Genomic DNA, 115,343 nt, shown 5'->3' on the forward strand with positions numbered 1-115,343 from the left:
CGCCCATCAGTTTTGAAATTGTTGCGGTCAATATGGATCAAAAACAACCTGGTTTTCCCGAACATGTATTGCCGGAATACCTGACTGCACTGGGCGTCCCCTTTCATATTATTGAAAAGGATACTTACAGTATCGTTAAAGAAATTATCCCCGAAGGCAAAACCACTTGCGGACTTTGTTCGCGTTTGCGTCGCGGTACTCTTTACAGTTTTGCCGACGAGATAGGGGCGACCAAAATTGCGTTGGGCCATCATCGCGACGACATTATCGAAACCCTATTCTTAAATATGTTTTACGGCGGCAAGCTCAAGGCAATGCCCCCGAAACTTTTGGCCGACAACAAACGCAACATTTTAATTCGGCCTTTGGCTTATTGCAGCGAAGCAGACATCATTGAGTTTGCTGAGTTGAAAGGCTTCCCGATTATTCCTTGTAATCTTTGCGGCTCTCAGGAGAATTTGCAGCGTCAGGTTATCAAAGACATGCTGCACACTTGGGAGAAGCAATATCCAGGTCGTACTGAAACTTTGTTTTCCGCAATTAAAAATGTAACGCCTTCGCAATTGGCTGATACCGCATTATTTAATTTCACTGATTTACGGGCGGATAAAAATTCACCTGTAGAAACAGAGTCTGATTCATGCGCAACTGTTGAAACTTTTACACCTAATAAGGGTATAGTTCAGTTTTTAGATGCGAGCGATATTCTCTAGATCATCCCTTCGTTTATCTGATAAATAGTGGGTAATAAGCCTTTATGACTTGTTACCTGATACCACTTCAATAGCCACTAAAAGAAACATAAGTTGATTGTTTTTTGCTCATGTTTTAAAGGGTACGCATTTTTTTATATCAAAATGCATCAAGGCCAGAAATAGATTTTAACTGTCATAAATTCCACGTAGACTGCCTCCCGCACAGCCAAGAGGCTGTGTTAGCTAAAGCTCCTTGTCGCCACATAGTCTTGTGGAAATTTAAAAGCCAATGGAATTTTAGTGGATAAAGGTTGTCTGAATTGAACGACATAACAAGAAGGAATGCCTGATGACATTACCCAGTTCTTTTACCCAATATTCATTAGCGAACCGTTTAGGTCAAGCTCTGGAGCTTGCCGTTTGCCACACACAGGCATTTGGTCGTGAATATGTTTTTGTTGCTCCGCTCGCCCAACATGCGTCCAGTCTTGTAGCAAAAAATGCAGAACATTTTGCCTTTCAATTGCGAGAGCGTTTTAATTTAGATGCGCGTCGTTTTGAAATGGTGGAATTGCGTGGTGATCCTATGAATCCGCAATTTTGGCGCTGGCGGTTTGAGTGGGTTGGTAACTCACCTTTATCACCAAAATGTGAATTGATAAGTTCGCACAGCCAACACAATCAAATGTTGACCTTATTGAATATTCACGGTGGCTTACAAGTGGCTACTGCGTAATACAGTCGCAGAAGAATTCAAAAATCCAGACACTAGTCTGGATTTTTTTTGCCAAAAATTTGTAGCAGCATTAATGCAAAAAAACTCAACACAACGACAGGTAAACTACCGAAGCGCATAAATGGTGTTGAGCCGTCTACTGCATAAATTTCGCTGCTTAAGGTAGTTTGTTCAAAGGCTTTGGTTTGCGCAGTGATATTACCTTTGCGATCAAAAATAGCGCTGGGGCCGTTGTTAGTGCTGTAGGCATAATAGTGTTGCGTTTCAAGCGCGCGCATTTGTGCCATTTGCATAAATTGGTGGCGGCCTAATGAATCGCCGAACCAACCCAAGTTGCTTACAGAAATCAGCAGTTGGGAATCTACAGCATTTTTTGCAATCAAATCAGGGAAAGCGACTTCATAACAGACTGACGGTGAAATCATTAAGTCGTCTACTTTTAACCCGTGTTGCTCTTCTGGCCCAAGGCTGATAACTGATGTAGGTAAATTAAAAAATTCGATAAGGTTGCGTAAAGCTTCAATGGGTACATATTCACCGAAAGGCACCAAGCGGCGTTTGTGATGAATGCCGATAGCTTTACCAAAAGTTGCGACAGAGTTGTAGTAAATATCCTTTTCTTGATCATCAAAAATAATTCCGGTAATCAAACCCGATTCGCTGTCAGATGCCTTTCGGTTAACTTCATTTAAAAAGGGTAGGGCATCGCTGTAAACACGAGTGATTGCCGCTTCCGGCCAAATAATAATTTTACGGCCCCACAAGGGTTCAGTTTTTTCGCGCAAAACATCCAAAGTGATATCGCGGAAATCAGTTTGCCATTTATCTTCCTGATCAATATTGGGTTGCACAATGGCAACGCTGGTTGGCTTGCTGGATACTTGAGTCCACTCAGCGTTTTGTAAGGCAAAACCTGCGCCCCAAATTCCAATAACTGCAACACCGCCCAAAACCAGGCTAAGAGATTTTTTTGGTTGGTAAATAAGCTGCGCGATAAATGCGGCAGTAAAAGCGCTGAGTAAACTTAACCCCATCACCCCAACAACAGGAGCCCAACCTGAAAGCCAATTAGTCAAATCACCGTAGCCGATAAACAACCAGGGAAAGCCTGTAAGCAACCAGGTGCGCAACCATTCACTGATTAACCAGCATGCGGGAAAAGCAATAAATAAACTTAAGGGATGACGGCTTAGCCAGCGACCAAATGCGTAGAACGGCAAGCTAAAAAATGCTGCCATAAAAAATACAAAAATAATCACGAGAAACGCGGCGAGTGGAGCAGGTGCGCCACCAAAACCGTTGATGCTGACATAAATCCACGAGACACCCACGGCATACATGCCCACACCAAACCACCAAGAGCGCCACCAAACGGTTTTTAATGATTGGTTGTTGATGAGCAACGCGAAAATGCTGAGTGCAAGAATGCCGAGTGGCCAGATATTGAAAGGTGCAAAACTGAATGGAACTAAACAGCCTGCTAGAAAAGCGATTAGAAATTGAATTCGGTTTGGTAATTCGAGAAGTCGTTGGATGAAGTTGGATGGGGTCATGTAGAAAATAAATCCTGGTGTTGCCGTCATGCCCGCAGGGCATCCAGTGACTTTGTTTTTTTGGAATATCAGTCGCTGGATCCCCTATGGGGATGACGACTCCCTAATTTAATTGGTTTATTGTTTTGTATTTTCCGGTTATCTCAAACTGCAGTAAAAACTTTATTAATGTTTTTGATTTGCTACAAGTTCAAGATAATTGGAGTTTATAAAACCGTCAAACGCAATAAATGGATTTGGCGGTTATCGGAATAGAGCACGCGGAATTGGAAATTTTCAATCACGGCGACTTCATTGCGCTTTGGGATATGCCCAAATTCTTGCATTAAAATTCCGCCAATGGTATCGAAATCTTCGTTGCTCAATTCGGCTTTGAAATGCTCATTAAATTCTTCGATAGGAGTGAGCGCTTTGATAATGAAATCACTGTCGCTCATACGTTTAATGTAATTATCGTTTTCTTCTTCGTCAGTTTCGTCTTCAATTTCGCCAACGATTTCTTCCAGAATATCTTCAATAGTTAGCAAGCCAGAAATACCGCCGTATTCGTCCATCACCAGCGCCATGTGGTAGCGGTTTTCGCGGAACTCACGCAACAACACATTTACGCGTTTACTTTCCGGCACAATATTGGCGGTGCGCAAAATACTTTCGAGATTAAAATTTTCTGTTCCATTTAAGGCGAGGGGCAACAAATCTTTGGCGAGCAAAATGCCTTTAATATCATCCAGCGTTTCGCCAATCACAGGAAAGCGCGAGTGGCCCGATTCAATCACTTGCGGTAGAAAATCCTGTGGGGAATCATCAAGGCGAATGGCAGTAATTTGCGAGCGGGGCACCATGATTTCGCGCGCTTGCAGCGAGGAAACATCCAGCGCACCTTCGATGATGCTAAGTGCATCCTGGTCGAGCAGTTTGTTATCAGCCGCATCTTTAATGATTTCTAAAAGCTCGTCGCGCGAGCGCGGTTCATCACTGAATGCGTGCAGCAATTTATCCAGCCAGGATTTTTCATGTTTTTCTGTGTGGCTGCTGTAGTCTTCCGACATTTTGGTTCTACCTGATTTAAAAATGTGTTCGTGGAGCAATGATCACTTATTAGAAAATAAAGCTTAACTTTCGATTGTTTCAGTATAAGGCGCGGGAAATTTCAATTGGGTAATCAAACGTGTTTCCAGCGCTTCCATTACATCCGCTTCATCGTCTTCAATATGGTCGTAACCGAGCAAATGCAAGGTGCCGTGCACCAGCATGTGCGCCCAATGTGCGTCCAGGGTTTTGCCTTGCTCTTGCGCTTCGCGTTCAACCACGGGTGCGCACACCACCAAATCACCCAGCAAGGGTACGCCCACTTCGTCGGGAATATCAGCAGGAAACGAAAGCACATTGGTAGGTTTGTCTTTTTCGCGGTATTGAAAATTAAGTTCCTGGCTTTCTTGTTCGTCCACAATATAAACGCTTACTTCGGCTTCATTGAGTTCGTCGCTTTGCAAAGCGGCACTGATCCAAAGTTCAATTTTTTCAATGCTGGGAATTTTTGTGCTGGAGCTATTCACTTCAACATCAATTCGGTACGACATGATTAGCTCGCCTGATTATTATTTGGATTGGATTTTTCGAAGGCTTCATATGCTTCAACAATGCGCTGCACAATAGGGTGGCGCACCACATCTTTGGATGTGAAATGGGTAAAGCTGATGCCGGGAATATTATCCAAAACTTCAATAGCATGACGCAGGCCAGATGCTTGTCCGCGCGGTAAATCGATTTGGGTTGGGTCGCCAGTAATAATCGCTGTAGTACCAAAACCGATGCGCGTTAAAAACATTTTCATTTGTTCGCGCGTAGTGTTCTGGCTTTCATCCAAAATCACAAAAGAATTATTGAGTGTGCGGCCACGCATAAACGCGAGTGGAGCAACTTCAATAACGCCGCGCTCCATTAATTTTCCAACCGTATCAAAGCCCAACATTTCGAATAGAGCGTCGTATAAGGGGCGTAAATAAGGGTCGACTTTCTGCGCGAGATCACCCGGCAAAAAACCTAACTTTTCACCGGCTTCTACTGCCGGGCGCACCAGCAAAATGCGTTCGATTTGGTCTTTCAACAGTGCTTCAACCGCACAGGCAACCGCGAGGTAAGTTTTGCCAGTACCGGCCGGGCCAATACCGAAATTAATATCGTTACTTTGCACTGCGCGCACATAATTCAGCTGATTGCCGCCACGCGGTTTAATCGTACATTTTTTAGTGCGGATCAGGGTTACGCCGTTAGATTCAGTTGCATCAAGCTCAAGTTCACGAGCGTTTTCAAACGGGGTGTTCAATTTTTCCATAAGGGCTTCAATACCGGAGGTTTGCAGGGCGAGATGAATTTCGTCGGGCGTTAATTCTGTAGATGCCGTTTCGGCATAGAGATGGCGTAAAAGTTCAGCCGCTGTGCTGGCAGGCGTGGAGGCGCCGAGCAGGACAAATTCGTTGCCGCGGTTACGGATTTCAATTCCAAAGTGCTTTTCAATCTGGTGCAGGTGTTGACCAAGAAGGCCACAGAGATTGGCAAGGCGACGGCTGTCATTAGGTTCCAGCGTTAACTGGACGGGTTTGGCAGTAGTCTCGTTAGGGCTACCCTGTCCAGAGCTGCTTATGGGGCTGTTCAAAGTGTTCGATAAACTCGTGTGGCTGGGATAAACCAAGACTAAACCATAACGCCGAGCGGATAAAGCAAAAAAATGGTAATGCGAGCGTGAATGGCAGCTAAACAGGCGCTTGGCTGCCGACTTTTCATTTATTTACTTAATCCAGTCCTCATCCAACTCAGAGGCAATCAATACCCCGCGCAGGGAGTTAGTCAGCGCTTCTTCAATCACTATATCGGCAAACTTACCAATCAGGTCAGTGTTGTCGGCACGGAAGTTAACGACGCGATTATTTTCGGTACGCCCTGAAAGTTGGCCAGGATCTTTCTTCGAGTAGCCAGTTACCAGAATACGCTCGGTATTACCTACCATGCGGCGGCTAATAGCCATGGCCTGCTGAATCAAGCGATCTTGCAGGATCTTTAAACGCATTTTCTTGGTTTCTTCATCAGTGTCGTCGGGTAAATCCGCCGCTGGCGTGCCTGGGCGTGGGCTGTAGACGAAACTGTAGGATGTATCGAAATCCATCTCCTGGATCAACTTCATAGTTGCTTCAAAATCAGCCTCTGTTTCACCAGGGAAGCCGATGATAAAGTCAGATGAGAAGCTGATGTTAGGACGGTTTTTCTTGATTTTGCGCAGCTTGGATTTGTATTCCAAGACTGTGTGGCCGCGTTTCATGGCCATCAAAATACGGTCAGATCCGCTTTGAACCGGCAGGTGAAGATGGCTTACAAGTTCGGGCACGTCGTTGTAAACATCAATCAAGGCATCAGTAAACTCAACAGGATGCGAGGTAGTGAAGCGGATGCGGTCGATACCATCAATAGCGGCTACGCAGGTGATCAGTTCCGCCAAATCCATTACCGTACCATCGCCATTATCACCGCGGAAGGCGTTTACGTTTTGGCCGAGCAGATTAACTTCGCGTACGCCTTGTTTGGCAAGGTGGGCGATTTCAGTGAGTACGTCAGCAACGGGGCGGCTAACTTCTTCGCCGCGTGTATAAGGCACAACGCAGAAAGTACAGTATTTGGAGCAGCCTTCCATAATCGACACGAAAGCGCTTACGCCATCTGCGTCAGGCTGCGGTAAGCGATCAAATTTTTCCACCTCAGGAAAGCTGATATCCACCACGACCGCACCGTTAGCACGTTTGGTTTCCATCATCTCTGGCAGGCGGTGCAAGGTTTGCGGGCCGAAAATTAAATCCACGTGCGGGGCGCGCTTGGCAATAGCTTCGCCTTCCTGACTTGCCACGCAGCCGCCAACGCCAATGACCAGTTCCGGATTTTTCTTCTTGAGCGTTTTCCAGCGGCCAAGCTCGTGGAACAAGCGCTCTTGCGCCTTTTCACGAATAGAACAGGTGTTGATCAGGATTACGTCTGCATCTTCCGGATCTTCGGTGGCCACCATGTTGTGGGATTCGCCCAGCAAATCACGCATGCGCGACGAATCGTACTCGTTCATCTGGCAACCGTGAGTTTTGATATAAAGCTTTTTGGTGGGTTTTTCGATGGTGGTGGACATGAAACGCGCCTGCTTAAAAACTATACAAAAAAGAGGCGCGCATTATAGGGCACTTGGCTCGGGAAGCCTATAGATTCAACTCGCTTTAATGATGTTCCACTTTGCCCATACGGGCCAGAACGTGGTTTGCCATTCCTTCTGCAAGTTGCTTTTCGCTGAGGAAGATTTTACCTATTTGCTCCTTCTCCCAGAGTTTCGCCTCTTCCTCGTTATGGGTGCGAATAATGGTTTCGATGTTGGGATTAAGTTTGCGCGCAATTTCAATCATATTGCGCACGTGAAATGTATTTGACGTTGCCGCAACTAACAAGCTCGCGTGGGTGATGTGAGCCTGGATAAGCACATCGGCATCGGCGGCATCACCACAAACGGCAGGAATATTTTCGGCACGCAATCTTTCGACAATCTCCCGATTGGTCTCGACAACCACGAATGGAATCTTGCTCTCGGTGAGGGTTTGGGCAATTCGCTTGCCGACTCGTCCGTAACCGACCAGGACCACCTGACCTGAAAGATAGGATTCATGGGTGGTGTCGGGTAATACCGCTAGTGGATCGGTGCGTGAGGCGAGTGTGCGAGCGAGTTCGGAATGTTTGCCAATCCATTTTTGCAGGGGGTTGATGGCACCGAAAAGTAGCGAGTTGAGTGCAATCGACGCCAGGGCTCCCGCCAAAATCAAGTTTTGGGTTTTGGTGTCCATCAAGCCCAAATCAATGCTCAGTCCCGCGAGAATAAAGGAGAACTCACCAATTTGGGCAAGGCTGGCCCCCACCACCAGAGCGGTATTCAAGGGGTAGCGGAAGGCTAATACCAGGGCAACTGCTACGAGGGTTTTGCCGAACATGATGATGCCGATAACCGCTAGTACCTTGAGCGGCTCCTCCACCAGAATATGCGGATCGAACAGCATGCCAACGGATACGAAAAACAATACGGCAAAGGCATCGCGCAGGGGTAGGGAATCCTCGGCCGCTCGGTGGCTAAACTCGGATTCGCGCAACATCATGCCTGCGAAAAACGCACCCAGGGCGAAGGAAACGTCAAACAACATAGCCGAACCATAGGCAACGCCTACTGCGGTAGCTATAACGCACAGACTGAAGAGTTCGCGCGAACCTGTACCAGCCACTGCCCATAGTAATTTGGGTAGCAGCCGCTTGCCGACGATTAACATAAAGGCGATGAATGCTGCGACCTTACCGAAAGTAATCGCGAGGGTTACACCTAAACTGTGTTCGCTGGTGTGATGTAGGTCTGCGGCGCTCTGTCCCCCTAAAAGCCCGGCTAGAGGAGGCAAAAGTACTAGTACCAACACCATAACCAGATCTTCAACTACCAGCCAACCCACGGCGATACGCCCGTTAATGCTGTCCAGAACACCGCGCGCTTCCAGGGCTTTCAGGAGCACCACGGTGCTGGCGACCGAAAGTGCCAGGCCGAAGACCAGCGCTTCGCCAAAGGTTAAATCCCAGAAAATACCGGCAACAGCACCCATGAGGGTGGCTAACAAAATTTGTGCGAGTGCGCCAGGAATGGCGATGCGTTTTACAGACAGGAGATCGGCAACAGAAAAGTGAAGCCCCACGCCAAACATTAACAACATGACGCCAATTTCGGCTAACTGACTGGCGAGCCCGACATCCGCCACAAAACCGGGCGTCGTGGGAGCGGCGATTATGCCTGCGACTAAATAGCCCACCAAGGGGGGCATACGCAGGCGGGCTGCAAGAAAACCCAGGATCATGGCCAAGCCCAGACCCGCGGCTATGGTAGTAATCAGACTGATGTTGTGCGGCATTTTCAACCCATTCTGTTCGCTGTAGTCAGCGCACTATAGGGGGCAAAAATGACGGGACGCAATCTTTTATATCACTAAAAACATTTTTTAACTTTTTATCGCCTGCTAAAAACTGGAACGATGCAGTCAGGTTTCGGCAGAAAATTGCAGTTCTTTTGCCAGTTCGACCAGAAGATTCTGTCCGGTAAAGGGGCAAGTAAATTCCAACCGATAAGCCAATAATTGCAAACCGCATTTTGCTTTGGTGCCGTACAATTTATCGCCGATGATCGGGTGACCTATATTGGCCAAGTGGCGGCGGATTTGATGTTTGCGACCGGTTTCAATATGCACATCTAGCAATGTGCCCTTAGCGGTTAGGCCGATTTTTTTGATGTGGGTAATGGCGGATTTGCCGTCTAATTCATAGGTGAGTGTCATGCCTTGCGCAGGTAGTTCGCAGTCATCCACCACCCAGGCTTGATAATATTTCTTGATGTCGCGGCCCTGAAAAAGCACCGATAATTTTCCAGCGCTTTGACTGTCGTGAGCGATAATCATAAGACCGGCTGCATCTGCATCCAAACGATGCACTAAAAAACAATCGCGTTTGCTTTTGCCGATTTGATAATCGCCATTCACTTCAACCCAACGTAAAATGCTACAGTGATCGCCCCATTGGGACCCTTGTGCAAGCATACCTGCAGGTTTGTACCAGATGCTGTAATGTTTGGCATCGTGAATTAACGTGGCGTTTTCAGGTTTGCGCGCAAGCACTTGTTCGTCATAAAAGAATTGAATGACTGAACCTTTAAGCAACACTTTAGTGGCGCGGCGCAACCGCAAGGTTTTGCCTTTTAGCGTCCACCAAACTGCGCCTTTATTCATTGCATCTTTAATGCGTTGCTTGGAAAGGCCAGTTCCCTCCGCTAATAAATCCAACGCAGTTTGCTCGGGTTTGGTTACGGTGAATTCGTATTTTTGCGGTATTTCGAAGGCGCTGTCGGTCATTGAAAATATCAGTCAGTAATTAACATCAAGTGAGAAAAATTGTGGCAGAAAAGCCAACCATTCATAAGTTAAACCTTACCTTGTCCAATATGGATAGCAATGTCTATGGTGATTACAATCTAACCATCGCATTGCATCCGTCAGAAACCATTGAACGTATGATGGTGCGTATTCTAGCCTTTTGTTATCGCGCTGCGGAAAATTTAACCTTTACTCGCGGTTTGTCCGCAACGGAAGAGCCTGAATTGTGGCTAAAACACGACAACGGCACCATTTTAGAGTGGATAGAAGTTGGGCAGCCAGCACCAGATCGGCTTAAAAAAGGCTGCAGCCAATCAGTTGCTGTTAAAGTTTTTAGTTATGGACGTGGCCTTGAAGTGTGGTGGAAAACTAACGCAGCGGCGATTAAGTCTTTACCCAAAGTTACCATTAATTATTTTGATGCCGACGAACTACAAGCTCTATGTGCGCTCGCCGATAAAACCATGAGTTTGACGGTGACGATTACAGAAAATATCGCTTACGTTGCTAATGCCACCGATAATGTTGCCGTGACCTTGCATGAGATGGATGCACTCTAATGAACGTTGTTGAAATTAATTTGGAAAATGCCCAACAGTATTTGATTGAAGAATCATTTGCTCGTCCTGTGTTAATTGATTTTTGGGCAGATTGGTGCGCACCTTGTAAAAGTTTAATGCCGATTTTGGAAAAGCTCGCTAATGAATATGCGGGTGCGTTTTTATTGGCAAAGGTAAATGCTGATGAAATGAATATGATTTCATCGCAATTTGGTGTGCGCAGTTTGCCAACGGTTATGTTGATGAAAGATGGCCAGCCCATTGATGGTTTTGCCGGCGCATTGCCCGAAAAGCAGGTGCGTGAGTTGCTTGAAAAACATTTGCCAAAGCCTTGGGAAAAGTTTGTCAATGAGGCGCAGGCGTTCATCATGAGCGGAGATTTTAATTCGGCTTTGCCGCTATTGCGCCAAGCATACGAAGACTCTCAACAAGACGCTGCGATAGCTTGTCTGCTAGCGCAATGCCATTTGGAATTAAACCGTCTTGACAATGCAGAAGCGATTTTGGCTTCAGTAAAAATGGCGGATCAGGATGCACATTACGAACAATTAAAAGCGCAAATAGAATTAAAAAAGCAAGCTGCTAAAACACCTGAGCTGGTGGCGCTTGAGGCCGCTCATGCGAATGAGCCAAACAACTTACAGATTGCTTATGAATTAGCCATTCAATATCACGCTGAAGCAACACATCGCCCGGCGCTGGAGTTATTGATAGAAATCCTGCGCAAAGAGCGGAATTTTGGCGAAGGTGCTGCGAAAAAGACATTTATGGATATATTGGCGGCTTTAGGCAAGGGCGATCCGCTCGCCATTGAGTTTCAACGCAAATTATTTACGTTGCTTTACTAGTTTTCGCAGGGCGATAAATAGTTAAGTGTATTAAACCTCGGTAAACTACCACTTTGTTGGATGCGCGATTGGTTTGGACCTATTCCGCTCCATTAGGGCCTGGATAAACTGCTTCCAGAGTCTCATTAGTTTTTTGAGGGTTAAATGAAGTTATTCTGCCAATTAATTGTGCTTTTGGCCTTAGGTTGCCTGCTGTCAGCATGCGACTCTCGCAAAAGTGCAGTTAACTCCAGCGAGTTGCCCGCATTTGTTGCACAAAAAGGTAACGTATATACCATTACTCAGGGGCAAACTCGTCTTGATATCAACGCCGGCATTGGGGGACGAATCAGTTCCTTAAAAGTGGACGGTGTAGAGATGCTGCTAACTGCAGATAAAGCGGGCAACACCATTTGGGGCAGCACTTTTTGGTCTAGTCCACAAAGTGAATGGAGTTGGCCACCTATAGATGTGCTCGATGCCGCTCCTTATAGTCTCAGCGTAGTTGATGATCGCATTGTATTTACCAGCAAAACAGATCCTGGCACGGGATACCAGTTTATTAAAAGCTACGGCATAAACGCTGAAAAAAAATGCATCAGTATTATCTATTCCATTTATAACAAATCCAATGTTGAAAAAAATGTGGCGGGTTGGGAAGTTACTCGTTTTCGTCCCACAGGCATGACTTTCTTTCCGCAAGGTAACACTGAAAGTAATAGTGGAATTTTTTATCCCCTGGTGGTTGAACATATGGGAGATATAACCTGGGCAAATTATCGCCCTGAACATATTTTGCAAAATCATCACAAACTGATGACAGATGGCAAAGAAGGTTGGGTTGCTTATGCCAATGCAGGAAAAATTTTAGTTAAAGAATTTGCCGATGTTCCGGTTGAATTAATTGTGGCTGGTGAAGGCGAGATAGAATTGTTCGCCAACGTTGAAAAAACCTTTTGGGAAGTAGACCAGCAAGGTGTGATGACTAAATTAGCGCCCGGCGAACATTTGGATTGGGAAGTAAGATGGCATACACGCAGCTTGCCCGCATCTGTACCCGCAACATTAGGTAGCGAAGAATTGGTTAATTTTGTGCGTGGAGTTTTAAACGGCACGCATTAAGCAAATAAAATCTAATCGATAGTAATAAAACAAAAAAGCCGTACTCAAGTACGGCTTTTTTGTTTGTAAATCTTCATTTGCATCTTCGAAATTTCTTGAATAGAAAATGAAGAGGTAGAGCTAGCGACGATTCTTGCGCGTTTTTAAGCGTCGAATGCGATCAGCTTCTTCTTTTTCTTTGGCCTTAATTTCGTCTGCAATTTTTGCGTCAATGACTTCTTGTGTTGTTATCTCCGGTGTTTCGAAGGTGATTCTACCCAACAAGCCGGTGCGTATTTCATTGATTAAGAGTGAAGATACTTTTTGGATATCCACACCGCCACCTTTACTGGTGCAGCCACGTTTAACACCAATGGCTTCGAGCAATTCAATATCGCTTTCCGGCAGCGATTCTAATTTGTAGCGCTCTTTTAATGATTCGGGGTAGGCCTTTAATAGATATTCGGCTGCGTAGAGTGCAATATCGGCATAATCAAAAACTGTATCTTTAATCGCTCCAGTAATTGCTAAACGATAGCCGCAGGAGGGCGGTGTTAATTTCGGCCACAAAAATCCGGGCGTATCGGTTAGCAAAAATCCATTGTCCAATTTAATTTTTTGTTGCGATTTGGTGATGCCCGCCTCATTGCCGGTTTTTGCTACCACGCGACCAACCAGTGTATTGATCAGCGTGGATTTACCCACATTGGGAATTCCCATAATCATGGCGCGGGCAGGGTGGATAGAAGCATTTTTTTCTGGTGCGAGCGATTCGCACATTTGCAGCAGTTGACGAATTTGCTCGGGGTTTTGCTGGCTTACGGGCAGGGCTTTTACGCCCTGGGTTTTCTCTAATTCCGCAATCCACAGTTCGGTAATTGCAGGGTCGGCCAAATCAGCTTTGTTTAATAATTTAATGCACGGCGTTGTGCCGCGCAAAGCAGGCACCAAAGGGTTTTCGCTGGAAAAGGGCACGCGTGCATCCAGCATTTCGATAATGACATCCACATGGGGCATAACTTCCGCAATTTCTTTGCGGGCTTTGTGCATGTGGCCTGGGAACCAATTGATGACTGACATAAATTCTCTGTGATAAATGTTTGTTGCTGCAGTAATTACTAAAATAACTTTCGAAGTTCATCGTCATCCCCGCTACGCGAGGATGACGACTCCCATTTTTAATGCGGTGCAGTATGTTTAAGTAATAAATTAAATCTGACTAACTTTTTCCGCTGGATCAAAGTGATGCAAAATCAAATAACCTTGTGGCAGTGTTTCATCTTCATAAGCGGCAATGGAAATGGGTGAAATTGTTTTTGCATATTCAACGTGCGAATAAAGTGCTGCTTGTAAATCCTGCCAGAGCTTTTTTGGGAATTCGGTAAAAAAAGTGTAGGTTAGGTAAGTTTTGCCTTTCTCGCTAAACTCATCGATTTCAGGTGCGCGGCCTACCGCGCGCACCTGCGTTAAAAACGCGGTGCGATCAAAATCGGCTAAAAATTCTGGCTGGATTTGGATGCTGATGGATTGCATGATAAGACTCAAGCTAATCGCTCCGGGAGTGTTGGGAAAAGTAAAACCCGCCCGAGTCGATGTTGGAAAAAATAAATTTCGGCTATTCTAGCGCAACTCCTTTAGTTCTACTCGTTTCATTTCCTGGTTGATCCCGTGTCTCCACTATTTCGCCCCCTTGCGCTTGGTATCTACACCTTATTCCTGCTCGCCGGTGTTGTCTGCGCCCTAGTCTTGCCGACGCTCAGCTTGTTTCTGGCTAAAGAAATTGGCGTTCGTCCGTTTCTGGTAGGTGTGCCTTTTGCGGGTATTGCATTGACCAGTATGTTGTACAACCAGGTGATTGGTGGATGGTCGGATAAGTTATCTGATCGCCGCCCGCTTATTGCTGGTTTCTGTTTGGTTGGGGCAGTGGTGTGTGCTTTGCTCGCTTATTCGCGCAATTACTGGATTGTGGCGAGTGTGGTGATTCTGCTATTGAGCTTGGCGCTGGTGTCTTTCTCCCAAATGCTGGCTTACAGCCTGGATTACGCCGAGCGCAATGTTCCGGCTGAACGCGTTCCCCTGTTTAACGCCATAGTGCGTGCACAAATTGCTATTGCCTGGGTTGCCGGGCCGCCAGCAGGCTTCTTGCTGGCAAGCTATTTCGGCTTTACCACCATGTACCTGATTGCGGCGGGGATGTTTGTCTTTATCGGGGTGATGACCTTAAGGCTCTTGCCACATTTGGATTCCCATCCCCATCACCTGGACCATATTGAGAAGGCAGATGTCTTGCCCCTGACTACAGGGCAAAAGCGCGCTTTGCTTCTAAGCGTTATCGGCTTTTCGCTCATGTGGGGCGCCAATAATGCTTATCTCATCAGCTTGCCGCTGCATTTGAAGGACGGTTTGGGAATAGGTACTGAATATGTCGGTTGGATCATGGGCACCTGCGCGGGGCTGGAGATTCCGTTCATGTTGTTAGCCGGGCATTATGCGGCGCGTGTGAATATCATGAACCTGGTGAAGCTAGCAGGCTTGGCGGCCTTGGTTCTTTACATGGGCGTATATTTCGCCAGCGCGCTTTGGCAATTCTTCGCGTTGCAGATATTTAACGCCATGTTTATAGGTATTTTGGCTGGCTTAGGGGTATCAGTGATTCAGGATTTGATGCCGGGGCGTTCGGGTGCAGCATCGGCGCTCTATACCAATACCTCGCATATGGGTAATCTAATCAGCAGTTTGTTGGTGGCCGTGGTGGCGGATGTTTATGGCTATCACCAAGTGTTTGTGGTGAATTTGTTGATCATCGCGCTGGCAATTTTGGCGTTTGGGCGAGTCCGAGTAAAAAACGAAGGGAAGCTTTAAAAATGTTTGCGAGGCAGACAGCGCAAGGAAAAAACACACGAAAGAGCGGAGTTTATATTCAATAAATGAGCATTTTGAGTGTGATTTTGACGCCGTGCAGTCAACGCAGGTAATTTTTAGAGGTTCCCTAGAGCAAAGCGGGGTGAGGTGTTATACTGCGCGCCCTCGGCGAGAGGCGCTCTTCAATGTGCAGCCTGCGGCCACGCTCTTTCACAATCCACTCCCTCTTATCTGGTGCTCTATGGAACCCATGTTAACTATTGCCTTGCGCGCAGGCCGCAAAGCAGCTGAATTGATTGAACGTGCATTCGAACGTGTTGATTTAATCCCGGTTGAAGCAAAGAGCCGCAACGACTACGTGACCGAAGTCGACAAGGCCGCTGAAAAAGAAATTATTTATCATCTCCGTAAGGCCTACCCAGACCACAGTTTCCGTGGCGAAGAGGGTGGATTCCAGGAAGGCAAAAACTCCGATTACGAGTGGATTATTGATCCGCTTGATGGCACAACCAACTTCATCCACGGTTTGCCGCATTTCTCTATTTCCATCGCATGCAAATACAAAGGACAGCTTGAGCACGCCGTTGTTATTGATCCTATCAAGCGCGAAGAATTTACCGCGAGCCGTGGCCGTGGCGCCATGTTGAATGATCGCCGTATTCGCGTTTCTCCAAGACGTGGTTTTGAAGGCGCATTGATTGGCACCGGCATTCCGTTCAGCGGTTATGCCTTGGAACACATTGGCCCTTATTTGGAAACTGTAAAAGAAATTGCTGGTGAAACTTCTGGTATTCGCCGTTGCGGTTCTGCTGCATTGGATTTAGCTTATGTGGCTGCTGGCCGCTTTGATGCCTTCTGGGAAATGAATTTAAACCAGTGGGATATTGCAGCAGGTATTTTGTTGGTGACTGAAGCTGGCGGTTTGGTGAGTGATTTTAATGGCGGTGCAGATTATTTAGAGTCTGGCCATATTGTTTGCGGTTCACCGAAAGTGTTTAAACCTGTATTGCAGATTGTTCAGAAAAACTTGGGTTATTTGAAATAAGTTTTTTCAAATAGCTACACAAAAAAAACGAGGCACAAAGCCTCGTTTTTTTTGATTCATATTTGTAATTATCACCCCAAAAAAATCCTGTTCAAAGTCTCAATCAACCGATTCATATCAACCGGTTTGGTGAGATATTCAAAAAATCCTGATTTAATTCCGCGTTCAATATCATAGGGCATGGCGTTTGCCGATAAGCCCACCACTGGAATATGTTTTGTCATAGAATCATTTTTTAAAACGGTTAGCGCTTCAAAACCATCCATTCCCGGTAAATTAATATCAAGAATAATTAAATCAGGCTGACTGCTGCGAGCTTTGTAAATCCCGATAAACGGTTCTTCTGCTACATCCAAACTTAAACAGCTATGGCGCTCAAAAAATTGTTGCATCAAACGTATGTTGGTAGGGTTGTCTTCAATATACAAAACATGTTTGTGGTTTGCGAATGCAAGTTGCGTTGGTGCGTAATCTACAGATTTAATAATTTCAGTTTGTTGTTGGTTCCATTCGCTGGCGAGCGGTAAATCAATCCAGAATTCGGTGCCTACACCTTCGCTGCTTTGAAAGTCCAGGCGGCCGTTCATCATCTCTACCAATTGCTTGGTGATTACCAAACCTACGCCTGAACCTTCAATTTTGCTGAATTCTGCATTGAGACGATTGAATGGTTGGAAAACCTCTGCCTGGCGATTCGCGGGTATGCCTTTACCGTTGTCGCGTACGCACAACCGCAAGGTTTTGCTGTCGAGCAGCTGCAATTTGACTTCAACTTCTCCACCCATGTTGTTGTACTTAATGGCATTGCTAAGTAGGTTGATCAGCGCTTGTTTGTAGCGTACGTTATCGGCAACAACGTAATGGCCATCGAAACTCTGGGTGGTGGAATAAAGGCGTATTCCGCGAGCATCTGCTTGCGGTTGCACTAATGTGAAAGCTTCGTTGATGATGCGCGAAACTAGCACGGGTTCGAGCGATACGGTCATTTTTCCCGATTCAATTTTTGCGAGATCGAGTACGTCATTAATCAACTGCAACAAGTGATCGCCCGCTTTGCGAATTTCGCGCATGTTGGTCATTTGTTGTTGGGTTAAATTTAAATCGTATTCAAATAATTGCGCGTAACCCAAAATTGCATTCAAGGGTGTGCGTAACTCGTGACTCATGCTTGAAAGAAATTCTGATTTAGCCTGATTCGCTTTTTCTGCAGCGACTTTTGCTTGAATAACTTTTTCTTCTGCGAGTTTAATTTGTGTCATGTCCATATTGGCGCCGGACATGCGAACAGGTTTGCCCTCTGCATTAAAACTTGCGCGACCTCGTCCGCGTACCCAATGCAGTGCTTTGTCTTTACCGATTAAACGGTACTCAAGATCAAACGGACCTTTGCCTGCCAAATGATCTGCAAGCGCTTGGTCGAACTTGGCCAGGTCTTGTGGGTGAATATGTTTACGCCATACCACTATTTTATCTTCGCCCTGGGTAATTTCATCGTCATTGGCATCAAAGCCAATTAATTCCCAACAGCGACTGGAAAAGTGGAAGCCGCCTTTTTGGGCGTACCATTCCCAAATTCCGTCGTTGGATGATTGGATGATGCGCTCCTGGCGTGCTTCAGATTCGCGCAAGGCCTCTTCTGCCTGTTTCAATGCAGTTACGTCAAAACTTACGCCCGACATAATGATGACGCGGCCTTGTTCATCGCGAATAGAATCCGCGCGAACCTGTGTCCAAATATATTCGCCGTTTTTCATGCGCACGCGATAAAAACTGCTGAAAGGTTTCCCTGTGCGAAAATGTTCGTGCATGCTATCCGTGCTGGCTTGGTGATCATCGGGATGGATGTACATCCAAATATTGTTGGCATTATTGATGTGCACCTCGTCCTCAGGTGTATAGCCCATACGCTCCCAAAAACCACCAGACCAATCGATACGTTGGGTTACCAAATTCCACTCCCAGAATCCATATCCACTTCCACTGAAAATACGTTGGAAGCGTGCAACCGTTTCTCGCAGTACGTGAATATCAGTGCAGTCTGATAGATCAGCGCGAATTTGGATGTCGGGGTTATTCATAGATTTTCACAGGTTGAGAGTGGATTCTGATGTTATGGTTTGGTTTTATGTGCAAGGAAGATAAACCAGCCGCATGACAATTGCAAAATTAAACCGGCGCTAACTAAAACTACTTCCCCTAAAACAAAAAAACAGCGCAAGGCGCTGTTTTTTTATGACGAGAAACTTGGCAATTATTACGGAGCCATATCTGCTTCGCTGCCGTCACCTTCTTTGGCGCGGGGCATTAAGTCTTCTTTGCCAATACCCAGTGCTACCGTAGCGTTTGCGGCAATGTAGATAGAAGAGTAGGTGCCGAATACTACGCCGATCATCATGGCCTTGGAGAAACCTACCAGAATTTCGCCACCGAAGAAGAACAATACGGTCATCACCAGGAACACGGTGACGTGCGTCATAATCGAACGACCCAAGGTTTGGGTCATGGATATGTTCACGATTTCAATTGGATCTATTTTGCGCAGCTTACGGAAATTTTCGCGGATACGGTCAAAGATAACGATGGTGTCGTTAATGGAGTAACCAATCAGCGCAATAATTGCTGCGAGTACAGTTAAATCAAAATCCCATTGGAAGAAGGAGAAGCAACCCAAGGTCACTAGTGTTACGTGAACCAATGAAACAATCGCGCCTACTGAAAACTTCCATTGGAACTGAATGGCAACGTATAAAAATACCAACGCGAATGCGCAAATAATACCGAGGCCACCATTATTCATTAACTCCTCACCAACCTGTGAACCTACGGTTTCACTGCTCAGGATTTTAATTTTTGAATCTGTAGCTTCTTCAATCTTAGCTTTCAAATAATTGCTGTAAACCGCACTAAGAGGGTTGGCGACAATAACAGAAACACTGTTATCTTTTTCGGTGTTGTAAATCACTTTGCCGAAACGTTCAGGGGTGAAAATGTTAGATGCTGACAATTGTGCTTCGGTTGCATTCACAACCACGATTGTCTCTGCATAACCTTCAACATCGCGCGGCGGGTTACCCACATTTTTAATTTCTGCACCGTTACCGAGTTTGGTAATTTCAGTAGCAATGAGATCGCGACCTTTAGTTTTTAATTCATCTTTGGTGCGAACCATAATGTCGTTGCTTTCGCCGAACACAATTGCAACCGGGCTACGCAGATGTTCTTCTTCCAACACTTTGTGGATTTTTGGAATATCTGCAGGTTTATTCAGCAATAACTCAAGCTGCGATCCACCGGTAAAGTCCAAACCAAAATTAAAGCCGTGGAAGCCAATGGAGAATACGGCAATCAGGGTGAGGATAATAGAGAAACCAGAAGTATATTTCCGGATTCCCATAAAGTTAATTGTTTTTAATTCGTAAGCCATTATTGTGCGCTCCCCTTAAACTGAAACGTGTTGTAAGTTTTTGCGTTTACCGTAGAACAAGTTAGCCAATGCACGGCTAATCATGATTGAGGTAAACATGGAGGTCACAAGGCCAATACACAGCGTGATGGCAAAACCTTTTACTGCACCTGTACCTATCGCAAACAAAATTACACCCATAATAAAGGTGGTGACGTTAGCATCGAGAATGGTGATAAACGCGCGCTCATAACCAATATGTATAGCTTGTTGCGGAGACACGCCATTTTTGAGTTCTTCGCGAATCCGCGAATAAATCAGTACGTTGGCGTCTACTGCGATACCCAATGTTAAAACGATACCGGCAATACCAGGCAAGGTAAGCGTTGCACCAAACAGCGATAAAATGGTGAGCAACATAAACAGGTTAACGGTCAAAGCTACGTTTGCGAATAAACCAAACACGCGATAAACCGCGAGCATAAACAGAGAAACTACTGCCAAGCCCCACAAGCAAGATGTAACACCTTTCTTAATGTTTTCTTTACCGAGTGATGGACCAATAGTGCGTTCTTCTACGAAGTGCATAGGCGCTGCGAGCGCACCAGCGCGCAAAAGCAACGCAAGTTCAGAGGCTTCGCCCGGTGCATCCAAACCGGTAATACGGAATGAATAACCCAAAGCAGATTGCACTGTAGCCAGGCTGATAATTTTACGTTCAATGTATTGCGTATTTTTCTCAATTTGCTCACCTTTTTCGTTGGTCACAAATTCAGTGTGGTTTTTGTATTCGATAAACAAAATGCCCATTTTGCGACCAATGGCATTTTTGGTTGCATGGTTCATTTTTACGCCGCCCACGCTGTCGAGCGTAATGTTTACTTGCTGGCCGCTGGTTTCAGGATCATAGCCACTGCGTGCATCAGAAACCTGGTCGCCGGTAACGATGATTTGTTTTTCCAACCAAGCGGCGCCGCGACGACGCTGCTCGTTTTCATTGCGCCAGTTAAATTGTTCTTTGCTGGAAATCATTGCGTCGGGCAAGGCTTCCATGTGGAATTCAAGGTTTGCTGTTTTACCGATTACACGTTTTGCTTCAGCAGGATCTTGTACGCCGGCAAGCTCAACAATAATGCGGTTGCGACCTTGCTTTTGAACAATAGGTTCAGATACGCCCAATTCATTTACGCGGTTACGCAAAGTCTGTAAGTTCTGGCTGATCGCATAGTCTTCGATTTCTTTAACAGCGGCTTCGCTCAATGCTGCATTGAAAACAAATTCTTCAGCATTTTGGCTATCAACTTTAGTGAACAAATATTGTTGTAAAGTTTTGCGCAATTCAGCCATAGCTTGATCGCGGAATTCGGCCGTTTTAAAACGCGCAACAATCACGTTATTAGGTGTATTAACAATCGAGGTGTAACGAATTTTTTCTTTGCGCAGTTTTTCTTTAAAGTCGTCAGCGGTAATGGTTTGACGTTTTTCAACGGCAGAGGCTGTATCCACTTCTAACAAGAAATGCACACCGCCAGCCAGGTCCAAACCTAATTTCATTGGCACGGCGCCAAGGTTGCTCAACCATTTTGGGGTGGTAGATGCACGGTTAAGCGCAACAATATAGTCATCGCCCAGGCTTTGTTGGATGCGTCTGCGAGCGGTGGGTTGGTCTTCATCCTTATATAAGCGAACGAGAGCCGACTTACCATTAGCTTCAGCGCCGAAATATTCGATTTTGGCGTCCTTGAGCGCAGTTTCAACTTTAGTGAGCACTGCTGCGTCAATGGTAGTTCCACTTGAGCTGCCGGATATTTGGACAGCTGGGTCGGGAATATAAAAGTTAGGCACTGCATAAAGTAACGACAGCAGGGTCGTAACGACAAGCAGGATATATTTCCAAAGCGGGTAGCGGTTTAACATAAAAATTCCCGTGACGAATGTATGAAGCTTTTTACTGTTGGCGTTGACTCATCGAGCGGCGGTTATAGTGGTCTTGCCGGTTCGATTCATATTTAAACTGTGGCGGGTGGCGACAGATGAAAGCGCCGGATTATACCTATTTACCCAGCCACAACAATGATTAGGGCCGGGTTTTGGCGCCTGATGTTCTATTGTGGGGGCGCTTCTGGTACTTCCAACCCTTGGGCACCGTAAAAGTCTGTAAGAAAGGCTGCAAAAGTGCCTTCACTCAGGGCTTTACGCATTCTGGCCATCAAATTTTGATAGAAACGCAGGTTGTGAATGGTGTTGAGTTGAGCACCCAGCATCTCGTTGCATTTGTCCAAGTGGTGTAAATAGCTGCGGCTAAAGTTTTTGCAGGTATAGCAATCACAGTTGGCATCCAAGGGGCTGGTGTCATTGCGGTACTTGGCGTTGCGCAGTTTGAGGACGCCCTCGGTTACAAAAATATGGGAGTTGCGCGCGTTACGGGTAGGCATAACGCAGTCGAACATATCTATACCGCGACGTACTGCCTCGACCAAATCACCGGGCTTGCCCACGCCCATTAAATAGCGCGGCTTATCGGCCGGCATTTGCGGTGGCAAATGGTCAAGGATGCGAATCATGTCTTCTTTCGGCTCGCCCACAGATAAACCGCCAATGGCATAACCATCAAAACCAATTTCTGTCAGGCCATTTAAAGATTCGGTACGCAGGTGTTCATACATGCCGCCTTGCACAATTCCGAACAACGCAGACGGATTGCCTTGATGCGCAGCCTTCGACCGCGCCGCCCAGCGCTTGGAGAGCTCCATAGAATCGCGTGCTTGCTTCTCGGTTGCAGGGTAGGGCGTGCATTCGTCAAAAATCATGACGATATCTGAGCCGAGGTCTCGCTGTACCTGCATGGAGATTTCGGGGTCGAGGAGCACCTTGCTGCCATTGATGGGCGATTTGAAAGTTACACCTTCCTCGGTGATTTTGCGCATTTTGCCCAGGCTAAATACCTGGAACCCGCCGGAATCCGTGAGGATTGGGCCTTTCCATTGCATAAAGTCGTGGAGGTCACCGTGGGCTTTAACCACTTCGGTACCAGGGCGCAGCATAAGATGAAAGGTGTTGCCGAGAATAATCTGCGCACCTATGTCTTCTATATCTTTCGGTGTCATGCCTTTTACCGTGCCGTAGGTTCCCACGGGCATAAAGGCAGGTGTTTCAACGACTCCGCGCGGAAAGGTCATACGGCCACGGCGCGCTCGGCCGCCTTGATCGTTCACAGGCGCATCGAGTTCAAATTGCATCAGGCAGTCATTGCTGTTATCGGATGTTGTCACAGGGGATTTCTCTAATAGATATAAATTTAGTAAGAGCTTATATAACAGGGGCTTACGGAGTTTCCATTACCGCATCTGGATTCTTCGTCACAAACATGGCATCGCCGTAACTGAAAAAACGGTATTGGTTGGCAACTGCTTCTTTGTAGGCATTCATGGTATGTGAATAGCCGGCGAAAGCAGACACCAACATCAATAAGGTGGATTCGGGCAAGTGGAAGTTGGTTATGAGGGCATCCACTACCTGAAATTGGTAGCTTGGGAAAATAAAGATTTCCGTTTCACCCTGGTAGGGATGGATCTGGCCTTTGTGCTCTGGATTGTTGAAACCCTGAGCGGCTGACTCTAGGCAGCGCACGCTGGTTGTTCCCACGGCTATAACTCTGTTGCCAGCCGCTTTGGTTTTTCGAACGAGCTCGGCAACCTCTTCAGATAAATCCATTACTTCGGAATGCATATGGTGTTCCGAGATGTCATTCGCGCGAACGGGCTGAAAAGTACCGGCACCCACATGCAGGGTAACAAACGCGATCTGTACACCTTTGGAACGCAATTGTTCCAACATTAATTCATCAAAATGAAGCCCGGCAGTCGGAGCCGCCACTGCACCCTGATTTTTGCCGTAAACAGTTTGGTATCGCTCACGATCACTCGCCGCGTCTTCCCGGTCTATATAGGGAGGCAGAGGCATATGGCCGATACGGTCCAACACCGAAAGCGCGGTTTCTTCAGTTTCAAACTGCCATTCAAATAAAGCGTCGTGGCGGGCAACCATCTTCAAGCGGGTGCCATCTTCTAAAATCACGTAGGTGCCTGGGCGGGGTGCTTTGCTGGCACGCGTATGGGTAAGTACACGATGCGTGTCGAGCACGCGCTCCACCAGAATCTCAACCTGACCACCGGACTCTTTTTGACCAAAAATACGGGCAGGGATTACGCGGGTATCGTTAAACACCATTAAGTCGCCGGGATTGATAAGGTCCAGTAATTCGGGAAATTGACGGTGTGTTAAGGCACCGGTCGGTCCATCCAAATGTAATAAACGGCTACCCCGGCGCTCGGCAGTAGGAGCGCGGGCAATCAGCGAATCTGGCAAATCGTAGAAGAAATCTTGACGGCGCATAAAGCTGGATGTTCAGGCAAATAATAAGGGCGGCAAGGGTATACCAAAACGGCAAATTTTAACATGCAAACGCGGCCAAAAATATAATCTGGGGTCAGGTATATCTATCCTTTACATCGCCTTGCTCCGCAATCCTCCGCAGCGGAATGCTTCAAGTTTTATTTCCCCTTGGGAAAATATTATGAGCAGCCTTACTTAGTACTTAATCGTTTATTTCTGCGATTTTTCAAAGCGACTTTCTACTGTAAAAAAACACAATTTATTTTCTTTGTTGTCAGAAAAACCAAATCAAAATTTTTATCAAGTGTTGCTTTATGGCGTCGCTTTTCTTAGTTCGCTGTCGCACATACATTTAATCCTCCCCAAACTATTCTGAAATCAATACAGAACTATATGGAAACTCGTTTTCTCATTAGATTCAGTCATTAGGCTTTAGCTTTTTGACGAATAAAAATTGCGATCAATTCTGACGCAATATTTCAAGTGGAGGAGTTATCATGACTAAACAAAAAATTTTAGTAAGTACGTTGTTAGCAAGTTTGATTGGTATGTCGTCAAATACTTTTGCTGCGGAAGACCATGGTTTTACCTTTGGTATTGATTATGGGAAAACCGAAGCAAAAAAATATTGCGATAATATTGTGAGCTGCGACGACACGGATAAGGGTCCAAAAATTGAAATAGGATATGAATTTAACAAAACTTTTGGAGTTGAATTGGGCTATACCAGTTTTGGTACTATTTTCGATACTAATGACAATTCAGTACAAATTAAGCAGGAGTCTAATGCAATAACCTTAAGTGTGTTGGGTAATGTACCCATCGGCCAATATTTTGGTATCTATGGCCGTGTAGGTTATGCCCGCTATGACACAAATAACTCAGGTGTTGTTGAAGGTGTAGCACTTAAAGATGAGCACGGTAATACACCGGTTTGGGGTGCGGGTATTAAATTCAATGCAAGTGAACAATTTGCGTTGCGCCTTGAATATCAAAACTATTCAGACCTGTCAGATCAGCCAGGACATAAGGACGATGTAAAAGGATTGTTTGCCGGTGGGGTTTACCGTTTTTAAATAAATGGTGAGGCAGGAAAGTGTGTGAATAAAAACAACTCTCTTATACAGAGAGTTGTTTTTTTGAAAAAATATAGCGAGCGTATCCAAGTAAATTTTGACGTGAACAAATTAAGGATTTCACGATGACATCAATTATTAATCCTGGTGTTAAGGCAGAATGGCCTGAATTACAAACTGTTCATTCGCTGCGTATTTTAACGCTTAATACGCACAAAGGTTTTACTACGTTTAATCGCCGCTTTATTTTGCCTGAATTGCGCGAAGCGGTCAGGCAAATGTCAACAGATGTGGTTTTCCTCCAGGAAGTACTTGGTACTAACACGCAACATCCGGAGCGTTACCCCAATTGGCCGGTAGCTCCGCAATACGAATTTTTGGCAGATAGTATGTGGTCAGATTTTTCCTACGGGCGCAACGCAGTTTATCCGCACGGAGATCATGGCAATGCGCTGCTTTCCAAATTTCCTATTATCCGTTACGAGAATATTAATGTGTCGGTGGGAACTATAGAACAGCGTGGGCTTTTGCATTCGGTGCTCTACGTGCCGGGGCAAAAAGAAGTTCATGCTATTTGCGTGCATTTGGGATTGCGTGAATCTCATCGCCGTCAACAATTGGAGTTGCTAGGAAAATTATTGGATAGTTTGCCCGCAGATGCACCCGTAATTATCGCGGGTGACTTTAACGATTGGCGAAAGCGAGCAGATTCAATGCTCGCGCCTTTTGGCATGAAAGAAGCTTTTGTTAATGAGTTTGGTTCGCCAGCACGAAGCTTTCCTGCACGCTTACCCTTGTTATGTCTGGATCGGGTTTATGTTCGCAACGCCACTACCCATGATCCCGTTGTTTTGCACAAACGTCCTTGGTCGCATCTATCGGACCATGTTCCTCTGGCAGTGGAGATAAGGTTATGAGTGATCATTGGCGTGAAGGAAACAGTATCGATTTATTAATTAATGGCGAAGAATTTTTTCCCCGTGTCTTTGAATGTATTAGTAAAGCCAAGCGCGAGGTTTTACTTGAAACCTTTATTTTAAACGAAGATAAAATTGGCAAGGAATTACAACAGGTACTGATCAGCACAGCGAAACGCGGTGTACGGGTTGAAGTGACTGTGGATGATTACGGCACTGCCGATTTAAGCACGGAATTTATTAATGACATGCTTAATGCTGGCGTTAAATTGCATGTGTTTGATCCAACGCCACGTTTGTTAGGCGTGCGCGTTAATATGTTTCGTCGTTTGCACAGGAAAATTGTGGTGGTTGATGCAGAAGATGCATTTGTAGGTGGAATTAATTATTCAGCAGATCACCTGGCTTCTTTTGGCCCAACGGCAAAACAGGATTATGCCGTGCACGTACGTGGGCCTATTGTTCTGGATATCCACGAAGCTTGTTTGAAATTATTGAGGCAGGGATCCCCCCGTAAGAAAAAACATTTAGAAGATACCAAGTTAACCCCTGCAATAGATCTCGCGGGCAACAGTAAAATGTTACTAGCAGTACGCGATAACGTTTGGCACACCAGAGATATTGAGCGGCATTATTTGCGCGCTATCCACGGGGCTCGGCACAGATTATTAATTGCTAACGCCTATTTCTTTCCAGGCTATCGTTTGTTGCGTGCTTTACGCAGAGCTGCACGCCGAGGCGTTGAAGTTACGTTGATTTTGCAAGGCCGCCCCGATATGGCCTGGGTGTCTATGTGCACACGTTTGCTCTATAGCTATTTATTGAAAGAGGGAATTGTTATTCACGAGTACTGCCAGCGACCTTTGCACGGCAAAGTTGCTTTGGCTGACGATGAATGGGCTACGATTGGCTCCAGTAATTTGGATCCATTAAGTCTTGCGTTGAATTTAGAAGCCAATTTGGTGATTGAAGATAGGGCTTTTAATCAGCGGCTTTACAAACATTTGCAAGGTTTAGCTAAAGCCCATTGCAAACCCATAGATGTGAAAATAGCGGAGCACGGTTATTGGTGGCGCTTGCCATTGATATTTTTGAGCTTTCACTTTCTGCGCAGCTTTCCCAAAATTGCTGGCTGGTTTCCGACACATTCACCAGAGGTGCAATTACTTTCTCCCGATTCGCCATCAACACCCGTAAAATCTGTGAAAAAAGCAACGCCGGAGAAAAAATCTACCGCTGATAAAACGGCTTGGGAAAACTCTGTGCGCGACGCCGAGAAAATATCATGAGCCGAGAGAAGCTCTGGAAGTGGACAAAACGCGTTTTAACACTGTTTTTTTTTATCCTTGTTCCCATTTTTTTATTTATGCTGATCAAACATGTTGATTGGCATGAAGTCAAAGAAGCCCTGCAAAATTTAAAACCAACGAGTTTACTCCTCGGCTTGCTGGTCGCTTTAATAAGTTACAACGTGTACGGCAGTTATGATGTGCTAGGGCGAAAATACGCCGGACATTCTCTTCCTATTCGCCAGATATTGTGTGTGGCGCAAGTGTGCTATGCCTTTACTTTAAATTTGAGTTATTGGGTGGGCGGCTTTGCGTTGCGGTTTCGCTTGTATTCCCGGTTGGGTTTGGACACCCCTACAATCACCAAAGTTTTCTCCCTGAGTGTGATTACTAATTGGCTGGGTTACACGCTGCTTGCGGGAATTATTTTCTCGTTGCGATTGCCGGATTTGCCCGAGAATTGGAAAATCGGTGAAACGGGCTTGCAGCTCGTTGGCGTTGTGTTGCTGTTGATTGCTTCAACTTATTTGTTAGCGTGCAAATTTTCGCGGCGGCGCTCATGGAAGTTCAGGAAGCACGAAATTAATTTACCTGCGTTCACTCTTGCTCTCACCCAAGCAACTCTGGCTGCTATTAATTGGTCTTTAATGGCTTTGCTTGTTTATATTTTGCTACCAGCGAAAGTTGATTATCTTACGGTATTAAGCACTTTATTGATCAGTAGTTTGGCGGGCGCTATTGCGCATATTCCTGCAGGCTTAGGGGTGTTGGAGGCGGTGTTCGTAGCCATGCTACAACACAAATTGTCGCACGGCTCGATTATTGCCGCACTTATAGGCTACCGTGTTATTTATTTCTTAATTCCTTTGGGAGTTGCAACGATTACTTATCTCATTCTTGAAAGCCGCGCTAAAAAATTGCGGGCTAATAATGTTGCTGAAAAAAGTTCAAACAATTCGTCACCGTCTTCCTCTTTTGGTACGCAGCCTTAATGGATTCGTCAATGAAATAAATTTTGCTTGGTTTCACTCAGCGCTTTTAGCGTGTTGAGTTCTTGTTGTAATTGATTATGATTTTGAATGTCGTTGACTAATTGCGTTAACTTTCGCTCTTGTTTAGGATCTGTTTTTACATCAACCAAATAGAAATTCGCATAGGTTTCGATTTTGGTATCCATGCTGCTGTTAAAATCTTCAATCATACTTTTCATTCCGCTTTCCATCACATCCAAAATGCGCGACATCTCCTGCTTTTCATGAATGGTTTTGTAGGTGAAATTGCCGCGTGTTAAATCACCATTGTCCGTGCCCACAACACCCTCAATTTCACGGCTCTGACGTTCAAACGAGTTCACTTGTTTTATCAATAAACCGCCCTTGTCATTAAGGGCGGTTTCGGTGCGTTGTTCCAGACGCAGGGTCATAGATTCGGGAATGATTAATTGGTGTTCTGGTTTGTACAGCATGAGCAAAGGCGCGCTAATAACGGCGGTGAAATCGGGTAATCCGGTATCAAAAGCAGCTATGGCTTTTTCCGCAGGTGAATCGGCGGGAGTCTTGTCGGCTGCAGTTTTGGGTGCGAGTAAACTGGTTAATCCATCTATAACAAAACGCAAGCTGGCGGAGTTGAAATGCTCTTGTTGCAATGGTTGGTGTTCGTTAAGCGTTTTGCGAATAACCTCCAGATAACTTTCCAGCGCTTGGTGAAACGATGAATTCGCTTCACCCAATAAACTTTGCAAATCTGCCGTGATATCAAAGCTGTAACCATCGCCATCCTTTGCGCGCAAGGTTTGGGTTTGCTTTGCTTCGTCCACCGAATATTCGTAACTCGCGGTGGTATAGGTATCAATGGTCTTGGCTTTGCTGAATTCGATTTTGAAATCTTTTAGTTGAGCTTGGTCGAACTCTTTCAACCCGTGTAGCTGGGTCGTACCGGTACGGAAAAAATCGTCGGCAATGTCGCCAAGTTTGCGGGCGAGTTTTTCCAATGCGTCCTGTTCATCCTTCGATAACTTCCCCTCTACATTGAACGAAAACTCCAGGCTGTCCCCCAGTAAACCGGAGCTATGCTGGATTTTCACGTCGATGTTGTCGCCATCTTTGGTGCGGATACGCAGGGTCACGGTGGACTTGGGCTTGCCTTCGTAAGCTTCAAAGTCCAACTTAAGTTTGTCGGTCGCTTTGGTGCTGGCCATTTGTTGGCTGCGGGCGTCGTTTCTGTATTGGTTGGTTTCGCGGCTGAGGGCACCGATCTGATTGAAAAAACTGCTGGTGGAAAAGGGGCTTCGGCTAGTGCTCAGGCTGCTTAGCTCAGATATTAGCGACTGGTTGACGGCAACACTCGCGACGCCTTTAGCTTGGGCGCTGCGAATCTGGACCACATTAACGAGCCTGGGCGGTTCGTAGGTATCTGAAGGTTTGGAAGGACCGGTAAATGTAACGATTGCGGAAGGCGGGTTCGCAGTGCTGGTATCCGGCAGCTTGGGTTCATCCACATTTTTAGTAATCTCTAGTAGCGAGTTATTTGGTGTGAATGACGTTGGATTGGCAGTAATTTGCACCCTGAGCCTCCTCAAATCCTGCTTTAGGTATGGACTTGGTATCGGCAATAACTCCAGAAACTTTAAACCTGGCCGAGGGGGCGAAAGAAGTTTTTCGTTAGGATTCAAATAGGCACGGCTCTTGCGATAGCACCTCACATCATTCTTAAGTGTCAAGAATCCGTGAATTATGGCCATACCAACGTTTAGTCAGTTGAACAATGTCGGCGGCAGATCAGCCCTCGATTCTTTCCGTGGAATAGGCAAGGGCGCATTCGGTATTCCGATCATGCTCATGATCTTGCTGGCCATGTTGGTGCTGCCGATTCCGCCGCTGTTATTAGATGCCTTTTTCTCGTTTAACATCGCACTTTCCCTCGTGGTTTTGCTCGTCAGTGTATACGCCCAGCGCCCGCTGGATTTTGCTGCTTTCCCGACTATTTTGCTGATTGCGACCTTGCTGCGTTTGGGTATGAACGTGGCCTCGACCCGTGTGATTTTGATTAATGGTCATGAAGGCGGCCACGCCGCCGGTAAGGTAATTGAGTCTTTCGGTGAGGTGGTGATTGGCGGTAATTACACCGTAGGTTTGGTGGTATTTATCATTTTGATGATCATCAACTTTGTGGTGGTCACCAAGGGTGCTGGCCGTATTTCTGAAGTAAGTGCGCGCTTCACCCTGGACGCAATGCCCGGTAAGCAAATGGCGATCGATGCAGACTTGAACGCCGGTTTGATCGATCAAGACCAAGCGCGTCATCGCCGTCAGGAAGTTGCCGCGGAAGCAGATTTCTACGGCGCAATGGATGGTGCGAGCAAGTTCGTAAAAGGCGATGCCATTGCGGGCATCATGATCATGCTGATCAATATTTTTGGCGGCTTGGCCGTGGGGATTTTGCAGCACGATTTGCCGTTTATGGAAGCGCTGCAAAAGTACACGCTGTTGACCATTGGTGACGGCCTGGTAGCGCAAATTCCTGGTCTTTTACTTTCTGTTGCCTCTGCGATTTTGGTGACTCGTGTAAACACTGCGCAGGACATGGGTAAGCAGGTTGTTGATCAACTTTTTGCATCGCCCAAAGCCTTGGCTGTGTCTGCCGGTATCTTGATTGTGATGGGTCTGATTCCCGGCATGCCCCACGTTGCATTCCTCGGGTTGGGCTTGGTGTGCGCGGCTATTGCTTACTACATCTATTGGAAAAAAGAACAGCCTGCCGCGGTAGATGAAGGTTCATTTATTCCCTCCGGCAGCCGCTTGGCACAGGAGCTTAATAACGCTAACCAACCCACCAATATGGGTGGTGGCGGTGCTACCTTGGCTCCACAGCGTACGCCACCAGCCTTGCCCCAGGGCTCCGCCCCAGAAACACCTGAGTTGGGCTGGGATGATGTACAGCCTGTAGATGTCATAGGTCTTGAAGTTGGCTATCGCCTCATCCCAATGGTGGACAAAAACCAGGGCGGTGAATTGCTTGGCCGAATCAAAGGTGTCCGTAAAAAGCTCTCACAAGAAATGGGCTTTTTAATTCCATCCGTACACATCCGCGATAACCTTGACTTAATGCCAACTGGATATCGCATTAGTTTAATGGGCGTAGCTATTGCAGAAGCAGAGGTTTATCCCGACCGCGAATTGGCGATTAATCCTGGGCAAGTATTCGGCAATCTGGATGGTGTGAAAACTAAAGATCCCGCGTTTGGGTTAGATGCTGTCTGGATTAGTTCCAGCCAGAAAGAACAGGCGCAGACCTTGGGTTATACCGTGGTTGACCCGAGTACTGTGGTAGCGACCCACCTCAATCAAATCCTGCAAAACCACACCCATGAATTGCTCGGCCACGAAGATGTGCAGAAGCTGTTGGACATGCTGGCCAAGACTTCGCCCAAGCTTGTGGAGGAATTGGTACCTGGCACTATCAGCCTCAACGTACTCTTAAAAGTCTTGCAAACCTTGCTGCGCGAACGTGTACCTATCCGCGATATTCGCTCCATCGCTGAAGCTTTGGCGGGTGCTAGTGGCAAGAGTCAAGATCCCGTCGCTTTGACTGCTCTGGCCCGTGTTGCGCTCTGCCGTCAAATTGTCCAAAACATCATTGGAAACGAGCAAAACCTGCCTGTTGTAACGATTGATCCGAGCTTGGAACAGTTATTGCTGAGTACCGTTCAGCAGGCACAAAAAGCTGGCGCTGATGACGGCGCGTTTATTGAGCCCGGCTTGGCTGATCGCCTGCAAGAGTCCTTGATTCAAGCGGCGCAAAAGCAAGAGATGGCGGGGAAACCCTTGGTGTTACTGGTGGCAGCGCCACTGCGGATGATGATGTCGCGCTTCCTGCGTCACAGCCTTCCCGATATGCGCGTACTGGCTTACACCGAAATCCCGGACAACAAACAAATTACGATTGATGCGAGTGTGGGTGCAGACCGCTAGGTTAAGAACCCGACTCACTACCTGAAGTAGCCGAAAGGCAGGAGCTGAATATGCAAGTTAAACGTTTCGTAGCCGCTGATATGCGCCGTGCGTTAGAACTGGTCCGCCAAGAGCTGGGCCCAGATGCAATTATTCTCTCGAGTGGCCGCGTGCCGGAAGGTGTGGAGCTGCTGACAACTACAGGTTCAGACAGCGAACTTGCGCAACTGCAACAACAGCCGTTAGGCAGAATGGCCTTGGCCAGTGCATCTCCAATGATGAGCGATGGTGCTTGGGCAGAAACCGAAGTTATCGAGCGCGCCGCTAAACAGCACGTTAATAGCAGTTTTGCATCCACCTTGGCGGCATCCAAATCCGGTAGCAGTAATTCAGGTAAATCTGGCAAGCAATTAGTTGATGATATCGAGCAAGCACGTTTGCGTATGCTCGCCAGTCAAAAAGCTGAAGAGTCTGCAAAAGAATTTTTGGTAGGCAAAAATACGGTGGTGAATGCGAGTATCCCAAGACACGCTGCCGCCGCTAAAACCCCTGTTACTCAACCACAAGCAGCTGTTATCAAAGTTGAAACCAAATCCAGTCGCCCACAAGGTCGCAAAGCAGTTGCTGCCCCGGTAGAGACTAAAGTAGACGCTAAAGCCAAATCGATTATGAGTGCCGCTGAACGCTATCCTTTGGTGGATGACGAAGATAAGGTTTCCTTGAATAGCAAATCTGATCGCGCGCCTGCTTACGCTGCTAACCAAGCGAATGAACTGCACGAACTGCAAGCTGAAATCGCGGATATGCGCTTTCTGCTTGAACAACAACTTGATCGCCTAACCGGTACCACAACGCCGGCCGCCAACTCTCCCGTGTTGGGCAGTGTAGGGCGTCGTTTGGAGCGTTTGGGTTTGCCTTCGGCTCTGGTTGGAAATGTATTGAACCGCTGCACAAAAACTAAATCGGTGAGTGATGCCTGGCCAGATGCTTTGGCAAACCTGGCTCATCAATTACCTGTTGCTGGCCGCGATATAGTTGATCAAGGCGGTGTGTTTGCGTTTGTCGGCCCAACCGGCGTTGGCAAAACTACTACCATCGGCAAGCTTGCTGCGCGTTATGTATTGCAGCACGGCGCTGACAAAGTTGCCTTGATTACTACAGATACTTATCGCATTGCAGCGCACGACCAATTGCGTTCACTTGCACGTATTTTGCGAGTGCCTGTGCGCGTAGTGGATGAAAGTAATTCGTTGGAAAGCCTGTTGCGCAGTTTGCGTCACTGTTCATTGATTTTGATTGATACAGCAGGCTTTCGTCATGGGGATCCGCACCTGAAGGCACAATTAAAAGCCTTGGCAGATCAGCCACAAGTGAAGAGTTTGTTAGTTCTTTCCTGCAATAGCCAAGAGCAAATGTTGAAAGCCTCTGTCCACGCTTACGGCGCTGCGCGCTTGCAAGGTTGTGTACTAACCAAGTTAGATGAAACTGCCAGCATGGGTGAAGCCTTAGGGGTGGTTGCGCAAAATCGTTTGCCTGTGGTGTATACAACTGATGGTCAGGATATCCCTAAAAATATTGAAGTAGCGCGTGCGCATCAATTGGTGGCTAAGGCTGTGGCACTTTTGAAAACCAACCCGGCTTCGGCGGTTTCTTAAAACAAATCCCCCTCGGTCCCCCTTTTCCAAAGGGGATGTAAAAGTGCCTTAATGTGTTTGTGGCACTGATCAACCCCCTTTGAAAAGGGGGTCGCCGCAGGCGGGGGGATTTTGCTTTTGAAATTACAAAACCAGTTATAAAAAGTCAGTAACAATCCAAATCAGTATCTATACTCAGTTCACAAATTTAGATTTAGGCCGGTTGTTGGAGTTAATAATCAATGCGCCCAGTACAAGTTATCGCCGTGTCCGGCGGCAAAGGCGGAGTCGGCAAAAGCAATATTTCCGTGAACCTCAGTATCGCCCTGGCGGAAATGCGCCGGCGCGTAGTCCTGTTTGATGCCGACCTCGGGTTGGCGAATGTCGATGTTCTTCTCGGCTTAAAAGCCACTCATACACTCGCTGATGTGCTTGCAGGCACTCATTCATTAATGGATGTTTTGGTTAATGGTCCAGCGGGTATCAAGATTGTTCCAGCTTCGTCCGGCGTGCAGCGCATGGCCGAGTTAAGTGCTGCTGAGCATGCCGGTTTAATCAACGCTTTCAATGAGTTAAGCGATCAAGTTGATGTGCTTATTATAGATACGGCTGCCGGTATTTCAGATACAGTTGTCAGCTTTGTGCGCGCTGCCAATGAGGTTGTTGTAGTCGTTTGCGATGAACCTTCTTCCATTACAGACGCCTACGCGCTCATCAAACTTCTTAACAAAGAGTACAACATGCAACGCTTCCGCGTGATCGCGAATATGACGCGCAATCCGGCGGAAGGCACCAGCATGTTTAACAAACTGAATACCGTGTGCGAACGCTTCCTCGACGTAACCCTGCAGTTCGTTGGCCAGGTTCCCTTCGATGAAGAAGTACGTAACGCCGTACGCAAACAAAAAGCCTTGCTGGAGTTTGCACCTACTTCTAAAGCCGCCGTTGCGATTCGTGGTTTGGCGCAAACCGTGGACAAGTGGCCGTTGCCGAGCGGTCCTAGCGGGCGTCTGGAATTTTTTGTAGAACGTTTACTTCGTGCGGCGAATGACCGCTACTGAGTATGACTTATGGCCGCAGTTGATAGGTTAGCCATGTACGATAAAACGGAGCAAAGCCTTCACAACGCGCGCATTGAAGAGTTTGCGCCCCTCGTGAAGCGCATCGCCTACCACATGATGATGCGTATGCCTGCCAGCGTGCAGGTAGACGATCTTATTCAGGCTGGAATGATTGGCCTGATCGAAGCTGCACAAAAATACGATTCCTCCAAAGGCGCCAGTTTCGAAACCTATGCCGGTATCCGCATTCGCGGTTCCATAGTCGATGAAATGCGCCGTGGCGACTGGGCTCCGCGCTCGGTTCACCGCAATTCCCGCCGTATTGCCCAAGCCATTAAAGCTGTAGAAGCCCGCACGGGTCGCGATGCCCAGGATGCCCAAATTGCTGCCGAGCTTGAGGTGAGCCTGGAGGAATATCACTCCATGCTGCAAGACTCCAACTGCAGTCGTCTTTACAGCTATGAAGAAACCTTCGGCGAAGAAGACAGCAATATAGATGCAAGCGAAACCAGCAGTGCATTCGCCAGTCCTTTTGAAGGTTTGCAGCGCGAAGGCTTAAAGAAAGCGCTCGCCTCCGCTATTAGTCAGTTGCCCGAACGCGAACGCATGGTGCTTGCTCTCTACTATAACGAAGAGCTCAACCTTAAAGAGATTGGGTTGGTGCTGGGGGTGAGCGAATCGCGCGTTAGCCAAATTCATAGCCAGGCTGCCTCGCGGTTGAAATCGCGTTTGGCGGGTTGGCAGTCGCAGGGTTAAAAGCATTACCCCCCAACGGCAACGCAGGAGTAGGTGCCGTGGAGGTTGCTTGTCATGCAAACACTTCGAACAAATAAAGCTCAATAAGTAATTAAAAAAGTTTTTTAACGTCAGAAAACTGGCTAGATCGCCAACACTGGCTAGACTAACAGTAAACGAAATTCCTGTAGGTGTGACGGAGGTTGCTTTGGATAAGAACATGAAAATCTTGATTGTCGATGACTTCTCGACGATGCGGCGGATCATTAAAAATCTGCTGAGAGATTTGGGTTTTTCAAATACCCATGAAGCGGATGACGGCATGACAGCATTGCCCATGCTCAAGAGCGGTGACTTCCAGTTTTTGGTAACAGATTGGAACATGCCTGGCATGACGGGTATTGATTTGCTGCGCGCTGTGCGTGCCGACGAAAAACTCGCCACCTTGCCGGTGCTTATGGTTACTGCAGAAGCCAAGCGCGACCAAATTATTGAGGCAGCACAAGCCGGGGTAAATGGTTACGTCGTAAAACCTTTTACGGCGCAGGCGCTTAAAGAAAAAATTGAAAAAATATTTGAGCGTGTTGGCTAACAAAAAAACGTTTTGCTGCCACAACCTAACAATAAGGCATATCCATGGCATCCGAGATATTAGTCGATCCTAACAACGAATTGTTCATTGCCGAACTCAAAGAATGTGCAAAGCTGTTAACGGAAAAATTGCAAGGCAATCAGTTTGAAGAAGCTTCTGCGCTTATTCAAAGTATTACTGAATCACGTGATCGCCATATTTTTCAAACGGTGGGTAAATTAACTCGCGGTTTGCACAATGCTATTGTGAATTTCAATGTAGATGCTGATCTCAGCAAGCAGCCTCCAAAAATTGAAGGTTCAGATATTCATGACGCATCTAATCGTTTGAATTACGTTATTGAACTTACGCAAAAAGCAGCAGAGAGAACCATGGATATGGTTGACGAAGCTGCACCAATTGCAGCAAATCTTGGTCAGGAAGCCAGCTTGTTGCGAAATGATTGGGCACGCTTAAAACGCCGCGAAATGTCTGCCGATGAATTCCGTGAATTGTACGAGCGTATGGATGGTTTTCTCGGGCAAATGGAAGTAGGCACCGAGCGTTTGAACAAAAGTTTACAAGACATTGTGCTCGAACAAGGCTTTCAGGATTTAACCGGCCAGGTATTAAAGCGTGTTATAGGTTTAATCAAAGACGTTGAAAAAGATTTAGTCGATTTAGTGCGCATGGCTGGTCAGGTTGAAGAAATCACCGGCATCGTCGATAACTTGGATGGCGAGCAAAATATCGATGACTTAATTGAAAAACGTAAGCACGAGGCTGAAGGCCCACAAATTAATAAAGAACGTGAGAACGTAGTTTCCGGTCAGGATGAAGTTGATGACCTTTTATCCAGTCTCGGTTTCTAGAGCCAAATGTTTTTGGGGAATAGCTGAATGAGTTTTGGTGATGACGAGGATATTCTTCAGGACTTTTTAGTTGAAGCAGGCGAAATTTTAGAGCGCCTCTCGCAACAACTAGTTGATCTTGAACAGCGTCCTGATGATAAAAATTTATTAAACGCGATTTTTCGTGGATTTCACACTGTAAAAGGTGGGGCTGGCTTTTTGTCGCTCACACCTATGGTGGAATGCTGTCATCTCACTGAAAACCTTTTCGATATTTTGCGCAACGGTAAACGCGAAGTTACCTCTGAATTAATGGATGTGGTGCTCCAGGCACTCGATAGTGTTAAAGACCAATTTGATATTGTAACTGCACGCGGTGAGTTACCGCCTGTTGATCCGCATTTAATCCATGCGCTGGAACGTTTGGTTTCCTGCGAAGATTTAAATGAACCTGCAGCGGAAGTAGAAGTTGCTGCTCCGCAAGAAGTTTACGTAGAAGCCCCAGCTGTTGTTAGCACTGCTCAGGGTGATATTACTGACGACGAATTTGAAAAGTTATTAGACGCAATAAATCAAACGCCTTCAACAACGCCACCTGTTCAAGCTGCCGCACCCGCTCCTGTAGCAGATGCAAGCAGTGATGAAATTACTGAAGACGAATTTGATGCGTTACTCGATCAACTTCATGGCAAAGGAAAAGCACCCAACGCAAAAGTTGCGGCTGCTCCAACTCCTGTTGCAAGCGTCCCTGCTGCAGCCGCCACACCTGCTCCCGCAGCATCGGCAGGGGACGAAATTACTGACGATGAATTCGAAGCTTTGCTCGATCAGCTTCACGGCAAGGGCAAAGGGCCTGGTATAGATGCACCCAAAGCTCCTGCAGAAAAACCTGTTGCAGCCGCACCTGTGTCAGCCGCACCTGCGGCAAGCGGCTCAGATTTAATTAACGATGACGAATTCGAAGCGCTGTTAGATCAGTTGCACGGCAAAGGCAAAGCGCCAACTTCAGCAAGTGTTGCTGCGACCAAGCCGACAGCTCCTGTTGCACCCGTTGCGGCCAAACCAGCTGCTGCGCCAGCTCCAAAAGCGGAAGCGCCTAAACCGGCCACACCTTCGCCAGCTGCGCCAAAGCCCGCTACACCTCAGCCAGCCGCACCTAAAGCAGAAGCACCGAGGCCATCTGCTGCACCAGCGCCCGCGCCCGCAGCTGCGGATAAAGAAGGGCCTGCTGCTGTTGAAACCACTGTACGTGTAGATACCCAGCGTCTCGACGATATTATGAATATGGTTGGCGAATTGGTATTGGTACGTAACCGTTTGGTGCGTTTAGGTAATACCTCGACTAACGAAGCTTTAGTAAAAGCTGTAGCAAATTTGGATGTGGTGACTGCAGATTTACAAACATCCGTAATGAAAACACGGATGCAGCCCATCAAAAAAGTATTCGGGCGTTTCCCGCGCGTTGTACGCGATTTGGCTCGCCAACTGAAAAAAGAAATCAATCTTGAATTAGTTGGTGAAGAAACTGATCTCGACAAAAATCTGGTAGAGGCGCTTGCAGATCCGCTGGTGCACTTGGTGCGCAACTCGGTAGATCACGGTGTTGAATTTCCGGATGTGCGCGAAGCTAATGGTAAATCTCGTACCGGTCAGGTTGTTTTATCAGCCGAGCAAGAAGGCGACCATATTTTATTGTGCATCAGCGATGACGGTGCAGGTATGGACCCGGTTAAATTGCGCCGTGTTGCTGTTGAAAAAGGTTTGTACGATGAAGATACAGCCGCGCGTTTATCGGATGTAGAAGCATTCAATTTAATTTTTGCACCTGGCTTCTCCACCAAGAAAGAAATTTCAGATGTGTCGGGTCGCGGCGTTGGTATGGATGTGGTGAAAACCAAAATCAACCAACTCAACGGCAGCGTAGAAATTCAATCGACCCTGGGCAAGGGCACGCGTTTTATTATTAAAGTGCCGCTCACCTTGGCAATTATGCCAACGCTGATGATTATGATCGGCAAGCAAACTTTTGCGTTGCCACTCGTGAGCGTAAACGAAATTTTCCATATGGATTTATCAAAGAGCCATGTGGTGGACGGGCAAGACTGTATTGCCATTCGCGATCAGGCAATTCCTTTGTTCTATCTAAAAGATTGGCTGATTAAAAATTCGAGTAGTGGTGCACGGCAGCAATTTGCACATGTTGTTATTGTGACCGTAGGCACGCGCCGCGTAGGTTTTGTGGTTGATCAATTAATTGGTCAGGAAGAGGTGGTTATCAAACCTCTGGGTAAAATGTTACAAGGTACACCAGGTATGGCTGGTGCAACTATTACGGGCGATGGCACTATTGCGTTAATTTTGGATATCCCCAGTTTACTCCGCCGCTATGCGAAGGGATCTGCTTCGTGGGGACACACCTAGGATCCCATCCAAATTCCATTAATATAATCGCCCAGTCGGGTAAATAGTTGGCTCGGAGTAAAGTTCATGCCGTTACGGGTGTTGGTTGTTGATGATTCAAGTTTCTTTCAGCATCGTTTGAAAGAAATTATTAATGAGCACCCGGATCTAAAAGTTGTTGGCATTGCAAGCAATGGTCGCGAGGCCGTTGAAAAAGCCGAAGACTTGAAGCCCGATATCATCACCATGGATTTTGAAATGCCGGTGATGGATGGCATTACCGCCGTTAAACATATTATGGCGAGCCGTAAAACGCCCATCATTATGTTTTCTTCCCTCACTTATGAAGGTGCTAAAGTAACCCTTGATGCTTTAGCCGCAGGCGCGCTGGATTTTATTCCCAAAGATTTTGCCGAAGTATCACGCAACTCCGCCGTACTTAAGAAAAAACTTCATGAACGTTTAATTACCTTGGCGCGTGCCGGGCAGCCAAGTCCTGTCGCAAGCGCTCCAACCAAACCGGCTTCACCTGTTTCTGCCAGTGGAACCGCTGCTGCCACTTCTCTGTTAAGTTCAACAACTTCTTCAATGGCTGCGCAAACTGCTGCCAAATCAGCAGGTGCTGCGCCAGCCGCAGCACCAAAACCTTCGGCACCAGCAGCCGCTGAAAATTATCGTTTAAAACGCCAGCCAAAAATTTTAGTGATTGGTGCTTCAACCGGTGGGCCCGTTGCTTTAACAGAAGTCCTAATGGCGTTGCCTGCGAACTTTCCTGTTCCGATTATACTAGTACAACACATGCCAGAAAATTTTACCAAAGCATTTGCCGAGCGTTTGAACAAGCAATGTAATGTTCGCGTGCGCGAAGCGGTGGATGGTGATTTATTAGAGCCGGGCCTCGCGCTTTTGGCTCCTGGCGGCAAACAACTTATGCTGGATAAACGCAACGGCGGCAGTGTACGTGTACTGCCGGACGATGATCGTGTTAATTACAAACCCTCGCTCGACATTACTTTTGGTTCTGCAGCAAATTGTTACGGAGACAAAGCCTTGGGCGTTGTTTTAACGGGTATGGGATCAGATGGTTGTAAAGGTGCAGGTCTGTTAAAAGAATCGGGTTCCCAACTCTGGTCGCAAGACGAAGCGAGCTGTGTTATCTATGGTATGCCCATGGCGGTTGCGCGTGCAGGTTATACTGATCGCGTTTTAAGTTTGAAAGAAATTGGACCGCGCCTTGCGCGTGAGGTTGTGTAATGGATCTCCTCAGCATAGTCGGTGTAATTCTTGGCTTTGCTGTCATTATTGGTGGTAATTTCGCCGAGGGTGGTTCAATCCATTCTCTGCTAAATGGATCTGCTGCTGTCATTGTTTTTGGTGGCACTTTAGCCGCTGCGATTTTACAAACCCCCAAAAATAGTTTGAAGCGCGCTCTCTCAATGTTTAAGTGGGTATTCCAGCCGCCTTATTCTCCATTCAAAGAAGGTATTTCAAAATTAGTGCGTTGGGCAAATGCAGCGCGTAAAGATGGACTGTTGGGCCTTGAAGCTATCGCAGAAAAAGAAAAAGATCCCTTCGCCAAAAAAGGTTTGCAACTTTTAGTGGACGGTAGCGAGCCAGAAGCACTTCGTCGAATTTTGGAAGCAGATTTAATTTTGGATGAACAGCGTGATTTTGACGCTGTTAAGTTTTACGAAAGCATGGGTGGCTACGCACCCACCATTGGTGTTATAGGTGCGGTCATGGGGTTAATCCATGTAATGAATAACCTGGCCAATCCTGCTTTGCTTGGCCCCGGAATCGCAATCGCATTTGTCGCAACTATTTACGGTGTTGCCCTGGCGAATTTATTTTTGTTACCCATCGCTAATAAACTGCGCATGTGCGTCAATGAGCGCTCGCAATATCGTGAGTTAATTATTGAAGGCATTATCGCGATTGCAGATGGCGAAAACCCTCGCTCAATTGAAATAAAGTTGAACGGTTACCTGCATCCTTAAATATCTCCTTGGTTATTTTTATATTTTGGCGTAAATATTATGGTACGTCGTCGTCAGCAAGAAATTCATGTTAATAACGAGCGTTGGTTAGTTTCCTATGCTGACTTCATTACCCTGTTGTTTGCGTTTTTTGTGGTTATGTATTCGATTTCGCAAGTCAATGAAAGTAAGTATCGTGTTTTGTCTGAAACTTTTGTTGAAGCGTTTAATCAGCCTAACGATTCAAAAGCTAATCCACTTCCGCAAGAAAAAGTAAGCCCCTCTAATGATCCGGTAACGCCAGTTGATCTCGGAAAAACAGCAACTGAAGACAATGTTCAGCCGCCACCCATTGTTATAGTGGAAGATACGGCCAAGCCGGAAATGAATTCACAATCAAATACCACTGCGAAAACCCAAACGGCTGATGAACTGACGCAAATTTCAGATTTGGTGAACGAAAAGTTTTCGCAATTGATTGATGATCAAATGATTAAAGTATCCAGCAACGAACTTTGGCTGCAAATTGAATTAAACGACAGCATTTTATTTGCATCTGGCGGTGTGGAAACCAGTAATCAAGCGCAAGTGATATTCACTGAAATTGCGAACATCTTGAAGAGTTATGAAAATCCTATTCAAGTTGAAGGTTTCACGGATAATGTCCCGATTAAAAATGGACGTTTTCCCACCAACTGGGAGTTGTCATCTGCGCGCGCTACAGAGATTGTGAAATTTTTAGCCAGCAAAGGCGTGGCGCCAGAAAGATTAGCTGCTGTAGGTTACGGGGAATTTCAACCCTTAGCTTCAAACGATACTGAAGCAGGGCGAGCGCAAAATCGTCGCGTTGCGGTGATGGTTGCCAAGCGGAAAATGGATAGACCTAAAACTACAGTAAATCAAATCCCGTAAATTATTAAAGCTTATTGGTTTTGCTTAAGTAGATCAGTTCCAAACGATCAGAGATGTTTTTTATATGGCTCATATGGTAGCCGTGAGCTTGATAAAATCGAATATTGCTTTCGCTTTTACTTCCCGTAAATAGCTCATAGGTTTTTGCTTGGTCAAAAGCTTGTTCGATCTTCCGCAATAACGCAGAACCAATTCCTTGTTTTTGAAAATCCGGGTGTACAATCAAGCGGCCTATATGACAAATGCCGTTAATTAATTGCGCGCGTACAGATCCCACAATTTTTCCTGCATGGGTTGCTTTTAAAATAATGAGCTGTGGAAACTCCTGCTGTAAAACTGCGGTAGTTTGCCTTAACGGCGGGATAGTCCAGTCTTGATAAAGTTTTGCTTCGGATTCATAGGCTAATCGTTGCAGTTGAATGATTTCATCGCAGTCTTGAATTTCAGCAGAGGATATCTCAATCATAAATATTCCTTTTTCCTTATAAAATTACTCCCAGCTTACACTGGGAGCAAAAAAATTACTGCGCTAGATTTCCTTTTGAAAAGGTCTTGCTTTCTCCAATTAAACTCACGTGTTCGTGATAAACACCTAATTCAAGAAAACCGCGACGCTCAGATAATTGCTCGGCCCGTAAAGATGATTTCCCTAATTTTTTGCTCCACAGCACTGCCAGGCTGCAATGTGCAGAACCTGTAACCGGGTCTTCATTAATCCCGTAACGTGGAGCAAAAAAGCGCGATACAAAATCTCTGTCAGCATTTTTACCTGGACTGGTGATAATTAAACCGCGTGTTTCAATTTTGGCGAGCTTATCCAGTTCTGGCGAATAGTTTAATACCTCATCTTCATGAGCAAGCTCAACAATAATGTCTTCACCCGCTTGATAAGCAGCGACTATATCCAGGTTAAGTTCTTTGATACCCACATTATCGTTGTGCAAATAAATTCCGCTAAACAATTTGGGTTCTACTTTGGGAAAGTTGAGTGTAATAGCTTGCTCGTCAACCTTTGCTGTTAATTTTCCGCTCAATGTAGAAAATACAAATTCCGCATGTTGCAATTTTAATTCGCGCGCAAGTACGTGAGCGGATGCAAGCGTTGCGTGGCCACAAAGTTTTACTTCGCACTTGGGAGTAAACCAACGCAGTTTCCATTGGTTGTTGTGTTCATGCCACAAGAATGCGGTTTCAGACAAATTAAATTCAGCTGCAACCTTTTGCAACCAGTCGTCTGCTTTGGCTTCAGTCAAAATGCAAACGGCAGCGGGATTTCCACTGAAAGGTTTGTGAGTGAATGCATCTACCACAAAATAGGGCAGGTTAGGCAAAGTCTGGTTGTCCGTCATAGCTACTCCTGTCATCAGGTTGTGCTGCAACTTGCAGCTGAGAGCGCCAGTCCTTCTATTCGTCAGTCGGCGGCGTAAGGGTAGAATAGCCTTGCTTATTTAATATGGGCAGATTTACAATTTTGAAATTACACCAGTACAGATTATTAACTTCAAATCTGTACTGGTCAAAGATTGAGTAATCTGTACTGCTTGAGTGTGCGACTTTCTTTTTAAAAATCACATTACTTTTTGGGTCCAAACACTATGGGTAATCTCTATCACCAACTTGCTGCTGAAATTATTTCGCAAATTGAATCGGGTATTTATAAGGTTGGTGATAAGTTACCTGGCGTGCGCACGGTGAGTACGCAGCGCGGCGTTAGCGCCGCTACAGTAGTCGCGGCTTACAATGAATTGCTTAATGGTGGTTATATTGAATCGCGCCCGCGCTCCGGTTTTTACGTGAATGGATTGCTCACGGCTGATTTTCAATCGCCCCAAATTACACAACACAAAGTGGTGCCGCGCGAAATTGTTGGTCAGCAGCTTGTGCTTGAACTGCTGCACCAAACCCAAGGTGCATCCGCTGTAAATATTGGCGCTGCTGTTCCAGATGCTAAAATTTTACCTTCAGTTATGGTAGAAAAAGCCATAGTGAAAATGGCGCGGCTCGAACGTACCAATGTATGTTCTTATGAATCTTTTGCACGCGGAAATCTTGAATTGCGTCAACAAATTGCCAAGCGTATGGCGCAATTAGGCTGCCAAATGAGTGTTGACGATATTGTCATCACTAACGGTTGCCAAGAGGCCTTATTGCTGTCGCTCAAAGCAATTACCGCGCCTGGTGATTTTATTGCGATTGAATCCCCCAGCTATTACGGCCTGTTGCAAATTATCGAACATATAGGTTTGCAGGCGATAGAAATTCCCACCGATCCTGTCACAGGTATTTCGTTGGATGCTTTGCAGCTGGCGATGGAACACTGGCCCATTAAAGCTTGTTTGGTTGTTTCCAACTTTAGCAATCCGCTCGGCGCGAGCATATCGGACGATAACAAAAAAGCTCTAACGTCACTTTGCCGTAAACATAAGGTTACTTTGATAGAGGATGATCTGTATGGCGACCTCGCATTCGGTAACCAGCGGCCCAGTGTGTGTAAACGCTTTGATGAAAAAGTGGTTTACTGTTCTTCTTTTTCTAAAACTTTTGCACCCGGTTTGCGGGTAGGTTGGGTGGCATCCAAGCAACTTGCGCCTGTTATAGGCCAATTGAAATTTATGAGCAGCATGGCCTGCCCGACGATTGTCCAATATGCCTTGGCTGATATTCTCGGCAGCGGAAAATATGATCGCCATTTACGGGGCATGCGTATCCAGTTAGCGAAAAGCATGCATGAGCTAATCCTGGCGATTGAACGCTACTTTCCGGCGAATACCCGTATCACCCAGCCACAGGGTGGTTATGTGCTTTGGGTTGAGTTACCGCTGGAAAATTTGGTCTCAAAGAACTTTGATACTTACGAGTTAACCTTGCGTTTGCTCGACGAAAAAATTGCCATTACACCGGGTAAAATTTTTACCACAACACAGAAATATAAGAACTGCTTACGCTTGTCTTCGGGGGGTATGTGGACGCCGCGCAAAGAGAAAGCCTTGAAGCGGGTGGGCGAGCTTATCAAGCAAGCTTATAAGAATTAAGGTGCTAATAATCGGTTCGGCATAAACTTTGCTGAATAGCGATTATCGGCTTGCTTCTCGCTCTGGCAGGCCTAAACTGACATCTGCTTGACGCTTTGAGGAATTGTAAGTGCGCGTAATTACGGTAGCCAATCAGAAAGGTGGCGTGGGTAAAACCACCACCAGCGTATCGCTGGGAGGCATTGCTTCCTCGCTCGGCTATCGTGTTTTGCTGGTTGATATAGATCCGCACGGCTCATTGAGCACTTACTTTCGTCAAGATCCCGACACGACAGAATTAAGTTCCTACACGCTCTTTCAAGAGCGGAAAGAGTTAACCGCTGCCGGTGTAAAACGGTTAATTCGTGCCACTGAATATCCCAACCTGGATGTACTTCCATCGGCCACCGCTTTAGCAACTTTAGAGCGCCAGGCAATTGGGCAAGATGGTATGGGCTTGGTCATTGCCCGCGCCCTCGGTTTTATTTACGATGACTACGATTTTGTGTTTATTGATACGCCTCCCTTGTTGGGGGTTTTGATGATTAACGCCCTTGCGGCATGTCAGCATTTGGTTATTCCTGTCCAGACGGAATTTTTGGCGCTCAAGGGGTTAGAGCGCATGGTGAATACGCTCAAAATGATGGGCCGCTCGCGCAAAAAAGCCTTGGAATATACGATTTTGCCTTTGATGTACGACCGCCGCACGCAAGCTTCTGTTACTAGTTTGCGCACCATTCGCAATACTTATCCGCAAGAGGTATGGCCCGGTCATATTCCGGTGGATACCAAATTCCGCGATGCCAGCCGTGTGGGCGTTCCTCCGCATTTGTTTGATGAAGCCGCGCGCGGTGTAGAAGCTTACAAATCCTTGTTTAAATTCCTTATGCAAAAATTCTCTGCAGAAGATGCGCGTATGGCGGCGGGTGGGTTGTGAGCGATATAAAAAATCCATTTGATAGCCTGCTCGATTACTTTGATGACTTATTGCCATCAGAAGAACTTGAGCCTATGGCGAGCTTGAGAGTACCTACGCCCAAAACACAAGTAGCAGCACCAGAAGCTCCAGCAAAACCTGTGGCTAAGCCGCCGATTGCACATCGCGCAACTGCACGTAAAACTGCGCCCAAAGCAGCGCCGCAATTTGCTGAGCCAGATGTCGATCAAAAAGAAAAGCTGCAAAAACTATTGAGTAGTGCGCAACCGAAAATTGCTGTTGCGCCCATAGTAAAAGTCGCTCCTGTTGAAGTTGTCGCCCAACCTAAAACTTTTGTGGCAGATCCTAATGAAATCCAGGAATGGGTGATTGAAACTGCCGCGCCTATCGTTGAAGCTCAGCCAGTTATCGAAGCCCCCGCTATTATTGAAGCTGAAGATACCGCGTTTAAAATTCCCGGCTTGGAGTGGATGCCTAACGGCCTGCCGCAGTGGGCGCAATCACGTTTTGATGTGCTGCTGTTTAAAGTCTCTGGTTTGACCTTGGCAGTGCCTTTGATTTCGCTCGGTCAAATCCAACCAATTACCGATGAGCTTGCACCACTCTTTGGTCAAGCCGATTGGTTTATGGGATTTCAGCCAACGCCGCAAGGCAAAATCCGCACGGTAAACACAGCCAAATTTGTCATGCCCGAGCGCTATGATGAAAACTTCGTAAAGAACGCAAAATATGTGGTGTCGATTAACGGCGTGCCCTGGGGCTTGGCGGTGGATTCCGTCAATCAACCCATTAGTCTTATGCCCGATGAGGTTAAGTGGCGCAGCGACCGCAGCAAACGCCCCTGGTTGGCGGGAACGGTTAAAGAGCATATGTGCGCTTTGCTCGATATTCCCATGATTGGCCAAATGTTGATGGATGCTGACAAGAACCTTATGAAAAGTCGGGCCTGATACAAAGTCGTCTGGTTAAAAGTAAGTGACAGGACTGGCGGAGCAAGCAGCCTCGGCTATAGTTATAGCGACTATCCACATTTTGGACTTTGCACCTGTAAGCGGGCACCGCTCTTGAGGAAATTTTTATGGCTAATGATGTAGTAAAGAATAAAAGCACTGACGATCCAGTCCTCCAGTGGGTTACTTTTCGTTTAGATGGCGAAACCTATGGCATCAACGTAATGCAGGTGCAAGAAGTTCTGCGTTATACCGAAATTGCTCCCGTTCCCGGCGCGCCTTCCTATGTGTTGGGGATTATTAATCTGCGCGGTAACGTAGTAACCGTAATTGATACCCGTCACCGCTTTAATTTGCCTAGCGGCGATATTACCGACAACACTCGTATCGTGATTATTGAAACCGACCGCCATGTAATTGGTATTTTGGTAGATAGCGTTGCGGAAGTGGTTTACTTGCGCCAATCAGAAATTGAAATGGCTCCGAATGTGGGTAACGAGGAATCAGCCAAGTTTATCCAGGGCGTTTGCCACAAAAACAACGAGCTGTTGATTTTGATCGAACTCAACAAGTTGTTGACTAGCGAAGAGTGGAACGAGTTGGAAGACGTTTAATAATCGTCCTACCTCAAAAAAATTATCTTCTGAAACCCCGCTTCTGCGGGGTTTTAACTTTTTTGATTTCGCAATCCTGGGTCAGGTATGATTAATACCCAAGTTTCCTAACCACACTTTGTAGAGATTCCCATGCTACCACTAACGCCACTTGAAATCGGGCTTATCGTCAGTCTCCTTCTCGGTCTTGTGGCATTGGTTGTTGCAATCAAAGCATTAAAAGTTGCACGCGCACAGCAAGAAAATACTGAGCGTCTTATCCAAAAACTTACGCGTGATTTAGCCATGTCTAATAGCGGCTCAGTCGGTATGGGGCAGCGTCTATTAGCAATGGAAAAACGCCTGCAAGAAGAACCGAAAAAATCGGACCAGAAAATTGATTATTATAACGACGATGATTTCCAACCATATTCGCAGGCGGCACAGCTGTTTAAAATGGGTTTGGATGCAGAAGAAGTTGCACGTCGCTGCGGACTTTCTCGCGCTGAAGCATCTTTAATTCAAATGATGCAAATGAAATCAGATCTTAAATAAATCTACATCAATCCAGCTGCTTGTAAAAACCATAATCCCGCCGTCACTGTCAGCATAGAGCCCAATGTTGTTTGCACAATAATATTGGCTGCCAACTTTGTATTTCCGTTCATTGCTTGCACCATGACAAAACTGATTGTCGCTGTTGGCGATGCTGCTAATAAAAATAGAATCGCAAGACTTTCACCGCGAACACCCAATACAATGGCAATCGCGCACGCAATAATTGGCGATAAAAATAACTTCCACGCAGTGGCGCTAAGCGTTGCGGAATCTAGAGTGCGGAAACGTGAAATATCCAAAGCGCCACCAATACAAATTAATGCAAGCGGCAATACCATTTGGCTTAAATATTTTCCGCTGTCCAATAAAACTTTGGGTAAAGGTAGGGCTACAGCATTAATAATTAATCCAAGGAAAATCGCAATAATTAATGGATTTTTTGCAATACCAATAAGTGTTGGTTTGAGTGAGCTGTTGGCTGGATGCAAACTGCGGTTGAGTACGTAAACCGAAAGTACATTGTAAAAAACTACTGTCATAGCAACTGGTAAAGCTGCAATTGCTAATCCATGTTCACCATAAGCATTTGCACAAAATGCCAGGCCTAAAATCACAAGGTTTCCGCGAAATGCACCCTGGATAAAAACACCCTGATCACGTGGATCTTCGCAATGCCAATGCGCGGTTAATAAGCTTCCTGCAAACACAATCGCTGTCATTGCGCTAAACGCTATCAATACATTTCGATCAGCCATTTCACCAAAATGCGCAGTAGCACAAGTGGTAAATAACATCACTGGCAAACCAATGTTATACACCAGCTGCGATGCGATTTTAATAAAGTTATCAGTAATCATCGCTTTGCGTTTTAAAATAATACCCAGTACCAGCATTACAAAAATCGGCGCTGTTACAGAAAAGGCAAAGCTTAGTGTTGCGAGTGGTGAGTCGATAATCACGATTCCCTCATAAATATTAATTTACATTTAATACATGGGTTTACGTACTACAAAAAATTAAGCCCAGCATTGCTGGGCTTAATTGCTTAACAAAAATCACTTTTTAAATGACTGAAACATTACTCTGGAACTTTAAACGGAAAATAATTCTTCGCATTGTTAAAGCTAATATCCTGAATCATTTTGCCAACCATTTTGGTATCGTTAGGCACCAAACCTTTTGCCATATCGCGGCCAAAAATTCCGCACAGAATGCGGCGGAAATATTCGTGGCGTGAATAACTCAGGAAGCTACGGCTATCGGTCAACATGCCCACAAAACGGCTCAACAAACCTAATTGACTAAGCGCTTCAATTTGGCGAGTCATACCTTCCATTTGATCCAGGAACCACCAGCCGCTACCGAATTGGATTTTGCCCGCAGAAGAACCATCCTGGAAATTTCCAATCATGGTGCCAATCATTTCGTTATCGCGTGGGTTCAAATTGTAAATAATGGTTTTGGCTAAACGGTTTTCGTTATCCAAACGACCTAAAAACTTCGCCAAAGGTTTTGCGTAATTGTGGTCGCCAATAGAATCGAAACCGGTATCTGCGCCCAATGTGCGGAATAGGCGAGGGTTGTTGTTGCGAATCGCACCAATATGAAATTGTTGTACCCAACCTTTGGCGTGATCTTGAAATGCAAACTCAACCATCATGGCAGATTGGAATTTTTCAATTTCCGTTGCGTCCAGCTCATTACCACCACGAATTTTGGCAAAAATAGTTTTGATTTCTGCCTCGGTGTAATCCGCTGCATAAACTGTTTCCAAACCGTGGTCTGAAAGACGGCAACCATTTTCATGGAAGTAATCATGACGCTTATTCAGTGCAGCCATCAAATCATCAAAGGTGCTGATGTTGATATCGGCAACCACTGCTAAACGATCGATATACTTGTTGTAAGCAACGGCGCTTTCAACCGCCATGGCGCGATCAGGGCGCCAGGTTGGTAGCATTGCAGATTTGAACGAAGAATCTGCAGCAACTTTTTTGTGGTGAGCCAAATCGTGAATTGGGTCGTCGGTAGTGCAAACCATTTTTACGTTGGCTTGGGTCATCAAACCGCGTGCGCTGAATTCTGGCGTTGCAAGTAATTCGTTACATTGATCCCAAGTGCGTTTTGCGTTGCTGCTATCGAGCAAGCGGTCGGTAATACCGAAAGGTTTGCGCAACTCCAAATGCGTCCAATGGTAGAGTGGGTTGCGCAAAGTGTAGGGAACAGTCGCGCACCATTGTTCGAATTTTTCGTAATCGCTGGCATCGCCAGTGCAGTAGCGTTCATCAACGCCGTTGGAGCGCATGGCGCGCCATTTGTAATGGTCGCCAGCCAACCAGACTTCGGTCAAATTGCGGAATTGTTTGTTATCGCCCACTTGCTCCGGTGGCAAATGGCAGTGGTAGTCGATAATGGGCATTTGCTTGGCGTAGTTGTGGTACAGCTCTTTAGCTTGCTCAGTATCGAGTAAAAAATCGTCATGAATAAAATTCATTCTCACAATTCCTCAGCGGGTTTTTCAAGGGATGTTAGCCCGAAATTTGTTATTAAGGCATTTTCAACCCAGCTGGATTGGGCGCTCGTAGACGCATGATCGCTAGTTGAAACATAAGCCATCATTCATACTGAATTCACAAGATGTGACAGATGAATATTGATTGCATTGAGGTATTTGACCGAGGGTGCGCTCACCGGAGTAAGTTCATTGTAATGTGGCGCCACTGCTATTTTGCAGCTGATGAACAAGTTTACCGCTTGGCGAATTAAATTACCATTGCACTAGGGGTAAATTTCATTTGTTGGACGCCAAACTGCGCAAATTTAAGCCGCTGAGCTATAGTCAAAGGGAAATGGGCCGCGTGTTATTTGATCATCTATGTTGGCAAATCCAATCGACAGGAGCTGTTATGACTAAGCCAGTTGTGCATCACAATGCGCTCTATGACTTATTGCGTGCTGAACAAGTCGCCGAGTTCAATCGACGTAAAGCTGCCGGGGAAGAAACCCAGGGGCAATTGCGTGGCGGTGATTTTCGCGGTTTGGATTTACGTGAGCTGGATGCCGACGGGCTGGATTTACGCGATGCCTATTTTCGCGGTGCCGATTTGCGCGGTATAGATTTCCGCAACACCAACCTCGAAGGGGCCAGCTTTTGCCAAGCCCATATTTCGGGTTGCTTCTTTCCTGGCGAGTTAAGTGCAGATGAAATTCGCTTGTCTTTCGATTTGGGTATTCGTGTCAGATATCGTCCCTGGTAAATAAAGTTATGTTTAGGTCTTGGGAAGCCTTTTGGCTTTCCAATGTATTCGGTTACACTGCTGGTTAGATAACAAAAACGAACGTTGCAGCAGCGGTCACGAAAAAGCTACATGGAAAAATAGAAGATAAACGGACGTTCTCAAGACCTTCATATTAACGAGAGGAAACCATGAGAAAATCATTTTTTTTAAGATGTTTTACGACATCTGGCGTTACTTTATTGGCTGCTGTATTTAATTTAATAGTAGCCAGCTCCACTTCTGCACAATCAGCATCCTCATCACCGGTTGAAATAAATATAGTGACCAAAAATGCAACGCCTGAGACGCGATCACTCTTTGCATTTTTAAAAACAAATCGCCAAAAAGCGATTATGTTTGGCCATCAACACGAAACCACTCAAGGTTTAACAATTAAAAAAACTGACGGCACTGAATCAGATACTTTTAATGCAGTGGGCGATTTTGCTGCAGTTTATGGTTGGGATTCGCTTTCAATAGTAGCGCCACGACCAGAGGGTGATGTAGTTCCGCAAATTAAAAAAGCCTATGCACGCGGCGGTATTATTACGATCAGCGCGCATTTAAATAATCCTAAAACAGATGGTGAAAAAGGCGCATGGCCAACCGGGACATCATGGGACAAGCGCCCAGCGGTGAAAGAGGCATTGCCCGGCGGTGCTTACAATAAAGTATTAAATAATTACCTGGATCAGCTTGCTGATTGGGCACACAATTTAAAGGACGATAAGGGCAATTTAATTCCCGTTGTGATGCGTTTATTTCACGAAAATACCGGCGCATGGTTTTGGTGGGGTAATGAGCAATCTACTCCAGCGGAATACCAACAACTTTACCGTTATAGCGTTGAATATTTGCGCGATAAAAAAGGTGTGACCAATTTCTTGTATGCCTATTCACCCAATGAATTTTGGAACCCAAAAGAGTCTGATTATTTAGAGCGTTACCCGGGGGATGATTGGGTTGATGTTATGGGTTTCGACAGTTACGGATTTCTTGATTCAAAAATTGATAGCTGGTTTAAAACAGTTGTCGATAACACGGCAATGATTGTTCGTATGGCTGATGCTCGCGGAAAGGTTCCAGTAATTTCTGAAATTGGTATTCAGGCACCGGATATAGGTGCAGGTAAAATTGACAAGCATTGGTATCGCAAATTAATTGGCGGTTTGAAAGCCGATAAAGACGCGCGTCGTATTGCCTTCCTGTTGACCTGGCGAAATTCTCCCAACGGCGATGGTAATGGTCATCCGCACTATTGGGTTCCTTATCCAAGTGATGAAAATCTTAAAAACGGTACTTTGGAAGATTTCCGTGCGTTTTATAAAGATGATTTAACAGCTTTCAATCGTGACATTAGTAATGTTTACAACATCAAAACAGTTTTAAAGAAGTAAAAATCGTTTACTAAATAACCTTCGCATAGGGTGGGGGTTATTTATTATGCAGTTTCACGTAAAAATTGGTTAAAAATTCCAGCCGATTTTTTTTCACGAGCTATGATTACAGACAATGTGATTAGTGGCTTTCTGCTCGCCTGAAGTCCTATGTTGTTCCATCTCACCCTTTTTCTAATAGTCACTCAAACTCTTTGAGGAAATAATTATGGGATTCCAGAAAAAAATCAGCGTCCTGGCAATGGCCGTTGCTATTGCATCCACTGCATCTTCCTATGCTGCTGAAGCTCCAAAGGCGTGGATGAATAAAAAGCTTGCGCCGGAACAACGTGCTGATTTGGTTTTGAAGCAAATGACCATGGATGAAAAACTCAAATTGGTCTTTGGTTATTTTGGTACTGATGCACCCTGGAAAAACTTTAAACGTCCAGTCGAATCCTACGCGCAATCTGCCGGTTTTGTTTATGGTATTCCTCGTTTAGGGATTCCTCATTTGTGGGAGGCTGACGCGGGTGTTGGTGTTGCTAGTCAGGGCGGCCCCAATGTGCGCGAAGCTACTGCTTTGCCATCGGGTATTGCTACGGCTGCAACCTGGAATTTAAAAACCGCTTACGCAGGCGGCGCCATGATTGGTTCTGAATCGCGCGCTTTCGGTTTTAACGTGCAGTTGGCTGGTGGCGTGAACATTATGCGTGAGCCACGCAATGGTCGTAACTTTGAATATGCCGGTGAAGATCCATTGTTAGGCGGCAAGATTGTAGGTGCGCAAATCGCGGGTATTCAATCTAACCATGTAGTGTCTACCTTAAAACACTATGCGTTAAACAATCAGGAAACGAACCGTTTCTCACTCGATGCAAAAATTGATGACGCCTCTGCAAGAATGTCTGATCTGCTCGCTTTGCAAATTGCAAAAGAAGAGGGTAATCCAGGTTCAGTGATGTGTTCATACAACCGTGTTAACGGTGTTTATGCCTGTGAAAGCAATTACTTGTTAAACGAAGTTTTAAAACAGGATTGGGGTTTCAAAGGTTGGGTAATGTCTGACTGGGGCGCAACCCACAGTACAGTACCTGCAGCTAATAATGGCTTGGATCAACAGTCAGGTATTCCGTTCGATGTATCTGAATATTATGGCGCTGCGTTGAAAGAGGCGGTACAAAATGGCTGGGTAACCGAAGCGCGTTTGGACGATATGGTACGCCGCGTTTTGCACCCCATGTTTGAGTTTGGATTGGTGGATAACCCTGCGTCACCGAACGTTAAATCTATCAACTTCAAAGCTAACGGTTTGGTTTCGCAAAAGGATGCGGAAGAAAGCATCGTATTGTTGAAAAACGACAGCAAACTTTTGCCGCTTAACAAGTCCTTGAAAAAAATCGCCATCATTGGCTCTCATGCAGATGTTGGTGTTTTATCCGGGGGCGGTTCTTCACAGGTTTATCCAGTCGGCGGTGCTGCTTTCCGTGGTGGTCCGCAATTCTTCCCAGGCCCAATGTTGTTCTATCCCTCATCACCATTGAAGGCAATCCAAGCTCGCGCACCAGAAGCGAAAGTTTCTTACAACGATGGTACCGACCTTGCTGCTGCAGCTAAATTGGCGGCAGACGCTGATGTAGTATTGGTTTTTGCAAATCAATGGACTGCAGAATCGGTTGATGTACCTAATTTATCACTGCCAGATGCGCAGGATGATTTGGTCGCAGCGGTTGCCAAAGCAAATGCTAAGACTGTAGTGGTATTGCAAACCGGTGGTCCGGTAACCATGCCCTGGTTGGCTAACGTAGGTTCTGTGCTTGAAGCTTGGTACCCAGGTACCAATGGTGGCGAAGCTATTGGTCGTGTTCTGTTTGGTGAGGTGAACCCGTCTGGTCACTTGCCAGCGACTTTCCCTGCATCAGAATCACAATTGCCACGTCCTGTTTTGGATGGTTATCCAGAAGTTAAAGACGCACGCATTACTGTGAATTACTCGGAAGGTGCGGCAGTTGGCTACAAGTGGTTTGATTTGAAAGGCCACAAGCCATTGTTCCCATTCGGCTTCGGTTTGTCTTACAGCGAGTTCAGCTTGGGTGATTTGAAAGCTGAAGTGAAGAATGGTTTGGTTAACGCAAGTTTCTCGGTGAAAAACACCGGCGCTGTTGCAGGTAAAGAAGTAGCGCAAGTTTATGTAGCACCGGTATCTGCTAAATGGGAATCGCCCAAACGTTTGGGTGGCTTCCAAAAAGTGGATTTGAAACCAGGTGCGAGCACCAAAGCTAGCGTGACTGTTGATCCACGTTTGTTAGGTATGTATGACAGCGCATCTAAAACCTGGAAAATTGCCGAAGGCGATTACAAGGTAATCCTTGCGTCGGATGCAACTGATGCTAAAGCAACCAGTGTGACTGTGCACTTGGCAGCAACAACTGTGGACATGCACGGTAAACTTGTGAAATAAGCTTTGTCTGCGCAACAAAAAAGGCCAACTCCATTTGGGGTTGGCCTTTTTTGTGGATTCCAGTTTCATTTGAAATTATCAAGGTGGGAATAGAACAGATTTGAGGGACAGTTTCCAAATTAATTCTAGGTAGTTGTCCGATGTATTGTGAAATTTCATTACATATTTCCGCTGAAACGTGAAACTCCTAAAAGCCATATTACCTTTAAAGATTTGGCCGAATGAACATTTGATTTTGGGGCGTTTTAATCAACTCCAAAATCACGGGTAATCACAATCCCCTTTAAAATCAGGTTCGGCCTATCCTTTACTCAACCGGAGGCGAAGTTAGCGCAGAGCAGCGCCAGCACAATTTGGGGTGCACGGAAGAATCACATGGATTACAACTCTTCGATAGTGATATTGCGGAACTTGACAGTGTTGGCGGCACTACGGTTCTCGGCAAATGCTTTGCTGCCATGGTGTTGTATGCCGATGTGCCCCTCGGTGAAGCGAGTGTCGGTCACATGAGTTATCAGCACATCGTTTACCCAGATTTTGATCTCCGGGCCCACTGCACGAATACGATAGCGATTCCAATCTCCGACTCGGAAAGCCCCGGCTTTCGCCGGGCCCCATTCGGGAGAATGGTTCTGCTTGAAATGTTCGCCCGGCGCAGAGCGCTCCGGATGCAAAGGGAACAGCCACTGACGCTCGGTGGCTTGTTCGTAAAGGCCGCCACTCCAGCGCCGGCTTGAAGGGTCTACCTCGGCCTGATAGCCGTATGCCTGATAACTTTCAATATCTTTCTGATAAGCGATCTGCCCGCGAAACATAACGCCGGAATTTACGTACTCCTCAAGTTTAGGAACATTAACCTCAAGAGTCAGCTCAAAATCGGCATACCGTTTTTTAGTCAGGTAGAACCAATTGCCGGTCGAGAGTAGGTGCAGCTCGTTACCTAGGAGATGGACTTCGCCGAAGGACGTAACGTTCATCCAGAGGTTAGGATCACCGGTCAGATCGGATTTTTTGGCGAGCGTGTGGGTTGAAATCAGTGAGCCGAGCAGGGCGGCCAGATAGAGAAAGCGACGCATGGGAGTTCCTATTTTTTATTTAACCGATAAAAAATTAGTCTTCAGGTAAAAGCTTGTCTTTAGTTTCAGGTAAAAATGGCAGTACAAATATCCCCAGCAACAAAATAAAACTTACCGCCATACCACTCGTGCGAAAGGCTTCGATATCGCCACCCAAATTACGTGTAATCTGGCCTAGCGTGAACGGCGCTGATGCTGCCAACAATCGGCCCAAGTTGTAGCAAAAACTAATGCCCGTGCTGCGTAAACTGGTGGGAAATAATTCTGGTAAATAAATCGCATAGACACTGAATACAGAATATTGACCAAAGCCCATTAGGGGTAGCATCCAATAAATTTGATCGATCTCACGCAAACATTTAAAAACCATTAGGGTCGCGAGAAAAGAAAGTGTGAGGGCTAAAGCAAATGCTAAACGTCGTCCGTAGATTTGTGCCACCTTGGCCAGTGCTAACATGCCAAAGAATCCGCCAACATTTTGCAACATTAAACCTATTGAGCTCCAGTAGGCTTTTTCGCTGGCGAGGGCGTCTGCGCTGAGCCCGGCCGTTGCCAAATGTGTATCCACAATTGAACGAATAATTTTGGGGTGGAAATTACCAATTCCCCACAAGCCAATAATGCCTGCACTGCACAGTAACAGCCCTAACCACGCGTGTTTTCTCCATACTGGATGTTTAAATAAATTGCTGTAGGAACCAAACTTAATGCCTTTTTGTTCGCCTGCTTTTTTTGCAGCTACCCATTTAGCCGGTTCTTTCATACGCCACAAAAAAGGTATGAGCAATAAAGCAGGGAAAGCTCCAATAATAAAGAGCGTTTGCCATACCTTAAGGTTTAAAGGTAAGGCTTGATGAAGCGCGTAAATGCCAACCGCCATACCGGTTAAACCCGCAGAAATATTGCCCAGAGTAGAAAGCGATTGCAGCGTGCCGAGCGCTTGCGGGCGAGCCATTTGCGGCGTTGAATCAGACACTAGTGCAACGGCCAAACCAAACACGCCACCAACGCCCACACCGGTAATAAAGCGATAGAAACAAAAATCCAAAAAACCGGTAGAAAATGCACTTAAACCCGTGCACAACGCATACATTAAAATCGCGATGAGTAACATGCGTACGCGGCCAAAGCGGTCACCCAAAGAGCCGAGAATTAAACCACCCACCGCCCAGCCCACTAAAAAAACCGAGGTGGTATAGGGTGCGTATTCTGTCGCTAACTGTTTGCCTAATAAATCTTCCATTGCACCATCGCGCGCAAGGTTAAAGATTTGCTGATCAAAACAATCAATTAACCAGGCCATGGAGGCGACGATAAATACGGCCCACTGATTGCGGTCTAACAACCTCCACCACCCGTGCTTTGATTCCGGGGTGCCTGCTGGATGTAATGTCATCGTTATTATTCTCTTGAAATTTATTTGACTGCCACAGTCACCGGCGAATTGAGATGTGCGGAATCATAAATAGCGCGCACACATGCCACCGTGTTACGCGCTTCGTGTGCTTCAATCGTTAGCGGCGAACCCGTACGTATCGCACTCACCATTTCGGCAATATGCAATTGGTGCCCTAAGAAATTAATGTCAGTAGGGGAGCCTGCACCCGATGCACCGACGCTTATGCTAAGGCTGCGCAAAGCATCATCTTCTGGTTGCGGGGTCATAAAATCCCAACGCACAATTCGATCATCTTCAATCGCAGCAGAACCAAATTCGCCGCAAATTTCTATACGCCGCTCCCAACCGGGATACGCAGCGGTAGTGGCCTCTAAAACACCTAGCGCACCATTGGCGAATTTAAAATTGGCACAAGCGGTATCTTCAGCCTCAATACCCAGATGAACACAGCGCGTTGTTCTTGCAAAAACCTCTGTGGGAACACCGGCTAGCCACGTCAATAAATCAAGCGCGTGTATAGCTTGATTTATTACCGCGCCACCACCATCGAGCGCCAAGGTGCCTTTCCAACCTTGATAATAAGCAGCAGTGCGATGCCACTTAACATATGCACTGCAAAGCGCCAGTCGGCCAAAGCGCCCGTGCTCTATTGCATTTTTTAACGCTTGCGCGCCCGGTGTGAATCGAGCTTGAGAAATGGCGCAAATTTTACTCCCCGCAATTTTTGCAGCTGCGATCATGGCATCGGCACGCTCAAGCGTTATTTCTAAAGGCTTCTCAACAATAATGTGTTTACCCGCAGCAATTGCCTTGAGCGCGGGCTCCAAATGCGCACCACTGGGAGTAGCAATGCACACCACCTGAATATCATCGCGCGCCAAGAGAGTATCTATGTGGGTGGTATGAAACGGCACATCATGACGCAACGCAAAATCTTGATTTCGCGTTTGCGATGATCCCGTCACACCAACCAAACGAATATTGTGTGTGCTAGCCAAACCTTTGATAGCTTGTGCGTGGTAGTCGGCAATCATGCCCACACCTATAAGACCAAAACCAATCGTGGGATAATTATTTTTCGTCATAGACTCAGCGCTCACTTTCAATACGTTGCGCAACTGACTGCGCAGCCAAGGCTAGCTCACACACTTTAAAACAATGTTTATGGGTCATTGCGGTTTCAGTCCGTTCAAAAATATCCTGATATATATTTGTGTAGTAAGGCAAAGGCTCATTGGCACAATCAATATATTGCGCACCCTCATTATTAACTAAAAATAAATGGTCTTTGCCTGGGCGGCCTGCTATATCAATATACTTTCGCAACTCTATGTAACCTTCGGTGCCTAAAATAGTCAGGCGTCCATCGCCCCACGCATCTAATCCATCCGGGGTGAACCAATCAACGCGGATGTAACCACTAGCACCGCCGTGCGAAAGTAAAATCTCACCAAAATCCTGCAAGCCGGGGTCATCTGGATGCGCCAGGTTTCCATAGCGCGACATTAAAATATTTGCATCAGGAGCGCCGGTAAAATGTAAGAATTGATCGATCTGATGCGATGCAATATCTACCAAAATACCGCCATAGCACGCGGGATCAAAAAACCATGCGGGACGGGTTTGGCGATTTAATCGATGCGGACCCAAACCAATCGTTTGCAAGACCTTGCCAATAGCACCAGCGCGCACCAATTCAGTTGCCTTGGTAACTGCGCGAACTTCAAAACGTTCAGAAAAATTCACAGAGAAAATCTTATCTGTTTGCTGTTGTACTTTTTTAACGTGTTCTAATTGCGCAACGGTCGTAACACCAGGCTTATCAGTCAAAAAATCTTTGCCGTGCAACATCGCCTCTATACCTAACTCCGCTCGGTCACAGGGCATGGCAGCACAAACAATAAGTGCAATACCGGGGTCATTCAAAAGTTGTTGTCTATCAGCCACGCGCGGAATATTAGGAAAGCGAGTATTGAATCCAGCTTCAACAGCCGTAGCTGTAGATGTCCAATAAGCTACACATTCAGCACCAATCTCAATTAAACTTCGCACTTGATCATAAATGTGCCGGTGATCTACACCTATGACACCAAAACGTAATGCTGGGTAGTTACTCATACAGTCGCCCGCGTAAAATAAATCTAAATTGTTCTGAGCGATTTTCACTCAGTATGAAAGTTATTGCATGAGGCATCGACACCGCGCATGAACCATCCTAAATCCACTATCACTATTCACGATATTGCCGCCGCCGCCGAGGTTTCTATCTCTACGGTTTCGTTGGTCTTGCGGGATAGTCCGTTAGTCGCAAAAAAAACCCGCGAAAAAATTCTCGCGGTTATTGAAAATTTAGGCTACGTCTATAATCGCAGTGCAGCCTCCATGCGCTCGCAGCGCAGCGGTGTAATTGCCATGTCTATTAATGATTTAGCTAACCCGTATTTTTCTGGGCTAACGTCATCCATGGAGCGCGCACTTAACGAGCTTGACCGAACCGTATTACTTTCCGATGTACGCGAAGATGTTGTTAGACAAACACGCTTCATCGAAAAAATGCGCGAGCACAATGTGGATGGCTTACTCATTTGCCCAGCTCATGCAACCGACGCCAAACAACTAATGACACAATTAAAACGCGCGAATCTACCCTGTGTTTTAGTATCGCGTAACTTGCCCGGCTCTGGCCTTGACTATGCCGGTTACGACCATCGCGCCGGCATGCGCTTAGCGGTAGAACATTTAATTGAATTAGGGCACACACGCATCGCACTACTGGGTGGTTCTCGAAAAACCTGGGTAGGCGGCCAACGCCTTGAAGGCTATCGGCAAGCACTCAAAAAGCATGGTATTAAACGTGATGCCACGCTTGAAATTGAAGGTCCGTTAAATCGCAGCGTAGGTGTAAACATGATTGAGCACGCGCTGGCACTGCCAAATCCTCCCACTGCTGCTGCTTGCGCCAACGATGCAATTGCGTTTGGCGTAATGCTGGGGTTGCGGCGCCACGGGCTGGAAGCAGGGCGTGACTTTTCCATCACCGGTAATGATGATGTTGCCGAATGCACTCTTTGGGAGCCCGCATTAACAACAGTAGCTAGTAACGTTGATTTAATTGGCGAACGCGCCGCAGAACTTTTACTTGCACGCATTGATAACCCCGACCAACCAGCGCAACACATCAATCTGCCCTTACATTTAGTTGTGCGCGGGTCTACGTGCCCGCCGCTTAAATAAGCTGCATTTTGAATCCTCATTCCTGAATTTTTATCTTTCTAAATTGCACACTGTCACCTTTATTTTGCAGCAGAATATGACTGGCACCGGGCATATCCGGTAAAGATACATAATCTTTACTCTGTATAATTAAGTATTTAATCGTTCGGTTATTGCGATCAAGCACTGCAAGACCTACTAATTTAGGGTGCTTTATTGCAATAAATTTAGAACGTTCTAAATTTCAAATTAGAATGCTATACTCTTCGGATGGTGTCAAGTTACCTAAGCGTCTTTACCACGTTTAATAATCGATGCTTCCAGTCGCGGCAGTTGCCAATGTAAGAGCTTTTATTTTGACCATAGTCAGCGGTAAAGCTGAGTTGAGAATACTTATGTTCCATTTACCTTACAGTTTGAAAACAACCCTATTGCTGACCATATCATTATCGATGCATAGCTATGCAAAACCTGATGAAGCTACTGGAAAGAGAGAGTTTGATATTAATTGTCAGGCATGTCATGTCGCTGATAAGTTAACTGTAGGGCCATCCTTACATTATATTGCCGAACAATATCCTGCTGGAAAATCTGCTGATTTTCTTGCGTGGGTTAAAAATCCTGGCCGTAAAAATCCTGACACTATTCAAATGCCCGCTATGATTCATTTGAGTGAGGATTATATTCTTTCAATTCATGCTTACATTCTCGCAATGAAAATTACCGCCCCAAGCTCAGCAATAAAAAAAGATGATGCTAATGAAAAGCCAGCACAAAAAAACCGGCCAGAGCAAGCCAGGCCTTATGTAAAACGTATATTTCTTCCCGAAACCAGCCCGGTTTCAATTGCTGTTATGTTAACTGATCGTATGGGTATTGCATGGGATACCACTTCGTGTCGAGTGCGTTATACATGGCCGGGCACAACAGATTTTTTTGATGGCTACTACAAAGAAAAAATTACCAATAAAATATTTTACCGAGAGACCGCTAAAAACTATTTATCACTTTCAGAAAATTATAAACCTGAGTTCAAAGGTTATGAGGTGATTAACGGTACTCCGCAATTTATTTGTCAATATGGTGTCACCACAACCTATGAGCATATAGTTCCTGTAATGGGATTCAACGGTTTTATTCGTATTTTGAAAATTGATAATTTGAAGTCACCGTTGACTATTCATCTGGACCACACTGGTGATGCTACCGTGACCAGCACAACACATAGCATACAAGACAATAGCCTTATTGTTCCCGCATCACCTACCCAGGAAATTCAATTGCAGGTGATCTTTCCATGAAAAAATTATTAATTTTGTTTTATCTGCTTTTCTGCGCATCTACGCATGCAGCAGCACAATGGTCAGATTATTACGATGTTGAAAATATTCCTTTGCCCGATTCGCTTGATCCACAGATTGGTGGTTTAACAACGCTAAATAATGGCAAGTTAGTCGCAACGTTTCATTCGGGTGAGGTCATGATTTATGATCCTGCCAATACACGTTGGTCAACTTTTGCATCAGGCTTGCACGAACCTCTCGGTGTAGTACAAGGAAACGATGAAAACCTTTATGTAATGCAATGGGGCGAGCTGACCCGTCTAGTTGATAATGACAAAAACGGCGTCGCTGAAAAATATCAAACTGTATTTGATGATTTTGGTGTTTCGGGAAATTATCATGAATTTGCGTTTGGCCCGGCAAAAGATAGCGCAGGGAACCTATATATCTCATTAAATGTTGCCTCTTATTACAATGGTGTTTTTAGAGAAGTACGTGGTGATTTTTCTCCTATCGGCTTTTTGACTCAGCAAACAATGAGTAATTGGAAGCAGGAAAACTGGGAAGTGTTGCGCAATAAAGCAGGACGAATGTATTCGCGAGTTCCTTATCGCGGCTGGGTGTTTAAAATAGATACTAAGGGTAAAGCAACGCCTTTTGCATCAGGATTTCGTTCACCCGATGGAATAGGTATAGACGAACAAGATCAATTATGGGTGACTGACAATCAAGGTGATTGGCGCGGTACAAGCCCTTTGTATCATGTGAAGCAAAATGGTTTTTATGGGCATCCTGCGTCTCTCGTGTGGCGTAAAGGCTGGACGAGAAATCCCCTTGAGGTGCCTGTAGCTGAATTGAATAAAATGCAAACGCCTGCGTCGGCACTTTTTCCGCAAGGCGAGCTGGCTAATTCACCAACACAACCCGTCACCACGCTGTATCCGGAGCTGTTTGGCCTGCCAAAAGGTGAATTGCTAATCGGTGAAATGAATCAGCCTACATTAATTCGATTTTTGCCAGAAAAAGTAAATGGTTTTGTTCAGGGCGCGCTAATCCCGTTTCTGAATAAATCTGCATTGGGAATTGGTAATCATCGTTTAACGTTTGGTAATGACGGCAGTTTATATGTTGGAAAAATACATTTAACGTGGGCCGGTGGAGAAGGTGTAACTCGAGTAACGTGGAATAAGAAGCCATTTTTGTTTGCGCAGAAAGTATCACTTCAACCAAATGGGTTTAAGATTCTATTTAATCAGGCTATTGGTGAAACCATGCCTAAAGTATCTGTTACCCGACATACCTATAATTACCATGCTGATTACGGATCTGAGAAAATTGATTTAACCAATGTACCGATTATTAGTGCGGACTTTAATAAAAAAAGAACCGAATTATTTATTCGTCTGCCAGAAATCAAAGCTTCATATTTATACACAATTACGCTTGATGGCGTAGCCGATCATGAGGGGAACCCATTGATGGGTGATGTCATACGTTACAACGTTGTAAAAAAGGTGCTATAAATAATTAATATTTCGAAGGAATCTCTACAGAAATTTAAATGCCTTTACAGAGGCTGGCTATGTTTAGGCTATTAAAAAGCAATCTTGGTTCGATACCCAAATTCGGGCATACCGCTATACATAGTTTACCGGAGGAGCTCTGCTGGATAGTCTATGCATATGACCTATACTCAGATCTCGGCCGTTTCTCCCGAATGTTGCGACCAGTTTTCTACCTCGTGTGGAGCCAGGTAATTCACCGTTTATCTGGAATCCCAGGTTCCAAACATAATCTCGATGTTTACAAGTTATTAAAATTACAGACACCATCCAGTTTCACGCCACTGGACAAAATTTCATTTGAAACTGGAATCTACACATTTTTTTACTTATTTGTCAGTAAATTTCTGTTAACTTGTATGACAATAATATTTTAGCAGGTATGATTAGCGCTGCTATGATCGAGCGGGTCACAGGCAATAACAAGAATCCTAAGAGGTATTTCCTATGGTAAAACTCAATTTGCGCTTGGCAGTCGCAGGCATTGGTTTAGTTGCGGCAAGCGCGTTTGCTGCCGATAAAGTTGAAATAACAGTAGACGCACAAAAGCCGGGCCCTGTTATTAATAAAAACGTTTACGGTCAATTTGCGGAACACCTTGGCGCCGGCATTTATGGCGGCCTTTGGGTGGGCACCGACTCTAAAATCCCAAACACCAGAGGCTGGCGTAACGATGTTGTTGGTGCGCTCAAGAGTTTAAAAGTACCTCTGGTTCGTTGGCCTGGTGGCTGTTTTGCAGATGAATATCATTGGCGTGAAGGCATTGGCCCACGCGATCAACGCCCGGTTAAAGTAAATACCAACTGGGGTGGTGTAGAAGAAAGCAACGCTGTAGGTACTCACGAGTTTTTTGACCTGGCAGAAATGTTAGGTGCCGATACTTATATCAACGGCAACCTGGGTACAGGTTCACCACAAGAGATGGCCGAATGGTTGGAGTACATGACTGGCGAAAGCAAGTCTACTTTGGCTGAAATGCGCCGCAAAAACGGCCGCGATAAACCATTCAAAGTTGATTATTTCACCATTGGTAATGAGGCATGGGGTTGTGGTGGCAACATGACACCAGAACACTACACCAACCTCTACAAACAAACGGCTGCATTCCTGAAAACGCCTAAGCACAACACTCCAAAATTGATTGCAAGTGGTGGTACCACAGGCCATGAAGAGTGGACCGAATACTTGAGTGCGAACGTCAAGCCCGAATGGAGCTTGCGTATGGACGCAATCAGTTTCCACTTCTACACCTTGCCAACAAATGATTGGAAAGTGAAAGGTCTGGCAACAGGTTTCCCTGAGAAAGAGTGGATTTCTACCTTCAAGCAAACTTTGCGTATGGATGGATTTGTTGCCGATGCTAAAAAGACATTGGATAAAAACGATCCAGAGAAAAAAGTGGGCTTCTATGTTGATGAATGGGGCACTTGGTACGATGTAGAGCCAGGCACTAACTCTGGTTTCTTGTATCAACAAAACAGCTTGCGTGACGCGCTGGTTGCGGCAACCAACTTCAATATTTTCCATAAGTATGCAGACCGCGTACATATGACCAATATTGCGCAAATGGTTAACGTATTGCAGGCAATGATTTTAACCAAAGACGACAAAATGATTTTGACTCCAACTTACTATGCGTTTGATTTGTACAAACCATTCCAGGATGCAACCTCATTGCCAACGAACATTACCCACAACACTACCTACACCTTGGGTGACGTTAGTGTTCCTGGTGTGAATGCTTCTGCGGCGCGTGGTAAAGACGGTAAAGTCTATGTTGCTTTGGTAAATACCAATCCCAAAGAAGCGGTAGAAGTCACTGTGAATGTTGCGGGTACAAAAGTATCGGGTGCAAAAGGCCGTGTTCTAACATCGCAATTAATGGATGCCCATAACACCTTTGAAAAACCTGATGCGATTAAACCAGCTCCATTTAGCGCATCTGCTAAAGATGGCAAACTGAGTGTTAAGTTGCCTGCTAAATCTGTTGTGGTTGTTGCAGCAGAATAAAATTAGCGAATAGCTCAAATAAAAAAGGGGATTTTAAAATCCCCTTTTTTATTACCTGAAATTCAGCTTTATTCAAAACTTTTTTGCAGTTTTAAAATATCGCCCATGTTTTCTTCAATAATCGAAAGCCGTTGATGTTTAAGCATTGCGTATTGCGGATTTAATTTTTTAAACGCTGCCATTTCTTGCAGCGGCATCAAATCATTTTGCGGTTGTAAATAATGGATGGTGTGAAACAACCCTAAATTAATAATGTCCACTAACTCCAACACTCTACCCGTGTCCTGGGTCCAGGCTCCGGTTTTACGCAAAACATCCATAAATACCGGTGAAACTCCCCACTTGGCTAATAATATCGCGCCCAAATGTTTGCTGTAGTGCTGGCAAAGAATTTTATAAGTTGGAGCTGCGGGCGCATCATAATCTTGCAATGCAGATAGCAAAGCCAAGGTTCCGACCTCACTTAACAAGCTTGCAACTATTGCATCTTCTGGATTTGGAAAATGAAGTGTTCTGGCCAAGTGATAGCTCATACAGGCTTTTAAAGTTTGTCTTTGCCAAGCTTGTTTATAGAGAGTTTTTAATTGATGGTTACGCAACACGAACAGACTTTTAATGCTGTGCGAGAGTGTCAGGTTTTCAATTGCACCCAAGCCCAAACGGTTAATCACATCCTGCAAATTTTTCGGTTTGTCTATGCTGCGATAAAAAACGCTGCTTGCATGTTTCATTAAAATAGCAGTGAGGCTAGGATCTTTGGTAATCAGCGAACTTAAATGGTTAAGGTTGACGTTGGGGTTGCTGGTCGCTTTACGAATTTCCAATGTGATGATGGGCAGGCTTGGCAATTGATCATCATTGGCCTGCATTTTTTCAATCGCGCTTTGGTAGATATAGAATTCTTTTTGGCCATAGAGATCGCTAGCCTCCCGCCGTGATGTTTGGGCAGAAGTAAAATTGTTTCCCTGGCTTGACCGATCCGAATATGAGGGCATGGCTAACTCATCGTTTATTTTTACTGGTAAAGATGAGTATAGAAGGCTTTTTGATGGGAAGCGAAATAGCGGGGTAACAGTGGCTCATCGAGCCACTGCGCATGACTTAAAACAAAACTTAAAATAAATCTTCAATTGATAGGTAACGTTCACCGGTGTCGTAACTGAAAACGATGACTCGGCTACCAGCGGGAATTTCATCTTGCTTTTGTGCAAGTGCGGCCAAGGCTGCGCCGGAAGAAATCCCCACAAAAATGCCTTCTTTTAGGGCGCTTTGACGAGCCATTTCGAATGAATCTTCTTCGCTGACTAAAATAGTTCCATCCAATGTAGCTCTGTTGAGTACTTGCGGAATAAAACCTGCACCAATACCTTGAATTCTATGCGGACCTTTTTCACCACCGCTAATAACGGGTGATTTGGCTGGTTCTACTGCAAAGGTTTTCAGGTTTGGAAATTGGCGTTTTAGAACTTCGCTGCAACCAGTAATGTGACCGCCAGTGCCTACACCAGTCACTAAATAATCCACGCCTTCTGGAAAATCAGCCAAAATTTCTTGTGCAGTAGTGTTGCGATGAACTTCTGCGTTTGCCTCATTGGTAAATTGCTGGGGAATCCAGGAGTTTGAGTGTTCAGCTGCAATTTCATTCGCTTTAGCAATGCAGCCGCCCATACCTAATTCTTTTGGTGTTAATACCAATTCTGCACCGTAGGCTTTCATTATTTTGCGGCGCTCAATCGACATGGAATCAGGCATGGTCAAAATCAAACGGTAGCCTTTAACGGCGCAAATAAGCGCCAAACCAATTCCGGTATTGCCAGATGTTGGTTCTACAATAACAGTTCCTGGCTTAAGTAAACCCTTGGCTTCTGCATCCTCAATCATTGCTAATGCAATACGGTCTTTAATACTGCTGCCGGGATTAAAGCGCTCAACTTTCATCCAGACTTCAATGTCTTTGCGAAATAAATTATTAATACGAACGTGTGGTGTGTTACCAATGGTTTGTAAAATATTATTAGCCTTCATTTTGATTCCCTTGTTAATTAAGATTAAGTCAGCGCTTTTTAACCCCTTTTGTCGTCACAAGCAAGCTTGGCGAAGTCAAACTTTGTAATACCCTGTCAGGTAGGATCTGTGATTCTGGGTTTAATACTGTTCTTATGGCTATAATGGTTCTACTCCAATCAGTCTGTCCAATGTCGTATGCTTTAACCGTGCACTGTGCCATCTGAGACGGATTTTGCCCTTGGGCAATTCAAATAAATAACAACATGAGAGAAACAATGGCTTCCTTCTCAGTAATTGGCCTTATTGGCCACCTTCATAATGAACGCGCTACTTATTCACTTAAGCGCCTGATTAGTTTTTTACAAAAGCGCAACGTGGATTTTGTGTTGGAGCAAGAAACTGCTGGCTTGCTGGTGGATGACCCTATGTTTCATGCTGCACACAAAGTTGTGGATGTCGATGAAATGGGCGAGCTTTGTGATTTGGTCATTGTTGTCGGTGGCGATGGCAGTTTGTTACGCGGAGCGCGCGCATTGGCGAAACATAATGTTCCTTTATTGGGAGTAAATCGTGGCCGCCTGGGTTTTTTAACCGACATCATGCCAGAAGATATTGAAATAAAAGTAGACGAAGTTTTATCGGGCAAGTACACGCTTGAAGAACGTTTTTTGTTGGACATGTCCATTAAACATTTAGGCGAAACTGTTGCAACAGGTGAGGCCCTAAATGAAGTTGTCTTACACCCTGGTCAATTTGTTCATATGTTGCAATATGAAATTTATGTTGACGGATATTTTGTAACGACTCAGTCATCAGACGGAATTATTGTTTCAACGCCGACGGGTTCAACAGCCTATTCTTTAAGTGGTGGTGGTCCACTCTTACATCCAAAATTAGATGCAATTGCATTGGTGCCTATGAATCCGCACACGCTCAGCAGCCGCCCAATGGTGGTTGCGGGTGATAGCCATATTATGATTCGCGTTGGCGAGCACAGCCGCGCAATTCCAATGATTTCATGCGATGGTCATAATCATTTTGAAATGACTATGGGTGATGAAATTCATATTTCCAAAAAACCGGATCTATTAAAACTTTTACATCCCGCTGAATACAATTTTTACGAACGCTGTCGCACCAAGTTAGGGTGGGGCGGTCATCTGCTCGATAACTAATTTATGGCTCATTTGTACGCTCATGAATCATTGCCGCCCGTTGAAGGTTACGATCTGATTGGTGATGTTCATGGCTGTGCAATTACTCTTGAACGATTGTTGCAAAAACTGGGTTACAAAAAAGTTCAGGGCGTTTATCAACATGCCAAACGTCGTGTTATTTTCTTAGGTGATATTGTTGATCGCGGCCCCCATATTCGCGAAGCCTTGTTGCTAGTGCATGCAATGGTGCAAAAGGGAAATGCACATATTGTGCTCGGCAATCACGAATACAATGCGCTTACCTATTGCACCAAAGCAAAAAATCCAATTACCAATACTATTGAATATTTGCGACCGCACAATTTTGCAAATACACGTTTAATCGCTGAAACGCTTGAGCAATACGCGCACTATCCAGAAGAGTGGAAAGAAATGCTCAAGTGGTTTCGGACAATTCCACTCTTTATGGAATTTGGTGGCGCGCAACACAATAATTGTTTTCGCGTTGTACACGCTTGCTGGGATCATCAGGTGATTGCGCAACACAAAGCTGTTTTTGGTGACGGACATTTCGATGAAAATTTTCTACACCAAAGTATTTATACTCACACTCCTGAATCCAATGTTATTCAATTGCTGACCCGCGGTGTGGTATTTCCGCTACCGGAGGGTGTTAAGGTTGTCACCCAGGATGGCCACGTGCGCAGCACCTTTCGCACCAAATTCTGGGCTGAAAAAGCGCAAACCTATGGCGATTTACTTTTTCAGCCCGATCCCATTCCGGATGAAATTGCTGCCTTACCTATCTCAAAAGATCACCGTGCAAATATGGTGCGCTATGGGCTGGATGAGCCGCCTTTGTTTGTAGGTCATTATTGGCTCAAAGGGCAGCCTAAACCCATTACAAATAATATCGCCTGTTTGGACTACAGTGCGGTAAAATACGGGCGTTTAGTTGCTTACAGAATGGATGGTGAGCAACAGCTCCAGCCTAAAAAATTTGTATGGGAATATGTTGATCCCTGACGAATACTTTTGATTCAGTGAGATTATTGTGAATTGGATTGTTGTTAAAAAGTTTTCGCTCGAAACAGATCTTTCGCATATTTCAGGCTATTTAGCTCAATGTAAGATAGCGCATCGTATTTATGAAGAAGCTGGTGAGCAAATTATCGCAACAGATGACCCCAGGATGGTAGGGGCAATTGCACGCCTTCTTCAAGAACTTGAGCGCGGTACTTTGATTCTTCAATGTAATGAATTAGATGACGCTGAAACCGCTCATATCGACGACAAACAATCACCAACTTTTCGTCAGCAACTCAAAGCAGTACCTGTTACAGTGATCTTGATTTTGTGTAGTATTGTTGGATACTTACTGATCGTTTTTGATTCGCAACACTTGCTAGTACGATATTTAAGTTATCAAGATGCGTATCAATCCAATATCCCATCTTTTCAAGAAATATTTAATGCGGGCCAACCTTGGCGACTAATTACGCCTACCTTTTTGCACTTTAGTTTTATGCACATTTTCTTTAATGTTTTAGGTAGTTGGGATTTAGGTGGTCGTCTTGAGTTATTACTCGGTAAAATCAATTACCTATTATTTTTTATCGTGAGTGCAATATTGTCTAATCTTGCACAATTTTTATGGCACCCTAACATTTTTTTTGGTGGTATTTCCGGCGTTGTCTATGCGTTTATTGGTTTTATTATGATAAGCCATAAAATTGCGCCCCATAGATTAACTGCTTTACACCCTGGTGAATTGGCGTTTGCGTTGTTTTGGTTAATTCTATGTGTGACCGGGGTGCTTGATTCTTTTATCGGCGGTGGAGTCGCTAATGCGGCGCATTTGGGAGGTCTATTCGTAGGTTGCGCCTACGCATGGATTACCGTTAAGCCTGCACCAGCTAAAGTCTAAATACAAGTATAAAGAGATCTCGCGATGGATTTACATAAGTTATTAAATAGCATTACCCCCGAAATTTACCAAAATTTAAAAACAGCTGTTGAGCTAGGTAAATGGGCAGATGGAAATAAATTATCAAGCGAGCAGCGCCAGCTGTGTATGCAAGCTGTTATTGCCTATGAGCACAAACATTTACCGCCAGAAGAACATACCGGTTATATACCGCCAGAGCCTCACACATATTGTGGTGATGAGGATGGTCATGAACACGATCATGCTGAGCAAGAAAAGCCTATTAAGTGGGTTGAGTAATTTATCAAATTAAGGAATACCTATGTCAGCTTCCCAGCAATTACAAGCCGAACAGCAACCACAAGCTATTTATTTGAAAGACTACAAGGTACCTGATTATCTAATTGCAAAAACAGAATTGCATGTGGATATTTATGATGGCTATACCTTGGTCACATCCAATTTATCTTTGCGAGAAAATCCTGCTGCACAAGCAGCATCGCAATTAAAGTTACACGGTACAGATCTCGAACTTATTTCTTTAGCAATTGATGGTAAGGAGCTGGCTGCGAATGCCTATGAGTTTGGAGAAGAAAGCTTAACCATAAAAAATACTCCCGCACAATTTTTGCTAACCTGCGTGACCAAGATATTTCCGGAAAAAAATACATCGTTGGAAGGTTTATATAAATCGCGAACCATGTACTGCACCCAATGCGAAGCAGAAGGTTTCCGCAAGATTACCTATTATCTGGATCGCCCGGATGTAATGAGTGAATTTACCACCACAGTAGTGGCGGATAAGAAATTCCCTGTACTTTTATCTAATGGCAATTTGGTTGGCCAGGGTGATTTGGATAACAATCGTCACTTTGCGACCTGGCATGATCCCTTTAAAAAACCTGCATACTTATTTGCATTGGTGGCAGGTGATCTCGCACATATCGAAGATAGCTTTACAACCTGTTCGCAACGTGAAGTCACCTTGAAGATTTATGTAGAGCCAAAGGATTTGGATAAATGCGATCACGCTATGACATCGCTAAAAAATTCCATGCGCTGGGATGAAGAGGTCTATGGTCGTGAATATGATCTCGATATTTTTATGATCGTAGCCGTTGACGATTTCAATATGGGCGCAATGGAAAACAAAGGTTTAAATATTTTCAATACCTCTTGCGTATTGGCCAAACCAGAAACAACAACGGATGTTGGCTTCCAACGTGTTGAAGGCGTAGTTGCACACGAATATTTCCATAACTGGAGCGGCAACCGTGTAACTTGCCGCGATTGGTTCCAGCTAAGTTTAAAAGAAGGTTTTACGGTTTATCGCGATTCAGAATTTTCTGCCGATATGGGTTCTCATACGGTAAAACGTGTTGAAGATGTCAGTTTGTTGCGTACCTTGCAATTTGCAGAAGATGCTGGTCCCATGGCGCACCCAATTCGCCCAGAATCCTATATCGAAATTTCTAACTTCTATACCCTGACTATTTATGAAAAAGGGGCAGAGATTGTTCGTATGTTGGCGAATCTTTTAGGTAAAGAAAATTTTCGCAAAGGAACAGATTTATATTTTGATCGCCACGATGGTCAAGCCGTTACTACAGAAGATTTTGTGGCTGCCTTGGCAGATGCATCAGGTAAAGATTTAACCCAATTTAAGCGTTGGTATTCGCAAGCGGGCACACCGCGTTTACAAGTGACTGATGAATACAATGAAGATACGCAAGAGTATTCATTGCATATCAAACAATCTTGTCCGCCTACGCCAGAATGCCAACAAAAGCTTCCGTTCCATATTCCTGTTGCTATGGGTTTACTGGGTAGCGCCGGTGATTTACCGCTTTATTTAAAAGATGCAGAGCCAGATTTTGAAACAGGCGATAACACTCATAAAGTTATTGAGCTGACTCAGCAAGAACAAACCTTTGTGTTCACGCGCGTGCAGGAAAAGCCTGTTCCTTCGTTGTTGCGCGGTTTCTCTGCACCAGTGAAATTACATTACGATTATTCGCGTGAAGATTTAATGTTGTTGATGAGTCGTGATAGCGACGGCTTCAATCGTTGGGACGCAAGCCAGCAATTGGCACTGCAAGTTATCAATGATGTTATTACTGTTTACCAACGCGGTGAGAATATTAATGCTGCCAGTATAGATTCTCGCTTGATTGAAGCTTTACGTAGTGTTTTGCAAGATGAAAGCCTGGACCAGGCGATGGTTGCTTATATGTTGACCTTGCCGTCTGAGGCTTATATCAGCGAACTTGCCGATATCGTTGATGTGGAAGCTATTCATTACAGTCGTGCGCTTGTGCGAAAAACTATTGCACATGAATTGCGTAGTGAATTTGATCGTGTTTATAACGGCTATGATCATCAACAAGCCTACGCAGTAACTGCAGATGCTATTGCAGCGCGTAGCTTGAAAAACGTAGCTTTAGAATATTTGATGTTGTTAGATGATGAAGACATTATTCGTAGTTGCGAGCGGCAGTATTTAACTGCAAACAATATGACCGATGTGATGGCTGCCTTAACACAATTGGTGAATGCAAAAGCAGAACTGGCACAAAGCCTTTCAGGGAATGCTTTGGCTCATTTCTATGAAAAATGGCAGGCTGAATCGCTGGTGGTTAATCAATGGCTAACAGTACAAGCAACTTGTCGCCTTCCAAATACCTTGGCAAGAGTTAAAGCCTTGGAAGTCCATAACGCATACGATAGTAAGAACCCCAATAAGATTCGCGCATTGGTTTCCGCTTTCTGCAATAACAATGCAATTAATTTCCATGATGCAGAAGGCGAGGGTTACAAATTTCTTGCCGATAAAATTATTGTATTGAATAAACAAAATCCACAAATAGCATCGCGTTTGCTAACGCCACTGACAAAATGGAAAAAATATGCTCCAGCTCGTCAACTACTTATGAAAACACAGTTGGAGCGCATTATGGCCGAACCTGATTTGTCGAAGGATGTATTTGAGGTGGTGAGTAAGAGTTTGGCGTAATTCTACTGATGTGTTGCGTGTAAAACGCTAAGTAATTTTTCAAACCTGCGCCATCATGTAAAAAGGCGCAGGTTTTTTTATTTGGTGAAGTTATTTACTGGCAGTGGCTTCGCCATCAATTGGCTTTTCCGGATGACGTAAATCCAACCTCACTCTCAATTCTCTTCCTTTTACTGTTACTGCTTTTCCGTTTTCTGTTTTGATTGGAAATTGTGCATTTTGAATCGCTGTTGTTATCTGCTTTTCGAGAAATACTTTGGCTTCTGGCTTACCATTTGTACAATTGACTGTAATATCGAAACCTTTTCCCTTTTCGTCTACTGAATAGGGGGCAGTGCATTCTCCTAAATACCCTGTTGCGATGGACTCTTTGGGGATGCTGAGTGGAATTGCGTTTGCATAAACATCGGGTTGATTTTTGGTTCGAATTTTAATATCGCTAGTGCTACTTCTATCTTCTGTAGAGTATCCTGTTACAGAAAATCCAGCACACAAGAGGAATAATGTTATAGCAGTGAATGTTTTCCCATAGGTTTTGGTAAAACTTACATCGCGTACAAACAGCCGTGTAATACGATTTAACAATAAATTCTTATGACCTGCTATTGCTAATACTAATGTGTTGCTATTTTTCATTTCCGCAAACTCCTTAAGTGTATGTGCATAAAAAAGTGGGTCGCCACAGACGGATATGGCTATATCGTCGCAAGCGTTTTCACGTTCTTCATCCATTTTGGAGGATATCCAGCGAACAAATGGATTAAAGAAATAAAGGGATGTCACAATGGTTTGCAAACTGCTAATGAGATAGTCATTCCTGCGAACATGGCCTAGTTCATGAAGCAAAATGACTTCCACCTGTTTGCTAGATAAACCTGTTAGAAGGCTTGCAGGTAAAAGTACGACAGGTTTGAAATGACCTATGATGCAGGGAATGTCGACAATATCTGAAATACGTAGCTGCACCGGTTGTGTAATACCAAGGTTATTTTTCAGTTCATTGAAGGCAGTTAACCATTGTTCACTTGCTTGATTGTTTTTATGGTTTTTAATTCGTTGGCAATAGAAAAAATCAGCCAGATATTTACAAATATATAAGCAAAACCCGATTAACCAGCAAAATACGATTTGATTAATGTGCGCGTTAATAAAGCCTGATAGGGTTTGTTTGTAGGGCTCATGAGCGACAGCAACTGTGCTATTTAAGAAATTATTTTCAGCTATAACGACGCTAACCTTATCCTGCAGGTTGGTGTAGAAGGTAGCCAAGCTCGCAAAGATACAACTCACTAAACCCACAACACTTATCCAGTAACGTGTACTGGCACGAGATTTTTTTGTGAATGCATAACTACTAACGACGCAGAGTGCGATCAGGCTGCACTGCCAGAGCGAATGAATCAGCGTCCAACCAATTGCATAGATAAATTCGGAGCTTACTAGCTTGGCTAAAGTATTCATTTTTTACTCTCCATTTCTGCTAAAAAGTCTTTAATGTCTTTTAGTTCCTGCTTGGAAATTTTTTCACTTCCTAACAGCTGCATCACCAGTTTCGATTTTGATCCACCAAATGCAGAGTGGAGTAGGCGGTTGAGCATTGTTGTTTGGGTGTCTTGTTGCTCAGCAGTGGGGAAATAAATGTGGCTTTTGCCATCTTTTTTTCTTCCCAATAATCCTTTCTGCTCCATGATCTGCATGGTTTTTAGAGTTGTCGTATAACCCACAGGTTTTGTTTTGCAGAGTTCATCATTCACTGCCTGGACTTTGGCTTCACCAAGGCTCCAGATAATGCGCAATATTTCCAGTTCGGCTGGGGTTGGGTTTGCCATAAGGGCTCCTATTGTTGCTATTTACGTAGATCTTCGTAGTAATTTATACGAAGGTTTACGTAGATGCAAGTTTTAGAAGTGTAAAGATTCGGGTGAGGGGCTATATAAACGGATTGCGCTGAAGGCTTGGTGTTCGGATATGCGGGGTGTGGTAAGCAAAGAAAGGGTAAATGCATTGTGCATTCCCCCTTTCTCTGTTGAGAAATTAAACTAATGTAATTTTTTCTTTCGTGATCAGAATTTTTCTTTCTTTATAGAGCTTGCTCAGCGCATTTTTATAAATGCCTTTGCTAACTTTGTATTGCGCGTAAATTTCTTCTGGCTCGCTTTTATCGGTAAGGGTTGATACTCCGCCGTTTTCTTTTAGGAAGTTTAAAATAACATCGGTAAGCTCATCGCGTACTTTGCTGTTTACGGGTTGCAAGCTCAAACCGATTTTGCGATCCGGCCGGATTTCTTTTATGTACCCTTTAAGCTTTTCACCGTAGAGCAAAGTGCGTGGAGAGTTATCGCGGAAAATTAAACCTAAATGGGTGTGATTGATAACAGCTTTGAAACCTAAGTCCGTGCGGCCGCAAATAATTAAATTGACTTCTTGTTGTACTTTTAATCCGCTCGCGCGTTCTTCCAGGTGATGGCTTAAGCGTGATGATGCAGTTATACGCGATGTGTGTTGATCCAAATAAACAGTTACGACATAACTATTACCTGCTTCCATAGGCTTTAGCTGTTCGTTGTAAGGCACTAGCAAATCTTTCGGTAAGCCCCAGTCCAAAAAAGCGCCTACAGCATTAACGTCTTTTACTTCCAAATGTGCGCATTGACCAACCATCACTTTTGGAGTCAGGGTTGTTGCGATTATGCAGTCATCGGAATCGAGATAAATAAATACATCAAGTTCATCGCCAATTTTTGCGCTGGAGGGAACATAACGTTTAGGCAGTAAAATATTGCCGTATTTATCGCCATCCAGGAAAAGACCAAAATCGACTTGTTTAATCACTCGCAAGCGATTCATTTGACCAATGTTAAGCATGTTTAACCTTTTGTTTACAGGGCATAATGGGCGCTATTGTAAAGCCTGCGTGTGATTAATGCTGATTTAATGTGTGAGTACTTTATGGAACTGTTTTCGTTTACCGCTCGCGAGCGTCGCTTCGCTTTAGAGCTGGATTTTGATTTGAAGTTAGAGCGTTTGGTCGTAGATGGTACGGTTATGTCGGTTAAGCCTTTGGGCGACCCTGCAGGAACTCATTTAGCTGAGGATGAGCATTTGGGGCAATTCCAGCTGCAGTTCGCTGTTAATCCTGAGGCGGTAAAATACCAGCTCCAACTTAAGGATGCGGAAACCATAGTGGGTGAGGCTGAGTTAAGTGAGCAAGCCAAGGCTTTGGTTGCTAGCAATGCCACTATTAGTGAGGCGCCCCCAGCAGCCGCTAAAAAGGCCAGTGGGTTTGTGCTGGTAGGCATTGCACTTAAGTTGTTTAAAAGTGCCAAGGTAATAAAGCTGGCTTTGGTGGGGGCTTCAGCCGCTGTTTACAGTGTGTTGTTCACGGTCGAGTTTGCGCTAGCTTTGGTTGCCGTGCTTATGTTTCATGAATATGGCCATGTGCGAGCCATGAAAAAGTTTGGTATTGCGACCAAAGGCTTCTATTTGATCCCTTTTATGGGCGGAATCGCCATAGGTGATAAGGCTCGTACCCAGTGGGAATCTTTATATATCTCCATGATGGGCCCGGTATACGGCTTGATCATGACATTGGTTTTCTTCCTCATTTATCTAGCTACCAATAGTCATTTTTGTGGTCTGGTTGCTGCGATCAGTGCATTTCTTAATTTGGTAAACCTTTTTCCCATACTTCCTTTGGATGGTGGACAAGTTGTTAAGGCTCTGGTGTTTTCCCGCCGCAACCGCTTGGCATTTTTGGCCTTACTCGTCTCTTCAGCGGTTTGTCTTTATGGGGCCTGGGTGCTTGGTTTCTACTTTCTATGTTTTTTCATTGTTATTGGGGTCGTCGACATCATTGCTAACTGGTCGGTGCCTGTTGCAGCTGATTTAGTCCCGCTAAAAACCTACGGTATTTGGTTTTCGCTGCTTTGGTATTTGGGAGTGGCCCTCGCGTTTATCCTTATTATTATGATGCTTGTAGCTGCCCAAGTGCCCGGTGCCGAAATAGTTACTAAGATATTAAGTTCTTAATTATTGATCACATATAGACAATATATAAAAAAATGTACTAATATGGATTTAAGTGTTCCATACTTGATTGAGGCTTGGATTCCTAGAGGTACATATGATTGCTGTAACCCAAACATTGCCTGCCAACGCGGCACAAGCAGCGGTAGGCACAGTGCTGAACATCATGGACAAATGGGCATGTTCAGAGAAGGAAAAGATGGCCTTGCTTGGAATAGGGCGCTCTACCTTGCATAAATACCAAGCCGCTCCTGCTAGTGCGCGTCTCTCCCCTGATTTGCTGGAGCGCATTAGCTACTTATTGAATATCCACGCCGTGTTGCGCATTCTTTTTGAAAACCCTGAGAACCAATACGGCTTTTTGCGGATGCCCAACAAAAATAGCTTTTTTAACGGCAAAGCTCCTATGGAGATTTTAAGCTCAGGTTTAATGAGTGCGCTTTATGAAGTACATCGCCATTTAGATGCTGTACGCGATGGGCAATTCGCCTAGTTGATGTGAGGAAGATGCGCTAATGGATATCAATGCAATTCCTCATGTTAATTTTCTTAACCAAACGGCTTATCGTTTAATTCCCAGTAAGTATCCTCCTAAATCTTTATTTGATGACGTTGCTAATCACGAAGAATTCGAAATAATTTTTGCTATACAAGAGCTTACGAATCCGCGCATTCGCAACGAGCTTGGCAATTTGAATCGCGTGCCTGCTGAAGAGCGTCCCTACGGTATTCGCGGCTGCAATTATGCTTTGGGCCCTTTTGTTCATTTAAATCCCGCAGGCTCACGTTTTTCTAATGGAGACTTTGGTGTTTATTACGCCGCAGAAGATGTGCAAACAGCCATCGCTGAAACTCGTCATCATCAGCAAAATTATTTTTCAGGTGTTATCGGATTAAAGTTTGATCGGTTGTCCATGCGTTGCTTAAAAACGCAATTCTCTGCAAGTCTGTGCGATATTCGTGGCGACCAATTTAAAAATAATCCCTGGTATGACAAAGATAATTACACAGCGGCACAACAATTGGGTGCGAGCTTGAAGCGTAATAAAGACGAGGGCGTTGTTTATTCTTCTGTTCGTTTGGAAAATAAAACATGCTACGCGTTGCTTTCTCCCAGCGTGATAAAAGATGTTATTCAAACAACCCACTATGAATATATTTGGGATGGCGAAAAAATTGTTGTCGCCTTGGAGACGACAGAAGTCGTCTGACCAAACGTGTTTTAAATCCCTCTGTATTTAAAAAATCATTTCTCATATTTGACGAATAACGATTATTGCGCCAAATTTTTCTGATTTATCTTTTGTTTGGTAATTTAACTGTTACTAAAAGAAGCAGCTCCCCAAAAATTTCTTATCTATCAAATAATCCGTTAGAATCATTAAGGCTGGCTATCAGTAGGGTTGAGCAAGCCGCTGATTTAATTTGATAACAAACTAAAAAGGAAAAGCTATGAACAGCAAAAAACATCAAATTCAATTTACAAAAAAAATCCTAACCTCTTTTATTGGCGCTTTCAGCTTATCTCTACTCGCACACACGGCCTCAGCGCAAATTGGTAGCGCAAGTGTGCAAGGTATGATTGCCTCACATCTTCAGCCGCAACCTGGCATTGAAGTTATCGCCAAAAATGTTGATAACGGTTATACCTTCCGCGCACTTACGCAAAAAGATGGTACTTACTCATTCAAGGGGCTTGCTCCCGGTAATTATCAAATATTCTTGGAAGCTGCTGCAGGTAAAGCACCTGAGCCAGTGGTATTAAAAGTTGGTCAATCAGTAGCGCTTGATTTCGAAATAGATAAGCCACTAACCAATGCTGATAAAGCAGAAGAAATTTTAATTGTTGGCTCGCAGCTTAAAATTAAAAGTAGCGGTGGCGAGATCGGCACTAACGTTTCGCTTGAGCAAATTAATAAGCTGCCACAAAACACGCGTAACTTTTTAGCCTTTGCGGATTTGGCACCGGGCGTGCAATTTAATCAGGGCACCGATGGTAGTACGAGTATTAAAGGCGGTGCGCAAAGCCCGGATGCAATCAACGTATTCATTGATGGTGTTGGTCAAAAGAACTATGTGTTGCGTGGTGGCGTAACGGGGCAAGATTCAAGCCGCGGTAATCCATTTCCACAATCTGCAATTGGTGAATATAAAGTTATCACCCAAAACTATTCTGCCGAATATGATCAATTGAGCAGTGCGGCAATTGTAGCTGTAACCAAGTCAGGTTCGAATGAATTCCATGGCGGGCTATTTTTTGATTACACCGACGAAGGTATGCGCAAGCCACGACCCAGTGAAGAAAAAAATAATAACGAAAAAGTAGAGAGTAACCAAAAGCAATTTGGCTTTAATGTGGGTGGTCCTATCATTCAAGATAAAATGCATTTTTTCTTCGCTTATGAAGGAAAAAATAATGCAGATCCCAAAGATGTTATTCCCGGAGGTGGTGCTACGGTTGCTGATTTACCTTCTGCATTACAAGCGCAGACCGGAGGTCGCTCAGCAGATTTTAAAGAGGATTTGTATTTCGGGAAGTTGAGCTACTTAGTTTCGGACGAACAAAAACTTGAGCTAACTGCAAAAATTCGCAAAGAAACAGAATTAACTGGAATAGGAGAGAGAAACGCTCTGTCATACGGAACTGACAAAAAGAACGATGAGACCCGCATTGATTTAAGTCACAACTGGCGTACAGACGATTGGATTAACGATGCGCATTTGTTGTATGAGGAAAATACCTGGAGTCCTCGCCCGCATTCGATGGGTAATGGATTTAAGTATTCAAACGGTGGCGGCCAGGCTATTTTAAACGTGGGAGGTGGCCCCGATTTTCAAGATAAAGGTCAATCAGGTTGGGGATTGCAAGAAGATTTTACTTATCTTGCCATTCAAGGTCACAGCATCAAAACTGGCATAAAATATAAATCGATTGAGCTACATGCAAAAGAGCAACAACCCTATAATCCGCAATACGAATACAACCTGCAATATGATCGCAATGCGAGTGTGCCCTTCAAAGTAAGGTGGGGTGCGCCGCTAACTGGTATTGGCGATGGCACTGCAAAAGGCGACAACATGCAGTTGGGTATTTATATTCAGGATGAATGGACTGCTACCGATAATCTTACTGTCAACGCGGGTTTACGTTGGGATTATGAAGAATCAGATAGCTTCCTCGATTACAAAACCCCAACTGATGTTGTGGAAGGAATTACTAAGTGGGTAGGTATTGGCAAATCTGATTTGGATATCAATGATTACGTCAGCACCGGAAATAATCGCAATTCATTTAAAAATGCCTGGCAACCACGTATAGGTTTCAGTTACAAATTTAATGACGAGCATGACATGACCTTGTTTGGTGGCGTTGGTCGCGCATTTGATAGAAACCTGTTTGATAATTTGCAGCTCGAAACTACGAAAGCGACTTTCCCGGCTTATGAAGCCTTATTCATCACTGCTGATCCATCGCATCCCTGTGCGCCTGATGCATGTGTTGCGTGGGATCCTAAATACTTGACGCGTGACGGTCTAACCCAGTTGCAAACGGGCAACAAGGGTGCTGGACGCGAAGTGTTTATGGTGAACAATAATTTGAAAACTCCTTACTCCGATCAATACAGTTTAGGTTTGCGTGGTAGCCTCAACGAAAATTGGAATGGTGAGGTGAGTATCTCGCGCATTGTGAGTAAGGATGGTTTTGCATGGCGTTTGGCAAACCGTCGCGATGATGGTAGTTTCTTTGCTCCCGGAACTACTTGGGGCGCACCTTGGGGGTTTGGTATTCCAGGCTTTGGTGCAACCATCATCGGTGACAATGGAATTGAAACAAAAGCCAATTCTTTTTATTTGAAATTGGAAAGGCCCAAAGCAGAATCTAATTGGGGATTTGCCTTGGCTTACACCTACACAGATCCAACAACCAATCGCGAGTCGGGTGAAGTTTTTGCACTGGATTATCCAACATTGAATGATTATGGAATGCATCCAGCCAACAAAGTGCCCAATCATCGTTTGGTAGTAACAACAATTGTTGGCTTACCTCTTGATATAGATTTTTCTGCAAAATTGAATTTGCAAACAGATCGTTACTTCTACGGAACTGATTGTCGCGTTGGTTGGACTGCCTGTAAGTTTGACACTTTTACACCTGATGAAAGCTTTATCTACAAACAATTGGATATTGCTTTCAGCAAAAATATTTCAACCGGTGGTTGGATAACAGATAGCAGTATGACTGTACGTTTGGATGTGCTGAATCTGTTTAACAGTTTCAACTACGACGGGTACGAAAGCTGGTTTGGTGGTGCTGGTGAAAATTTACCAGACAACTTTGGTAAACATAATGACAGTCTCGCCGGACCAACTCGCACTGTTAAGTTGGGCGTTAGCTGGAATTGGTAATTTACGATTGAATAAAACTGTGAAATAAAAAAAGGCGATACAGAAATGTATCGCCTTTTTTTCTTAAAAATTAAAACTTATTTTTTCGGTTTCAAATAGCCGTGCATATCTAACCAGCGAACAAAGCTGTCGAACCAGCCGGTGCTAGTGGTTGTTTTTGGATACATACCAAAGCCGTGCCCACCTTGTTCAAACAAATGGAATTCCACCGGACGTTTGGCTTCGCGCCAGCTATCAATCAAACCGTAACCTGCATTCGCAAAGAATGGATCATCTGCTGCCAAGCCAATAAACAATGGCGGTGCATCTGCAGGAACTTCGACTTTAGTTAAAGGACCGTAGATATCGCCGATAAAAGCAGGTTTCGCATCCTTACCGTAAAGCGTGGTTGAAATGGTAAGCATAGCGCCGGCAGAGAAGCCGACCATACCTATGCGATCTGCATCAATTTGCCATTCTTTGGCGCGCTTACGAATCAACGCGAAAGCAGCACGAGCGTCAGCAATTTGCGGTGCAAATTCAACTGCTGGATCCTGCTGTGCGAGAGGGCGATTAGCGCGGGCTGCGCCAGAGAACATTTCGGCCATAGACTTTTCAAAATCAGCCATATCTGCCGGTGTTTGCTTAAGGCGATATTTAAGAACGAATGCCGCTACACCTTTGTCAGCAAGCGCCTTTGCAACATCCCAACCTTCATTATTCATTGAAAGCGTACGGAAGCCGCCACCAGGTGCAACTATGACAGCCGCGCCAGACGCTTTGCCCGTCGCCGGGAAGAAAGGGGTTAAGGTTGCCACGGTTACGTTGCGCGCGAACACGCTGCCGTACTGGCTATGCCAGGATTCTTTAGCGGTTGCACCTGGTAGTGGGCCTGTGCCAAGTTCAATAGCGCTTGGTTGTGCCGGAATTGCAATGGGGGTCATGACATCGTTCTGTGCGAGCACAGGCATTGTCAAACTGCAGCCTATCGCAGCAAGACCCAACGTTAATGCGCCGGCTAAGCGGCTGAAATGAGGTTTGATCATAATTATTAGTCTCCTGAAATCCTGGTCTCCGGCTTTAAAGCCGGTGTGTTTGCCGATTTTTGGTTAATGCCTGTAGGCTTCAACCGAGCAGGATAATTACACAAAATGAACGTCATTAATACTTTTGTATTATAAAAATATTAAAAGGTGATAAACGTAATATTTTGCGCTCAAAAAGCAAAAAGCCCGTAAGAAGCAAAGCTCAATACAGGATTAAGTTCTGTACTTTGCTTTACTCTTGCGGGCTATCTGTCGAGGGAGTGAATCTAAAAGTGTTATTTAGCTTGTTCACGAGCAATGGCACGGTAAGCAATATCATTACGATAGAACATACCGCTCCAGCTGATTTTTTTTGCAAGTTGGTAGGCGGTTTGCTGAGCTTCCAATACTGTGTTGCCTAAAGCAGTTGCACAAAGCACGCGACCACCATTGGTAACCGTATTACCGTCTTTTGATGCGGTACCAGCATGGAACACTTTTTGGCCTGCAATTTCAGTTGTTGGCAAGCCAGAAATCACATCACCTTTGTTGTAAGCATCCGGGTAACCGCCCGCCGCAAGAACAACACCGATTGATGCGCGTGAATCCCATTCTGCAGTAACTTGATCCAGGTTGCCTTTTAAGGCAGCTAGGCAAAGCTCAACCAAGTCGGATTGCAAGCGCAGCATGATAGGTTGGGTTTCCGGGTCACCAAAACGGCAATTGTATTCAATTACTTTTGGCAAACCTGCTTCACTAATCATCAAACCGGCGTATAAAAATCCTGTGTAGGTATTTCCTTCTGCCGCCATGCCATCCACAGTAGGGCGAATAATGTGTTTCATGACATGATCATGAACGGCAGCAGTAACAACAGGTGCAGGGGAGTATGCGCCCATACCGCCAGTGTTAGGGCCTGTGTCGCCATCGCCAACGCGTTTATGGTCCTGGCTGGTAGCCATTGGCAATACATTTTTGCCATCAACCATAACAATAAAACTTGCTTCTTCACCGGCTAGGAATTCTTCGATGACAACGCGGCAACCCGCATCACCGAATGCGTTGCCAGAAAGCATATCGCGCACGGCGTCTTCGGCTTGTTGTAAAGTTTCAGCAACGATTACGCCTTTACCGGCAGCAAGGCCGTCGGCTTTGATAACAATAGGTGCGCCTTTTTCGCGAAGGTAAGCGAGTGCTGGTTCAACTTCGGTGAAGTTTTGATAATCAGCCGTTGGAATTTTGTGGCGAGCTAAAAAATCTTTGGTGAAAGCTTTAGAGCCTTCTAATTGCGCTGCACCTTTGGTTGGGCCGAAGCAGGGCAGGTTGCGCTCATTAAAATAATCAACCACGCCAGCAACTAATGGAACCTCTGGACCAACGATGGTTAAGCCCACGCCATTATTTTGTACAAATTCAGCGAGCTTTGGAAAATCCAGAATATCTATCGCAACGTTTTCAACGTTATTTTCCAATGCTGTGCCAGCGTTCCCTGGTGCAACAAAAACTTTTTCAACTTGTTTGCTTTGTGCTGCTTTCCACGCGAGGGCGTGTTCACGGCCACCGCTACCAATAATTAATACGTTCATAAATTTAATCTGCTTTTACTTTCTCTGCTCGCGATATCAGCGAGTTGAGCGGTTAATTAAAATTAGTGACGGAAGTGACGCATGCCAGTAAACACCATCGCCATGCCATGTTCATCTGCTGCGGCAATTACTTCTTCATCGCGCATTGATCCACCTGGTTGGATTACTGCTGCAATGCCAACTTTTGCCGCGTTATCAATACCATCGCGGAAGGGGAAGAATGCATCAGAAGCCATTACGGAGCCAGCAACTTGCAACCCTGCGTGTTCAGCTTTAATTGCAGCGATACGTGCAGAATTTACGCGGCTCATTTGGCCTGCGCCAACACCGATTGTGTGTTTGTGTTTTGCATAAATGATTGCGTTGGATTTAACGAACTTGGCAACTTTCCACGCGAATAACAAATCCTGAATTTCTGCAGGAGTTGGTGCGCGCTTGGTTACGATTTTCAAATCACTTTCGGTGATGATTCCGTCATCGCGATCTTGCACTAATAAACCGCCATTAACACGTTTGTAATCCAAACCTTTCACACGAACTTTGCTCCACTCACCAGTAGCGAGCAGGCGCACGTTTTGTTTTGCTTTTACAACTTCAATCGCTTCAGCAGAAACGCTTGGTGCAATAATGACTTCAACGAATTGACGTTCAACAATCGCTTTTGCAGTTTCTGCATCCAACTCGCGGTTGAAGGCGATGATGCCGCCGAACGCTGATTCGCTATCGGTAGAGTAAGCCAAGTCGTAAGCGTGTTTAATCGATTCTGCTACAGCAACACCGCATGGGTTGGCGTGTTTAACAATTACGCATGCTGGTTCATCAAATGATTTAACAGTTTCCAATGCTGCGTCAGTATCAGCAACGTTGTTGTAAGAAAGTTCTTTGCCTTGCAATTGTTTTGCAGAGGCAATGCCAACTTCTTGCGGATTTTTTTCTACGTAGAAAGCCGCTTTTTGGTGTGGGTTTTCACCGTAGCGCATTTCTTGTGCTTTGATAAATTGGGTATTGAAGGTGCGTGGGAAATCTGCACTGCCGCCTTCTACCATGCGACCAAAATAATTGGCGATGGCGCCGTCATAAGCAGCGGTATGCTCGTAAGCTTTAATGGCTAGATCAAAACGGGTTTTGTAAGAGGTGCAACCGTTGTTTGCTGAAAGTTCAGCCAAAATTTTTGCGTAGTCAGATGCATTAACAACAATGTTTACATGCGCATGGTTTTTGGCTGCAGCACGAACCATGGTTGGGCCGCCGATATCAATATTTTCTACGGCGTCTTCCAATGAACAATCTTTATTGGCGACGGTTTTTTCGAAGGGGTAAAGGTTCACAACTACCATATCGATATTGTTGATGCCGTGTTCTTGCATTACAGCGTTATCAACGCCGCGACGTGCGAGAATACCGCCGTGAATTTTTGGATGAAGGGTTTTTACGCGGCCATCCATCATTTCCGGAAAGCCGGTGTAGTCAGAGACTTCAATCGCAGGGATCTTGTTTTCAGTGAGTAATTTAAAAGTGCCGCCGGTTGAAAGAATTTCTACGCCTTGCGCGTTAAGCGCTTGCGCAAATTCTACGATACCGGTTTTATCTGAAACGCTAATCAGCGCGCGTTTTACCGCTACAAGATCAGTTGCGTTGCTCATGCGAGAGTCTCCTGGACAAAAGAAAAAAATTTAAAGATAAGTACGCAAGATTCTGTGGGTGTTATACAAAATTCTGGGTACTTAACTCTTAATGTTTGAATATTGTTTTCGGAAAATAAAAAGGGGTGGAAACGAATTGCCACCCCTTTTTTATGTGTGGCGAAATTAGTCGCCTGCGGTAATTACAGTAAGCCGTATTGCTTTAACTTTTTACGCAGAGTACCACGGTTCAAACCCAATACTTGTGCTGCGCGAGTTTGGTTGTGGCGAGTGTATTTCAACACGATTTCGAGCATTGGAGCTTCGACTTCCGCCATTACCATTTCGTAAACATCGCTAACAGATTGACCGTCTAAATGTTTGAAATAATTTTCCATCGCTTGTTCAACACATGCACGCAAAGATTGCTGCTGCGCAGTTTGATTCAAATTTTGCGCGTTGTTGGTGTTAACAGGTTGGGTAATAAAAGTTGCAGTGTTCATGCGGCTTTTTCCTCTTTCTTTATCAGCTGCTCAAAAAAACGTTGTACGCTATCTTGTTGCGCTTGAGCCGTTTCCAGTTTGTTGAACTCTCTGCGAAATAATTCGCTATCGGGCACAGTTTGCAAATACCAACTCGCATGTTTGCGAGCGATTCGCGGCCCCATAAATTCACCGTAGAAACAGTACAGTTCGCGCAGATGGCTGCTTAAAATTTCTCTTACTTCATGAAGAGAAGGTTCGGGTAATTCGTTTCCTGTAGCCAGGAAGTGCTCAATTTCGCGGAAAATCCACGGGCGTCCTTGAGCTGCACGACCAATCATCACCGCTGCCGCTTGGGTGTGATCCAATACCGCTTTGGCTTTGCGTGCTGAATCTATATCTCCGTTGCAAAACACCGGGATACTGACGGCTTGCACAACCGCTGCAATAGTGTCGTACTCGGCCTCGCCAGCGAACGCGCAAGCGCGGGTTCGGCCATGTAAGGCGAGGGCACTTATGCCGGAATCTTCTGCGATGCGTGCAATGCGTAAAGCGTTGCGTTCTTCGGTACTCCAGCCAGTGCGGAACTTTAGGGTTACCGGCACATCGACTGCGGCGACGACTGCTTGCAGAATTTCGGCGACCAACTGTTCATCTTTTAACAAAGCTGAGCCAGCGGCTTTTTTACACACTTTTTTGGCAGGGCAACCCATATTGATATCAATAATCTGGGCGCCGTTAACAACGTTTAAACGCGCTGCTTCCGCCATCATTTCAGGATCGCCACCGGCAATTTGTACCGCTATGGGTTCAACTTCGCCGGTGTGATCCAGACGCAGACTACTTTTGCGTGTTCCCCACAGCTCCGAATTGGAGGTGACCATCTCCGAAACTACCAAGCCTGCTCCCAATTGCCGGCAGAGCTGGCGAAAAGGACGATCAGTCACTCCGGCCATAGGCGCGAGAATAACTTTACTGTCGATTTGATAGGGTCCGATACGGAACAATTAATGCTCCTGATGTAAGTACACGCGGGCTTAAAAGGAGTTTCTGCACCTGCGTAAAAGGGGCGCCATGATAACCGTTCAGGGGCAGATTGAAAACGAAAAAACGCCAAATATTGGCGTTTTTTTGAGCTAAAAAGTTGCTTTAAGGGGTTGCATTTTAGTGCGCTAAATGCGTTCCCACTTAATGGGTGAGTAGACTGTAATTTACGGCATCAGGACCCGGGTCTGATATTTCCAAAGTGATGTGTACAGGTTGGCGTACGGGGATGTGCTGCATGCCGGCCAGTTCACCCGCAAGGTATTCGCGCGGGGTGAAGCGACGTGTTGCTACAGGCGTTTCATCCAATTTGCTAAAAGATAAAATCAGGTCGGGGAAGGGTTGTTCGAATGGTGCGTTGTTGATCAGTATGGCGTCTACCATCAATGCGTTTTCGATGTCCGGGTGATTGCGCACTATAAGGTTGGTGGCCAGTATTTGCGCAGTATCTATAAGTGTGGGCACTTCGCAGCCAAATACCGGACACATAAACAGGTAAGCCGTGCGGTAAGGCTCAACGCGGCTGAAGTAATCAAACTTGAAATAAGCCACCTGGAAGAAAAGTAGTGCTGCCATAAGAATGGACAGGGTTGACCAGAGTTTGCGTTGGTACCAACGGCGCATGCGTTTGGCCGTGAATTCCACGGGCGCGGGCATAATGTTCATCAGCAAGGCAGCACGCGATGTATCGAAGGCGCGCATTTTGGATGATTTTACCGGGCGCTTTGAGCTGGGCTTTTCCTCTTCTTCGTCAACCTCTTCGGTAGCAGCCGAATTAAACAGCGCGGCAGCAAACGCAGATGATTCTGCCGTTTCAGCTGGTGTTGATTCAGATGGCCGAGTAGCGTTTAAAAATTCCTGGCTAAATGCAGACTCTTCACGAGAGTCTTCCGGGGTTTCGCTAACCAAGCTAAACACAGGGCCCGAGTAGCTTGGTGTTGTTTCGGGTTGTGCCTTGGTCTCGTCAACACCAGCGTGATCTTCATCATCCCCATCGGATGAATCCTTATCGCTTACTGGAGCAATAGGTGAGGCAGGCTTTTTGAGTTGGTGTAGAACTTCTTCATCGTCATCCAAAAGCTCTTCTGCCCAAGACTCATCTTCAAGTTCCTCTTCTTCCTCACGTGGTGCCTCGTAGCGAATCTCGCGTTCGAAAAGTGAAACCGTTTGTTTGGGGTGCATATCTATATCAATGAAACCGTCGAATTCATAAGCGGAACCTTTGTCATTGGTTTGGTCCATGTCGTCACTGATTAGCACATCTTCTTCATCTTCCAGAATTTTGGCTTTATCAAGGACTGGTTTCACTATTACTGGTTGTTCAGGTTCTTTAATCGCTTTGATGCTTTCAACAACTGTAGCCACTGATGCAGGTTTTACGATTGGATGGACGTTTGCAGCGGGGCTGACTACTGCAGGCGTTACAGGTGCAAGTTGTTCAGGATTTTGGGCAGGCTCAAGCGAAAGTTGTTCGGCCTTTTGTTCTATTTTTGGAGCTTGCTTACTTTGGGCGGCAGACGTTTTTACGGGTTCCGGTTTCGGAGTCTGATTTTTTTCCGTTGCAGCATCCTGAGCTGCACTTTTCACCAGATAATCCTGTGCCTTAAAAATATGCAGACAAGAACCGCAGCGCACAGCACCCTTTGCAGACTCAAGCTGAGTGCTGGTGATGCGAAAAGCGGTAGCGCATTTAGGGCAGCGGGTAACCATTTGGGTCATGGCGATGGTGATTCCTTGTTGATTTGCCTGTGAGTGTAGCTGGTCACTCTGGCGTGGTAAATTGTTCTTATCGTGTAGTGTTAAACCTACCGCATTTGTAAACAAATGCGGGACTTAAAGCAACTTATTCAACCTTATTCTCGCTATCCAATGCCACATTTGGGGTTGTCTCGTTTGGCGTTTGTTTAGGCGCGTACCTTGGTTCCGGTAATACGCACCCACTCTTCCTGGGTGGCGATAGGATCGAATTCAAACCATTGTGCGTAAGCTGCTTTAACAGTATCGGCTTGGATAGCGAGGATTCCGGATAAACAAATTTTTCCGCCTACTTTGGTCATCGCATTCAAAGCTGGTGCCAGCTCTGCCAGCGGGCCGGCTAAAATGTTGGCGAGCATGATGTCTGCCTGAAACTCCGGACAATCTTTTGGCAAAAATACTGGCATGGCATCTTCTGGAAGATTATTGCGCTTTGCATTTTCGGTGGTTGCGAGCAGGGCTTGTGGATCTATATCTATACCGATAACTTTTTTCGCGCCCATCAATAAGGTAGCTATGCCGAGGATGCCAGAGCCGCAACCATAATCCACAATATCCAGGCCGCTGAAATCTTGTTGGTCAATCCACTGCATGCACATAAATGTTGTTGGGTGCGTGCCTGTGCCGAAGGCGAGGCCTGGGTCGAGCATTAAATTAATTTTGTCCGGCTCTGGCGGTTGCTGCCAACTTGGGCAAATCCACAAGCGTTCACCGCAGCGAATGGCGTGGTAATTGTTCATCCATTCGCGTTCCCAATCTTTATCTTCCAATTGTTCCCATTTATGTTCAGGAAGTTTGTTGCCGAATTTTCTTTCTGCAATCGCAATAGTTTTTGCTGTGTCGATTTCCGCATCAAATAAACCGGTGATTTTTACGTTATCCCACAGTGGAGTTTCACCAAGGCCCGGTTCAAGAATGGGTTGGTCAGCGTTGTCTTCAAAAGTGACTGATGCTGCGCCGCACGCGAGTAAAGAATCTTCAATTGATTCTGCATAACGGCGGGGGGAAATAACTTTTAATTGAAGCCAGGGCATAGTTGTTGCTCAAAAAAATAAATAAGAGTTACACGCTTTTATTGTAAGCGTAGAAAATATCGTCTCTAACCCAACCTAAAGATTCATATAAAGATTGGGCAGTTAAATTCGTTTTCGCGGTGGTTAAATCCATGCGCGGAATATTATTCGCTTGCGCGTGTTCGCGAGCCTTTTCCAGCAGCATTTTTCCCAAGCCAGATTGGCGCGCGTTTGGCGAGACAAATAAATCAGAAAGCGTATAAATAGGTGCTGCAATCACTGAACAAAAGCTGGGGTAAATCTGGCAAAATCCTAACGCATTTTGTGCTTCATCTTCTGCAACAAAAATAATGGACTCATTGTTGCTCAAGCGATCGCTAATAAACTGTTTGGCAAATTCAAGATTGGGTTCTTGTTCGTAAAACTGACGATAGGCATCAAAGAGTGGTGCGATTTTAGCTGTGTCTGCAATGCTTGCGTTACGAATGTTCAATCTTAAATCTCTCCTTCGAATCAAAAAAGTTGCTGGCATTAAAATGAAAAATACCCCAGTGCGAAAACACTGGGGTATTTGCGGCTAAAAAACTGATGTGGATCAGTGATTCATGCCCAATTTCTTTTCCAGATAATGGATGTTCACACCACCTTTACGGAATTCAGCATCGCGTACCAACATTTGTTGTAGCGGAATGTTGGTTTTGATTCCGTCAACAATGGCTTCATCCAATGCTTGGCGCATACGATCCAACGCAATCTCGCGGGTATCACCGTAGGTAATAATTTTTGCGATCATGGAATCGTAATTTGGTGGAACTGTGTAGCCGTTATACAAATGTGAATCAACGCGCACGCCCAAACCGCCGGGAGCGTGGAAACCTTTTACCAGGCCGGGGCAGGGCATAAAAGTTTGCGGATCTTCGGCATTGATACGGCATTCAAACGAGTGGCCGCGAATAATCACGTCAGATTGTTTGATAGAAAGTGGTAAGCCCGAGCACACGCGGATTTGTTCTTTGATCAAATCAACACCGGTCACCATTTCTGACACTGGATGCTCAACCTGAATACGTGTATTCATTTCGATGAAATAAAAGCGGCCATTTTCATACAAGAATTCAAAAGTACCTGCGCCTTTGTATTTAATATCAATACAGGCTTGCACGCAGGCTTTGTAAGTTGCTTCGCGAACTTCTTGCGGAATTCCTGGTGCTGGAGCTTCTTCCAATACTTTTTGGTGACGACGTTGCAATGAACAATCGCGGTCGCCTAAATGAATTGCATTGCCTTGACCGTCTGACAAAATTTGTACTTCAACGTGACGCGGGTTTTGCAGGAATTTTTCCATATAAACCGTGTCATCACCGAACGCAGCTTTCGCTTCGCCCATAGTGATTTGAATTGAGCTGATTAAAGAATCTTTGTCATGAACAACGCGCATACCGCGGCCACCGCCTCCGGCTGCTGCTTTGATAATAATAGGGAATCCAATACGCTCAGCAATTTCCAAACACTTTTCAGGTTCTTCAGTTGGATTTGGCAGTGCGCCATCTGAACCAGGAACAGTCGGCACGCCCGCTTTTTTCATCGCCTTAATGGCTTCAACCTTATCCCCCATCATGCGGATTACATCTGGATCCGGGCCGATAAAAGTGAAACCGCTTTTTTGTACGCGCTCGGCAAAGTCAGCATTTTCTGCCAGAAAACCGTAACCGGGGTGAACGGCTTCAGCATCGGTAATTTCCATAGCCGCAATAATCGAAGGCACATTCAAATAACTTTTTGGCGATGGATTTGGCCCAATACAAACGGCTTCATCGGCAAGGCGAACGTGTTTTAAATTGCGGTCTACTACAGAGTGTACTGCAACCGTTGGAATGCCCATTTCTTTACAGGCACGCAAAATGCGAAGTGCAATTTCGCCGCGGTTTGCAATGAGAATTTTTTTAAACATAACCAAGTCCTCAGCAGTTAGCTGTTATTGTTAGGCAATAATCACTAAAGGCTGATCGAACTCAACGGGATTACCGTCTTGTACCAAAATGGCTTCAATAACGCCGGCTTTGTCGGCCTGGATTTGATTCATCATTTTCATGGCTTCAATAATACAAATTACGTCGCCAACTTTTACGCTTTTGCCAACTTCAATGAATGGCGCTGAGCCAGGGCTTGCTGCGCTGTAGTAGGTGCCCACCATCGGAGATTTAATGCTGTGGCCAGTAATGGCAGCCGCTGCAGGTGCAGCAGCAGTTGGTGCTGCTACTGGAGCTGCGGCAGCTGGCGCAGGAGCGGCAGCTTGAGCTGGTGCCGGAGCATAATTTTGTACGGGTGCAGATACATATTGAACAGTGCCGCTGTTGCGGGCAATGCGTACAGACTCTTCGCCTTCTTTGATCTCTAATTCACCGATGTTTGATTCTTCAAGTAATTCGATGAGTTTTTTAATTTTGCGAATATCCATAGGATCCTCTTAGCAACAGTTGTTGGTTGTAATAATTAATCGTTAACGATTAGTTGTTGAGTAATGTAAAAGCAGCCTGCATGGCCAAGCGATAACTATCCGGGCCGAAACCGCAAATAACACCTTGGGCAATGTCAGAAAAATACGAGTGATGACGGAAAGTTTCGCGTTTGTGCACGTTAGATAAATGCACTTCAATAAACGGAATATTTACCGACAAGAGCGCATCGCGCAGGGCGACACTGGTATGTGTGAAAGCAGCAGGATTAAACAGGATAAAATCAACGCCTTCTTTGCGCGCATCGTGAATACGATCAATGAGTTCGTACTCGGCATTGCTTTGCAGTGTTTGAATATGGTGGCCAGCATCTAAACATAATTTGGTCAATTGCTGGTTTATGGTCTCAAGAGTGGCGGCGCCGTAGATGCCTGGTTCACGCAGGCCAAGCATGTTCAGATTGGGGCCGTGAAGTACCAAAATTGTTGCCATAGTGAGTCCTATTGTTGTGAACAGCTGCGAACGGGCTGTTTGACCACGAGAGGTCGACACAAGTTTCATCGGATTTCAAAAAAGTGGCGGGAGTTTGCCGCAATTTGTTACTTATGTCCACGATGAGTGCGAAATTAATTTAAATTGCTGAATTTCGCTGCAAGTTTGCAGAAATTGTTACTTGCTGTAATTGTTGGGAGGGCCAAAAGCGGAATTTTAGTGACCTGTTACCGCATCTTTCCTGCTTTTTAGAGGCAAGATGCGACAATTTCGCAGTTTGAGAGGCTAAAATCGTTAATTGTCGTCTATTTTGCAGGCTTAATGGTGTTTATAACAATAGATGGGGTTAGCAGTTGCGGTAAAACCTCGCCACGCTTGGCGGAACCGGCGGGGAACCATACATATAAAGGTACGCCGATTCGGCCATAATCCCGCAATAATTCCTTTATTTGTGGATCTGCGTTTGTCCAATCGGCCTTTAAAGTTGCTACATTCAGCTCATCAAAAGCAGCTTCAACTTCTTCGCGGTTAAGTGTTGTACGTTCGTTAACTTTGCATGTGATGCACCAATCTGCTGTGACATCGATAAAAACCGGGCGCCCTTGGGCGCGCAGTTCGGCCAACAGTTCAGGAGTGTAAGCGATCCAGCGCTTATCAGCCTCGCCATTTTTCATGGCTTTATAAGGAATGAATATCGCCAATAAAAGCGCAGCTAAGGCAAGTGCGGTGTAAATCTTCTTGGTCCACCCACTTGTCGGTCTGCGATAAATCCAAAATGCAAATGCAATGGCGACAGCGCCTAAGCAAACGGCGAGCATCATTCCAGAGCCGGCTTGGTTGGTAAGTACCCAAAGTAACCAAATGGCACTTATATAAAGAGGGAAGGCGAGGAATTCCTTAAGTGTTTCCATCCATAAGCCCGGCCTTGGAAGCTTTTGTGCAAACTGGGGCAAAAAACACAGCAAAAGCAATGGCACGGCCATGCCCACACCCAAAGCAACAAAAACGGCCACGCAAACATAGGCTGGTTGGGTAAGCGCGAAGCCCAAAGCGGCACCCATAAAAGGGGCCGTACAGGGGCTCGCCACCACTGCTGCTAATACTCCAGTGAAAAATGAACCTTGCAGGCCAGACTTTTCAGTAAGGCTTTGGCCTACTCCCATGAGTGAGCCGCCCACCTGGATATAGCCAGCCATTGCTAGTCCCATGATGAAAAACAGGTAGGCGAGTGCTGTGACTAGCCCGGGAGATTGCAGCTGGAAGCCCCAGCCAACGGCTTGTCCGCCCGCTTTTGCAATGAGTAGCAAGCCGGCGAAGGCCGCAAACGAAGCAACTATGCCCAGCGTATACATGAGTCCATGCAGTTTAAGTTGTTGACCGTGGCTTTGCACAAGGCTCAATACCTTTATGGAAAGTACCGGAAAAACACAGGGCATAAGATTTAGGATAACGCCGCCGAGAAAAGCAAAAAGCAATGCTTGCCACGCCCACAGTTGATCTTCTTCAGCTGATGCTTGGGCCTGATCGGCTGATGTTGCACTCGAATCAGTAGCGACTCTTGGCTTATTTGCCAGCTTGGTAACCTCATTTTTGCTTGTATCTATATGGAGGTTTTCGGAATAGGGTGGGTAACAAAGCCCGGCTTCTGCACAGCCTTGGGACGTGACTTTTAGGTCAAATGAAGGTGTGTTTGCTGGAATAAAAAAATCTGCTGTCACTTCATGGTAGTGAAGCGTCATATCTTTACCGGCAAACTCATCGAACTTGGGTTTCCCCTCGGGGCTGAAAGTCGGTGTGAGCGCAACCTCGGGTGTTGCGCGAAACTTGAAGCGTTCCTGATAAAGATAGTATTTGTCAGCAATGGTCCAGGTCAGGCGCAGCTTTTTAGTGGTTGCATCGCTATCGCTAATCTCGGCGTTAAGTTTATAGGCTTCTGTGACAGGCAAAAAATCATCCTGTTTGGTGAAGCTCGCCGCTTTTACAGTGGAAACATTGGCATTGCCGGAGGGATTAAATTCTTCAGCAAAAGTAAAGGAACCTTGCAGGAAAATGACCCCCAACAGGATATGAGCAAATTGCTTAATTGCCGGGATTGAAAAATTGAATTCAGGGAAGCGAGAAGTTGGCATAATGGGCGCCTTAGTGAGCCGGTAAGCCGGCAAATTAAACCTAAAGTGGCATAAATTGCAGCAAGTGTAGTTGAGTCAAGAGTCTGGCTGCCAGTCATGTTTTGTTAAAATGGAATTCATTGGATCTTTGGTGTGCGTTCTGTGTCACAGGTTCAGCCACTGATATATCTTTTCCCAGAGCTTATTTATTAGAGAAAGTATTCATGTTTAGTTTGTTATCTCTTCGTTGTGCTAGATCTTTCATCAATGTGCGAATTCTCGGCTTAGTTGGTTTGGCAGCTGTTTTAGGTGCTTGCCAATCTACCCCCAAGCAAGAAGAGCAGCCCCCAGTTGCCCAGCAAGTGCAAGCCCCTGTTGAGCTCACTGCGCAACAAAAAGTGATTAACTCTCTGTTATCAGAAGCAGACTATTGTTTGTCGCAAAACAAACTGCTTAATCCTATCGCCGACAATGCCCACGACCGGTACCGTTCTGTGCTCTTGATGGACCCCGAAAATGAGCGCGCAAAACTGGGTTTGCAAACTATCTCCTTACGTTTTGTAGAGCTTGCCCGTACAGCAGCCAGACGCGGCAATGTTAGCGAAGCGCAAACCATGATCAAATATGCGCGCGGTGTTGATAATAATCCGGTTGTTCAAGATGCTGCCGAAACCTTGCGCAAACAACTGGGCACTATTCCCGCCGCAAAGCCTTACACACCTGGTGAAGGCGAAGTAGTCTTGGATGCTAAATTGCTGCAGGCGAAAGATCCCCAGATCACCACGCAGTTGGTAGGTGTTGCGCAAAAAGCAAAAAAAACCGATGAGTTTGTTTTGATTATTGCTCGTACGGATGCGGAAGGCCGTTATATATATCAACTATTGCGCAATGCAGTTCCCGGTTATTTGGTGCGCGGTGATATTAAAATTGGCTCACCTGCGCGTGTGAAGTTGGTTAAATCCCTGGATTAATAATTCGATTATCTGCGAAGGCCTCTTGTGAATAAATTACTGAAAAGTCTTGCTTTGGTGATGATGATTTTTAGTGGCGCTCAAGCCGCGTCTGCGGCTGATGCAAACACGTCAGATATCAATGTAACCAATGCATTTTTTTACGTGCCTTTGGGCACAAGTAAAACCACTATGGCCTTTTTTACCATCACTAATAATTCAAACAAGGATATTAGTATCACGGGCGTGAGTTCTAGTTTTGCCAAACAAATTCGGTTAATGCCAGAAGCCACTCTGTTGATTCCTGCACATCAATCAGTCGCTTTGAAATCCAGCGGTCGCTATGTAGAAATTAATGATCTTAAAGCCAAGCTAAGCACCGGCGACGAGCTACACTTACTAGTAAGCTTGAGTAATGGGCAAAAGCTACAACTGGTTGCCCGAGCGAAAAGCGCTTACGATCAAGTACATGGCCACTAAAGGTTGGCATCATGAACCTATTGATAAGGTCTTGGGTTAAATGAGAAGGTCCTGGGTTAAATGAGAAGGTCCTGGGTTAAATGAGAAGGTCCTGGATTAAATGAAAAGGTCCTGGGTTAAAAAATTTCACGTCAGAGAGTGGTGGGTGCGAAGCGTGCGCCGCGCTCGTGACGAATACGAAGACACCCAGAGCGATATAGAATGCGCCCGGCCAGAATATCGTTGGGCAATTTATGTTTTTTTGATTTATCTCGCCGGTACAATTTGCTTAGGGATTTATTGGAGTTCTGCACCCGCAGAATTAAATGTCCGCGCCACTACCCAGCATCAATTAGCAACTTTAAAAATACCAGTTCAAACACAATGGCCAAAAGGTGTTGCTACTACATCTACTTTGATTAGCATTAGTGAAACTTTATTAGATAAACATGGTGGCTACCTAACCAACGATTTTTCTCCACCGGGTATTTGGCTTGATAACATGTCCCATTGGGAGTTGGGTGTTATAACCCAAGTGCGAGATACTACCCAAATTTTGCGCTCGTCATTGAGTCAATCCAATCTCAAGCATGATTTGGATGTCGATCTGCAAAAAGCAGAGGTGCGTTTTAATTTTTCCGATAATTCCTGGGGGGTTCCTTCCACCGAATCCCAATACCGCTCTGGTATAGAGCACTTGCAGAAATACAATTTGCGTTTGTTACAAGCGGGCGCTGAGAATGCGCAATTCCATGTGGATGCTCAACATCTCAATGATTATTTGGCTGGTGTAGAACAGCGCTTAAAAATTTTATCGCAACGCTTAACGGCAAGTGTTGGTCCAAATCCTAATACCGATGCATCGGCAATCTCCATGCGCCAAGCTAATGCTAAAAAAATTGTGAGTGCGCTCTACACTAAAACACCCTGGACGCAAGTAGACGATATTTTTTATGAAGCTCGCGGTTCGTCCTGGGCGCTAATTGCTGTTTTACAGGCGGTAGAAATTGATTTTGTAGATGTATTGCAAAATAAACGCGCCCAGGTAAGTTATGAACAAATTATCCGTGAATTAAAACCCACGCAAGATCCAGTCTACAGCCCAATGATTTTAAATGGCGATGGATTTGGGTTTGTTGCCAATCATTCGCTCACCATGGCGTCCTATCTTGCACGTGCGCAAGCAGCAATTTCAGATTGCCGCCGCCAATTGTTAGTATCAACTCCCTAATAAGTCCCTTTTATGCCGAACGCATTTCTATTAACTCGCCAATGGCGCGATACTCGTGAAGGTATTGTGCTGGATTTTTGGTGGGCAACAGAACAGGGCGCCTGTTGGACGCAAATCAATCGGCAGGAAATGGTATTTTTTATTTTGCGTAAAGACGCAGAAAAAATAGCAAAACTTTTAGCTGGTTTACGCGCCTGGCGTATGGCTGAAGTCGAACTTAAAACTTTTCTTAACCTTCCTGTTAATGCGCTTTATTTTAAGAGCCAACGTGCTGCTCGCGATGCCTTGGAGTTACTCAAGCAAGCGAATCTGGATTTTTGGGAATCAGATATTCGCCCTCATGAACGTTATTTGATGGAGCGATTTATTACGGCGGGAGCAACTATTGATCTCGTTGAGCCTGTAGATGGTTCCAAGCCAATACTAAATCCCAGGATGACACCTTCAGAAACACGTATACCCTTAAAAATGGTTTCTCTCGATATAGAAACCTCTATGGACGCCAAGCAATTATTTTCCATTGCTGTTTGGGCGGAACATGATCGAAAAGTTTTTATGGTGGGTGAGGGTGAAAATTCTGAAGAGCACTCAGTAATTTTTTGCGCAACTCAAAAAGCTTGTTTGCAAGCTTTTTTGGATTGGTTGCATGTGTACGATCCCGATATTTTAATCGGTTGGAGCGTCGTGCAGTTTGATTTGTGGGTGCTGGAAACACTTTGCCAAAAAGAAAATATGACTTTTGAATTGGGTCGAGCCAAGCAAGCTGCGCATTGGCGACAAGAAGACGGTGACGGTCGCCGGTATATTATAATTCCGGGCCGTGTTGCGCTCGACGGTATTGAATTATTAAAGGCGGCAAATTATCGCTTCGAAAGCTACTCCTTGCAGTTCGTATCAGAACAGCTTTTAGATAAAGGAAAACTTTTGCAGGGCTCCGGTCGCGGTCACGATATAGCGCGGCTATTCGTAGAAGATAAATTGGCGCTTGCCGATTACAACCTGCGAGATTGTGAGCTGGTATGGGAAATCTTTGAAGATAAAAAATTGCTGCACTTCGCAGTCGAACGTAGCCAATTGACCGGATTGCTGCTGGACAGAATCGGTGGTTCGGTTGCTGCGTTTGAATATTTGTATTTACCACGCTTACATCGTAAAGGTTATGTGGCACCTAATTTGGGTGAGCTGGAATCTGATGTGATTAGCCCGGGTGGTTATGTGATGAATTCACGTCCCGGCATTTACGATAATATTTTGGTGTTGGATTTTAAAAGTCTGTATCCCAGCATCATACGCACATTTTTAATTGACCCTTGTGCGTTCTGGATTGCGCAGCATGAGCAATTGCCCTCCGAGAATACTGTTGCCGGTTTTAACGGAGCATATTTTGCGCGAGAAGGACACATATTGCCGCACATTATTGAACACCTTTGGTCTGCGCGAGATGTTGCCAAGCGTGAAAAAAATGCACCGCTCTCTCATGCAATAAAAATTATCATGAATTCTTTTTACGGTGTTTTGGGGTCGACCGGCTGCCGTTTTTTTGATCCACGTGTATGCAGTTCAATTACCTTGCGTGGCCACGATATTATTCAACGCAGCCGCGATTGGATTGAACAACAAGGTTACAGTGTTATTTACGGTGATACAGATTCACTCTTTGTTTGGGTAGAAAATAATTGTGTGGGGAAAACGCCCAAAAATAAAGAACAGTGTCAAAAGATCGGTGATCGTTTGGCGCGTGAGTTAAATCAGTGGTGGCAAGCGGTATTGAAAACGGAACACGCCATTAAAAGCCATTTGGAAATTCAATTTGAAACCCATTATCTTCGCTTTTTGATGCCCACCATTCGCGGCAGTGATTTGGGTACCAAAAAACGTTATGCCGGTGTGATTGAGCATAATGGTGAGCGAGAGTTAGTATTCAAAGGTTTGGAAAATGTACGCACCGACTGGACGCGTTTAGCAAAAGATTTTCAAGAGCAACTTTATAGCAAGGTATTCGCGGGCGAGGACTATCTCGACTTTGTGCGCGAAACAGTCTCAGATGTACTTGCCGGTAAGCGCAATGATGATTTAATTTACAACAAACGTTTGCGCCGTCATTTACACGAATACGAAAAAAATGTCCCGCCGCAAGTACAAGCTGCGCGCAAATACGTACAGCTTACCGGTAAGCCTATCAGGCGCGGCGATTGGATTGCTTATGTTATTACGACGAGCGGAGCTGAACCCATATCAGCGCAGCAAAGCCCTCTGGATTATCAGCACTATGTAGATAAACAATTAATGCCGGTAGCAGACAGTATTTTGCACTTTATGGAACAAAATATGACCGAGCTGGTCGATACGCAGATGTCTTTATTTGTTCATTAATGTGTTCCCGGGAGATCCTTGTGAAATCTATGTTGATACTGGTATTAGCCTTTGCTGGTTTGAGTGCGTGTAGCGATCGGCAAATGTATAATTCGATACAAACTGGCAATAAGAACGAATGTGATAACCTGCAACATGTACAGCGCCAGGAATGTTTAAAGCGGTTGGGACCTTCATATGAAAAGTATGAAGAAGAGCGCAAGAAATTATTAAAAGATAAAAATTAACGGTAAGACGAGTAGAAAATGGAAGAGATCCTGGATTTATTGCGTGAAAATAATGTATCGGTTCCAGTCCCACTGGATTTGCCGGATGAAGATCAGTTAGTCATGATTGAAGAAGAAATCTTCCTGCCCATTCCGCGCGATGTACGTACTTATTTATTGGAAGCAAGCGATGTTATTTATGGCACTCTGGAGCCAGTAACCGCAGCAGATCCAAATTCACACACTTACTTGCCAGAAGTAACAGCTGTTGCCTGGTCAGAAGGTGTACCGCGCTATCTTTTGCCGATTTGTGAAGACAAAGGCGCATACTACTGCGCAGATCCGGAAGGTGAAATTGTTTTTTGGAAAGATGGCGAGTTGACTGATGAAACCTGGCCATCGATTTGGCAATGGGTAAGGGATGTTTGGTTGGAGTCTTGAGCTTAAATACTTTTTTGATGGGGGAGTCGTCATTCCCGCTACGAGAGGATGATGATTCCCTATTTAATTCTTCAATATAGTTATTGCAATTGGGTTCCAAATTATTGCAGCTTCACTAAAAACATTTTTGGCCATTGCTTGCCTGTAATCCAAAACGTTTTTTTGTCAGCATCATAAGCAATTCCGTTTAATACACTTTCTTCATCTTTCACTTTCAGGTTTTTTGCGATCTCGGAAAAATCCAATAGACCTACCACATCACCTGTTGCCGGGTTGATTTTTACAATTCTGTTGTCATGCCAAATATTTGCCCAGATAAAACCCTCTGCATATTCCAATTCATTTAAATTGGTTACGGGCTCATGCTTGAATTTTACCGCGATGGTTTTCTCCACGGCGAAGTTTTCGGTGTTGTGGAAAAATAACTGATTGCTGCCATCGCTACGGATGATTTGTTTTCCATCCGTTGTTAATCCCCAGCCTTGGCCGGTGTAGTTCAAGGTTTTTTGTAGCGAAAAGTTGGTGGCGTCATAAACAAAAGCTGTATTTTCTTGCCAGGTAACTAAATAGAGTTTGTTATTGAGCAGTGTTAGCCCTTCTGCAAAAAAACGATCCGGAATGCGTTGCTTCTGTGAGAAAGGTGCTGTCATTTTTGCCCAGGAACTTTCAGGCTCTGTAACAGGATATGAAACTATCTGTGACTTGGCGTAAAGCCCGCTGCTTTCGTAAAAATTACCGTCTTTAAGCAAAAGGCCTTGCGTAAAAAGACTGGTTTTGTGCGAACGTTCGGCAAGTATTTTGTAGTGTATAGAGGGCGCGCTAGCGAGCGAATCAGCTTGCGCGCAAGAGAAATTCGCAATAGTTGCAAGGCTAAGGCAAAATAGGCCGATGAGATATTTCATAGTGTGTAAGATATTCCAATCTATTTTTAAATTACATCTTCTTTGGCGTTAATTCTTTTAGGGCGAGTATCATGAAGCGTTTGCGTTCATTTGTCAGTATCACCTTGCTCGGTGGGTTTATGGTGGTCTTGCCGGGTGCCATTCTGGTTTTATTCGCTGAATGGTTGTTCGGTGTTATTAGTCGTTTGATCAAGCCCTTTAATGATTGGGTGGCAACCTGGTCTCCACTTACAAATTACATGGCCGATTTTACCGGCGTTGCGTTTTTATTGGCAGGCTGTTTTTTAATTGGTCTTTTGGTGAAAACCAATATTGGGCAATGGCTACATGATTTAATCGACGATTTTTTGGGCAAGGTGTTGCCCGGTTACCAAACGATTAATAAGTTGGTGTCGCAACTGTTGGGCGGCGAGGGCAATACTTCGCTGTTGAAAGGTGAAGCTTGTCGCGCTTATATCATGGGGCGCAATGTTCCTACTTCAGTTACCGGGATTGTGACTGCCAGACATGCAAACGGTGATTTTACCGTGTATGTGCCAACGGCGCCGTTTTTGACCTCGGGGATGGTATACCACTTGGGCGCAGATAGTGTTGAATTGTTACCGCATATTTCGGTTGAAGCCGTCATGCGCACAATCATCGCCTGCGGTAGCGGTTCGCAAGTCTTGAGCGAGCCTTTACCTGCGGAAGAATAAATTTTGTTGCTCGAAAAAAGGCCGCCCTGCTAAAACAGGAGCGGCCTTTTTTATTGCGTGAGATTATTTTTTAACAGGTTTGGATTTGCTAGCTTTCTTGGGAGCTGTTTCTTCAGTGCTAGCTTTTGCTGCTACTTTCGCGGGTTTGCTTGCGCGCGTGCCCGAAAGGGAAACATCTACAGAGGGTAATTTGGGGTCTTCACCACGTTCGCGGCTTTCTACATAATTGATTGCATCGGTAACAGCATTAACAACTTTGTTATGAATTTCATGCATGTCTTGTGGTGACATAAAAAATGTCATATCGACATCGTGGCGAATGTAACGCGGCGGCATGCGGTTAAGTGCTACGCAAGCAACATCTGCCAGGAAATCTCTATCTCCCTCTTGCGCGCGAGTACTTTGCTCAAAGATTTCCTCAAGCACCAAACGCTCGTAATAGTTGTGGATAAAATCTATTTCGTCGTAATTAACGAGGTTGTAATTGCGGGAATTGGTCAGCATTGTCCATATCTCTTATTAGGGGCTAAGGCAGGGGATGATCTGAGTATAGACGGGGTTTTAGCTTTGCGAGGTCTTTCGTTAGTTGCCGGCTTTAGCGTTTGCTGCGGGTTAAATCCCGTATAACAAATCGTGCCGGGTTGAGCGCATTTACCAGTTCGCGCGATAGAGGCATGGGTTCTTCGTTAATTTGCGCAGCGAGCATTTCGGCGCAGAGCGGGGTATACGCCAGTCCACGTGCGCCGTGCCCAATATTGATATACAAACCAGACCAATAGCTTCCACCGCAGGTAATACCGGCTCTGGCATTTTTGCGGAGCGGGCCAAAATCTTCCACCATTTTATTGACCAGGGGTAAAGCACCTACAGTTGGCAGATAGTCGGGCAATGAACAGCGAAAAGCAACGCGGCCTTGGAGTTGGCTAGCATCAGCATTAATTGCAAAGTTCGGGATGTGCGCGCGCAAATTATCCAGATTCGTTTGGTGATCGCTGGGGCGTGTCTCTGTCGCAGTATCTTTAAGATTAAAGGTAGCGCCGGTACAAAAAATTCCATCCTGGGCTGGGCTGATATAGCCTTCAGCGCACACCACAGTTTTAAGTGAAGACTTGGTTGTGCTTACCGGAATATAGGTCACCTGTCCGCGAATAGATTTAACGGGTAAGTGGTTGGCAACATCAAAATCCAGCGCGTCTTTTGCGCTTGCAATAATCGCAACGGGTGCCTGTTTTGTAGCCCCGGTGTGTGAGGATACTTTCCAGCTATTTTGATTTTTGGTGAGTTCTTTAACTGCAAAATTATAAGTAATTTGGATGTTGGGGTGATCCACTAAATAATCGCAAAGTATGCGTGGATCTATCCACCCCGCTTGTGGGAAAAATAATCCGCTTTGTGTTAACGGGATGCCCGCCAGTTCGCTTGCTTGTTCTGCATTAACGAATTGAGCTAATTCATTTGCCTGCGCAAACTTTTCCTGCAGTTGTGCGTGCAGCTCAATTTCAGATTTTTTATGGGCAAGCTGCAAAACACCGCAGTTCTCACCAATGCTGCTCCATAAAGGACTATAAAAATGTAGTGAATATTGCAGGCTCGCTAAATTAAAAGCCGCCTGGGTTTCCTCCATAGGGGAAAGCTTGGCATAAAGCACACCTTGTGGATTGCCGGAGCCTTCTTGCGCAAGTGCACTGTGACGTTCGAGAATAGTTACGGCCCAACCACGTTCCGCCAAAGCTCTTGCCGTATGGCACCCCGCTAGGCCACCGCCAATAATTAATGCATGTTTTTCGGTAAATGTTGGTTTGTTGTTATCGATTGTCCAAGGTACCGGGTAGGGCGAGAAGCTTCCGCGATAACTAAAATCATCCGCGTTGAGAGCTTGTGGTTCATTTTCAAAAATCGCTTTAACCATTTCGCGCTTGCGCCCGAAACCAGCGACTTTTTGCACGGAAAAGCCTGCGTTTTTTAAACCGTTTTTAACTATGGCGGCTGCGCTAAAAGTTGCCGCCGTTGTTCCAGGTTTGCTGAGGTTGCGAATGCAAGCAAATAATTCATCACTCCACATGTGTGGGTTTTTTGAGGGAGCGAAACCGTCCAAAAACCAGGCATCTACTTTAATGCCAGAGGCGGCATATAAAGGATGCGTTGTTGCGAGCAGTTTGGTGAATCCTTGCGCAGCATCATCAATAATTAATGTGAGCTTGATGCGGCCATTCATAAAATTCAAACGATGAAAGCCGGTGCCAACAAAAACGGGATAAGCAGAAAGCAATTGTTCAGAAAATTGTTTTAATTCAGGCCACAGCGCGAGCGCGCGTTCCAAATCAATTTTGTTGAGCGGAAATTTTTCAACGCTGACAAAATGCAATTGAGCAGACTCAGGTGCTGTTTTAAGCCACAGTTGCCACGCGGCTAAAAAATTCAGGCCAGATCCAAATCCAGTTTCCGCAATGATGAAGTGACTTTTGGCTGCTAATGTGAGCCAGCGTTCGGGTAATTGATTGTGTTGCAAAAATACGTGGCGGGTTTCTTCCAATCCGTTGGCTTTTGAAAAATACACGTCGCCAAAAACGCTTGATACAGGTTGGCCTTCGGCATCCCATTCGAGCTGGGCACTGGTGATGTCACTCACACGCCAAACTCGTCGCGGATTTGCGCGCACCAAGTCGCAATGCGTTCGGCAGTTTTGCCAAATTCGTTTTCATCATCCAGAGCTAACCCCACAAAGTGAGTGCCATCGGGTGTAAGCGCTTTAGAAGCTTCGTAGGTGTAACCGTCAATGGGCCAATAGCCGCAAGGAATGGCGCCGCGGGCGACGACTTTACTGTGCAAATAACCCATGGCGTCGAGGAACCATTCAGGATATCCAACCTGATCGCCAAGCCCGTATAGCGCGACTTTCTTGCCAGTGAAATCGACTTCGTTAATGTCGTCCCAAATCTCTTCCCAATCTTCTTGCAGCTCGCCGTAATCCCAAGTAGGGATGCCGAGAATAACAAAGTCGTAAAACTGAGCGGTGATAATGGGTGTTTCATTAATGTTGAAAAAATCGACCAGATCTTCGCCTAGCTCGGTGCGAATTTTTTCGCCTGCCATTTCGGTGTAACAGGTGGAGCTGCCGTAGAACAGGCCAATTAATGCTTGCGTCATAGTTGTTGTGCCCAAGTGTTTACCCAGTGCAGCGTTAGCGCTTCCGGGCTATCGCCGCTGCAGGCATCTAACACCAATGGTTCACCAATCCGCACTGCGCCCAAGTCTGCGAATGCAGCGTCCAGCATGCGGCCTGCTTCATTAAAGGTGCTGTAGCTGCTGTCGCCAAGATTGATAACGCCGTAGCGCTTGCCGGCAATGCGCGGGTAATCGCGGGTTAAATGAAGGTAAATAGGTTGGATGTTATCGGGGAGTTCGCCTGCGCCGGTATTCGAATGGCATAAAAGCAGGACTTCGTTGCTATCGCGCACAAGGTCCTGTGGGCGGGCATAAGTATTCAAACTGACCTCATGGTCGAGTTCGCGCAAGCGTGCGGCAGCAATTTCAGCCACCTGTTCGGCACCGCCGTAAATGCTGCCAATTAGAATCTGGATGGATGCCATATCGAAAACCTGTTTACTGAATGGCGCGCATGATAGTGGTTTTGCGCCCGAAGCTAAACTCTTGATTGAGGCAGTGAGACATCCAGCGCCCCCGTATAACCGAGCTGACGCCAGGCTTCAAATACCATAACGGCTACTGAATTAGATAGATTCATACTGCGGCTGTTAGCAACCATAGGAATGCGCAATACTTGATCCTGCGGAAGGGATTCGCGAAGGCTAGCCGGTAGGCCGCGAGTCTCCGGCCCAAATAAAAGGTAATCACCGGCCTGAAACTTCGGCTCACTATGATGTCGAGTGCCTTTGGTGCTTAGCGCAAAGATTCGGGCTGGCTGTTGTTTGGTCAGGAAGTCTTCCCATCCTTTATAAAGATGCAGCTCCTGCACTTCGGCATAATCCATTCCTGCGCGGTTAACGCTCTTTTCGTCCAGCTTAAAACCCAAGGGCTCAATAAGGTGTAACTGACACCCTGTATTCGCCGCTAAACGTATGATATTTCCCGTGTTGGGAGGGATTTCTGGTTCAAACAAAACAATATGAAACATTTGGCATTTTTACCTTTTATGGTCTAAGGTCATGATAAAGGTTATGTTTGTACTCGCAATTATAAAGAAGAGTTATTAGGCAATTATAAAGAAGAGTTATTAGGTGGTTGGTAAAAATCTCGCCAACTCCACGCAAAGAAATCTACCTCATTCCTTAAATCTACAGCGTTAAGAGGCACTCGGTTGAACTGGTTCGGTGCAAAATCGCGGCAAAACGAAGTCATCGGCGTTGAGTTTACAGCCGAAGGAGTAGCCTTCGCCCATATAAAACGCCCTGCAACCCAACAACCGCTTTTAAATCATTCCGAATTTATCCCCGTAGACAGCGGCCTGAATGCGGCTGATTTGCTTCGTTCCCGCCTTGCCAAGCTTGGGCTACAAAAGGTTCCCTGTAATATCGTTATGGGTACCGGAAATTATCAAATGTTATTGGGGGAAGCGCCTAAGGTTCCACCAGAAGAGCTGGCTGAAGCCTTGCGCTGGCGAGTAAAAGATTTGATTCAATTTCCCATCGCCGATGCAGTGCTCGATGCATTTCTGTTACCCGAAGATAGTGCGCGCGGCACCAGTCGAATGGCATACGCAGTGGTTGCCCAGCGTAATAATGTTGTGCAGCTGATAAGTCAGGCAAAAGAGGCGAGCCTGGATTTGCAATCAATTGATATCGCCGAATTAGCGCTACGTAATTTAGCCCAAGCCTGCTGCGATACCAAACGCGGGATCGCGTTGGTAAAGTTGGGGCAGGGCGGTGGTAGTTTGCAAATCATTCGCGATGGAAATGTATATCTGTCGCGCCAATTTTCGCTAGCTTATAACGCAGGTTTGTTAGATGACTTACCGGGCGATGCTTTGGTGCTGGAGCTACAACGCTCACTGGATTATTTTGAGCGCCAAATGCGCCAAACTCCACCGAGTCACGTTTATCTGTGTGGCGAAAATGTGACTAGCGATAAGCTCACTCCAGAAATTCGCAATAGCCTCGCGGTAAAAATTGAGCTATTCAATGTTGAAGCCGGAATGCAATTTGGCGAGAACGTGCAAGAACACAGTTTGTTTTTGTGCTTGCTAGCCTTGGGTGCTGCCCTGCGTGAAGATGCGGTGGGAGCGGCTTAATGCAACAAATCAATTTATACCTTCCAGAATTTCGCCCGAACCGAGAGCCCCTACGTGCAATTCATATGCTGTGGGGTGGCTTGGCACTTTTATTATTGTTAATTCTGTTTTCGTTTTATTCCAATTATGAATACAAAGCGCTTGAGCAGCAGCTGGCTCAGGAAAAGGTCGCTCAGCAAAACATGCAAACCCAACTGCAATTGCTTAGTACGAAAAAGCCTGCGCAATCCAGTGCAGAATTAGATGTAAAAATTGCTCAGTTACAAAAAAACTTGCAGCGTCATTTGCAAATACTCAGCATGATTTCGCACCAGGATCTTGGTAACGATAAAGGTTTTTCATCGCAGTTAAACGCTTTGGGTCAAGCATCCCTAAATACAATTTCTGTTCAAGCCTTTTCATTGCAGCGTGGCGGTAAATATGCCGAACTGAGTGGGCTTACCCGCAGTGCTGACCAAATTCCTTTATATTTACAGCGCTTACGCAGAGACTCCAGTTTTGCCGAGGTCGGTTTTGGTGTGCTGAATATTGAGCGTGATAAAGAACAATCTGGTTTACTGAAATTCAGTTTGGCTAAAGCAAAAGATGAAAAAGATCTGGCGGGAGGGCATCGCTAATGTTTGAGTCTCTCAAGCTGGATTTTCTGGTTAAAATTCAGGAAATGATTGATGCGCGCATTATGCGTGAGCGCGTGTTAATCCTGCTTTCAATATTGGCATTTATATTTATGTTATGGAATTTTGTAATTCAATCCTCCATAGATAAGAAAACCCAGGAAGCTAAAGAAAATTTGGCAACTTTGGCTACCCAGCGTACAGCATTGCAAACCCAAATTGCGGCTACAACGCAAAGTTTGCTTAACGACCCTGACAAACAAAAGAAAGAACAAATAGAACAACTGCAAACAGACATTAAAGGTGTGGAAACACAATTACAAACCGTCTCACAAAACCTGATTAAAGCAGAGCAATTACCCCAAGCTTTGCAAGAAGTGCTACAGAAAACGGAAAGATTAACCTTATTAGAAGTGAAAACTTTACCTGCGCACGAGCTACAGTTTGTAGAGCTGAGCCCCGCAGCTCCACAAGCTAACGAGCAGCCCGCTTCAGGTCCTGAGCCAACTGCCGGTGTATTTCAGCACGCCGTAGAAATTCGTGTCTCTGGAAGCTACAGCCAAATATTGCATTTTTTGATTGAGTTGGAACGTTTGCCGTGGCGTTTTTATTGGCAAAGCCTTGATTACAGTGTTGATAAATATCCCAATGCTGAGGTGACTTTGCGTGTATACACCTTGAGTTCAGAAGAGGGGCTTTTCGGTGTTTAAGATTTTTAAAGTATTTGTGCTTTTATGTTTGTTTCCCATTGCGTCTGTAAATGCACAGGAAGCAGTTAACGACCCGACCAAACCCTTGGGTTTCTCAGGTGGAACAGGCACGGCAACTGGAAACGCACAAGAAACTATCCAGTTAACCAGCATATTGATTGCTGATGATAGAAGAGTTGCCATTATTAATGGCCAATCATTACGTGAAAACCAAATCCTTAAAGGTGTTGGTGCCACTGTTAAAAAAATAGATGCAGACGCAGTCACTCTGCAGCAAAACGGTAAAGTCTGGCGCGTGGCGTTAAACAACACGGCTATTCGCAAATAATTGCTTTTGGAGTTATGGCTATGCCATTAAAGAAAAACAAAGTCGTCATTCGCAACTCGCTGATATTGCTATCGCTTTCAGCGGCGGTGTTGATTAATGGTTGCTCAAATAACGGCAATAAAAAAATTACCGTTGAAAACGAAATGAGCGAAATCGTTGCAGAACAGACTGAGCGAAATAAAAAAGCTACAACTGTACCGTCAGAAGTAACTCAGGCTTTGTTAGACAACAACTCCATTAAAACCGCAAGCGGGAAAAAGTTTTCCGAGCGTTTCGATGTGTCTGTACGTGCAGTGCCTGCGCGGGATTTCTTTTTAGGTTTGGTTAATGGCACAGGTATAAATGTTGTTGTTCACCCCGACGTTAATGGCACTATTTCACTTGATCTAAAAAATGTGACTATTGATGAAGTATTGCGCGTAACTCGTGACATCTATGGCTATGAATACAAACAAGAGCGTGGCATTTATACCGTATATGCCAATGCATTGAGAACGGAAGTTTTCCGTATTAATTATTTAGATGTGCAACGTGTTGGCGTGTCTGATACTGCCGTGTTGGTAGGTCGCGCGCAATCCAGTGGCCAAAGTAATGGAAATAATAGTGGCGGTAATTCCGGCGGTAGTTCAAACAGCGGCGGCGATACCGCAAATTTGTTAAGCATGCTGGAATCTGCAGAGAAAAATAAATCTGCTGGCGGTGGTAGCGGCGGTCAAGGAATTACGCCTGGTTCACGAGTACAAACATTAAACCACACTGATTTCTGGTCTAGTTTACATAACACAGTTGTGTCCATCATTGGTGGTGAAAGCGAGAGTCGATCTGTGACTATTTCTCCTCAAGCGGGGATGGTTGTAGTTAAGGCCTTGCCGAGTGAGTTGAGCGCTGTGCGTGAATTTTTGGAACGCTCTGAGTTGAGTGTAAAACGCCAGGTTATTTTAGAAGCAAAAATTTTGGAAGTTCGTTTGAGTGAGGGGTTCGAGGCTGGCGTAAATTGGGGAGCAATTAGCGGACAACTTGCGCATGCGCATAATATTCGTGACGGTTTTGCTATCAACAGCGATGGTTCAGATACAGAGGTGGGTGAGCGCCGAGATCTCACCTACAACTATCCATATTATGACAAAGATGGGGTCTTACAAAATCTCGCTATTGAAGGCGGTGAGAAAATCGGTGGCACTTTTGCATCGCTCTTGCGTGTACAAGATATTTCTAAAGTCTTGTCTTTGTTAGAAACTCAAGGCTCAGTTCAAGTGCTTTCAAGTCCTCGTGTATCTACGGTGAACAATCAAAAAGCGGTGATACGAGTGGGCTCTGATGAATATTTCGTAACTGGAATTTCCAATAGCACTACATCAAACGCGACTTCAGTTTCCAGTACACCGAATATTGAACTGTCGCCATTTTTTAGCGGCATAGCATTAGATGTGACTCCCCAAATTGCGGAAGATGGTGAGGTTGTGCTGCACATACATCCGGTAGTAAGCGATGTTACCGATCAGCAAAAAAACTTTACGGTAGGGAATCAAGATTTTTCATTGCCGTTAGCGCTGCGTGGTATCCGTGAGTCAGACAGCATTGTTAAAGCACAAAATGGTCAAGTCATTGTGCTAGGTGGCTTAATGCAGGAAAACAAAAATAATGTAGATGGGAAGCGCCCCGTGTTGGGGGATATTCCCTTAGTGAATAGCTTGTTCCGTACCAAGAACAAAGCCAAATCAAAAACAGAATTAGTTATTCTTTTGCGTCCAATTGTAGTTGATAGCAACACTTGGCAAACACAACTGGAGCAAAGCGAAAAGCGCATTCAAAACATTAGTGACGAGTACAGAAAACAATAATTGCAGGGCAATTGTTATCAGAGGTTTTTATGTATCGCCAGCACTTTGGATTAGTAGAGCATCCGTTTTCGCTGACACCTGACACGCAATTTTTCTTCAATAGTCAGAGCCATCGCGAAGTGCTGAGCACGCTTTTGCTTGCGTTACGTCACAGTGAAGGTTTTATCAAAATTGTCGGCGAAGTTGGCACTGGCAAAACATTATTAAGCCGAAAATTATTAGCAAGTCTGGGCGATAATTTTCTTACGGCCTATATCCCCAATCCTTACCTTACTCCCGAAGAGCTTAAATGGTTCCTCGCGGAAGAAATTGGTATTGCCTATTCGCCGGAAATGCCTTCCTATCAGTTATTGCGCGAAATTAATCAACGCTTGGTTGATCTTGCCCAACAAAAAAAGCAAGTTGTTTTAATTGTTGATGAAGCGCAAGCAATGCCGCGCGAAACTATAGAAGCATTACGTCTACTTACGAATCTGGAGACAGAAAAAAACAAACTTTTGCAAGTAGTGTTAATTGGGCAACCGGAATTGGACGATTTGTTAAATCGCCCTGATTTGCGCCAGCTAAAACAGCGCATCGTTTTTTCGGAATATTTACAAGGTATTCCTCGTCGAAGTTTGGCTGATTACATTAGCTACAGGTTAAGTTCAGCAGGCTATCGCGGTGCTAATTTATTTTCGCGCGGGGCCTTGGGATTACTATATCGCGCTACAGGTGGTGTGCCGCGTTTAATTAATGTAATTTCGCACAAGGCAATGCTCGCTGCTTATGGTGAGAAAAGTGAAAAAGTCACCCGCAACCACATGGCTAGGGCTATTGCAGATACCAAGGAAAGCAAATCCGTAGGCCGTTTGCTAGCTAAACGTAATATTTGGTTATGGCCTGGTGTTGCGTTGGTTGCTGCTGTATCTGCAATAGTCTTACCGAATTTGCTGGGAGTGAACCTGTGAGTTTGCTCAATGACATGCTGCGTGACCTATCCCAGCATAAACCAGTTGCAGATGGTCCTGTTGTTAATGTTGGGGAAGGCGACGAACTATTGCTAAAGGCATCTTCGTTTGCGAAAAAGAAACAACAAGCTTGGATTCCTTTAGCTATTTTTTTTGTAATAGTTTTTGTGGCAGTTTTAAGTGCAAACTATCTTTTACACAGGCCTGCCAATCATTCTGGCCCAGTTCCAAAAGCTGCAGAAAGTGCAGCGTCCAACAAGATTTCTCATGCATTGCCTGCTTCTGCTAAAAGCGTGCCTGAAGTAGAAGCTTCGAATGTGGAGAATGTTGAAAAGAACTCACCTAATTTGAGTGCTGAAAAAGAAGTAACTTCAGATCTGCAAAATCATATTGAGGATTTATTGTTGCAAGCTGAGCGAGCTATAAATATGGATCGCTTAACTGCACCAGTTGAAGATAACGCATACGGTTATTATCAAAAAATTCTCACAATGGATGCAAATAATTTGGCCGCTAAAGAAGGCCTAGATCGTATTGCAAGCCGTTATATGGCGAAGGCGCAGGAACAAATAAATTCTAGTAATTTGCAACAAGCGGAAGCATTAATACAACGTGCGCGATTTGTTTCTGAACGTTACGTTCAAGCGCACGAAATTTCAACCGGGGCTAATGGCGGTCAATCAGTAGCGCAATTGAATGAGGCCGTGGCTAATGAATCAGCATCTGTTTCTGTACAAGCCGAGCAATCAATTAAGGAGACTATTAAGCCTTTTTCTGTAACCGAAGCGCCAGCCGTGTCAGTAACACCTAACGCAGGTTGGAAAGATGAGCAGTTAGCTCATCACGCTCAAGAGCTTATTCAACAAGCTAAACACTCGGAAGCCTTGGCACTTTTAAAAGCGTTTGTAACAACAGAACAAAAGCCTGCGCTTTCTGCAGAGCTCTTGGCAGATTTATATATTCAGCAAGGCAATACCCAAGCGGCCGACATTATTGTTGAAAAAGCCAGTTATTTGCCGGTAGATGTTAAAGCCAAATTAAAAGCGCAAATACTTGGCGCTCAAGGTGATGAAGCCCAAGCTATTGCCGTATTGGAAAAAAACCTGAGTTCAGCTGATGCTAATGAAAGCTACAGATCTTTGCTTGCAATCCTTTATCACAAAACTGCAAATTATCAGCAATCAATTATTAGCTACCAACGCTTGTTAAATAGTTTTGGTGACAAGCCTGCATATTGGCTTGGTTTGGCCCTGGCTTATGATGGCTTATCGCAGCACAAGAATGCATTGCAGGCTTACCAGCGCTTGCGGGAATTCCCGCAATTGCAAGAGCAAGTAAAAAAATACACAGATCAACGAATTGCTGCCTTGCGCAGTGAGTGAGATAAACATGTTTAGTTCGTCAGCACCCAAACGTATTCGTATCGGCGATTTACTCGTTGAGAAAAATATGATTACCGAAACTCAATTGTCTCATGCTTTGCAAGAGCAAAAATTGAGTGGTCGAAAATTAGGTAATCAATTAGTAGAACTAGGTTATGTTGATGAAAACGAACTGCTAAACCTCTTATCAACGCAGTTAGATATTCCCTTTGTTCAGTTGAAACAATTTCGATTCGATAAAGAACTTGTGCAAACTTTGCCTGAAACCAGCGCGCGCCGCTATCGCGTTATGGTGCTGCGCGAAGATTTTGATGGTTTGTTATTAGGTATGGCGGACCCGACGGATATTTTCTGTCTGGACGAATTGCAACGCATACTGCAAAAAAATCTGAAGCCTGCGGTGGTGCGTGAGTCAGAGCTTCTGGATATTTTGGATATCGCCTATAGCCATGCGAGCGAGATTGCATCGCTGGCGGGTGAGCTTGACGAAGAGTTGCAGGAGTCTGCGGTCGACCTGGATAGTTTTATTGCAGATTCGGTTGATAGCGACGCTCCAGTTGTTAAACTTCTGCAAAAAATATTTGAAGAAGCGCTGACCAACAAAGCCTCCGATATTCATATCGAGCCCGATGAAAAAGTGTTGCGTATTCGCAACCGTATTGATGGCGAACTCATAGAGCAGGTG

Annotated in this window: 103 protein-coding genes (2 of these 103 cut by a window edge); 57 read left to right on the plus strand and 46 right to left on the minus strand. The window is 45.3% G+C overall.

The window, feature by feature from the left end; all coding sequences use genetic code 11:
• Both ttcA and IE104_RS04595 read left to right on the plus strand, forming a co-directional pair.
• Positions 1-713, plus strand: the 3' portion of a protein-coding gene (ttcA, locus tag IE104_RS04590) for a tRNA 2-thiocytidine(32) synthetase TtcA (protein WP_189416359.1). Its footprint begins 190 nt before the window's first position; 713 of the gene's 903 nt are visible here — the last part of the coding sequence; its start codon lies beyond the left edge, outside the window; it ends in the stop codon at positions 711-713.
• 331 nt (positions 714-1,044) lie between these two features.
• Positions 1,045-1,431: a hypothetical protein gene (locus tag IE104_RS04595; protein WP_189416360.1), complete on the plus strand. Its 387-nt coding sequence runs from the start codon at positions 1,045-1,047 to the stop codon at positions 1,429-1,431.
• Positions 1,432-1,463: 32 nt separating this feature from the next.
• Here the strand turns inward: IE104_RS04595 and lnt are convergent, their stop codons facing one another.
• The 7 genes from lnt to IE104_RS04630 form a co-directional block, all read right to left on the minus strand.
• Entirely contained in the window at positions 1,464-2,984 is a 1,521-nt protein-coding gene (gene lnt, locus IE104_RS04600) for an apolipoprotein N-acyltransferase (protein ID WP_189416361.1), read from the minus strand.
• A 206-nt stretch (positions 2,985-3,190) separates the two neighbouring features.
• A complete protein-coding gene (locus tag IE104_RS04605; protein WP_189416362.1) occupies positions 3,191-4,033 on the minus strand; it encodes a CorC family transporter in 843 nt (280 codons plus the stop codon).
• A gap of 63 nt (positions 4,034-4,096) precedes the next feature.
• On the minus strand, positions 4,097-4,564 hold the full coding sequence (gene ybeY, locus IE104_RS04610) for an rRNA maturation RNase YbeY (protein WP_189416363.1): 468 nt from the start codon (positions 4,562-4,564) through the stop codon (positions 4,097-4,099).
• 2 nt (positions 4,565-4,566) lie between these two features.
• Positions 4,567-5,640, minus strand: a complete 1,074-nt coding sequence (locus tag IE104_RS04615) for a PhoH family protein (RefSeq protein ID WP_373298458.1) — start codon at positions 5,638-5,640, stop codon at positions 4,567-4,569.
• A 132-nt stretch (positions 5,641-5,772) separates the two neighbouring features.
• The gene (miaB, locus tag IE104_RS04620; RefSeq protein ID WP_189416364.1) at positions 5,773-7,149 is read right to left on the minus strand and encodes a tRNA (N6-isopentenyl adenosine(37)-C2)-methylthiotransferase MiaB; all 1,377 of its coding nucleotides are present in this window, start codon (positions 7,147-7,149) and stop codon (positions 5,773-5,775) included.
• A gap of 85 nt (positions 7,150-7,234) precedes the next feature.
• Positions 7,235-8,947: a cation:proton antiporter domain-containing protein gene (locus IE104_RS04625; RefSeq protein ID WP_189416365.1), complete on the minus strand. Its 1,713-nt coding sequence runs from the start codon at positions 8,945-8,947 to the stop codon at positions 7,235-7,237.
• Positions 8,948-9,073: 126 nt separating this feature from the next.
• On the minus strand, positions 9,074-9,937 hold the full coding sequence (locus IE104_RS04630; RefSeq protein ID WP_189416366.1) for an RluA family pseudouridine synthase: 864 nt from the start codon (positions 9,935-9,937) through the stop codon (positions 9,074-9,076).
• 41 nt (positions 9,938-9,978) lie between these two features.
• Between IE104_RS04630 and IE104_RS04635 the strand changes: the two genes are divergently transcribed.
• From IE104_RS04635 to IE104_RS04645, 3 genes are all read left to right on the plus strand, one after another.
• Complete coding sequence (locus IE104_RS04635; RefSeq protein WP_189416367.1) at positions 9,979-10,518, plus strand: YaeQ family protein; 540 nt, start codon at positions 9,979-9,981, stop codon at positions 10,516-10,518.
• Positions 10,518-11,366: a thioredoxin gene (trxA, locus tag IE104_RS04640; protein ID WP_189416368.1), complete on the plus strand. Its 849-nt coding sequence runs from the start codon at positions 10,518-10,520 to the stop codon at positions 11,364-11,366. Before IE104_RS04635 ends, trxA begins: the two co-directional genes overlap by 1 nt.
• Before the next feature lie 144 nt (positions 11,367-11,510).
• Positions 11,511-12,467: a DUF4380 domain-containing protein gene (locus IE104_RS04645; RefSeq protein ID WP_189416369.1), complete on the plus strand. Its 957-nt coding sequence runs from the start codon at positions 11,511-11,513 to the stop codon at positions 12,465-12,467.
• Between the two features lie 120 nt (positions 12,468-12,587).
• Here IE104_RS04645 and ylqF read toward each other — a convergent pair whose 3' ends face one another.
• Positions 12,588-13,526 carry a ribosome biogenesis GTPase YlqF gene (gene ylqF / locus IE104_RS04650; protein WP_189416370.1) on the minus strand — a complete coding sequence of 313 codons (939 nt, stop codon included), beginning with the start codon at positions 13,524-13,526 and terminating at the stop codon, positions 12,588-12,590.
• Positions 13,527-13,655: 129 nt separating this feature from the next.
• Positions 13,656-13,979, minus strand: coding sequence for a hypothetical protein (locus IE104_RS04655; RefSeq protein ID WP_189416371.1), 324 nt, complete (start codon positions 13,977-13,979; stop codon positions 13,656-13,658).
• 135 nt (positions 13,980-14,114) lie between these two features.
• Between IE104_RS04655 and IE104_RS04660 the strand changes: the two genes are divergently transcribed.
• Both IE104_RS04660 and IE104_RS04665 read left to right on the plus strand, forming a co-directional pair.
• Entirely contained in the window at positions 14,115-15,308 is a 1,194-nt protein-coding gene (locus IE104_RS04660) for a sugar efflux transporter (RefSeq protein WP_189416372.1), read from the plus strand.
• Between the two features lie 241 nt (positions 15,309-15,549).
• The gene (locus IE104_RS04665; protein ID WP_189416373.1) at positions 15,550-16,353 is read left to right on the plus strand and encodes an inositol monophosphatase family protein; all 804 of its coding nucleotides are present in this window, start codon (positions 15,550-15,552) and stop codon (positions 16,351-16,353) included.
• Between the two features lie 71 nt (positions 16,354-16,424).
• Here IE104_RS04665 and IE104_RS04670 read toward each other — a convergent pair whose 3' ends face one another.
• The 5 genes from IE104_RS04670 to queA form a co-directional block, all read right to left on the minus strand.
• On the minus strand, positions 16,425-18,431 hold the full coding sequence (locus IE104_RS04670; protein WP_189416374.1) for a hybrid sensor histidine kinase/response regulator: 2,007 nt from the start codon (positions 18,429-18,431) through the stop codon (positions 16,425-16,427).
• A 176-nt stretch (positions 18,432-18,607) separates the two neighbouring features.
• On the minus strand, positions 18,608-19,777 hold the full coding sequence (gene secF / locus IE104_RS04675) for a protein translocase subunit SecF (RefSeq protein WP_229837610.1): 1,170 nt from the start codon (positions 19,775-19,777) through the stop codon (positions 18,608-18,610).
• A 15-nt stretch (positions 19,778-19,792) separates the two neighbouring features.
• Entirely contained in the window at positions 19,793-21,673 is a 1,881-nt protein-coding gene (secD, locus tag IE104_RS04680) for a protein translocase subunit SecD (RefSeq protein ID WP_189416375.1), read from the minus strand.
• Between the two features lie 188 nt (positions 21,674-21,861).
• The gene (gene tgt / locus IE104_RS04685) at positions 21,862-22,995 is read right to left on the minus strand and encodes a tRNA guanosine(34) transglycosylase Tgt (protein ID WP_189418282.1); all 1,134 of its coding nucleotides are present in this window, start codon (positions 22,993-22,995) and stop codon (positions 21,862-21,864) included.
• An 85-nt stretch (positions 22,996-23,080) separates the two neighbouring features.
• Positions 23,081-24,151, minus strand: a complete 1,071-nt coding sequence (gene queA, locus IE104_RS04690; RefSeq protein ID WP_189416376.1) for a tRNA preQ1(34) S-adenosylmethionine ribosyltransferase-isomerase QueA — start codon at positions 24,149-24,151, stop codon at positions 23,081-23,083.
• Positions 24,152-24,648: 497 nt separating this feature from the next.
• On the opposite strand from queA, the gene IE104_RS04695 reads away from it, so the two are divergent.
• From IE104_RS04695 to IE104_RS04710, 4 genes are all read left to right on the plus strand, one after another.
• Positions 24,649-25,227 carry an outer membrane beta-barrel protein gene (locus IE104_RS04695; RefSeq protein ID WP_189416377.1) on the plus strand — a complete coding sequence of 193 codons (579 nt, stop codon included), beginning with the start codon at positions 24,649-24,651 and terminating at the stop codon, positions 25,225-25,227.
• Positions 25,228-25,352: 125 nt separating this feature from the next.
• Positions 25,353-26,144, plus strand: a complete 792-nt coding sequence (locus tag IE104_RS04700; RefSeq protein WP_189416378.1) for an endonuclease/exonuclease/phosphatase family protein — start codon at positions 25,353-25,355, stop codon at positions 26,142-26,144.
• Positions 26,141-27,433, plus strand: coding sequence for a cardiolipin synthase ClsB (gene clsB / locus IE104_RS04705; RefSeq protein ID WP_189416379.1), 1,293 nt, complete (start codon positions 26,141-26,143; stop codon positions 27,431-27,433). Before IE104_RS04700 ends, clsB begins: the two co-directional genes overlap by 4 nt.
• On the plus strand, positions 27,430-28,425 hold the full coding sequence (locus IE104_RS04710; protein ID WP_189416380.1) for a lysylphosphatidylglycerol synthase domain-containing protein: 996 nt from the start codon (positions 27,430-27,432) through the stop codon (positions 28,423-28,425). The genes clsB and IE104_RS04710 overlap by 4 nt, the downstream gene beginning before the upstream one ends.
• Before the next feature lie 8 nt (positions 28,426-28,433).
• Here the strand turns inward: IE104_RS04710 and IE104_RS04715 are convergent, their stop codons facing one another.
• Positions 28,434-29,996: a hypothetical protein gene (locus IE104_RS04715; RefSeq protein ID WP_189416381.1), complete on the minus strand. Its 1,563-nt coding sequence runs from the start codon at positions 29,994-29,996 to the stop codon at positions 28,434-28,436.
• A gap of 169 nt (positions 29,997-30,165) precedes the next feature.
• On the opposite strand from IE104_RS04715, the gene flhA reads away from it, so the two are divergent.
• The 10 genes from flhA (at position 30,166) to motD (ending at position 42,522) form a co-directional block, all read left to right on the plus strand.
• Positions 30,166-32,403 (plus strand): flagellar biosynthesis protein FlhA, encoded by a 2,238-nt coding sequence (flhA, locus tag IE104_RS04720; RefSeq protein ID WP_189416382.1) that lies wholly within the window; start codon positions 30,166-30,168, stop codon positions 32,401-32,403.
• A gap of 50 nt (positions 32,404-32,453) precedes the next feature.
• Positions 32,454-34,037 (plus strand): flagellar biosynthesis GTPase FlhF, encoded by a 1,584-nt coding sequence (flhF, locus tag IE104_RS04725; protein ID WP_189416383.1) that lies wholly within the window; start codon positions 32,454-32,456, stop codon positions 34,035-34,037.
• A gap of 221 nt (positions 34,038-34,258) precedes the next feature.
• On the plus strand, positions 34,259-35,077 hold the full coding sequence (locus tag IE104_RS04730) for a MinD/ParA family protein (RefSeq protein WP_189416384.1): 819 nt from the start codon (positions 34,259-34,261) through the stop codon (positions 35,075-35,077).
• A 33-nt stretch (positions 35,078-35,110) separates the two neighbouring features.
• Positions 35,111-35,833 (plus strand): RNA polymerase sigma factor FliA, encoded by a 723-nt coding sequence (locus IE104_RS04735; protein ID WP_229837810.1) that lies wholly within the window; start codon positions 35,111-35,113, stop codon positions 35,831-35,833.
• Positions 35,834-36,020: 187 nt separating this feature from the next.
• On the plus strand, positions 36,021-36,404 hold the full coding sequence (gene cheY, locus IE104_RS04740) for a chemotaxis response regulator CheY (protein ID WP_189416386.1): 384 nt from the start codon (positions 36,021-36,023) through the stop codon (positions 36,402-36,404).
• Positions 36,405-36,448: 44 nt separating this feature from the next.
• Positions 36,449-37,255, plus strand: a complete 807-nt coding sequence (locus IE104_RS04745; protein WP_189416387.1) for a protein phosphatase CheZ — start codon at positions 36,449-36,451, stop codon at positions 37,253-37,255.
• A 27-nt stretch (positions 37,256-37,282) separates the two neighbouring features.
• Positions 37,283-39,655: a chemotaxis protein CheA gene (locus IE104_RS04750; RefSeq protein ID WP_189416388.1), complete on the plus strand. Its 2,373-nt coding sequence runs from the start codon at positions 37,283-37,285 to the stop codon at positions 39,653-39,655.
• 66 nt (positions 39,656-39,721) lie between these two features.
• Positions 39,722-40,888, plus strand: a complete 1,167-nt coding sequence (locus IE104_RS04755; RefSeq protein ID WP_189416389.1) for a protein-glutamate methylesterase/protein-glutamine glutaminase — start codon at positions 39,722-39,724, stop codon at positions 40,886-40,888.
• Entirely contained in the window at positions 40,888-41,631 is a 744-nt protein-coding gene (locus IE104_RS04760) for a flagellar motor protein (protein WP_189416390.1), read from the plus strand. Before IE104_RS04755 ends, IE104_RS04760 begins: the two co-directional genes overlap by 1 nt.
• Before the next feature lie 39 nt (positions 41,632-41,670).
• A complete protein-coding gene (gene motD / locus IE104_RS04765; protein ID WP_189416391.1) occupies positions 41,671-42,522 on the plus strand; it encodes a flagellar motor protein MotD in 852 nt (283 codons plus the stop codon).
• A 4-nt stretch (positions 42,523-42,526) separates the two neighbouring features.
• Here motD and IE104_RS04770 read toward each other — a convergent pair whose 3' ends face one another.
• Both IE104_RS04770 and IE104_RS04775 read right to left on the minus strand, forming a co-directional pair.
• Positions 42,527-42,988 carry a GNAT family N-acetyltransferase gene (locus tag IE104_RS04770; protein WP_189416392.1) on the minus strand — a complete coding sequence of 154 codons (462 nt, stop codon included), beginning with the start codon at positions 42,986-42,988 and terminating at the stop codon, positions 42,527-42,529.
• 55 nt (positions 42,989-43,043) lie between these two features.
• Positions 43,044-43,871, minus strand: a complete 828-nt coding sequence (locus IE104_RS04775; protein ID WP_189416393.1) for a PhzF family phenazine biosynthesis protein — start codon at positions 43,869-43,871, stop codon at positions 43,044-43,046.
• Between the two features lie 246 nt (positions 43,872-44,117).
• On the opposite strand from IE104_RS04775, the gene IE104_RS04780 reads away from it, so the two are divergent.
• The 5 genes from IE104_RS04780 to IE104_RS04800 all read left to right on the plus strand — a co-directional run bounded on the left by IE104_RS04780 (position 44,118) and on the right by IE104_RS04800 (position 48,568).
• On the plus strand, positions 44,118-45,554 hold the full coding sequence (locus IE104_RS04780; protein ID WP_189416394.1) for an aminotransferase-like domain-containing protein: 1,437 nt from the start codon (positions 44,118-44,120) through the stop codon (positions 45,552-45,554).
• Between the two features lie 109 nt (positions 45,555-45,663).
• Positions 45,664-46,470, plus strand: coding sequence for a ParA family protein (locus tag IE104_RS04785; RefSeq protein ID WP_189416395.1), 807 nt, complete (start codon positions 45,664-45,666; stop codon positions 46,468-46,470).
• A complete protein-coding gene (locus tag IE104_RS04790; RefSeq protein WP_229837611.1) occupies positions 46,467-47,420 on the plus strand; it encodes a chemotaxis protein CheW in 954 nt (317 codons plus the stop codon). The genes IE104_RS04785 and IE104_RS04790 overlap by 4 nt, the downstream gene beginning before the upstream one ends.
• Positions 47,421-47,548: 128 nt before the next feature.
• The gene (locus IE104_RS04795) at positions 47,549-48,034 is read left to right on the plus strand and encodes a chemotaxis protein CheW (protein WP_189416396.1); all 486 of its coding nucleotides are present in this window, start codon (positions 47,549-47,551) and stop codon (positions 48,032-48,034) included.
• 132 nt (positions 48,035-48,166) lie between these two features.
• On the plus strand, positions 48,167-48,568 hold the full coding sequence (locus tag IE104_RS04800) for a DUF2802 domain-containing protein (RefSeq protein ID WP_189416397.1): 402 nt from the start codon (positions 48,167-48,169) through the stop codon (positions 48,566-48,568).
• A gap of 2 nt (positions 48,569-48,570) precedes the next feature.
• Here IE104_RS04800 and IE104_RS04805 read toward each other — a convergent pair whose 3' ends face one another.
• Together IE104_RS04805 and uxaC are read right to left on the minus strand one after the other, a co-directional pair.
• Positions 48,571-49,530: an AEC family transporter gene (locus tag IE104_RS04805; RefSeq protein ID WP_229837612.1), complete on the minus strand. Its 960-nt coding sequence runs from the start codon at positions 49,528-49,530 to the stop codon at positions 48,571-48,573.
• 119 nt (positions 49,531-49,649) lie between these two features.
• Positions 49,650-51,065, minus strand: a complete 1,416-nt coding sequence (gene uxaC / locus IE104_RS04810; protein ID WP_189416398.1) for a glucuronate isomerase — start codon at positions 51,063-51,065, stop codon at positions 49,650-49,652.
• Between the two features lie 412 nt (positions 51,066-51,477).
• On the opposite strand from uxaC, the gene IE104_RS04815 reads away from it, so the two are divergent.
• From IE104_RS04815 to IE104_RS04825, 3 genes are all read left to right on the plus strand, one after another.
• Positions 51,478-51,828: a pentapeptide repeat-containing protein gene (locus IE104_RS04815; protein ID WP_189416399.1), complete on the plus strand. Its 351-nt coding sequence runs from the start codon at positions 51,478-51,480 to the stop codon at positions 51,826-51,828.
• A gap of 170 nt (positions 51,829-51,998) precedes the next feature.
• Positions 51,999-53,246 carry a glycosyl hydrolase gene (locus tag IE104_RS04820; protein WP_189416400.1) on the plus strand — a complete coding sequence of 416 codons (1,248 nt, stop codon included), beginning with the start codon at positions 51,999-52,001 and terminating at the stop codon, positions 53,244-53,246.
• A gap of 208 nt (positions 53,247-53,454) precedes the next feature.
• A complete protein-coding gene (locus tag IE104_RS04825) occupies positions 53,455-55,686 on the plus strand; it encodes a glycoside hydrolase family 3 C-terminal domain-containing protein (protein WP_189416401.1) in 2,232 nt (743 codons plus the stop codon).
• 380 nt (positions 55,687-56,066) lie between these two features.
• Here IE104_RS04825 and IE104_RS04830 read toward each other — a convergent pair whose 3' ends face one another.
• Genes IE104_RS04830 through IE104_RS04845 form a run of 4 tightly spaced genes read right to left on the minus strand, consistent with a single transcriptional unit; the run spans position 56,067 to position 60,279 of the window.
• Positions 56,067-56,762 carry a 3-keto-disaccharide hydrolase gene (locus tag IE104_RS04830; protein ID WP_189416402.1) on the minus strand — a complete coding sequence of 232 codons (696 nt, stop codon included), beginning with the start codon at positions 56,760-56,762 and terminating at the stop codon, positions 56,067-56,069.
• Between the two features lie 34 nt (positions 56,763-56,796).
• Complete coding sequence (locus IE104_RS04835) at positions 56,797-58,158, minus strand: MFS transporter (protein ID WP_189416403.1); 1,362 nt, start codon at positions 58,156-58,158, stop codon at positions 56,797-56,799.
• Between the two features lie 20 nt (positions 58,159-58,178).
• Positions 58,179-59,246, minus strand: a complete 1,068-nt coding sequence (locus IE104_RS04840) for a Gfo/Idh/MocA family protein (RefSeq protein ID WP_189416404.1) — start codon at positions 59,244-59,246, stop codon at positions 58,179-58,181.
• Positions 59,247-59,250: 4 nt separating this feature from the next.
• Complete coding sequence (locus IE104_RS04845; RefSeq protein ID WP_189416405.1) at positions 59,251-60,279, minus strand: Gfo/Idh/MocA family protein; 1,029 nt, start codon at positions 60,277-60,279, stop codon at positions 59,251-59,253.
• A gap of 87 nt (positions 60,280-60,366) precedes the next feature.
• Between IE104_RS04845 and IE104_RS04850 the strand changes: the two genes are divergently transcribed.
• The 4 genes from IE104_RS04850 (at position 60,367) to IE104_RS04865 (ending at position 66,229) form a co-directional block, all read left to right on the plus strand.
• Positions 60,367-61,395 (plus strand): LacI family DNA-binding transcriptional regulator, encoded by a 1,029-nt coding sequence (locus tag IE104_RS04850; RefSeq protein WP_189416406.1) that lies wholly within the window; start codon positions 60,367-60,369, stop codon positions 61,393-61,395.
• 335 nt (positions 61,396-61,730) lie between these two features.
• Positions 61,731-62,675: a c-type cytochrome gene (locus tag IE104_RS04855; RefSeq protein WP_189416407.1), complete on the plus strand. Its 945-nt coding sequence runs from the start codon at positions 61,731-61,733 to the stop codon at positions 62,673-62,675.
• A complete protein-coding gene (locus tag IE104_RS04860; protein ID WP_189416408.1) occupies positions 62,672-64,180 on the plus strand; it encodes a PQQ-dependent sugar dehydrogenase family protein in 1,509 nt (502 codons plus the stop codon). The genes IE104_RS04855 and IE104_RS04860 overlap by 4 nt, the downstream gene beginning before the upstream one ends.
• A 486-nt stretch (positions 64,181-64,666) precedes the next feature.
• Positions 64,667-66,229 carry an alpha-N-arabinofuranosidase gene (locus tag IE104_RS04865; RefSeq protein WP_189416409.1) on the plus strand — a complete coding sequence of 521 codons (1,563 nt, stop codon included), beginning with the start codon at positions 64,667-64,669 and terminating at the stop codon, positions 66,227-66,229.
• Between the two features lie 68 nt (positions 66,230-66,297).
• Here IE104_RS04865 and IE104_RS04870 read toward each other — a convergent pair whose 3' ends face one another.
• Positions 66,298-67,224 (minus strand): HDOD domain-containing protein, encoded by a 927-nt coding sequence (locus IE104_RS04870; protein WP_189416410.1) that lies wholly within the window; start codon positions 67,222-67,224, stop codon positions 66,298-66,300.
• Between the two features lie 118 nt (positions 67,225-67,342).
• Positions 67,343-68,254 (minus strand): cysteine synthase A, encoded by a 912-nt coding sequence (gene cysK, locus IE104_RS04875; RefSeq protein WP_189416411.1) that lies wholly within the window; start codon positions 68,252-68,254, stop codon positions 67,343-67,345.
• A 257-nt stretch (positions 68,255-68,511) separates the two neighbouring features.
• On the opposite strand from cysK, the gene IE104_RS04880 reads away from it, so the two are divergent.
• The 5 genes from IE104_RS04880 to pepN are packed head-to-tail and all read left to right on the plus strand — an operon-like array spanning position 68,512 to position 74,333.
• On the plus strand, positions 68,512-69,411 hold the full coding sequence (locus IE104_RS04880) for an NAD(+) kinase (RefSeq protein ID WP_189416412.1): 900 nt from the start codon (positions 68,512-68,514) through the stop codon (positions 69,409-69,411).
• 3 nt (positions 69,412-69,414) lie between these two features.
• The gene (locus tag IE104_RS04885; RefSeq protein WP_189416413.1) at positions 69,415-70,419 is read left to right on the plus strand and encodes a metallophosphoesterase; all 1,005 of its coding nucleotides are present in this window, start codon (positions 69,415-69,417) and stop codon (positions 70,417-70,419) included.
• 28 nt (positions 70,420-70,447) lie between these two features.
• The gene (locus IE104_RS04890) at positions 70,448-71,320 is read left to right on the plus strand and encodes a rhomboid family intramembrane serine protease (RefSeq protein ID WP_189416414.1); all 873 of its coding nucleotides are present in this window, start codon (positions 70,448-70,450) and stop codon (positions 71,318-71,320) included.
• A 24-nt stretch (positions 71,321-71,344) separates the two neighbouring features.
• On the plus strand, positions 71,345-71,620 hold the full coding sequence (locus IE104_RS04895) for a YeaC family protein (protein ID WP_189416415.1): 276 nt from the start codon (positions 71,345-71,347) through the stop codon (positions 71,618-71,620).
• A 22-nt stretch (positions 71,621-71,642) separates the two neighbouring features.
• Positions 71,643-74,333: an aminopeptidase N gene (pepN, locus tag IE104_RS04900; protein WP_189416416.1), complete on the plus strand. Its 2,691-nt coding sequence runs from the start codon at positions 71,643-71,645 to the stop codon at positions 74,331-74,333.
• A gap of 90 nt (positions 74,334-74,423) precedes the next feature.
• Here the strand turns inward: pepN and IE104_RS04905 are convergent, their stop codons facing one another.
• The 3 genes from IE104_RS04905 to IE104_RS04915 all read right to left on the minus strand — a co-directional run bounded on the left by IE104_RS04905 (position 74,424) and on the right by IE104_RS04915 (position 77,198).
• Positions 74,424-75,794, minus strand: coding sequence for a M56 family metallopeptidase (locus IE104_RS04905; protein ID WP_189416417.1), 1,371 nt, complete (start codon positions 75,792-75,794; stop codon positions 74,424-74,426).
• Positions 75,791-76,162 (minus strand): BlaI/MecI/CopY family transcriptional regulator, encoded by a 372-nt coding sequence (locus IE104_RS04910; RefSeq protein WP_189416418.1) that lies wholly within the window; start codon positions 76,160-76,162, stop codon positions 75,791-75,793. Before IE104_RS04910 ends, IE104_RS04905 begins: the two co-directional genes overlap by 4 nt.
• Positions 76,163-76,367: 205 nt before the next feature.
• Positions 76,368-77,198 (minus strand): CvfB family protein, encoded by an 831-nt coding sequence (locus tag IE104_RS04915; RefSeq protein WP_189416419.1) that lies wholly within the window; start codon positions 77,196-77,198, stop codon positions 76,368-76,370.
• Positions 77,199-77,282: 84 nt separating this feature from the next.
• Between IE104_RS04915 and IE104_RS04920 the strand changes: the two genes are divergently transcribed.
• The 4 genes from IE104_RS04920 (at position 77,283) to IE104_RS04935 (ending at position 82,766) form a co-directional block, all read left to right on the plus strand.
• Entirely contained in the window at positions 77,283-78,362 is a 1,080-nt protein-coding gene (locus IE104_RS04920; RefSeq protein ID WP_189416420.1) for a site-2 protease family protein, read from the plus strand.
• Between the two features lie 94 nt (positions 78,363-78,456).
• Positions 78,457-78,852, plus strand: a complete 396-nt coding sequence (locus tag IE104_RS04925) for an MbcA/ParS/Xre antitoxin family protein (RefSeq protein WP_189416421.1) — start codon at positions 78,457-78,459, stop codon at positions 78,850-78,852.
• Between the two features lie 22 nt (positions 78,853-78,874).
• Positions 78,875-79,570 (plus strand): RES family NAD+ phosphorylase, encoded by a 696-nt coding sequence (locus IE104_RS04930; protein ID WP_189416422.1) that lies wholly within the window; start codon positions 78,875-78,877, stop codon positions 79,568-79,570.
• 241 nt (positions 79,571-79,811) lie between these two features.
• Positions 79,812-82,766, plus strand: a complete 2,955-nt coding sequence (locus IE104_RS04935) for a TonB-dependent receptor (RefSeq protein ID WP_189416423.1) — start codon at positions 79,812-79,814, stop codon at positions 82,764-82,766.
• Positions 82,767-82,843: 77 nt separating this feature from the next.
• Here IE104_RS04935 and IE104_RS04940 read toward each other — a convergent pair whose 3' ends face one another.
• From IE104_RS04940 to IE104_RS04995, 12 genes are all read right to left on the minus strand, one after another.
• Positions 82,844-83,791, minus strand: a complete 948-nt coding sequence (locus IE104_RS04940) for an alpha/beta hydrolase (protein ID WP_189416424.1) — start codon at positions 83,789-83,791, stop codon at positions 82,844-82,846.
• Between the two features lie 275 nt (positions 83,792-84,066).
• Positions 84,067-85,356, minus strand: coding sequence for a phosphoribosylamine--glycine ligase (purD, locus tag IE104_RS04945; RefSeq protein ID WP_189416425.1), 1,290 nt, complete (start codon positions 85,354-85,356; stop codon positions 84,067-84,069).
• Positions 85,357-85,418: 62 nt separating this feature from the next.
• The gene (gene purH / locus IE104_RS04950) at positions 85,419-86,999 is read right to left on the minus strand and encodes a bifunctional phosphoribosylaminoimidazolecarboxamide formyltransferase/IMP cyclohydrolase (protein WP_189416426.1); all 1,581 of its coding nucleotides are present in this window, start codon (positions 86,997-86,999) and stop codon (positions 85,419-85,421) included.
• Between the two features lie 182 nt (positions 87,000-87,181).
• On the minus strand, positions 87,182-87,481 hold the full coding sequence (gene fis, locus IE104_RS04955; RefSeq protein WP_189416427.1) for a DNA-binding transcriptional regulator Fis: 300 nt from the start codon (positions 87,479-87,481) through the stop codon (positions 87,182-87,184).
• On the minus strand, positions 87,478-88,467 hold the full coding sequence (gene dusB / locus IE104_RS04960) for a tRNA dihydrouridine synthase DusB (RefSeq protein WP_189416428.1): 990 nt from the start codon (positions 88,465-88,467) through the stop codon (positions 87,478-87,480). Before dusB ends, fis begins: the two co-directional genes overlap by 4 nt.
• A gap of 181 nt (positions 88,468-88,648) precedes the next feature.
• On the minus strand, positions 88,649-90,223 hold the full coding sequence (locus tag IE104_RS04965; protein WP_189418287.1) for a DUF3426 domain-containing protein: 1,575 nt from the start codon (positions 90,221-90,223) through the stop codon (positions 88,649-88,651).
• 185 nt (positions 90,224-90,408) lie between these two features.
• Positions 90,409-91,293 carry a 50S ribosomal protein L11 methyltransferase gene (prmA, locus tag IE104_RS04970; protein WP_189416429.1) on the minus strand — a complete coding sequence of 295 codons (885 nt, stop codon included), beginning with the start codon at positions 91,291-91,293 and terminating at the stop codon, positions 90,409-90,411.
• A gap of 28 nt (positions 91,294-91,321) precedes the next feature.
• Positions 91,322-91,765 (minus strand): GNAT family N-acetyltransferase, encoded by a 444-nt coding sequence (locus IE104_RS04975; RefSeq protein WP_229837613.1) that lies wholly within the window; start codon positions 91,763-91,765, stop codon positions 91,322-91,324.
• 102 nt (positions 91,766-91,867) lie between these two features.
• On the minus strand, positions 91,868-93,223 hold the full coding sequence (accC, locus tag IE104_RS04980; protein ID WP_189416431.1) for an acetyl-CoA carboxylase biotin carboxylase subunit: 1,356 nt from the start codon (positions 93,221-93,223) through the stop codon (positions 91,868-91,870).
• Between the two features lie 30 nt (positions 93,224-93,253).
• Positions 93,254-93,730 carry an acetyl-CoA carboxylase biotin carboxyl carrier protein gene (accB, locus tag IE104_RS04985; protein WP_189416432.1) on the minus strand — a complete coding sequence of 159 codons (477 nt, stop codon included), beginning with the start codon at positions 93,728-93,730 and terminating at the stop codon, positions 93,254-93,256.
• A 49-nt stretch (positions 93,731-93,779) separates the two neighbouring features.
• Complete coding sequence (gene aroQ, locus IE104_RS04990; protein ID WP_189416433.1) at positions 93,780-94,220, minus strand: type II 3-dehydroquinate dehydratase; 441 nt, start codon at positions 94,218-94,220, stop codon at positions 93,780-93,782.
• Positions 94,221-94,525: 305 nt separating this feature from the next.
• On the minus strand, positions 94,526-96,349 hold the full coding sequence (locus IE104_RS04995) for a protein-disulfide reductase DsbD family protein (RefSeq protein ID WP_189416434.1): 1,824 nt from the start codon (positions 96,347-96,349) through the stop codon (positions 94,526-94,528).
• A gap of 203 nt (positions 96,350-96,552) precedes the next feature.
• On the opposite strand from IE104_RS04995, the gene IE104_RS05000 reads away from it, so the two are divergent.
• From IE104_RS05000 to IE104_RS05025, 6 genes are all read left to right on the plus strand, one after another.
• A complete protein-coding gene (locus IE104_RS05000; RefSeq protein WP_189416435.1) occupies positions 96,553-97,299 on the plus strand; it encodes a hypothetical protein in 747 nt (248 codons plus the stop codon).
• A 27-nt stretch (positions 97,300-97,326) separates the two neighbouring features.
• Positions 97,327-97,758, plus strand: coding sequence for a copper chaperone PCu(A)C (locus IE104_RS05005; protein WP_189416436.1), 432 nt, complete (start codon positions 97,327-97,329; stop codon positions 97,756-97,758).
• Between the two features lie 154 nt (positions 97,759-97,912).
• A complete protein-coding gene (locus IE104_RS05010) occupies positions 97,913-98,968 on the plus strand; it encodes a DUF2333 family protein (RefSeq protein ID WP_189416437.1) in 1,056 nt (351 codons plus the stop codon).
• Positions 98,969-98,980: 12 nt separating this feature from the next.
• Positions 98,981-101,341: a DNA polymerase II gene (locus IE104_RS05015; protein ID WP_189416438.1), complete on the plus strand. Its 2,361-nt coding sequence runs from the start codon at positions 98,981-98,983 to the stop codon at positions 101,339-101,341.
• A 20-nt stretch (positions 101,342-101,361) separates the two neighbouring features.
• On the plus strand, positions 101,362-101,568 hold the full coding sequence (locus tag IE104_RS05020; protein ID WP_189416439.1) for a hypothetical protein: 207 nt from the start codon (positions 101,362-101,364) through the stop codon (positions 101,566-101,568).
• Between the two features lie 18 nt (positions 101,569-101,586).
• Positions 101,587-101,988, plus strand: a complete 402-nt coding sequence (locus IE104_RS05025; protein ID WP_189416440.1) for an SMI1/KNR4 family protein — start codon at positions 101,587-101,589, stop codon at positions 101,986-101,988.
• A gap of 101 nt (positions 101,989-102,089) precedes the next feature.
• Here the strand turns inward: IE104_RS05025 and IE104_RS05030 are convergent, their stop codons facing one another.
• Positions 102,090-102,890, minus strand: coding sequence for a glutaminyl-peptide cyclotransferase (locus tag IE104_RS05030; protein WP_189416441.1), 801 nt, complete (start codon positions 102,888-102,890; stop codon positions 102,090-102,092).
• A gap of 71 nt (positions 102,891-102,961) precedes the next feature.
• On the opposite strand from IE104_RS05030, the gene IE104_RS05035 reads away from it, so the two are divergent.
• Positions 102,962-103,585 carry a DUF502 domain-containing protein gene (locus IE104_RS05035; RefSeq protein WP_189416442.1) on the plus strand — a complete coding sequence of 208 codons (624 nt, stop codon included), beginning with the start codon at positions 102,962-102,964 and terminating at the stop codon, positions 103,583-103,585.
• A gap of 63 nt (positions 103,586-103,648) precedes the next feature.
• Here IE104_RS05035 and IE104_RS05040 read toward each other — a convergent pair whose 3' ends face one another.
• The 5 genes from IE104_RS05040 to trmL all read right to left on the minus strand — a co-directional run bounded on the left by IE104_RS05040 (position 103,649) and on the right by trmL (position 107,720).
• Positions 103,649-104,089 (minus strand): late competence development ComFB family protein, encoded by a 441-nt coding sequence (locus IE104_RS05040; RefSeq protein WP_189416443.1) that lies wholly within the window; start codon positions 104,087-104,089, stop codon positions 103,649-103,651.
• 91 nt (positions 104,090-104,180) lie between these two features.
• Positions 104,181-106,214: a bifunctional tRNA (5-methylaminomethyl-2-thiouridine)(34)-methyltransferase MnmC2/FAD-dependent 5-carboxymethylaminomethyl-2-thiouridine(34) oxidoreductase MnmC1 gene (gene mnmC, locus IE104_RS05045; RefSeq protein WP_189416444.1), complete on the minus strand. Its 2,034-nt coding sequence runs from the start codon at positions 106,212-106,214 to the stop codon at positions 104,181-104,183.
• Positions 106,211-106,732 carry a flavodoxin FldB gene (gene fldB / locus IE104_RS05050; RefSeq protein WP_189416445.1) on the minus strand — a complete coding sequence of 174 codons (522 nt, stop codon included), beginning with the start codon at positions 106,730-106,732 and terminating at the stop codon, positions 106,211-106,213. The genes mnmC and fldB overlap by 4 nt, the downstream gene beginning before the upstream one ends.
• On the minus strand, positions 106,729-107,175 hold the full coding sequence (locus tag IE104_RS05055) for a flavodoxin domain-containing protein (protein ID WP_189416446.1): 447 nt from the start codon (positions 107,173-107,175) through the stop codon (positions 106,729-106,731). Before IE104_RS05055 ends, fldB begins: the two co-directional genes overlap by 4 nt.
• Before the next feature lie 53 nt (positions 107,176-107,228).
• Positions 107,229-107,720 carry a tRNA (uridine(34)/cytosine(34)/5-carboxymethylaminomethyluridine(34)-2'-O)-methyltransferase TrmL gene (gene trmL / locus IE104_RS05060; protein ID WP_189416447.1) on the minus strand — a complete coding sequence of 164 codons (492 nt, stop codon included), beginning with the start codon at positions 107,718-107,720 and terminating at the stop codon, positions 107,229-107,231.
• Between the two features lie 183 nt (positions 107,721-107,903).
• Here trmL and IE104_RS05065 point away from each other — a divergent pair, with 183 nt between their 5' ends.
• The 8 genes in view from IE104_RS05065 to IE104_RS05100 are tightly spaced (at most 29 nt apart) and all read left to right on the plus strand, a layout consistent with a single transcriptional unit that may run on beyond the window.
• Positions 107,904-108,833 carry a type IV pilus biogenesis protein PilM gene (locus IE104_RS05065; RefSeq protein ID WP_189416448.1) on the plus strand — a complete coding sequence of 310 codons (930 nt, stop codon included), beginning with the start codon at positions 107,904-107,906 and terminating at the stop codon, positions 108,831-108,833.
• On the plus strand, positions 108,833-109,450 hold the full coding sequence (locus IE104_RS05070; protein ID WP_189416449.1) for an MSHA biogenesis protein MshI: 618 nt from the start codon (positions 108,833-108,835) through the stop codon (positions 109,448-109,450). Before IE104_RS05065 ends, IE104_RS05070 begins: the two co-directional genes overlap by 1 nt.
• On the plus strand, positions 109,450-110,157 hold the full coding sequence (locus tag IE104_RS05075; protein ID WP_189416450.1) for an MSHA biogenesis protein MshJ: 708 nt from the start codon (positions 109,450-109,452) through the stop codon (positions 110,155-110,157). The genes IE104_RS05070 and IE104_RS05075 overlap by 1 nt, the downstream gene beginning before the upstream one ends.
• On the plus strand, positions 110,150-110,485 hold the full coding sequence (locus IE104_RS05080; protein ID WP_189416451.1) for a hypothetical protein: 336 nt from the start codon (positions 110,150-110,152) through the stop codon (positions 110,483-110,485). Before IE104_RS05075 ends, IE104_RS05080 begins: the two co-directional genes overlap by 8 nt.
• A 20-nt stretch (positions 110,486-110,505) precedes the next feature.
• A complete protein-coding gene (gene mshL, locus IE104_RS05085) occupies positions 110,506-112,326 on the plus strand; it encodes a pilus (MSHA type) biogenesis protein MshL (RefSeq protein ID WP_189416452.1) in 1,821 nt (606 codons plus the stop codon).
• Positions 112,327-112,355: 29 nt separating this feature from the next.
• Positions 112,356-113,276 (plus strand): ExeA family protein, encoded by a 921-nt coding sequence (locus IE104_RS05090; protein ID WP_189416453.1) that lies wholly within the window; start codon positions 112,356-112,358, stop codon positions 113,274-113,276.
• Positions 113,273-114,658 carry a tetratricopeptide repeat protein gene (locus IE104_RS05095; RefSeq protein WP_189416454.1) on the plus strand — a complete coding sequence of 462 codons (1,386 nt, stop codon included), beginning with the start codon at positions 113,273-113,275 and terminating at the stop codon, positions 114,656-114,658. The genes IE104_RS05090 and IE104_RS05095 overlap by 4 nt, the downstream gene beginning before the upstream one ends.
• 7 nt (positions 114,659-114,665) lie before the next feature.
• A protein-coding gene (locus IE104_RS05100) for a GspE/PulE family protein (RefSeq protein ID WP_189416455.1) crosses the window boundary here: on the plus strand, positions 114,666-115,343 show its beginning. Its footprint extends 1,044 nt past the window's final position; 678 of the gene's 1,722 nt are visible here — the first part of the coding sequence; the start codon lies at positions 114,666-114,668; its stop codon lies beyond the right edge, outside the window.

Origin of the sequence: Cellvibrio zantedeschiae (genome assembly GCF_014652535.1) — a bacterium.
GTDB classification, from domain to species: Bacteria; Pseudomonadota; Gammaproteobacteria; order Pseudomonadales; family Cellvibrionaceae; genus Cellvibrio; species Cellvibrio zantedeschiae.

What these genes read in the sequence shown, in the direction of transcription:
- flhA (WP_189416382.1), top strand. Translation starts at nt 30,166, where the DNA reads ATGGCCATACCAACGTTTAGTCAGTTGAACAATGTCGGCGGCAGATCA.
- IE104_RS04850 (WP_189416406.1), top strand. Translation starts at nt 60,367, where the DNA reads ATGAACCATCCTAAATCCACTATCACTATTCACGATATTGCCGCCGCC.
- IE104_RS04625 (WP_189416365.1), bottom strand. Translation starts at nt 8,947, where the DNA reads ATGCCGCACAACATCAGTCTGATTACTACCATAGCCGCGGGTCTGGGC.
- IE104_RS04815 (WP_189416399.1), top strand. Translation starts at nt 51,478, where the DNA reads ATGACTAAGCCAGTTGTGCATCACAATGCGCTCTATGACTTATTGCGT.
- IE104_RS04905 (WP_189416417.1), bottom strand. Translation starts at nt 75,794, where the DNA reads ATGAATACTTTAGCCAAGCTAGTAAGCTCCGAATTTATCTATGCAATT.
- IE104_RS05025 (WP_189416440.1), top strand. Translation starts at nt 101,587, where the DNA reads ATGGAAGAGATCCTGGATTTATTGCGTGAAAATAATGTATCGGTTCCA.
- uxaC (WP_189416398.1), bottom strand. Translation starts at nt 51,065, where the DNA reads ATGAATTTTATTCATGACGATTTTTTACTCGATACTGAGCAAGCTAAA.
- motD (WP_189416391.1), top strand. Translation starts at nt 41,671, where the DNA reads ATGGTACGTCGTCGTCAGCAAGAAATTCATGTTAATAACGAGCGTTGG.
- trmL (WP_189416447.1), bottom strand. Translation starts at nt 107,720, where the DNA reads ATGTTTCATATTGTTTTGTTTGAACCAGAAATCCCTCCCAACACGGGA.
- IE104_RS04825 (WP_189416401.1), top strand. Translation starts at nt 53,455, where the DNA reads ATGGGATTCCAGAAAAAAATCAGCGTCCTGGCAATGGCCGTTGCTATT.
- IE104_RS05030 (WP_189416441.1), bottom strand. Translation starts at nt 102,890, where the DNA reads ATGAAATATCTCATCGGCCTATTTTGCCTTAGCCTTGCAACTATTGCG.
- IE104_RS04840 (WP_189416404.1), bottom strand. Translation starts at nt 59,246, where the DNA reads ATGACGAAAAATAATTATCCCACGATTGGTTTTGGTCTTATAGGTGTG.
- IE104_RS05055 (WP_189416446.1), bottom strand. Translation starts at nt 107,175, where the DNA reads ATGGCATCCATCCAGATTCTAATTGGCAGCATTTACGGCGGTGCCGAA.
- IE104_RS04745 (WP_189416387.1), top strand. Translation starts at nt 36,449, where the DNA reads ATGGCATCCGAGATATTAGTCGATCCTAACAACGAATTGTTCATTGCC.
- lnt (WP_189416361.1), bottom strand. Translation starts at nt 2,984, where the DNA reads ATGACCCCATCCAACTTCATCCAACGACTTCTCGAATTACCAAACCGA.
- IE104_RS04795 (WP_189416396.1), top strand. Translation starts at nt 47,549, where the DNA reads ATGGCTAATGATGTAGTAAAGAATAAAAGCACTGACGATCCAGTCCTC.
- IE104_RS04935 (WP_189416423.1), top strand. Translation starts at nt 79,812, where the DNA reads ATGAACAGCAAAAAACATCAAATTCAATTTACAAAAAAAATCCTAACC.
- IE104_RS04930 (WP_189416422.1), top strand. Translation starts at nt 78,875, where the DNA reads ATGGATATCAATGCAATTCCTCATGTTAATTTTCTTAACCAAACGGCT.
- IE104_RS04770 (WP_189416392.1), bottom strand. Translation starts at nt 42,988, where the DNA reads ATGATTGAGATATCCTCTGCTGAAATTCAAGACTGCGATGAAATCATT.
- IE104_RS04920 (WP_189416420.1), top strand. Translation starts at nt 77,283, where the DNA reads ATGGAACTGTTTTCGTTTACCGCTCGCGAGCGTCGCTTCGCTTTAGAG.
- IE104_RS05015 (WP_189416438.1), top strand. Translation starts at nt 98,981, where the DNA reads ATGCCGAACGCATTTCTATTAACTCGCCAATGGCGCGATACTCGTGAA.
- IE104_RS04695 (WP_189416377.1), top strand. Translation starts at nt 24,649, where the DNA reads ATGACTAAACAAAAAATTTTAGTAAGTACGTTGTTAGCAAGTTTGATT.
- IE104_RS04700 (WP_189416378.1), top strand. Translation starts at nt 25,353, where the DNA reads ATGACATCAATTATTAATCCTGGTGTTAAGGCAGAATGGCCTGAATTA.
- clsB (WP_189416379.1), top strand. Translation starts at nt 26,141, where the DNA reads ATGAGTGATCATTGGCGTGAAGGAAACAGTATCGATTTATTAATTAAT.
- IE104_RS04910 (WP_189416418.1), bottom strand. Translation starts at nt 76,162, where the DNA reads ATGGCAAACCCAACCCCAGCCGAACTGGAAATATTGCGCATTATCTGG.
- IE104_RS04800 (WP_189416397.1), top strand. Translation starts at nt 48,167, where the DNA reads ATGCTACCACTAACGCCACTTGAAATCGGGCTTATCGTCAGTCTCCTT.
- IE104_RS04750 (WP_189416388.1), top strand. Translation starts at nt 37,283, where the DNA reads ATGAGTTTTGGTGATGACGAGGATATTCTTCAGGACTTTTTAGTTGAA.
- cysK (WP_189416411.1), bottom strand. Translation starts at nt 68,254, where the DNA reads ATGAAGGCTAATAATATTTTACAAACCATTGGTAACACACCACACGTT.
- IE104_RS04735 (WP_229837810.1), top strand. Translation starts at nt 35,111, where the DNA reads ATGTACGATAAAACGGAGCAAAGCCTTCACAACGCGCGCATTGAAGAG.
- IE104_RS04925 (WP_189416421.1), top strand. Translation starts at nt 78,457, where the DNA reads ATGATTGCTGTAACCCAAACATTGCCTGCCAACGCGGCACAAGCAGCG.
- IE104_RS04760 (WP_189416390.1), top strand. Translation starts at nt 40,888, where the DNA reads ATGGATCTCCTCAGCATAGTCGGTGTAATTCTTGGCTTTGCTGTCATT.
- IE104_RS05000 (WP_189416435.1), top strand. Translation starts at nt 96,553, where the DNA reads ATGTTTAGTTTGTTATCTCTTCGTTGTGCTAGATCTTTCATCAATGTG.
- IE104_RS04665 (WP_189416373.1), top strand. Translation starts at nt 15,550, where the DNA reads ATGGAACCCATGTTAACTATTGCCTTGCGCGCAGGCCGCAAAGCAGCT.
- aroQ (WP_189416433.1), bottom strand. Translation starts at nt 94,220, where the DNA reads ATGGCAACAATTTTGGTACTTCACGGCCCCAATCTGAACATGCTTGGC.
- accB (WP_189416432.1), bottom strand. Translation starts at nt 93,730, where the DNA reads ATGGATATTCGCAAAATTAAAAAACTCATCGAATTACTTGAAGAATCA.
- mshL (WP_189416452.1), top strand. Translation starts at nt 110,506, where the DNA reads ATGCCATTAAAGAAAAACAAAGTCGTCATTCGCAACTCGCTGATATTG.
- IE104_RS04845 (WP_189416405.1), bottom strand. Translation starts at nt 60,279, where the DNA reads ATGAGTAACTACCCAGCATTACGTTTTGGTGTCATAGGTGTAGATCAC.
- prmA (WP_189416429.1), bottom strand. Translation starts at nt 91,293, where the DNA reads ATGCCCTGGCTTCAATTAAAAGTTATTTCCCCCCGCCGTTATGCAGAA.
- IE104_RS04755 (WP_189416389.1), top strand. Translation starts at nt 39,722, where the DNA reads ATGCCGTTACGGGTGTTGGTTGTTGATGATTCAAGTTTCTTTCAGCAT.
- IE104_RS04860 (WP_189416408.1), top strand. Translation starts at nt 62,672, where the DNA reads ATGAAAAAATTATTAATTTTGTTTTATCTGCTTTTCTGCGCATCTACG.
- IE104_RS04940 (WP_189416424.1), bottom strand. Translation starts at nt 83,791, where the DNA reads ATGATCAAACCTCATTTCAGCCGCTTAGCCGGCGCATTAACGTTGGGT.
- IE104_RS05070 (WP_189416449.1), top strand. Translation starts at nt 108,833, where the DNA reads ATGCAACAAATCAATTTATACCTTCCAGAATTTCGCCCGAACCGAGAG.
- IE104_RS04595 (WP_189416360.1), top strand. Translation starts at nt 1,045, where the DNA reads ATGACATTACCCAGTTCTTTTACCCAATATTCATTAGCGAACCGTTTA.
- secF (WP_229837610.1), bottom strand. Translation starts at nt 19,777, where the DNA reads ATGGCTTACGAATTAAAAACAATTAACTTTATGGGAATCCGGAAATAT.
- IE104_RS04885 (WP_189416413.1), top strand. Translation starts at nt 69,415, where the DNA reads ATGGCTCATTTGTACGCTCATGAATCATTGCCGCCCGTTGAAGGTTAC.
- IE104_RS04870 (WP_189416410.1), bottom strand. Translation starts at nt 67,224, where the DNA reads ATGCCCTCATATTCGGATCGGTCAAGCCAGGGAAACAATTTTACTTCT.
- IE104_RS05040 (WP_189416443.1), bottom strand. Translation starts at nt 104,089, where the DNA reads ATGCTGACCAATTCCCGCAATTACAACCTCGTTAATTACGACGAAATA.
- IE104_RS04830 (WP_189416402.1), bottom strand. Translation starts at nt 56,762, where the DNA reads ATGCGTCGCTTTCTCTATCTGGCCGCCCTGCTCGGCTCACTGATTTCA.
- IE104_RS04780 (WP_189416394.1), top strand. Translation starts at nt 44,118, where the DNA reads ATGGGTAATCTCTATCACCAACTTGCTGCTGAAATTATTTCGCAAATT.
- ybeY (WP_189416363.1), bottom strand. Translation starts at nt 4,564, where the DNA reads ATGTCGTACCGAATTGATGTTGAAGTGAATAGCTCCAGCACAAAAATT.
- pepN (WP_189416416.1), top strand. Translation starts at nt 71,643, where the DNA reads ATGTCAGCTTCCCAGCAATTACAAGCCGAACAGCAACCACAAGCTATT.
- IE104_RS04630 (WP_189416366.1), bottom strand. Translation starts at nt 9,937, where the DNA reads ATGACCGACAGCGCCTTCGAAATACCGCAAAAATACGAATTCACCGTA.
- IE104_RS04820 (WP_189416400.1), top strand. Translation starts at nt 51,999, where the DNA reads ATGAGAAAATCATTTTTTTTAAGATGTTTTACGACATCTGGCGTTACT.
- IE104_RS04670 (WP_189416374.1), bottom strand. Translation starts at nt 18,431, where the DNA reads ATGAATAACCCCGACATCCAAATTCGCGCTGATCTATCAGACTGCACT.
- secD (WP_189416375.1), bottom strand. Translation starts at nt 21,673, where the DNA reads ATGTTAAACCGCTACCCGCTTTGGAAATATATCCTGCTTGTCGTTACG.
- IE104_RS04710 (WP_189416380.1), top strand. Translation starts at nt 27,430, where the DNA reads ATGAGCCGAGAGAAGCTCTGGAAGTGGACAAAACGCGTTTTAACACTG.
- IE104_RS04605 (WP_189416362.1), bottom strand. Translation starts at nt 4,033, where the DNA reads ATGTCGGAAGACTACAGCAGCCACACAGAAAAACATGAAAAATCCTGG.
- IE104_RS04895 (WP_189416415.1), top strand. Translation starts at nt 71,345, where the DNA reads ATGGATTTACATAAGTTATTAAATAGCATTACCCCCGAAATTTACCAA.
- accC (WP_189416431.1), bottom strand. Translation starts at nt 93,223, where the DNA reads ATGTTTAAAAAAATTCTCATTGCAAACCGCGGCGAAATTGCACTTCGC.
- flhF (WP_189416383.1), top strand. Translation starts at nt 32,454, where the DNA reads ATGCAAGTTAAACGTTTCGTAGCCGCTGATATGCGCCGTGCGTTAGAA.
- fis (WP_189416427.1), bottom strand. Translation starts at nt 87,481, where the DNA reads ATGAACACTGCAACTTTTATTACCCAACCTGTTAACACCAACAACGCG.
- IE104_RS04655 (WP_189416371.1), bottom strand. Translation starts at nt 13,979, where the DNA reads ATGCAATCCATCAGCATCCAAATCCAGCCAGAATTTTTAGCCGATTTT.
- purD (WP_189416425.1), bottom strand. Translation starts at nt 85,356, where the DNA reads ATGAACGTATTAATTATTGGTAGCGGTGGCCGTGAACACGCCCTCGCG.
- IE104_RS04645 (WP_189416369.1), top strand. Translation starts at nt 11,511, where the DNA reads ATGAAGTTATTCTGCCAATTAATTGTGCTTTTGGCCTTAGGTTGCCTG.
- IE104_RS04835 (WP_189416403.1), bottom strand. Translation starts at nt 58,158, where the DNA reads ATGACATTACATCCAGCAGGCACCCCGGAATCAAAGCACGGGTGGTGG.
- IE104_RS05075 (WP_189416450.1), top strand. Translation starts at nt 109,450, where the DNA reads ATGTTTGAGTCTCTCAAGCTGGATTTTCTGGTTAAAATTCAGGAAATG.
- IE104_RS04730 (WP_189416384.1), top strand. Translation starts at nt 34,259, where the DNA reads ATGCGCCCAGTACAAGTTATCGCCGTGTCCGGCGGCAAAGGCGGAGTC.
- IE104_RS04995 (WP_189416434.1), bottom strand. Translation starts at nt 96,349, where the DNA reads ATGCCAACTTCTCGCTTCCCTGAATTCAATTTTTCAATCCCGGCAATT.
- IE104_RS04915 (WP_189416419.1), bottom strand. Translation starts at nt 77,198, where the DNA reads ATGCTTAACATTGGTCAAATGAATCGCTTGCGAGTGATTAAACAAGTC.
- IE104_RS04775 (WP_189416393.1), bottom strand. Translation starts at nt 43,871, where the DNA reads ATGACGGACAACCAGACTTTGCCTAACCTGCCCTATTTTGTGGTAGAT.
- queA (WP_189416376.1), bottom strand. Translation starts at nt 24,151, where the DNA reads ATGCGCCGTCAAGATTTCTTCTACGATTTGCCAGATTCGCTGATTGCC.
- trxA (WP_189416368.1), top strand. Translation starts at nt 10,518, where the DNA reads ATGAACGTTGTTGAAATTAATTTGGAAAATGCCCAACAGTATTTGATT.
- IE104_RS04865 (WP_189416409.1), top strand. Translation starts at nt 64,667, where the DNA reads ATGGTAAAACTCAATTTGCGCTTGGCAGTCGCAGGCATTGGTTTAGTT.
- IE104_RS05035 (WP_189416442.1), top strand. Translation starts at nt 102,962, where the DNA reads ATGAAGCGTTTGCGTTCATTTGTCAGTATCACCTTGCTCGGTGGGTTT.
- IE104_RS04880 (WP_189416412.1), top strand. Translation starts at nt 68,512, where the DNA reads ATGGCTTCCTTCTCAGTAATTGGCCTTATTGGCCACCTTCATAATGAA.
- ylqF (WP_189416370.1), bottom strand. Translation starts at nt 13,526, where the DNA reads ATGTCAGTCATCAATTGGTTCCCAGGCCACATGCACAAAGCCCGCAAA.
- IE104_RS04965 (WP_189418287.1), bottom strand. Translation starts at nt 90,223, where the DNA reads ATGACCCAAATGGTTACCCGCTGCCCTAAATGCGCTACCGCTTTTCGC.
- IE104_RS05090 (WP_189416453.1), top strand. Translation starts at nt 112,356, where the DNA reads ATGTATCGCCAGCACTTTGGATTAGTAGAGCATCCGTTTTCGCTGACA.
- miaB (WP_189416364.1), bottom strand. Translation starts at nt 7,149, where the DNA reads ATGTCCACCACCATCGAAAAACCCACCAAAAAGCTTTATATCAAAACT.
- tgt (WP_189418282.1), bottom strand. Translation starts at nt 22,995, where the DNA reads ATGCAATTTGAACTCGATGCGCCTGTGAACGATCAAGGCGGCCGAGCG.
- purH (WP_189416426.1), bottom strand. Translation starts at nt 86,999, where the DNA reads ATGAGCAACGCAACTGATCTTGTAGCGGTAAAACGCGCGCTGATTAGC.
- fldB (WP_189416445.1), bottom strand. Translation starts at nt 106,732, where the DNA reads ATGACGCAAGCATTAATTGGCCTGTTCTACGGCAGCTCCACCTGTTAC.